General features: G+C 72.9%; 106 protein-coding genes. 59 read left to right on the top strand and 47 right to left on the bottom strand.

Going from position 1 to position 113678, the window contains the following annotated elements:
* The first annotated feature begins 144 nt into the window (after positions 1-144).
* The 8 genes from HNP84_RS09895 (at position 145) to HNP84_RS09860 (ending at position 9801) form a co-directional block, all read left to right on the top strand.
* A complete protein-coding gene (locus HNP84_RS09895) occupies positions 145-1596 on the top strand; it encodes a lactonase family protein (RefSeq protein WP_185049160.1) in 1452 nt (483 codons plus the stop codon).
* A 31-nt stretch (positions 1597-1627) separates the two neighbouring features.
* Positions 1628-2665, top strand: a complete 1038-nt coding sequence (locus tag HNP84_RS09890; RefSeq protein WP_185049158.1) for a 3-oxoacyl-ACP synthase III family protein — start codon at positions 1628-1630, stop codon at positions 2663-2665.
* Complete coding sequence (locus HNP84_RS09885) at positions 2662-3990, top strand: aminotransferase family protein (RefSeq protein ID WP_185049156.1); 1329 nt, start codon at positions 2662-2664, stop codon at positions 3988-3990. The genes HNP84_RS09890 and HNP84_RS09885 overlap by 4 nt, the downstream gene beginning before the upstream one ends.
* Positions 3987-5177, top strand: coding sequence for an acyl-CoA dehydrogenase family protein (locus HNP84_RS09880; RefSeq protein WP_185049154.1), 1191 nt, complete (start codon positions 3987-3989; stop codon positions 5175-5177). Before HNP84_RS09885 ends, HNP84_RS09880 begins: the two co-directional genes overlap by 4 nt.
* A 33-nt stretch (positions 5178-5210) precedes the next feature.
* Positions 5211-6560 (top strand): preATP grasp domain-containing protein, encoded by a 1350-nt coding sequence (locus tag HNP84_RS09875; RefSeq protein WP_185049152.1) that lies wholly within the window; start codon positions 5211-5213, stop codon positions 6558-6560.
* 35 nt (positions 6561-6595) lie between these two features.
* On the top strand, positions 6596-7894 hold the full coding sequence (locus HNP84_RS09870; RefSeq protein ID WP_185049151.1) for a diaminobutyrate--2-oxoglutarate transaminase: 1299 nt from the start codon (positions 6596-6598) through the stop codon (positions 7892-7894).
* Positions 7891-9315, top strand: coding sequence for a pyridoxal phosphate-dependent decarboxylase family protein (locus HNP84_RS09865; RefSeq protein ID WP_185049150.1), 1425 nt, complete (start codon positions 7891-7893; stop codon positions 9313-9315). The genes HNP84_RS09870 and HNP84_RS09865 overlap by 4 nt, the downstream gene beginning before the upstream one ends.
* 90 nt (positions 9316-9405) lie before the next feature.
* Positions 9406-9801 carry a thioesterase family protein gene (locus tag HNP84_RS09860; RefSeq protein WP_185049149.1) on the top strand — a complete coding sequence of 132 codons (396 nt, stop codon included), beginning with the start codon at positions 9406-9408 and terminating at the stop codon, positions 9799-9801.
* 67 nt (positions 9802-9868) lie between these two features.
* On the opposite strand, the gene HNP84_RS09855 is transcribed toward HNP84_RS09860, so the two are convergent.
* From HNP84_RS09855 to HNP84_RS09765, 19 genes are all read right to left on the bottom strand, one after another.
* Positions 9869-11185 (bottom strand): cation:proton antiporter, encoded by a 1317-nt coding sequence (locus HNP84_RS09855; RefSeq protein WP_185049148.1) that lies wholly within the window; start codon positions 11183-11185, stop codon positions 9869-9871.
* Positions 11186-11272: 87 nt separating this feature from the next.
* Positions 11273-12439 carry an FHA domain-containing protein gene (locus tag HNP84_RS55935; RefSeq protein ID WP_185049146.1) on the bottom strand — a complete coding sequence of 389 codons (1167 nt, stop codon included), beginning with the start codon at positions 12437-12439 and terminating at the stop codon, positions 11273-11275.
* The gene (locus HNP84_RS09845) at positions 12436-12873 is read right to left on the bottom strand and encodes a hypothetical protein (protein WP_185049144.1); all 438 of its coding nucleotides are present in this window, start codon (positions 12871-12873) and stop codon (positions 12436-12438) included. The genes HNP84_RS55935 and HNP84_RS09845 overlap by 4 nt, the downstream gene beginning before the upstream one ends.
* A 52-nt stretch (positions 12874-12925) precedes the next feature.
* Positions 12926-14476 carry an FAD/NAD(P)-binding protein gene (locus tag HNP84_RS09840; protein WP_312924251.1) on the bottom strand — a complete coding sequence of 517 codons (1551 nt, stop codon included), beginning with the start codon at positions 14474-14476 and terminating at the stop codon, positions 12926-12928.
* 1138 nt (positions 14477-15614) lie between these two features.
* A complete protein-coding gene (locus HNP84_RS09835) occupies positions 15615-16181 on the bottom strand; it encodes a flavin reductase family protein (protein ID WP_185049140.1) in 567 nt (188 codons plus the stop codon).
* Positions 16168-17031 (bottom strand): sterol desaturase family protein, encoded by an 864-nt coding sequence (locus tag HNP84_RS09830; RefSeq protein WP_185049138.1) that lies wholly within the window; start codon positions 17029-17031, stop codon positions 16168-16170. The genes HNP84_RS09835 and HNP84_RS09830 overlap by 14 nt, the downstream gene beginning before the upstream one ends.
* Positions 17031-17306, bottom strand: a complete 276-nt coding sequence (locus HNP84_RS09825; protein WP_185049136.1) for an acyl carrier protein — start codon at positions 17304-17306, stop codon at positions 17031-17033. Before HNP84_RS09825 ends, HNP84_RS09830 begins: the two co-directional genes overlap by 1 nt.
* Complete coding sequence (locus tag HNP84_RS09820) at positions 17303-18430, bottom strand: acyl-CoA dehydrogenase family protein (RefSeq protein WP_221336097.1); 1128 nt, start codon at positions 18428-18430, stop codon at positions 17303-17305. The genes HNP84_RS09825 and HNP84_RS09820 overlap by 4 nt, the downstream gene beginning before the upstream one ends.
* On the bottom strand, positions 18430-20136 hold the full coding sequence (locus HNP84_RS09815) for an acyl-CoA dehydrogenase family protein (RefSeq protein WP_185049134.1): 1707 nt from the start codon (positions 20134-20136) through the stop codon (positions 18430-18432). Before HNP84_RS09815 ends, HNP84_RS09820 begins: the two co-directional genes overlap by 1 nt.
* Positions 20129-21154: an SDR family oxidoreductase gene (locus tag HNP84_RS09810; protein WP_185049132.1), complete on the bottom strand. Its 1026-nt coding sequence runs from the start codon at positions 21152-21154 to the stop codon at positions 20129-20131. The genes HNP84_RS09815 and HNP84_RS09810 overlap by 8 nt, the downstream gene beginning before the upstream one ends.
* On the bottom strand, positions 21151-22884 hold the full coding sequence (locus tag HNP84_RS09805) for a fatty acyl-AMP ligase (protein ID WP_185049131.1): 1734 nt from the start codon (positions 22882-22884) through the stop codon (positions 21151-21153). The genes HNP84_RS09810 and HNP84_RS09805 overlap by 4 nt, the downstream gene beginning before the upstream one ends.
* 33 nt (positions 22885-22917) lie before the next feature.
* The gene (locus HNP84_RS09800) at positions 22918-24165 is read right to left on the bottom strand and encodes a beta-ketoacyl-[acyl-carrier-protein] synthase family protein (protein WP_185049130.1); all 1248 of its coding nucleotides are present in this window, start codon (positions 24163-24165) and stop codon (positions 22918-22920) included.
* Positions 24162-25415 carry an acyl-CoA dehydrogenase family protein gene (locus HNP84_RS55930; protein WP_185049129.1) on the bottom strand — a complete coding sequence of 418 codons (1254 nt, stop codon included), beginning with the start codon at positions 25413-25415 and terminating at the stop codon, positions 24162-24164. The genes HNP84_RS09800 and HNP84_RS55930 overlap by 4 nt, the downstream gene beginning before the upstream one ends.
* Positions 25412-26707 (bottom strand): aspartate aminotransferase family protein, encoded by a 1296-nt coding sequence (locus HNP84_RS09790; protein WP_221336096.1) that lies wholly within the window; start codon positions 26705-26707, stop codon positions 25412-25414. The genes HNP84_RS55930 and HNP84_RS09790 overlap by 4 nt, the downstream gene beginning before the upstream one ends.
* Positions 26704-27153, bottom strand: coding sequence for a type II toxin-antitoxin system RatA family toxin (locus HNP84_RS09785; RefSeq protein WP_221336095.1), 450 nt, complete (start codon positions 27151-27153; stop codon positions 26704-26706). The genes HNP84_RS09790 and HNP84_RS09785 overlap by 4 nt, the downstream gene beginning before the upstream one ends.
* Positions 27154-27181: 28 nt before the next feature.
* Positions 27182-27685, bottom strand: coding sequence for a hypothetical protein (locus tag HNP84_RS09780; protein WP_185049127.1), 504 nt, complete (start codon positions 27683-27685; stop codon positions 27182-27184).
* Positions 27678-28637 (bottom strand): hypothetical protein, encoded by a 960-nt coding sequence (locus HNP84_RS09775; RefSeq protein WP_185049126.1) that lies wholly within the window; start codon positions 28635-28637, stop codon positions 27678-27680. Before HNP84_RS09775 ends, HNP84_RS09780 begins: the two co-directional genes overlap by 8 nt.
* Positions 28628-29404 carry an ABC transporter permease gene (locus tag HNP84_RS09770; RefSeq protein WP_185049125.1) on the bottom strand — a complete coding sequence of 259 codons (777 nt, stop codon included), beginning with the start codon at positions 29402-29404 and terminating at the stop codon, positions 28628-28630. Before HNP84_RS09770 ends, HNP84_RS09775 begins: the two co-directional genes overlap by 10 nt.
* Positions 29394-30284: an ABC transporter ATP-binding protein gene (locus HNP84_RS09765; protein WP_185049124.1), complete on the bottom strand. Its 891-nt coding sequence runs from the start codon at positions 30282-30284 to the stop codon at positions 29394-29396. The genes HNP84_RS09770 and HNP84_RS09765 overlap by 11 nt, the downstream gene beginning before the upstream one ends.
* A gap of 441 nt (positions 30285-30725) precedes the next feature.
* Here HNP84_RS09765 and HNP84_RS09760 point away from each other — a divergent pair, with 441 nt between their 5' ends.
* The 8 genes from HNP84_RS09760 (at position 30726) to HNP84_RS56685 (ending at position 37314) form a co-directional block, all read left to right on the top strand.
* On the top strand, positions 30726-31607 hold the full coding sequence (locus HNP84_RS09760) for a class I SAM-dependent methyltransferase (protein ID WP_185049123.1): 882 nt from the start codon (positions 30726-30728) through the stop codon (positions 31605-31607).
* Positions 31608-31620: 13 nt separating this feature from the next.
* Positions 31621-32661 carry a cytidine deaminase gene (locus HNP84_RS09755; RefSeq protein WP_185049122.1) on the top strand — a complete coding sequence of 347 codons (1041 nt, stop codon included), beginning with the start codon at positions 31621-31623 and terminating at the stop codon, positions 32659-32661.
* A 6-nt stretch (positions 32662-32667) separates the two neighbouring features.
* Positions 32668-33606, top strand: a complete 939-nt coding sequence (locus HNP84_RS09750) for a phosphotransferase family protein (protein ID WP_185049121.1) — start codon at positions 32668-32670, stop codon at positions 33604-33606.
* Positions 33603-34124, top strand: coding sequence for a dCTP deaminase (locus tag HNP84_RS09745; RefSeq protein WP_185049120.1), 522 nt, complete (start codon positions 33603-33605; stop codon positions 34122-34124). The genes HNP84_RS09750 and HNP84_RS09745 overlap by 4 nt, the downstream gene beginning before the upstream one ends.
* Before the next feature lie 16 nt (positions 34125-34140).
* A complete protein-coding gene (gene dcd, locus HNP84_RS09740; protein ID WP_185049119.1) occupies positions 34141-34677 on the top strand; it encodes a dCTP deaminase in 537 nt (178 codons plus the stop codon).
* Positions 34674-35744, top strand: coding sequence for a hypothetical protein (locus HNP84_RS09735; RefSeq protein ID WP_185049118.1), 1071 nt, complete (start codon positions 34674-34676; stop codon positions 35742-35744). The genes dcd and HNP84_RS09735 overlap by 4 nt, the downstream gene beginning before the upstream one ends.
* Before the next feature lie 4 nt (positions 35745-35748).
* Entirely contained in the window at positions 35749-36717 is a 969-nt protein-coding gene (locus HNP84_RS09730; protein WP_185049117.1) for an NUDIX domain-containing protein, read from the top strand.
* 96 nt (positions 36718-36813) lie between these two features.
* Positions 36814-37314 (top strand): AMP-binding protein, encoded by a 501-nt coding sequence (locus tag HNP84_RS56685; protein WP_185049116.1) that lies wholly within the window; start codon positions 36814-36816, stop codon positions 37312-37314.
* 208 nt (positions 37315-37522) lie between these two features.
* On the opposite strand, the gene HNP84_RS55925 is transcribed toward HNP84_RS56685, so the two are convergent.
* The 5 genes from HNP84_RS55925 to HNP84_RS09700 all read right to left on the bottom strand — a co-directional run bounded on the left by HNP84_RS55925 (position 37523) and on the right by HNP84_RS09700 (position 42617).
* On the bottom strand, positions 37523-38341 hold the full coding sequence (locus HNP84_RS55925; RefSeq protein WP_185049115.1) for an AfsR/SARP family transcriptional regulator: 819 nt from the start codon (positions 38339-38341) through the stop codon (positions 37523-37525).
* Between the two features lie 177 nt (positions 38342-38518).
* On the bottom strand, positions 38519-39796 hold the full coding sequence (locus HNP84_RS09715; RefSeq protein WP_185049114.1) for an MFS transporter: 1278 nt from the start codon (positions 39794-39796) through the stop codon (positions 38519-38521).
* 117 nt (positions 39797-39913) lie between these two features.
* On the bottom strand, positions 39914-40543 hold the full coding sequence (locus HNP84_RS09710; RefSeq protein WP_185049113.1) for an RNA polymerase sigma factor: 630 nt from the start codon (positions 40541-40543) through the stop codon (positions 39914-39916).
* Positions 40540-40908, bottom strand: a complete 369-nt coding sequence (locus tag HNP84_RS09705; RefSeq protein WP_185049112.1) for an anti-sigma factor family protein — start codon at positions 40906-40908, stop codon at positions 40540-40542. The genes HNP84_RS09710 and HNP84_RS09705 overlap by 4 nt, the downstream gene beginning before the upstream one ends.
* A gap of 1280 nt (positions 40909-42188) precedes the next feature.
* Positions 42189-42617, bottom strand: a complete 429-nt coding sequence (locus HNP84_RS09700) for a hypothetical protein (protein WP_185049111.1) — start codon at positions 42615-42617, stop codon at positions 42189-42191.
* Positions 42618-42714: 97 nt separating this feature from the next.
* On the opposite strand from HNP84_RS09700, the gene HNP84_RS09695 reads away from it, so the two are divergent.
* The 13 genes from HNP84_RS09695 (at position 42715) to HNP84_RS09635 (ending at position 55982) form a co-directional block, all read left to right on the top strand.
* The gene (locus tag HNP84_RS09695; RefSeq protein WP_312924238.1) at positions 42715-44160 is read left to right on the top strand and encodes an aldehyde dehydrogenase; all 1446 of its coding nucleotides are present in this window, start codon (positions 42715-42717) and stop codon (positions 44158-44160) included.
* A 37-nt stretch (positions 44161-44197) separates the two neighbouring features.
* A complete protein-coding gene (locus tag HNP84_RS09690) occupies positions 44198-45037 on the top strand; it encodes an SDR family oxidoreductase (RefSeq protein ID WP_185049109.1) in 840 nt (279 codons plus the stop codon).
* 173 nt (positions 45038-45210) lie between these two features.
* Complete coding sequence (gene dctP, locus HNP84_RS09685; protein WP_185049108.1) at positions 45211-46512, top strand: TRAP transporter substrate-binding protein DctP; 1302 nt, start codon at positions 45211-45213, stop codon at positions 46510-46512.
* A 5-nt stretch (positions 46513-46517) separates the two neighbouring features.
* Positions 46518-47093 (top strand): TRAP transporter small permease, encoded by a 576-nt coding sequence (locus tag HNP84_RS09680; protein ID WP_312924234.1) that lies wholly within the window; start codon positions 46518-46520, stop codon positions 47091-47093.
* A complete protein-coding gene (locus tag HNP84_RS09675) occupies positions 47090-48577 on the top strand; it encodes a TRAP transporter large permease (protein WP_185049107.1) in 1488 nt (495 codons plus the stop codon). The genes HNP84_RS09680 and HNP84_RS09675 overlap by 4 nt, the downstream gene beginning before the upstream one ends.
* Before the next feature lie 20 nt (positions 48578-48597).
* Positions 48598-49797: a cytochrome P450 gene (locus tag HNP84_RS09670; protein ID WP_185049106.1), complete on the top strand. Its 1200-nt coding sequence runs from the start codon at positions 48598-48600 to the stop codon at positions 49795-49797.
* 2 nt (positions 49798-49799) lie between these two features.
* Positions 49800-50015: a ferredoxin gene (locus tag HNP84_RS09665; RefSeq protein WP_185049709.1), complete on the top strand. Its 216-nt coding sequence runs from the start codon at positions 49800-49802 to the stop codon at positions 50013-50015.
* On the top strand, positions 50008-52494 hold the full coding sequence (locus HNP84_RS52735; protein ID WP_185049105.1) for a CaiB/BaiF CoA-transferase family protein: 2487 nt from the start codon (positions 50008-50010) through the stop codon (positions 52492-52494). The genes HNP84_RS09665 and HNP84_RS52735 overlap by 8 nt, the downstream gene beginning before the upstream one ends.
* Positions 52491-53081, top strand: a complete 591-nt coding sequence (locus tag HNP84_RS09655; protein WP_185049104.1) for a PaaI family thioesterase — start codon at positions 52491-52493, stop codon at positions 53079-53081. Before HNP84_RS52735 ends, HNP84_RS09655 begins: the two co-directional genes overlap by 4 nt.
* Positions 53078-53512, top strand: coding sequence for a hotdog family protein (locus tag HNP84_RS09650; RefSeq protein WP_185049103.1), 435 nt, complete (start codon positions 53078-53080; stop codon positions 53510-53512). Before HNP84_RS09655 ends, HNP84_RS09650 begins: the two co-directional genes overlap by 4 nt.
* A complete protein-coding gene (locus tag HNP84_RS09645) occupies positions 53509-54678 on the top strand; it encodes a thiolase family protein (protein ID WP_312924229.1) in 1170 nt (389 codons plus the stop codon). Before HNP84_RS09650 ends, HNP84_RS09645 begins: the two co-directional genes overlap by 4 nt.
* Before the next feature lie 14 nt (positions 54679-54692).
* Positions 54693-55076 (top strand): Zn-ribbon domain-containing OB-fold protein, encoded by a 384-nt coding sequence (locus tag HNP84_RS09640; protein WP_185049102.1) that lies wholly within the window; start codon positions 54693-54695, stop codon positions 55074-55076.
* 21 nt (positions 55077-55097) lie between these two features.
* Positions 55098-55982 (top strand): HpcH/HpaI aldolase/citrate lyase family protein, encoded by an 885-nt coding sequence (locus HNP84_RS09635; protein WP_185049101.1) that lies wholly within the window; start codon positions 55098-55100, stop codon positions 55980-55982.
* Positions 55983-56051: 69 nt separating this feature from the next.
* Here the strand turns inward: HNP84_RS09635 and HNP84_RS09630 are convergent, their stop codons facing one another.
* From HNP84_RS09630 to HNP84_RS09620, 3 genes are read right to left on the bottom strand one after another with little or no spacing between them, the layout of a single operon-like run.
* Complete coding sequence (locus HNP84_RS09630; protein WP_185049100.1) at positions 56052-56828, bottom strand: crotonase/enoyl-CoA hydratase family protein; 777 nt, start codon at positions 56826-56828, stop codon at positions 56052-56054.
* 34 nt (positions 56829-56862) lie between these two features.
* Positions 56863-57621: an SDR family NAD(P)-dependent oxidoreductase gene (locus tag HNP84_RS09625; protein ID WP_185049099.1), complete on the bottom strand. Its 759-nt coding sequence runs from the start codon at positions 57619-57621 to the stop codon at positions 56863-56865.
* 34 nt (positions 57622-57655) lie between these two features.
* A complete protein-coding gene (locus HNP84_RS09620; protein ID WP_312924223.1) occupies positions 57656-58837 on the bottom strand; it encodes a thiolase family protein in 1182 nt (393 codons plus the stop codon).
* A gap of 78 nt (positions 58838-58915) precedes the next feature.
* On the opposite strand from HNP84_RS09620, the gene HNP84_RS09615 reads away from it, so the two are divergent.
* Genes HNP84_RS09615 through HNP84_RS09600 form a run of 4 tightly spaced genes read left to right on the top strand, consistent with a single transcriptional unit; the run spans position 58916 to position 62772 of the window.
* Complete coding sequence (locus HNP84_RS09615; protein ID WP_185049098.1) at positions 58916-60076, top strand: acyl-CoA dehydrogenase family protein; 1161 nt, start codon at positions 58916-58918, stop codon at positions 60074-60076.
* A complete protein-coding gene (locus HNP84_RS09610; protein WP_312924220.1) occupies positions 60073-61221 on the top strand; it encodes an acyl-CoA dehydrogenase family protein in 1149 nt (382 codons plus the stop codon). Before HNP84_RS09615 ends, HNP84_RS09610 begins: the two co-directional genes overlap by 4 nt.
* Complete coding sequence (locus HNP84_RS09605) at positions 61221-61970, top strand: SDR family NAD(P)-dependent oxidoreductase (protein WP_185049097.1); 750 nt, start codon at positions 61221-61223, stop codon at positions 61968-61970. Before HNP84_RS09610 ends, HNP84_RS09605 begins: the two co-directional genes overlap by 1 nt.
* A 7-nt stretch (positions 61971-61977) precedes the next feature.
* Positions 61978-62772, top strand: a complete 795-nt coding sequence (locus HNP84_RS09600) for an amidohydrolase family protein (RefSeq protein WP_185049096.1) — start codon at positions 61978-61980, stop codon at positions 62770-62772.
* Positions 62773-62852: 80 nt separating this feature from the next.
* Here the strand turns inward: HNP84_RS09600 and HNP84_RS09595 are convergent, their stop codons facing one another.
* The 4 genes from HNP84_RS09595 to HNP84_RS09580 form a co-directional block, all read right to left on the bottom strand.
* The gene (locus HNP84_RS09595) at positions 62853-64079 is read right to left on the bottom strand and encodes a CaiB/BaiF CoA transferase family protein (RefSeq protein WP_312924216.1); all 1227 of its coding nucleotides are present in this window, start codon (positions 64077-64079) and stop codon (positions 62853-62855) included.
* 45 nt (positions 64080-64124) lie between these two features.
* Positions 64125-65744: a flavin-containing monooxygenase gene (locus HNP84_RS09590; protein ID WP_185049095.1), complete on the bottom strand. Its 1620-nt coding sequence runs from the start codon at positions 65742-65744 to the stop codon at positions 64125-64127.
* Between the two features lie 69 nt (positions 65745-65813).
* Positions 65814-66605, bottom strand: coding sequence for an SDR family NAD(P)-dependent oxidoreductase (locus HNP84_RS09585; RefSeq protein ID WP_185049094.1), 792 nt, complete (start codon positions 66603-66605; stop codon positions 65814-65816).
* A gap of 46 nt (positions 66606-66651) precedes the next feature.
* On the bottom strand, positions 66652-67422 hold the full coding sequence (locus HNP84_RS09580) for an enoyl-CoA hydratase/isomerase family protein (RefSeq protein WP_221336093.1): 771 nt from the start codon (positions 67420-67422) through the stop codon (positions 66652-66654).
* Between the two features lie 98 nt (positions 67423-67520).
* Here HNP84_RS09580 and HNP84_RS09575 point away from each other — a divergent pair, with 98 nt between their 5' ends.
* The 4 genes from HNP84_RS09575 to HNP84_RS09560 all read left to right on the top strand — a co-directional run bounded on the left by HNP84_RS09575 (position 67521) and on the right by HNP84_RS09560 (position 71896).
* A complete protein-coding gene (locus HNP84_RS09575; RefSeq protein ID WP_185049093.1) occupies positions 67521-68534 on the top strand; it encodes an LLM class flavin-dependent oxidoreductase in 1014 nt (337 codons plus the stop codon).
* 200 nt (positions 68535-68734) lie between these two features.
* Positions 68735-70066 (top strand): extracellular solute-binding protein, encoded by a 1332-nt coding sequence (locus HNP84_RS09570; RefSeq protein WP_185049092.1) that lies wholly within the window; start codon positions 68735-68737, stop codon positions 70064-70066.
* The gene (locus HNP84_RS09565) at positions 70063-71004 is read left to right on the top strand and encodes a carbohydrate ABC transporter permease (RefSeq protein WP_312924211.1); all 942 of its coding nucleotides are present in this window, start codon (positions 70063-70065) and stop codon (positions 71002-71004) included. The genes HNP84_RS09570 and HNP84_RS09565 overlap by 4 nt, the downstream gene beginning before the upstream one ends.
* A 1-nt stretch (position 71005) precedes the next feature.
* Positions 71006-71896, top strand: a complete 891-nt coding sequence (locus HNP84_RS09560) for a carbohydrate ABC transporter permease (RefSeq protein WP_185049091.1) — start codon at positions 71006-71008, stop codon at positions 71894-71896.
* A gap of 2 nt (positions 71897-71898) precedes the next feature.
* Here the strand turns inward: HNP84_RS09560 and HNP84_RS09555 are convergent, their stop codons facing one another.
* Positions 71899-72735, bottom strand: coding sequence for a hypothetical protein (locus tag HNP84_RS09555; protein WP_185049090.1), 837 nt, complete (start codon positions 72733-72735; stop codon positions 71899-71901).
* Positions 72736-72852: 117 nt separating this feature from the next.
* Here HNP84_RS09555 and HNP84_RS09550 point away from each other — a divergent pair, with 117 nt between their 5' ends.
* The 12 genes from HNP84_RS09550 to HNP84_RS09495 all read left to right on the top strand — a co-directional run bounded on the left by HNP84_RS09550 (position 72853) and on the right by HNP84_RS09495 (position 83245).
* A complete protein-coding gene (locus HNP84_RS09550) occupies positions 72853-74085 on the top strand; it encodes a serine hydrolase domain-containing protein (protein WP_185049089.1) in 1233 nt (410 codons plus the stop codon).
* 225 nt (positions 74086-74310) lie between these two features.
* Entirely contained in the window at positions 74311-74595 is a 285-nt protein-coding gene (locus HNP84_RS09545; RefSeq protein ID WP_312924513.1) for a YchJ family protein, read from the top strand.
* Positions 74596-75463: 868 nt separating this feature from the next.
* Complete coding sequence (locus HNP84_RS09540) at positions 75464-76570, top strand: DUF5753 domain-containing protein (protein ID WP_185049087.1); 1107 nt, start codon at positions 75464-75466, stop codon at positions 76568-76570.
* A gap of 47 nt (positions 76571-76617) precedes the next feature.
* Positions 76618-77409: an SAM-dependent methyltransferase gene (locus tag HNP84_RS09535; protein WP_185049702.1), complete on the top strand. Its 792-nt coding sequence runs from the start codon at positions 76618-76620 to the stop codon at positions 77407-77409.
* A 107-nt stretch (positions 77410-77516) separates the two neighbouring features.
* On the top strand, positions 77517-78353 hold the full coding sequence (locus tag HNP84_RS09530; RefSeq protein WP_185049086.1) for a metallophosphoesterase family protein: 837 nt from the start codon (positions 77517-77519) through the stop codon (positions 78351-78353).
* A gap of 7 nt (positions 78354-78360) precedes the next feature.
* Entirely contained in the window at positions 78361-79011 is a 651-nt protein-coding gene (locus HNP84_RS54810) for a 4'-phosphopantetheinyl transferase family protein (protein WP_185049085.1), read from the top strand.
* A gap of 690 nt (positions 79012-79701) precedes the next feature.
* Positions 79702-79905: a hypothetical protein gene (locus HNP84_RS09520; protein ID WP_185049084.1), complete on the top strand. Its 204-nt coding sequence runs from the start codon at positions 79702-79704 to the stop codon at positions 79903-79905.
* A gap of 209 nt (positions 79906-80114) precedes the next feature.
* Positions 80115-80504 (top strand): hypothetical protein, encoded by a 390-nt coding sequence (locus tag HNP84_RS09515; protein WP_185049083.1) that lies wholly within the window; start codon positions 80115-80117, stop codon positions 80502-80504.
* Positions 80505-80531: 27 nt separating this feature from the next.
* Positions 80532-81140, top strand: a complete 609-nt coding sequence (locus tag HNP84_RS09510; RefSeq protein ID WP_312924207.1) for a TIGR00645 family protein — start codon at positions 80532-80534, stop codon at positions 81138-81140.
* Between the two features lie 63 nt (positions 81141-81203).
* Positions 81204-81473, top strand: coding sequence for a hypothetical protein (locus tag HNP84_RS09505; RefSeq protein WP_185049082.1), 270 nt, complete (start codon positions 81204-81206; stop codon positions 81471-81473).
* 503 nt (positions 81474-81976) lie between these two features.
* Positions 81977-82627 (top strand): MBL fold metallo-hydrolase, encoded by a 651-nt coding sequence (locus HNP84_RS09500; RefSeq protein WP_221336092.1) that lies wholly within the window; start codon positions 81977-81979, stop codon positions 82625-82627.
* Positions 82628-82699: 72 nt separating this feature from the next.
* Complete coding sequence (locus HNP84_RS09495; RefSeq protein ID WP_185049080.1) at positions 82700-83245, top strand: RNA 2'-phosphotransferase; 546 nt, start codon at positions 82700-82702, stop codon at positions 83243-83245.
* A gap of 75 nt (positions 83246-83320) precedes the next feature.
* Here the strand turns inward: HNP84_RS09495 and HNP84_RS09490 are convergent, their stop codons facing one another.
* Positions 83321-83467, bottom strand: coding sequence for a hypothetical protein (locus tag HNP84_RS09490; RefSeq protein ID WP_185049079.1), 147 nt, complete (start codon positions 83465-83467; stop codon positions 83321-83323).
* 124 nt (positions 83468-83591) lie between these two features.
* Between HNP84_RS09490 and HNP84_RS09485 the strand changes: the two genes are divergently transcribed.
* Positions 83592-84596 (top strand): polyprenyl synthetase family protein, encoded by a 1005-nt coding sequence (locus tag HNP84_RS09485; protein ID WP_185049078.1) that lies wholly within the window; start codon positions 83592-83594, stop codon positions 84594-84596.
* 174 nt (positions 84597-84770) lie between these two features.
* Here the strand turns inward: HNP84_RS09485 and HNP84_RS09480 are convergent, their stop codons facing one another.
* Positions 84771-85580 carry an SAM-dependent methyltransferase gene (locus HNP84_RS09480; RefSeq protein ID WP_312924201.1) on the bottom strand — a complete coding sequence of 270 codons (810 nt, stop codon included), beginning with the start codon at positions 85578-85580 and terminating at the stop codon, positions 84771-84773.
* 175 nt (positions 85581-85755) lie between these two features.
* Here HNP84_RS09480 and HNP84_RS09475 point away from each other — a divergent pair, with 175 nt between their 5' ends.
* A complete protein-coding gene (locus HNP84_RS09475) occupies positions 85756-86631 on the top strand; it encodes a hypothetical protein (RefSeq protein WP_185049076.1) in 876 nt (291 codons plus the stop codon).
* A 20-nt stretch (positions 86632-86651) separates the two neighbouring features.
* Here the strand turns inward: HNP84_RS09475 and HNP84_RS09470 are convergent, their stop codons facing one another.
* From HNP84_RS09470 to HNP84_RS09425, 10 genes are all read right to left on the bottom strand, one after another.
* On the bottom strand, positions 86652-89933 hold the full coding sequence (locus HNP84_RS09470; protein WP_185049075.1) for an ATP-binding protein: 3282 nt from the start codon (positions 89931-89933) through the stop codon (positions 86652-86654).
* 36 nt (positions 89934-89969) lie between these two features.
* The gene (locus HNP84_RS09465) at positions 89970-91268 is read right to left on the bottom strand and encodes an amidohydrolase family protein (RefSeq protein WP_185049074.1); all 1299 of its coding nucleotides are present in this window, start codon (positions 91266-91268) and stop codon (positions 89970-89972) included.
* 94 nt (positions 91269-91362) lie between these two features.
* Complete coding sequence (locus HNP84_RS09460; protein ID WP_185049072.1) at positions 91363-92850, bottom strand: PepSY-associated TM helix domain-containing protein; 1488 nt, start codon at positions 92848-92850, stop codon at positions 91363-91365.
* Between the two features lie 79 nt (positions 92851-92929).
* Positions 92930-93481, bottom strand: a complete 552-nt coding sequence (locus HNP84_RS09455) for a hypothetical protein (protein ID WP_185049071.1) — start codon at positions 93479-93481, stop codon at positions 92930-92932.
* Between the two features lie 396 nt (positions 93482-93877).
* On the bottom strand, positions 93878-94600 hold the full coding sequence (locus tag HNP84_RS09450; RefSeq protein WP_185049070.1) for an MOSC domain-containing protein: 723 nt from the start codon (positions 94598-94600) through the stop codon (positions 93878-93880).
* 32 nt (positions 94601-94632) lie between these two features.
* The gene (locus HNP84_RS09445; protein ID WP_185049069.1) at positions 94633-95847 is read right to left on the bottom strand and encodes an alpha/beta hydrolase family protein; all 1215 of its coding nucleotides are present in this window, start codon (positions 95845-95847) and stop codon (positions 94633-94635) included.
* Between the two features lie 31 nt (positions 95848-95878).
* Positions 95879-97330, bottom strand: a complete 1452-nt coding sequence (locus tag HNP84_RS09440) for a S41 family peptidase (RefSeq protein WP_185049068.1) — start codon at positions 97328-97330, stop codon at positions 95879-95881.
* On the bottom strand, positions 97327-98385 hold the full coding sequence (locus HNP84_RS09435) for an ABC-2 membrane transporter-related protein (protein WP_185049067.1): 1059 nt from the start codon (positions 98383-98385) through the stop codon (positions 97327-97329). The genes HNP84_RS09440 and HNP84_RS09435 overlap by 4 nt, the downstream gene beginning before the upstream one ends.
* Complete coding sequence (locus HNP84_RS09430; RefSeq protein ID WP_185049066.1) at positions 98382-99272, bottom strand: ABC transporter ATP-binding protein; 891 nt, start codon at positions 99270-99272, stop codon at positions 98382-98384. The genes HNP84_RS09435 and HNP84_RS09430 overlap by 4 nt, the downstream gene beginning before the upstream one ends.
* The gene (locus HNP84_RS09425; RefSeq protein WP_185049065.1) at positions 99269-99661 is read right to left on the bottom strand and encodes a GntR family transcriptional regulator; all 393 of its coding nucleotides are present in this window, start codon (positions 99659-99661) and stop codon (positions 99269-99271) included. The genes HNP84_RS09430 and HNP84_RS09425 overlap by 4 nt, the downstream gene beginning before the upstream one ends.
* A 90-nt stretch (positions 99662-99751) precedes the next feature.
* Between HNP84_RS09425 and HNP84_RS09420 the strand changes: the two genes are divergently transcribed.
* The gene (locus tag HNP84_RS09420) at positions 99752-100411 is read left to right on the top strand and encodes an adenylate kinase family protein (protein ID WP_185049064.1); all 660 of its coding nucleotides are present in this window, start codon (positions 99752-99754) and stop codon (positions 100409-100411) included.
* 12 nt (positions 100412-100423) lie between these two features.
* Here HNP84_RS09420 and HNP84_RS09415 read toward each other — a convergent pair whose 3' ends face one another.
* Together HNP84_RS09415 and HNP84_RS09410 are read right to left on the bottom strand one after the other, a co-directional pair.
* A complete protein-coding gene (locus tag HNP84_RS09415; RefSeq protein ID WP_185049063.1) occupies positions 100424-102739 on the bottom strand; it encodes a hypothetical protein in 2316 nt (771 codons plus the stop codon).
* An 81-nt stretch (positions 102740-102820) separates the two neighbouring features.
* A complete protein-coding gene (locus tag HNP84_RS09410) occupies positions 102821-103456 on the bottom strand; it encodes a TetR/AcrR family transcriptional regulator (protein ID WP_185049062.1) in 636 nt (211 codons plus the stop codon).
* Between the two features lie 161 nt (positions 103457-103617).
* On the opposite strand from HNP84_RS09410, the gene HNP84_RS09405 reads away from it, so the two are divergent.
* The 7 genes from HNP84_RS09405 (at position 103618) to HNP84_RS09375 (ending at position 112555) form a co-directional block, all read left to right on the top strand.
* A complete protein-coding gene (locus tag HNP84_RS09405; protein ID WP_185049061.1) occupies positions 103618-105249 on the top strand; it encodes an ABC transporter substrate-binding protein in 1632 nt (543 codons plus the stop codon).
* Entirely contained in the window at positions 105246-106181 is a 936-nt protein-coding gene (locus HNP84_RS09400) for an ABC transporter permease (protein ID WP_185049060.1), read from the top strand. Before HNP84_RS09405 ends, HNP84_RS09400 begins: the two co-directional genes overlap by 4 nt.
* Complete coding sequence (locus HNP84_RS51030) at positions 106174-108093, top strand: dipeptide/oligopeptide/nickel ABC transporter permease/ATP-binding protein (RefSeq protein ID WP_185049059.1); 1920 nt, start codon at positions 106174-106176, stop codon at positions 108091-108093. Before HNP84_RS09400 ends, HNP84_RS51030 begins: the two co-directional genes overlap by 8 nt.
* Positions 108083-109072 (top strand): ABC transporter ATP-binding protein, encoded by a 990-nt coding sequence (locus HNP84_RS09390; protein WP_185049058.1) that lies wholly within the window; start codon positions 108083-108085, stop codon positions 109070-109072. The genes HNP84_RS51030 and HNP84_RS09390 overlap by 11 nt, the downstream gene beginning before the upstream one ends.
* A gap of 283 nt (positions 109073-109355) precedes the next feature.
* The gene (locus HNP84_RS09385; protein ID WP_221336091.1) at positions 109356-110630 is read left to right on the top strand and encodes an extracellular solute-binding protein; all 1275 of its coding nucleotides are present in this window, start codon (positions 109356-109358) and stop codon (positions 110628-110630) included.
* Between the two features lie 180 nt (positions 110631-110810).
* A complete protein-coding gene (locus tag HNP84_RS52725; protein WP_312924192.1) occupies positions 110811-111701 on the top strand; it encodes a carbohydrate ABC transporter permease in 891 nt (296 codons plus the stop codon).
* Positions 111698-112555: a carbohydrate ABC transporter permease gene (locus tag HNP84_RS09375; RefSeq protein ID WP_185049055.1), complete on the top strand. Its 858-nt coding sequence runs from the start codon at positions 111698-111700 to the stop codon at positions 112553-112555. Before HNP84_RS52725 ends, HNP84_RS09375 begins: the two co-directional genes overlap by 4 nt.
* Positions 112556-112589: 34 nt before the next feature.
* On the opposite strand, the gene HNP84_RS09370 is transcribed toward HNP84_RS09375, so the two are convergent.
* Positions 112590-113441 (bottom strand): NAD(P)H-binding protein, encoded by an 852-nt coding sequence (locus HNP84_RS09370; RefSeq protein WP_185049054.1) that lies wholly within the window; start codon positions 113439-113441, stop codon positions 112590-112592.
* Positions 113442-113678 lie beyond the last annotated feature (237 nt).

The raw sequence follows: 113678 nt of genomic DNA, 5'->3' as shown, positions 1-113678 counted from the left end.
ATGGCAAACAACTGTGAGCACGGGGAAGCCTGCGACTGCCGGCGTACGGACGCGCAGGGTCAGGCCCAGGCGTTCGCGCCGCCGCCGTTTTCCGTTCCGGGCCCGCCGGGAGAGCCCGCGTGGGCGTCGGCCGGAGCGGCGTACATGAGGAAACGGGGACGGCGGACGCTGGTGACGCTGCTCGCCGTGGTGGTGGCGGTGGCCATCGCGGTCGCGTCCTCGCTTCTCACCCGGGCGGTCGGGGAGGACGACGCCGAGCTGGGCCGGGCGGGGCTGGTCATGGACGAGGCGCCCGCCCAGCCGACCGCCCCACCGGCAGAGGGCGACGGCGGGCAGGTCGCGACGGTGGAGAACGGGGTACGGCCCGCGGGAGACGCCGATCTGCGCGAGGGCGCGGTGTTCCTGCAGTCCAACGACCCCGTCGCGAACGAGGTCGTCGCGTTCGCCCGCGAGGCGGACGGGACGCTGAGCGAGGTCGGCCGGTACGCCACCGGCGGCCAGGGCACCGGCAGCTTCGAGGACAGCGCCCAGGGGATCGTGCTGGGCACCGCCGACGGCGAGGCGTCGCCGATCCAGAACATCGACCAGGCCGACCTGCTGTTCGTCACCAACGCCGGCAGCGGCACGATCTCGGTGTTCCGGGTGCTGGGCGGAGGGCTTGAGCTGGTGGGCCAGACGCCCTCGGGCGGCAAGCGGCCGGTGAGCCTGACCGTGAACAACGGCCTGCTGTACGTCCTCAACAGCGGCGAGGAGGATCGGCGGCTGATCGTCGGCCCCACCACGGCGCTGGAGAACTGCGGGCACGGCGACGCCCCGTCGGTGACCGGCTTCCGGGTCACCCCCGACGGCGCGCTGCAGGCGATCGAGAACTCCACCCGCCAGCTCAGCGGGCGCGGGCGTTCCGGCTGCTCGCAGGTGTCGTTCACGCCCGACGGGCGCACCCTCGTCGTCAGCGAGCGCATCGCCTCGCTGCCGGGGCAGAGCCGGCAGAACAAGGGCGCGCTGGTCACCTTCGACGTCCGCTACGACGGCACCCTGGGCCGCAAGCAGCTCAACGACCCCAGCGGCGTCGGGCCGTTCGGCTTCAACTTCACCCGCGACGGCAAGCTGATCGTCAGCGAGCAGAACGGCGCCCTGGCCAACCCGGGCGGCGGCAACGCCGCGGCGTACGAGATCAACGGGGACCGCACGCTGCGCTCGATCAACGGCTCGGTCGCCAACCGGCAGACCGACAGTTGCTGGGTGGCGATCACCCGTGACCAGCGCCTGGTGTTCGTCTCCAGCCCCTTCGACGGCGGCATCATCTCGTCCTACCGGCTGGGCCGCGACGGGGCGCTGACGCTGGCGCAGGAGGTGGCCTCCGCGCCGGACGGCAAGGACCGCAAGAACGACCGGATTCCCGAGGGCGCGACCGACCTGAGCCTGAGCCGCGACGGCGGGTTCCTGTACCAGCTCAACTCCTTCAACGGCTCCCTGTGGGTGTTCAAGGTCAACTCCAACGGGCTGCTGACCTACGTGGAGCAGCACCAGGTGTTCCAGCTTGAGCCCTTCGGCCGCGGCGGCGAGGCCGCGCCGTTCGGGATCGCCTCCTTCTGATCCTCCGACCGAGAGTAGGGACACAACCAACATGCGGTACGGAATCCTCGGTACCGGTTCGTATCTTCCGCCCGCCGTCGTGACCAACGAGGCGCTGGCCGCCCGTACGGGCGTGACGGCGGAGTGGATCGTGGAGCGCACGGGCATCCACGAGCGGCGCTTCTGCGAGTCGGGCCAGGCCACCAGCGACCTCGCCGGCCACGCGGCCCGGCGGGCGCTGGAGGCCGCCGAACTGCCCGCCGAACTGCTGGACTTCATCGTGGTCGGCACCTCCACGCCGGACTTCCCGCAGCCCGCCACGGCTGTGGTGGTGCAGGCCGCGCTCGGGGCGGACAAGGCGGCGGCCTTCGACGTCAACTCGGTGTGCGCCAGCTTCGTCTACGCGCTCGACACCGCGCGCGGGCTGCTCACCGCCGACCCGAACGCCCGCTACGCCCTGGTCATCGGCGCCGACATCTACTCGCGGCAGATGAACTTCGACGACCACCGCTCCGCGGTGCTGTTCGGCGACGGCGCGGGCGCGGTGGTGCTCGGCCCGGTGGACGACGACCACGGCATCCTCACCTCGCGGCTGCTGTCGGACGGGCGGCTGAGCGAGCTGGTGAAGGTCGCCGGCGGCGGCAGCCGCAGCCCGCTCACCCCGTCCTCGCTGCTGGCCGGCGAGGGCCTGTTCACCATGCGAGGCCGCGCCGTGCGCGAGTACGTCCAGCAGGTCGTGCCCGACCTGCTGTGCGCGGTGCTCAAGGAGTGCGACCTGACGGTCGAGGACGTCGATCTGGTGGTGCCGCACCAGGCCAACGCGGTGCTGCTGCGCGACTGCTTCTCCGCCGCCGGGGTGGCGCCGGACAAGCTCCACCTCACCTGCCCCTTCTACGGCAACACCGCCGCCGCCTCGATCCCGGTCACGCTCGACGACGTGGTGCGCCGGCGGGGGATCGAGCGCGGCGACGTGGTGGTGCTGCTCGGCGTCGGCGGCGGGATGAGCGCGGGCGCGTCGCTGCACCGCTGGGCCGGCACCACGGCCGGGCTCAGCGGCGTCGGCGACGCCGAGCGGGCGGTGCGGTCATGAGCACCAGGATGCTGTACCCCGAGCTGGGCCGGGAGTATCCGGTCGCGGTCCGGGCCAAGGGCAGCTACGTCTACGACGCCGAGGGCAAGTCCTACCTGGACGGCTGCTCCGGGGCCATCGTGGTCAACATCGGCCACGGCGTGCCCGAGATCGCCGAGGCCATCCGGGCCCAGGTCGAGAAGATCACCTTCGTCACGCGGCTGCAGTTCACCAACCCGCAGGCGGAGCGGCTGGCCGCCGAGCTGACCGCGCTCGCGCCCGGCGACCTCGGCCACGTCTTCTTCACCAACAGCGGGTCGGAGGCGATCGAGGCGGCCATGCGGCTGGCCTTCCAGTACTGGCAGGAGACCGGCAGGCCGGAGCGTACGGTGATGATCTCGCGCGACGGCAGCTACCACGGGGCCACGCTCGGCGCGATCGGCCTGTCGGGCCACCCCAACCGGCGCCACACCGTACGCGCGGTGCTGCCCGCCTGGCCCAGGGCGGCGGCGGCGAACTGCTACTCCTGCCCCTTCGGGCTGACCCGCTCGACCTGCGGTCTCGACTGCGCCCGCTCCATCGAGGACGCCATCCTCGCCGCGGGCCCCGAGCGGGTCGCCGCCGTGGTGATCGAGCCGGTCGTGGGCGCCTCGGGCGGCGCGGTCCCGCCGCCGCCGGGCTACCTGCGCGAGGTCGCCGCGATCTGCCGGCGCCACGACGTGCTCCTGATCGCCGATGAGGTGATCACGGGGCTGGGCCGCACCGGGCACTGGTTCGGCTGCGACGAGGAGGGGATCGTGCCCGACCTGCTGGTGCTGGGCAAGGGGCTCAGCGCCGGGTACGCCCCGCTGGGCGCGGTGCTGCTGCGCGACCGCGTCCACGACGCGATCGGCGCGGGCAGCGGCCAGTTCTCCCTGGGGCACACCTACGCCGCCAACCCGCTGTCGGCCGCGGTCGGCCTGGCCGTGCTCCGGTACGTCCGCGAGCACGACCTGCCGGCACGGGCCAGGGAGCTGGGCCCCCGGCTGGCCGCGGGCCTGCGCCGGGTGCTGCGGGCCCGCGGGATCCAGGCCGACGTGCGCGGCCGGGGCCTGCTGCTCGCGGTGGACTTCTCCCGCCCCGGCGAGGAGCCCGGCATCACCGCGGCCGAGGTCGTACGCGCCGCGCGCGACGCCGGGCTGCTGCTGTACCCGGCCGGCGTCACCCCGGTGCCCCAGGCGGTCATGGTCGCGCCACCGCTGACGATCACCGTGGCCGAGCTGGACCGGCTCGTGGACCTGTTCGCGACCGCGCTCGACACCGTCCGTCCGCGCGTGGCCGCATCCCTGGAAGGAGCACTGCGATGAAGATCGGCTGGACGCTGGCGCAACGGGCCATCGCCGACCACTACGAGGCCCTGGCCCGCGAGCACGTCGCCGCCCGGTCCGAGTGGCACTACGCCCGCGAGCAGCTCGACCAGGGCGCCTGGAGGGCCCTGGCCGACGACGGGCTGTGGCGCATCCCGGTGCCGGAGGAGCTCGGCGGGCACGGCATGACCTGGTGGGAGTTCTGCGCGGCGCTGGAGGGCATCGCCAGGGGCGGGCGCGACCTCGGCTTCTGCCTGTCGCTCATCGCCCACGCCGGGTTCCTGCGCTCGCTGGTGATCTTCGGCGGGGAGTACCACCACACCGTGGCGCTGCCGAAGATGATGGGCGGCGCGATCGGCGCGACCGCGCTCACCGAGATGAGCGGCGGCTCCGACGTGGCCAGGGTCGCCACCACCGCCCACCCCACCGCCCAGGGCTACAAGCTCGTCGGCACCAAGACCCACATCACCAACGCCCCGGTGGCCGACATGTTCTGGGTGCTCGGACGCATCGACAAGCTGCCCGCCAAGCGCGACATCTCGGTCTTCGTGCTGGAGCGGCAGTCGTCCGGGATGCAGATCGGCGCGCCGGAGCACATGTTCGGCAACCGCAGCAGCCCGACCGGCCCGGTCTCCTTCTTCGGCCTGCCCATCACCGCCGGCCAGGTGCTCGGCCGGCCGGGCGACGGGCTGAGCCTGACGTACGCCACCATCGCCCTGGACCGGCTGCTGTACGGCGTGGTCGGCGCGGCGTACCTGGAGGGGCTGCTGCAGGAGGCGATCGGCTTCGCCGAGCAGCGCACCGCCTTCGGCCGCCCCATCGCCGACTACCAGTACGTCCAGCGGCGGATCACCAACGTGAAGCTGGCCATCGAGTCGGCCCGCTGGGTCTCCTACGCCGCGCTCGCCAGCCTGCTGGAGGAGCGCGAGGAGGCCGCCCTGATGTCCTCCACGGCCAAGCTCATCGGCTCGGAGGGCCTGGCCGGCGCCGCCCTGGACGTGATGCAGATATTCGGCCACACCGGCTACCAGCTCGGCCACCACTCCCGCAACGTGCAGGACGCGCTGGGGACCCTCATCGCGGGCGGCACCTCCGACATCCAGCGCAAGAACATCTTCACCCAGCTCCTCAGGCTGCGTAAGTCCCAGCGCGCGGCCACGCCCGCCGTCAGCGGCAGCGCCGCCTGACCCCGCCAACCCTCCCGGAAAGGAACCACAGCAATGCCGAAGGTGATCATCGCCAACGTGGACAGCGACTCGATGTGCGGCACCGACATGTCGCCGGAGGTCCACGCGCTCAGCTCGATGTGCTGCTGTCGCCTGCTGGTGATGGCCGAGGAACAGGACCTGGTGGTGCTGCCGCACTCGGTGTCGGAGGAGTTCATCGAGTACGTCGGCGGCCTGCTCGACCGGAACCTCACCAGCAGGAACGTCGTGGTGCCCAAGGACGGCGACGTCCGCCAGCTCATCCTCAACGACGCCTCGCTCAACGACGGCCACGTCGCCGCGCAGATCCGCGAGCGCGCCGGCGACCTGACCGGGTGGCGGATGGAGGCGTACTTCCTCGACCGCCCGGTGATGGCGCTGGCCGACGAGCTGGGCCTGCCCCTGTACGGCGTGGACGACGCCACCGACCTGGCCTGCCGCGACTTCCTGCGCTGCGGCGGCGCCGAGAGCTTCAACAGCAAGGTGCTGTTCCGCCAGCTCGCCGCCACCGTGAACGCGCCCGTGCCCTCCGGCCGCATCGCCTCGCGCGAGCACGAGCTGGAGGTCGCGATCCGCACGCTGCTCCCCGAGACCGGCAGGGTGATCATCAAGCAGGAGCTGAACTCCGGCAGCGCCGGGAACACCGTCGTCACCGTGCACGACGAGACCCGGCTCACCGGCGCCTCCCGGGTGGTGCGGGTGCCGGAGGAGGGCGGCGACCTGGCGGCGCTGGCCGCCGACCTGTGGCCGCGCATCGCCAAGCAGCGCAACACCCGCGTCGTGGTGGAGGCGTACCACCAGGCCGCCCAGGTGTACTACAGCGAGCTGTGGGTGCCCGGCCCCTCCGGCGCGCCCAAGCTGCTCAACTTCGGCGAGATGCGGATGGAGCCGACCTTCATCGGCTTCGAGATCCCCGGGCAGCGCATGCGCGCCCACGACCTCGGCGAGATGACCGCGCACAGCATGAACCTGGCCAGGGAGGCCGGGCGCCGCGGCTTCGTCGGCTATCTGAACATCGACTCCATCACCACCGTGGACGGCGGGCTGCTGTTCAACGAGGTCAACGGCCGCATGGGCTGCTGCACCAACATCGACTACCTCGCCCGCGCGCTGGTCGGGGAGGACTACACCCGCGAGCGCGTGGTGCTCACCTACAACTGGGTCGCCGCCCGCGACTTCCCCGCCGTGGTGAAGGCGCTGGACGCCGCCGGGGTGGGCTATGACAAGTCCACCCGCACCGGGGTCATCGTCGCGATCGAGGACGTGGCCCGCACCGGGTCGCTCGACTACATGGTCATCGGCACCGACCTGGACCACGCCCGCGACCTGGAACAGCGGGCGCTCGTGGCCATCGAGGCGGCGTGAACACGCCGCGGCGAATCGGAGAAGGGGTGATAAGGATGCCGGAGCACAGGCCGGCCGAGGTCTTCGAGCGCTGGGAGTCGCGGGTGCGCAGCTACTGCCGCAGCTTCCCGGTCGTCTTCGACCGCGCCGGCGGGCACCACCTGTGGGACACCACGGGACGGAGGTACACCGACCTGCTGTGCGGGGCGGGCTCGCTCAACTACGGGCACAACCCGCCCAGGATCGTCCGGCGGGTCGCGGAGTACCTGCTCAGCGGCGGCCCCGTGCAGTCGCTGGACCTGTACACCACGGCGAAGGCGGAGTTCCTGCGCCGCTTCGCCGCCCAGGTGCTGGTGCCGAAAGGGCTGGGGGAGTACGTCATGCAGTTCCCCGGCCCCGCCGGGACCCTCGCCGTGGAGGCCGCGCTGAAGCTGGCCCGCAAGACGACCGGCCGGTCCGAGGTGGTCGCCTTCCGCGGCGGCTTCCACGGGGCCTCGCTCGGCTCGCTGGCCGCCACCACCTCGCCGCTGCTGCGCGGCGCGGCCGGCACCCACCTGCCGGGCGTGCGGCTCCTGCCGTACGACGCGGCGCCCGGCGACCCCGACCCGGCCGCGGCGCTGGAGTACGCGCTGCTGGGTCCGGGCCGCCGCGCCGAGGCGCCCGCCGCGATCCTGCTGGAGACCGTGCAGGGCGAGGGCGGCCTCAACGTGGCCTCCCGGCCCTGGCTGGCCCGGGTCCGGCGGATCGCCGACGAGGTGGGCGCGCTGGTCATCGTGGACGACGTCCAGGCCGGCTGCGGGCGCACCGGCACGTTCTTCAGCTTCGAGCACGTGCCCGAGCTGCGGCCCGACCTGGTGTGCCTGTCGAAGTCGCTCAGCGGCATGGGACTGCCCCTGGCGATGGTGCTGATCCGGCAGGACCTGGACCGGTGGGCGCCCGGCGAGCACAACGGCACCTTCCGCGGGCAGAACCTGGCGTTCGTGGGCGCGACGGCGGCGCTGGACTACTGGTCCGATCCCGACTTCGTCGCCCACGTGCGCCATCTCGCCGCCGCCGTCCGCGACACGCTGCGCGACATCGTCGCCGAGCTGCCCGAGGGGATCGCCGAGCCGGCCGGGCGCGGCGCCATGAGCGGGCTGCGCTTCGCCGACGCCGCGACGGCCGAGCGGGTGCGGCACGAGCTGTTCCGCGCCTCGGTGATCGCCGAGACCTCCGGCGACGGACGGGTGCTCAAGCTGCTGCCGCCGCTGACGATGTCCCCCGCCGACTGGCGCGAGGTCGGCGGCGTCATCGGCGATGTGGTGATCGCGACCGCGGGCGTCCCCGCGGTCACGGCGGCGGGGGCGGCGGCGTGAACGCCGGCCGGCTCCTCGCCGCCACCCCGCTGGGGCTCGGCGCGCTTCGCGGGCTGCTGGCCACGGTGCTGCGGGCGATCGGCGACGGGCGCGACGCCCGCCAGGGGCCGATCGCCCGCGGCGGCCCCGCCGAGGTGGCCGAGGAGGTACGCAGGCGCATCCCCCTGGTCCTGCCGCTGGAGGGCGCCGGGCCCGAGCGGGCGCTCACCACGATCGTGGAGGCGGTCGCCGCCGGCGCGGCCGACCCGTCCAACCCGTTGTGCGCGGCCCACCTGCACGGCGCCCCCCTGGCCGTGGCCGCCGCGGCCGACCTGGCCGCGAGCGTGCTCAACCCGTCACTGGACTCCTGGGACCAGGCGCCCGCGGCCGGGGAGGTGGAACGCCTGGTCACCGCCACGGTGGCCGGGCTGGTCTACCCCGGCCGCGAGGAGGCCGACGCGCTGGTCACCACCGGCGCCACGGAGTCCAACCTGGTCGCGCTGCTGCTCGCCAGGGAGCGCCTCGGCCCGCGGCTGCGCGTGATCTGCTCGGCGGACGCCCACCACAGCGTCGGCCGAGCCGCGTGGATGCTCGGTCTCGCCCCGCCGGTCGGGGTGCGCACCGCCGGCGGGCGGATCGACCTCGGCGCGCTGGCCCAGACCCTGGCCATCGTGCCCGGACCCCACTGCGTGGTGGCCACCGCGGGCACCACCGACAGAGGGGCGATCGACCCGATCGGCGAGGTCGCCGGGCTGGCCGCGCGGCGCGGGGCGTACCTGCACGTGGACGCCGCCTACGGTGGCGGGCTGCTGTTCAGCCACCGCCGCGCGCGGCTGCTCGACGGCCTGCCGCGCGCCGACTCCGTGGCGCTCGACCTGCACAAGTTCGGCTGGCAGCCGCTGCCGGCCGGGCTCCTCGCGGTACGCGACACCGCCTCCCTCGCCCCGCTGTCGCTGGTGGCCGACTACCTCAACGCCCCCGACGACCAGGAGAGCGGCATGCCGGACCTGCTGGGGCGGTCCATCCGCACCTCCCGGCGTCCGGACGCGCTGAAGATGGCGGTCACCTTCCAGGCGCTCGGCTGGTCCGGCCTGGCCCGGCTCACCGACCGCTGCTGCGACGCCGCCGCCTCGCTGGCCCACATGATCGCCGAGCGGCCCGCGCTGCGCCTGCTCACCCGGCCGGAGATCAGCACCGTGCTGTTCCGGCCCGTCGCCGCCGACGCCATGCCGGTGCCCGAGGGCAACGCGCTGGTGGCCGGAATCCGGCGGTCCCTGCTCGCCGACGGCAAGGCGGTGCTCGGCCGGGCCAGGACGGCCGAGGACGACCGTCTCTGGCTCAAGATCACCCTGCTCAATCCCGACGTCACCCCGGCACACCTCGACCGCCTGCTCGACCTGGTCGAGATCGCCACCCCCCGCACCGTACCCGCCGCAGCCTGACCGGGGCCCCGCCCCCGGGTCCGAGCCGGACCCGGGCCGGGGCCTCGCCCATGTTCCGGAAGGCTCACTCACACGAGAAGGGACACCCCCATGAAGGCCCTGCCGAGCACCCTGTCCGCCAGCTACACGCACGAGGTCACCTCCCGCGACACCGCCGACCAGTGGCGCAACGACCTGCCGGTCCTGGCCACCCCGGTCCTGCTGTGGCTCGGCGAGATCACCGCCATGCGCGCCCTGGAGGGCTACCTCGACGAGGACGAGATGACCGTCGGCCTGAGCCACGACTCCAGCCACCTGGCCCCCACCCCCGCCGGGCACGAGGTCCACCTCACCGCCGTGCTCCGCGAGCGCGACGGCGCCCGGCTCACCTTCGACGTCCACGCCCACGACGGCACCGACGAGATCCTGCGCGGGACCCACACCCGGGCCGTGATCAGCCGCAGCAGGTTCCTGGCCAGGCTGGCGGCCAAGAGCGCGCCCGCCTGATCCCCCCGCAACGGCGAAGGCCGCTCCGGGCGTACACCCGGAGCGGCCTTCTGGTGTCTCGGCCCGCTCACCTCCTCGCGGTCAGGACGGGGGCGCCGGCCTTCCCGGCCTCCTCGGCGTCGCTCTCTACGGCTTCCTCGGCCTCCTCGGCCTCCTCGACCTCCTCGGCCTGCTCGGCCGGGGGAGCCGGCGGCTCCTGGCCGGAGACGCGGGCGAACCTGCGCACCAGGCTCAGCAGCGGGCCGGTGAGGGCCGTGGTGACCAGCGCCATCACCACCATGAGCGAGTACAGCCGCTCGTCCAGCACCGCGAGCTGCAGGCCCACCTGGAGCACGACCAGCTCGGTGACGCCGCGGGCGTTCATCAGCGCGGCCACCGACGCCGCTTCGCCGCGGCGCATCCCGTACAGCCGGGCGCCGAGATACGCGCCGCCCGCCTTGGCGCCGATCGCGACCAGCAGGATCAGCGCCAGCTCGCCGAGCCCGCTCAGCCCCAGGGCGGTCGTGTCCACGGCGAGCGCCGCCACCACGAAGAAGATCGGCAGCAGGAACGTCCGGCACAGCCGGGCGATCTCGCTCATCTGCCGCTTCATCACCGGATCGTCCTTGCCGGGCAGCACCGCGCCGAACAGGAACGCGCCGAAGACGTAGTGCATGCCCAGGCCCTCGGTGGCGGCGGCCGACAGGAACAGGCCGGCCAGGATCACGCCGAACTCCGCCCTGCCGGACCACCTGCGCAGCACGAAGGACAGCAGCGGCCGTACCCCGAACAGCAACACCAGCAGGTACGGCACCGACAGCAGCATCTGCCACGGCGAGGCGCCGCCGCCCAGCGCGACGACCACCGCGAGCACCACCCAGGCCAGGACGTCCACCACGGCCGCGCACACCACCGCCAGCCCGCCGGCCACGGTCCCGGTCAGGCCCCGGTCGGTGACGATCCTGGCCAGCACGGGCAGCGCGGTGATCGACATCGCGGTGCCGAGGAACAGCACGAACAGCGCCGGGTTCGCCGGATGGTACGTCGTGGCCGCCAGCCACCAGGCCAGCGCGCAGCCGAGCGCGAGCGGCAGCAGGGTCGAGCCCAGCACGATGGCCACCGTGGCCCCCCGCCTGCCGCGCAGCAGCCGGGGGTCCCACTCGTGGCCGACGGTGAACATGAACAGCACCAGCCCGAACGTGGCGATGGCGTGCAGCGCGTCCTTCACGCCGCCGGGCAGCACCGTCTCGGTCATGCCGCCGCCGTGCAGCACCGCGGCCAGCAGCACGCCCGCCGCGATCTCACCGACCACGGCGGGCTGCCCGATCCGGACGGCCAGCCGGCCGGCGAGCTTGGCCGCCAGCACGATCACCGCCACATCCAGCAACATCATCAAGTTGGTCACGGCACCTCGGCTCCGCTCGCGGGGGCGGTGGCCGGGCACCACGGCGGCCCGGGGGGCGCGTCCATCGATCCCACCTCCATCTGTCCGTCAGGCCTTGCGATAGCTGTCGTATCGGAACTGGCGGCGGCCGACCGCGACCACCGTGCCCGGCCGCAGCACGGAGGGCACCCCGCTCGGCAGCCGCTCCCAGTCGCGCGCGCCGGGCAGGCGCACGTACGTGCCGGTGGCCGAGGCCGCGTCGGTGACGCTCACCTCCCAGCCGTCCAGGCTCACCCGGGCGTGCACCTCCGCCACCGTGGCGTCGTGCAGCCGCACCGCCTGGGCCGACCTCGCCCGCACCTCCTCCACCCGCTCGGGCACCCGCCCGAGCACGTGGTCCCGGTCGAGCGGGAACATCGTGCCGTCGTCCAGCACGAGCACCCCCAGCACGGGCCGCTCGCTGCGCGCCGGCACCCGCCCGGCCTGCGTCAAGCCGAGACCGCACACGCCGCAGTAGCGCAGCGACGGATCGTTGAAGTGCCCCCTGCGGCACAGCGCCCCGGAGACCCGCGCGTCCGCGCTCTCCTCACCGCTCTCCGCATCGCCCGTCAGGCCCGCAGGCACCGGCGCGAAGCCGCCCCCGGGAACAGAACCGGACGCGGTGCCCGAACGAGACGCGGTGTTGGAACCAGACGCGGTGTCCGAACGGGACGCCGATCCCGTCTCCGAACCGGTCTCGGAGCCCGCCTCCAGGTCAGGCCCCGATTCCACCTCCAGACCGGCATCGGGTCCCGCGTCCGCGAGCCACAGCGCGTCCGCGCGCACGACCCCCGACGCGATCTCGCACCAGGGGTCGGCCGACGCGCCGGAGTCGTCCTCGCCGAGCACGGCGTGCGCCGCGGACAGCGTGCCCGGGACGATGCGGTCGGACATCGTCACCGCGTCCCTGCCGTCGAGGACCAGCGCGCCCGTCTCCGTACGCACGGTGAGCCGGGCCCGGCCGTGCACCAGCGCGGCCGTGCCGCCCTCCACCTCGCCGAACGCGCACAGCGAAGGGAAGCCGCCGCCGGACGAGGCGAGCAGCCGCGTCAGGGCCTGGCCGAGCCGGCGCCCCGGCTGGTCCGCCTGGGAGGCCAGGCCCGCCTCCCGCAGCAGCTCGCCGGTCAGCTTCTCGTCCTCGGTCTCGAACAGCAGGGTCAGGCCCTCGTACCGGGCCAGGACGCCCTTGCCAGGGCGCAGCTTGACCGGACGCGCCGGCCGGATGGCGGTGGTCACAGCAACCTCCCGCCACGGAAGCGCCAGCGGATGAACGGCACGCGCACCGGCCCGTTGACGAACAGCCACACCGCCAGCCACACCACGGTGAAATGCACCGCGAACGCCGGCAGCGGCACCGGTCCCGGCAGGCCGGGCAGGTGCCCGCCGGTGGCCAGGAAACCGGCGAGCACGCCCTCGGGGACGATGGTGACCAGGCCGAACAGCGTCGGCCAGTCCTTCTCCCACCGCCACTGCATGAGCACGTGATAGATCAGCTCCCAGCCGACGCCGAGCACCGCGACCGCGGCGAGCACGACGTACACGCTCTGGTAGCGCGCCGCGGCGGGCGCGTCGACCGGGAGCAGCGGCGCCACGGCCGCGGTGACCACACCGCCGACCAGCGCCAGCATGAACAGCCGCGTCTGGATGCGGCCGAACAGAGTCGGTACCACGATCTCCCTCCTTTCCGACTCCCCTCCGGCTCCCTCTCGCGGGCCGGGCCTGTCAGATCTGGCGGCCGGCGGCCCAGCGCACCCAGTGCGCCAGCGCGCCCGCCGGCCCCATCCGGCGGCAGAAACCCCGCCTGGCCATGTCATCGACGATCTCCTGGGCGGCGATCTGCAGCCCGAGGAAGGTGTCCACGCCCGGGAACGGGCCGCCCAGCGCGGCGGCGCCGCTCAGGTAGATCCGGCCCATGCCGCTGTCGGCGCCCGTCACCGCGAACTCGCGGCCGACGTCGATCCGGCCGAGCCCGTTCATCCGGGCGCCGCCGTGGTCGAGCAGGTCGCGCAGCACCTGGTGGTCGCGCACCTCGGCGTTCAGGCCGGTGCAGTCGATGACGTAGTCCGCGTGCAGTTCGAGGGTGCCGTCGGCGGTGCGCAGCCGGGCGAGCACGCCCTCACCGTCCCGCCGGAGATCCTCGAACGTCCCGTTGACCGCGCGGTACCAGCCCTGCGAGCGCGCGGTGCGGAGCTGGCGCTGCCACTCCCGCCGCCAGGCCGTGGTGGTGCCGTCGATGTTCTCGTGCACCTTGAGCCGCGCGTCGGGGTCGAGCTTGCGCATCTCGGCCTTGAGCTGCCCGCCCCAGACCGACTTGGGGTAGTTGAACCCCTGGTAGGCGAAGCCGTCCTTGCCGCGGCGGCGGGCCCAGAGCTGCTTGCCGTGCCTGCCGGAGAAGTAGGTGCGCAGCACGTGCAGAATCCGCGTCTGCAGGCCGTGGTCCATGCGCTCCCTGATCAGGCGCTCCAGCACCCGGGAGGCGACGATCCCGCCGCCGCGCACCAGCACCGTGCCCGGCCGCCGCCGCAGCGCGTGGTAGACGTGCTCGTGGTCCTCGTAGGCGTTGACCACGTGGTGGAAGTCGTTCATGCCGGCGCGGAACTCCTGCAGCTCCGGCAGGAACTTCAGCCCGGTGTAGCCGACCGCCAGGTGCACGTCGCGGCAGCGGATCACCCGGTGCTCGGGCTCGGCGATCCGCTGGTCGGCGAACAGCACGAAATACCCGCCGCCCGCCCGCCGGCGCACCATCTCCACATCGCCGCGCTCAAGCATGTCCCAGTAGCGGATGCGCCGCGCCTCCCGGGCGATCGACTCCAGCACGGCGCGCAGCTTCGGCGTGTAGAAATCGGCGAACACCGGTTCCAGCAGCACCTGCATCAGCGGGGCGAGGGTGCGCTTGCGGAACGCCTCGGAGACCGCGTACGAGGGGAAGCCCCAGATGTTGTCCGGCCGCGACGCCGCGTCGGAACGAATCCGGTCGTCCAGGGCGATCTGCGACACCGTGGCCAGGTGCTCGTAGGTCTGCCACGGGTGGCTCAGGTTGGACACCACCTGGATGTCCGAGGTGGGCAGCCCACCCGCGATCCGCAGGTAATCCACGGTCACGAACGAGCCGATCCCGCCGCCCACGGTGACCACCGGCTTGTCGCGCATCGGTATGCCGGCGGCCGTCACCATCTCGTCGGTCCACCGGTCGCTGGTCCTCAGCAGGGGCGGCAACCCGGAGGACGCGGGACGATCCCCCGGCGCCCGATGGACATCGATCACTTCGGTCACGCTTGATCCCACCATTCCTGTCGTGGTCGTGACGTCGCCGGCCAAGCCGGCACGAGGGGTACCGCACCACGATCGACCCCCACCCGTCGCGCACCCGTGGCCGCAGCGTGACACCCACAACCACCCCACCACCCCCCACCCACAACCACCCCTCCCACCCCGCCCGCGCCCAATCCCGTCGGCGCCCACCGCTCCCACTCCGCCCGCGCCCAATCCCGTCGGCGCCCACCGCTCCCACTCCGGGCCGCGCCCAATCCCGTCGGCGCCCACCCCTCCCACTCCGCCCGCCCTCCGCAGCGCGCCGCTCTCACGCCCGCTCCGTCCCCGGTGGCGCACGGCCGGGTTCTCCCGCGACCGCTTGGGGCGGGCCGGAGGTTCGGGGGCCTGTACCGTGCGTGGCCTTCCGCAGGGCCCCGGTTCTGTGGCCGCTTGGTTCGGGAGGCTCACAGCCGCGTTTCCCCGCGACCGCGCCCTTGGATGCCCCCGCTCCCGCCCAGTTCCCGCGACCGCGCCCCTCCCGCGCGCCTCCGCCCCACATCCCGTCTTTCCGGAGCCGCTCCGGTTTCCGGTCCTCCCGCAGCGCGCCGTTCTCACGCTCGCTTCGTGCCGGTGGCGCGCGGCGGGGTCCTCCCGCGACCGCTTGGGCGGGCCGGAGGTCCGGGGGCCTGTACCGTGCGCGGCCTTCCGCAGGGCCGGTTCTGTGGCCGTTTCGTGCCGGTGGCTCACAGCCGGGTTCTCCCGCGACCGGCCCTCCCGCCCCCGCCCGCGACCACCGCTGCTGGTGGGGCTGCCTGGTGACGACCCTCAACGGCCAGGTGACCGCCCCCGGCGCCGAGTCCGGCATCCGCCTGGGCGCCCGCCTCCTCGCCCGCTGGCCGGGAACAGTGGCGTCGGGCCGGGACTTGGCACAGCCTCCACGGCTGGGCCTGGGCCATCGCCGAGGGCACGGCCAGGCTCGTCGGGGCGGGCATCGCACCCCCACGGCCAGAGGGCGGGGCGCTGGTCGGCTACTACCGTGGGGCCGCGGTGAGCACCCCGACTGGGGCGAGTGCCGCTCGGTCATGGTGTCCGATCGGGAGGATGCTCGTGGTGATGACGGTCGAGCACGTGTACGGCGCGCTCGGGATGGCCCGCGCGGTCAGAGTTGGGCGTTGAAGCCGCCGAACCGGCCCTCGTGGTACAGCAGGGGGAGCTTGTCCGGCAGCAGCGTCGTGGCCACGAGCAGGCCCACGACCAGCATGTGATCGCCCAGAGCCGACTCCACGTAGCGGCGGCAGACCAGGTGCGCCGTCGCGCCGTCGAGGACGGGCAGCCCGTACGGGCCCTCGCTCCAGCGGGTCGGGGGCCCGAACCGGTCCACGTTCCTGGCGGCGAAGCGTTCGGCGACGTTCCGTTGGTGCTCGGCGAGCAGGTTGACGGCGAAGTGGCCGGCTTCACGCAGCTTCGGCCAGCTCGCGGAGTCGAGGCCGACGCAGAAGGAGACCAGCGGCGGGTGGAGGCTCACGGCGGTGAACGACGTGGCGGTGAACCCCAGGGGGCCCGGCCCGGTCACCACCACGGTTCCCGCGGCGTGCCGGGCCAGGGCGCGGCGGAACTCGGCGGGCGCCACCCCGGGCTCGTCCGGCGCGTCGCCGGCGTGGCCGTGGGGCGGCGCGGTGCCGAGTCCGGGCTCGCCCGGCGTCTCGCGGGCGCTATCGAGGCACATCGGCCGGTCTCTCCCGTGGCGTCTCCGGCGCCCACCCCGGCCGATTGACGAGGTATCGCCCCCGGTCGGCCCAGGTGGGCGCCCGCCACAGGTCCCTGGCCAGGGCCGCCCACTCGTGGAAGGCGACCCGGACCGGATTGAAGGTCCGGATGTCCTTGGTCAGGCCGTACCTCGGCACCTCGATCTCCTCGGCGTAGGAGCCGAACATGCGGTCCCAGATGATCAGGATGCCGCCGAAGTTCCGGTCGAGATAGCCGCCCTGCGACCCGTGGTGCACCCGGTGGTGCGACGGCGTCACCAACAGGAACTCGATCGGGCGGGCCAGCTTGCCGATCCGCTCGGTGTGCAACCAGAACTGGTACAGCAGGTTGAGCGAGTGGCAGAAGAGCACCGCGGCGGGGTGGAAGCCGATCAGCACCAGGGGCGCGTAGAAGATCCATCCTCCCGGGCTGAACCACGAGTGCCGCACGGCGGTGGAGAGGTTGAAGTGCCGGCTTGAGTGGTGCACCACGTGCGACGCCCAGAACCACCGGATCACATGGTGGCCGCGGTGCCTCCAGTAGTAGAAGAAGTCCTGGGCCACGAGAAGCCCGGGCAGCATCCACCACTCGAAGGAGATCTTCACCGGGGCGAGCCAGTACAGCGCGGAGTAGGCGAGCAGGTACTCCAGGCCGAGCACCAGGGCGAACAGCTCGCTGCCGATCCCCATGGCCAGGCTGGTCATGGTGTCCTTGGCCCGGTAGCCGGCCTTGTCCGGGTCGGGCAGCAGGCGGTAGGACGCCATCTCGACCGCCATCAGGAGCAGGAACGCGGGGATCGAGTACCGGATCAGGGCCGGGAACTCGGTCATCACACGGCCTCCACCCGCTTCGCGAGCTCGGCGGCGACGACGCCGGCGATGGCCGTGATCGTACGGTGGTCCCAGGCGAGGTCCTCGTCTACCTCGATGCCGAACTCGTCCTCGATCCGGGCCGCGAGCGTGAGGGCGCGGATGGAGTCCATCCCGTACGAGGCGAGGTCGGTGTCGTGGTCGATGGCCTCCGGCGCGAGCTCGACGTAGAGGGCGACCTGCTCGGTGAGCCAGGCCCTGATCGACGCGGTGCTCGCGCTGTTGTCAGCGGTCATGACATGTCTCCCTGGTCGTCTCCCCGGTCCGGGGGGATGGGGGTGTGGGTATCGACGGGGGTGGGGTCGAGGTCTAGGGACACGCCGCTCTCCAGCCTGGCCGTGAGGTCGCGGAGCAGCGGATCGGCCGCGTCGGGGGCGAGTGGCGTACGCACCTCGGCGTCGAGGTGAGACAGGCGCGAAACGACGGAGACGCCCGGCGGAAGGGGCGGCGGATGGCCGGCGAGAGCGGCGAGCTCCGCGGCCGGGGGGATCGCGCCGGGGGTGCACCGGCGCGGGTCGCCGCAGGCGGCGCGCAGCGCCCGCAGGGCGCGCCAGTGCGCGCCGAAGCCGGCGTACGGCCCCTCGCGCAGGTAGAACCTGGCCCCCAGGAGTGTCGCCAGATCCCGCAGGATCCCGGTGAGCAGCCGGGTGGCCGCCCAGGTCGCCGCCCCGGCGCCGGGCGCGTCCGCGGTGACGGCGGCGCGCGCGAGGGCGTCGGCGATGAGCAGGTCGGCGTACGCCCCGGCGAGCAGGCCGCGGGCGTGCGGCAGGCGGGCGACGGTCGTGCCGTACAACTCGCGGGACAGCGCGAACCGCAGCACGGTGCGCAGCGCGTCGTCCACGCCGCCCACCGCGCCGCCCGCGATCAGGGCGCCGGAGACGACATAGGGTGGGTCCGCCCCGGGCAGGGGCGCGCGGACGCGCACCGGGACGCCGTCCAGATCCACGGCGTCGCAGCCGATGCCCCTGGTGCGCGGCGTCCCGGTTCCATCGGCGACGGCGAGCCAGGGCGCGCCCGCGCTGCGCACCACCGCCACGAGGAGCGAGCCGCGGGCGCCGTTGAGCACCGGCACGCCCCGCCCGTACAGCCGGATTCGGCCGTCCCGGGCCTCCGCGGTCACCCCCTCGTCGGCGTACGCGCACTCCGCGCCGCCGGTCACGTGCGCGCCGACCTCGTCGAACACCTCCTGGCCCGCGGCCATGCGGGCGGCCACCGCCGGGCGCACCACGGCGCCCAGCAGCGACATCCCGGCCGCGGAGTCGCGGCGGAACAGGGGTCGCAGGGCCCGCATGTACTCCACGGACTGCGGCGGGCCGGCGCCGCCCGGCATCCAGGCGGCGAGCGAACCGGCGGCGCGCATCAGCCCATCCCCCCTTCCGCCAGCCGGCACGGGAACAGGGAGAGCAACATGCCCTCACGGTGCTGGGCGGTCAGGGCCGTCCACATCGCCTCGCGGGCCGGCTCGTCGCAGGGGGTGCCGAGCAGGCGGTGGACGACCATGCGCACCCACGCCCCGCCGGCCCACCGGGGATCGTCCGCTGCGACCGGCTTGGAGCCGTGCGTGGCGAGCCAGACCTCGACCGCGGCGGCGGCGGCGAACACCGCGGCGAACGATTCCGCCGCCTCGAAGTGCTCGACGGGCACGAGCGCGGGCGCGGGCTTGAGCGCGGCGGTGCGCTCGCACAGGCTCCTCGCCCGGGCCAGGACCTCCGCGGCTACCTCGGCCAGGGGCCGGAGCTCCGGGCGCCGCGCCGCCATCTCCCGCAGCCGCTCCGCGGCGCCGGGCAGGGCCCGCAGCACGGTGACGCCACGCGCGGCCACCAGCCTCAGCCGGCCCGGCGCCAGCGCGGGGCAGGGGCGGTCCAGCGCCGCGAGCCCGGCCGCCTGCGGCCACTCGACGGGCCGCGCGCACGCGGCGGCCAGCAGGGGAAGCTGGTTGACGATCGCGTACAGGTTCACGACCCGGTTGCCGTCGAACAGGTCCACGATCCGGTGGTCCCGCGCCACCTTGTCGAACCGGACGGCCTCGGGGCCGCCGTCCCACGCCGCCATCCCGAGGAGGTCGCCGAGCCTGCGGATCAGCGCGTCGGTGCGCAGCGGCACGAGGTACTTGACCGCGGCGCTGACGACGCTGAGCTCGGCCGGCGCGAGGTGCGCGCAGCGCGCCGCCACCGTGGCCACGACCTCGGCGGCCAGGTGGTCGGCGTAGGCGTCGAGGAGGCGGGCGCGCGCCTCGGGCTCGCCCGCGCGCGGCCCCAGCATCGACATGGCCAGCCGCAGCGCGTGCTCGCCGCCGCCGAGGGACAGGCCGGCGCACATCGTACGGGTGAGCTGCAGGGCGCGGAGCACGGTCTCCAGCCCGGTCCCCGGCTCGCCCACGCGGTTCCCCTCGGGGACCGGCGCGCCGGTGTAGGCGATCCCGCTGATGTCCGCGCCGCGGATGCCCAGCGTCCGCTCCTTGGGCAGCGTACGGAACGTCCCCGGAGCCAGGCCGGCCTTGTCGGCGTAGACCACGTCGAACGCCCGGGGCCCCTCGCGGCCGTGGACGCGCGCCAGGACGGCGGTGACGCCGCCGCGCGTCGCGTTGTTGATCAGCCACTTCTCGCCGGTGAGCCGCAGCGCGCCGTCGGTCTCCTCGACGGTCACCTCGCCGGCGAGCAGGTCGCTGCCGTGCGCGCGCTCGGTGAGGCCCCAGGACACCGGGACGCCCGCGAGCACCCACCGGGCGACGAGCTCCTGGATCTCCGGGCCGCCGAACCACGCCGAGACGGCGCCGAGGAACGTCTTGCCGTGCCCGATGGCCACGGTGAGGTCGCGGCGGGCGATGGCGCGCAGCAGGTGCAGCCCGTGTTCCAGCGTGCGCAGCGCGCCGCCGCACTCCGCCGGCACGTAGTACGCCGGTACGCCCCAACGGTCGAGATGCGCGCAGATGTCGCCGGGGAACTCCTCCGCGGCGTCCAGCCGGACGCAGGCGGCATGGGAGAACACCACCCGCTCGTCGTGCGGGTCGCCGAGGTGGGACTCAAGCCGCTCCAGGTCGGTGAAGGGCGGGTACCGCTCAGGCACGGACACCGCCCCCTACGGCGCGCCACTGCCGCGGCGTGGCGCTCGCCCCCTGCGGATGCCGGTCGGCCCAGTAGCGGATGCTCGCCCGCAGCGCGTCCTCCACGTCCACCACGTAGGTGTCGGGCCGGAGATGGTCCTCCATCGCCCAGTAGGGGAGATAGGGGTCGAAGGCGTGGATCAGCGCGAGCTGCCCGCGGCTGAGGTGCTGTTCGGCGAAGGGCCGGAAGAACCGCTCCCAGCGCCTGGGCGCGATCAGCGGCGGAAGGCCGACCGGGGGCACGCCGCGCCCGGCCCGCCACGCGTTCAGCTCGTCGAACACGATCTTCACGACGGCGGCTCCGGACAGGGCGCCGTCGCCCGCCCCGAGCGTGGCGACCTCCTTGGCCGCGGGCCGCCCGGCCAGGGCGCGGGCGGCGACGACCGCGGCGACCTCGTCCACCGGCACGAGCTCGACCCGGCAGGCGTCGTTGGCCACCATGACCGGCAACGCGCCCCACAGGTAGCCCTGGAGCACCTGGTAGACGCCGTGGAAGCGGGCGATGTGGCCGTCGGCCCGCCGTCCGATGATCATCGGTGGACGTACCGTCCAGTTCGGGCAGGCGGCGTCCACCAGCCGCTCCGCCGCCGCCTTCGACCACTCGTAGGAGTTGCGGTAGTCGGCGGGGTCGTCCGAGGCGACGTCGCCGCGGAGCCCGGCGGCGAAGGCGGAGGAGACGTGCACGACGGTCGTCTCCGGGCCCACGAGGCCGAGCACCGCCTCGGTGGAGGCGATGTTGGCCCGGCGCGCCTGGTCGAACGGCAGGTTCCAGCGGATGTCGGCGGCGCTGTGCACGACCGCGTCCCACGGGCCGCGCAGCACGGCGGGCGGCGGCTCGGCCCCGAGGTGCCACTTGGCCACGCCCCGCGCGGCGTCGCCCGAGCGCGACACCCCCTGGACCTCGACCCCGGGAGCGGCCCGCAGCGTCCGCATCACCTCGCTGCCCACGATGCCGGTCGCGCCGGTGACCAGGATCCTCATGACGCCGCCTGCGCCGGACGCGCCGCGGCGGGAATCCGCTCGTGCACGGGCTGCAGCGCGCCCGCCAGGAGCAGGTCGCGCATGTGACGGCGGCGCACCTTGCCGCTCGTGGTGCGCTCCACCGTGCCGTTGCGCACCAGGACGACGCGCACGTTCGGCAGCCCGGTCAGGCGCGCCAGCCGCACGGCGATGTCCTCGGCCACCTTCTCGGGGGTGGACCCGCCGCCCAGCCTGCTCGGCCGCACCTCCTGGACCAGGACGGTCTCGTCGCCGCCGAGGGTGAAGGCCGCGCCGAGACCGAGGGCCGGGTGGCTCTCCCGGGCGGTCTCCTCGACGTCCTGGGGATAGATGTTGCGGCCGTTGACGATGAGGATGTCCTTGATCCGGCCGGTGACGTACAGCGCGCCGGCGTCGAGGAAGCCGACGTCGCCGGTGCGCAGGTACGGTCCCTCGCCGGTCGCCAGCCGGGCCTGGAAGGTCTCCTCGGTGGCGGCCGGGTTGGCCCAGTACCCCGCGGCGACGCTGGCGCCGCGGACCCAGATCTCGCCGATCTCCCGGTCCGGGAGCGGTGCCAGCGAGGCGGGATCGACGACGCGGACGTCCAGGCTGACGGGCCTGCCGCACGACACCACCTGCCGCGCCGCCTCCCCGGTGCCGGGAACCGCGCGGTTGCGCTCCAGGTCCGCGGCCGAAAGGCTCAGCACCGCCGGCCTGCTCGTGCCGGCCAGGCCGGTGACCAGCAGGGTCGCCTCCGCCATGCCGTACACGGGCCGCCAGCTCCCGGCGCGGAACCCGACGGGGGCGAACCGCTTCTCGAACGCGGTCAGCGTGGCCGCCCGCACCGGCTCGGCGCCGTTCATCGCCACCTGGAGGCAGGACAGGTCGATGTCGCGCACGTGTTCGTCGGGCACCTGCTTGGCGCACCAGTCGTAGGCGAAGTCGGGCGCCGCCGTGTAGCCGGCCCGGTGGCGGCTGATCAGCTCCAGCCAGAGCGCCGGCCGCTTCACGAACGACATCGGGGTGCAGAACGCGAGGCTGCCGCCGACGTACAACGGGGAGAGGAACTGGCCGACCAGGCCCATGTCGTGGTAGTGGGGCAGCCAGCCCGCGCCGACCCCGGTCTCGGGCGAGCCGATCATGCGCCAGATGTCGGTGAGATTGCGCAGCAGGTTGTCCTGCGTCACGATGACGCCGCGCGGCTCGCCGGTCGAACCGGAGGTGTACTGCAGATAGGCGACATCGTGCGGGCGCACGGCCGGCATCCGCCACGTCTCGGGCTCGGCGAAGCGCACGTCGTCCAGGGCCAGGCAGTCCACCCGCCCGGCCAGCCCGTCGCGCGCCAGCCAGCCCGCCAGCTCCTCGCGGCTGCCCGCGTCGGTGAGCACGAGCCTCACCCCGGCGTCGGCGATGATCCTCGCGCCCCGCTCCAGCGCTCTGGGGTCCGAGGTGGGCAGGGGCGCGGGGACGGACACCACGCCCGCGTACATGCAGCCGAGGAAGGCGCGCAGGAAGTCCAGGCCCGTGGGGAACATCAGGAGCACCGGGCCGCCCGCGGCGCGCTCGCCCAGGGACGCCGCGATCGACCGCGCCTCGCGGTCGAGGCCGGCGAACGTCAGCACCTGGTCCCGGGTGGTGCCGCCCGTCCTGGTCACGAAGGTGTACGAGCACCGCGCGCCCACCTCGGAGATCCTGGCCAAGACGTGCTCGAGAAACGTCGTCGCAGACGACATGGTCCTCCCTATTCCAGACGGTTCGATCTCCCGCTAAGGCGCGGGGACGACGACGAGACAGGTGTTCTGACCGCCGAAGCCGAACGACGTGGACAGCGCGGGTTTGACCGGTATGCGGCGTGGCGCGCCGCTGACCAGGTCGATGCGGTCGGCGTCGCGCCCCGCCCGGAAGTTGGCCACGGGCGGGACGAGACCCTCGCGGGCCAGCAGGAGCGCCATCGCGGCCTCGAACGCCCCCGCCGCGCCGATCATGTGCCCGACGACGCCCTTGGGCGCGGTCACGGGCGGGCACGCCTCCCCGAAGATCAGCTCCAGGGCGCGCGCCTCCGACCGGTCGTTCAGCACGGTGCTGGTGCCGTGCGCGCTGACGTGGCCGATGTCGCCGGGCGAGAGGGCGGCGTCGGCCAGGGCCATGGCGATCACCTCGGCGGCCACGCCGCCGTCGGCCGAGGGGGAGACGAGGTCGCCGGTGTCGGTGTTCACGCCGTACCCCGCGACCTCGCCGTACACCCGGGCTCCCCGTTCCATGGCGTGGTCGAGCCGTTCCAGCACGACGAAGGCCGCTCCCTCGGCCATGACGAAGCCGTCGCGGTCGTCGTCGAAGGGCCGGCACGCCTCGTGCGGCACGTCCATGCGGGTGCTCAACGCGCGCATGGCCGCGAACGCCGACACCACCAGTGGCGTCAGCGGCGCGTCCACGCCCCCGGCGAGCACCGTGGTCAGCTCGCCGGACCGGATCCGCCGCACCGCCTCTCCTATGGCGGTCGCGCCGCTGGCGCACGCGGTGGAGAAGGTGAGGGTGAGCCCGCTCACGCCGAGCCGCGCGCTGATCCGGGCGGCGGGGGAGCTGTTCATCACCCGCAGCACGGTGAAGGCCGGGATGCGGTGCGGCCGGTGCTGGTGGGTCATCGCGGCCAGCTCCATCGTGCCGAGCCCGCCGATGCCCGTGCCGACGAACACCCCGCTCCGCCCGGGGGACGCGGGCCAGTGCGGCCCGGAGTCGGCCACCGCGTCCATCGCCGCCGCGATGGCCAGGGCGTTCAGCCGGTCGATCTGGCGCATCTCCTTCGGCGTCAGGTAGCTCTCCCTGCCGAACTCCGGGACGGTGCACCCGAAGTCGACCACCGCGCCCGCACGCGTCAGCTCCGGGATCGTCGTCGCGGCCGACTCGGCCGCCAGCAGCGCGGCCAGCGACTCCTTCACCGTGGTGCCCGCCGGGCTCTTGACGCCGACCCCGGTGACGACGACCCGCTCGCGGTCCGGGCGCCCGCCGCCGGTCATGTCGCCGCCTCCGCGGCCGCGAGACCGGGGGCGCACTCGTCGAGGTCCAGCGACGACGGCAGGCCGAGTGCCCGCCTGCCGAGGTACTGCCGCGCCGCCGCCGGGGTCGGCGGGTGGAACCGGATCGCCTGGGCGTCGCGCCAGAGCCGCTCCAGCGGCAGCGACCTGGCGTACGACGCGCCGCCGCACGCCTCGGCGAGCGTGCCGACGAACGCGGGTATCACGCGCACGGCCCGCTGCTTTACCGCGAGCGCGGCGACGACCAGGTTCTCCGGCTCCGCGCCCGCGTCCATCCGGCGGGCCACCTCGGCGCAGGCCGACTCCAATGCCAGCACCTCGGCGGCGGCGTCGCCGACCGTCGCCTGGTAGCTGGGCAGCGAGGCCCGGCTCTGGCCGAGGTGCGCGATACGCAGCGCGCGCAGCAGCGTGGCCGCCTGCGTCATCGCCGCCCGCGCGACCCCCAGGTAGCAGGCGGTGCTCGTGAGGGCGAACCAGATGACCCCGGCGGCGAGCACGTCGTCGTCCTCGGCGCCGGCCGGGGCCCGGTAGAAGACGAGCTCCTTCGGGATGAAGCACTCCTCGATCACCAGCGTGTCGGACGCCGAGCCGCGCATGCCGAGCGTGTCCCAGTCCTCCACGACCCGCAGGCCGGGCGCCGTCGTGGGCAGCAGCGCGACCAGCACCTCCGACGGGTCGGCCGCGGTCTGCACCTGAAGGCAGACCAGGTCGGCCTGCCCGGCCAGCGAGCACGGCCGCTTTCGGCCGGACACCCGCCAGCCGCCGTCCACCGGCTCGGCGCGCAAGGTCGAGCGGGTGCCCGAACCGCCCAGGTTGGGCTCGGCGAACGCCGAGGCGATCAGGCGGTTCTGGGTGGCGACGGCCTCCAGCAGCAGCCACGAGGTGTCGGTGCGCCTGCGCCAGTGCTCGACCATGAGCCCCACCGAGAACAGGTGCATGTTCACCGCTATCGCCAGCGCGGGGTCGGCCACGGCGAGCGCCCGCTGCACGGCGCAGCACTCCACCAGCGTCAGCCCGGTGCCGTGGAACTTCTCCGGCACCGCCAGGCCGGGCCAGCCTCCACCGCGGAGCAGGTCCAGGGCGCGCCCGGCGGGCCTGCCGTCGCGGTCGGCGGCCGCGGCGAGGGCGCCGATCTCGGCCAGGACGTCCGGCGCGAGCCACCGGCCCGCGTCGGGCCAGCAGCCGTCGAAAGGATGGGGCGCGCCGTGCTCGATCGTTCCATCGTCGTTCACGCGGGAACCTCCAATCTCCCGGCGAGGCCGGCGGCGGCCGACAGCACGTCGAGCGCCTCGCCCACCTCGCGCTCGGTGGCGGTCATCGGCGGCAGCAGCCGCAGGCACTCCGGACGGCTCAGGCACGGCGACACCAGCAGTCCGCGCTCGGCGAGGGCGAAGGCCACCTCGCCGGCCTGCTCGGGACCGGCGAAGTCGATCCCCCAGATCAGGCCCCGCCCGCGCACGCCGGTGATCACGTCCTGGTGGTCCTCGCGCAGGCGGGCCAGGCCCTCGCCCAGCGCGGCGGAGATCGCCGGCGCCGCCCCGGCGTGGGACTCGATCGCCTCCAGGGCCGCTCCCACGGCCGCCATCGCGAGAGGCTGCCCGGCGAACGTCGAGGTGTGCAGGAACGGGTCGGCCAGCAACGGCCGGTACAGGCGCTCGGAGCAGACCGCGGCCGACACCGGGACGACGCCGCCGCCCAGCGCCTTGCCGAGCAGGACCGCGTCCACGGGCAGCCCCGCCTCCAGCGCGAGGGAGCGGGGGCCGGCGCGCCGCAGCCCCGCCTGGATCTCGTCGGAGACGACCATCGCGCCCGCGGCGCGGGCGTCGGCGGCCCAGCGGGCCAGTATCGCCGGGTCGAGCACGACCACGCCGTTCTCGCCCTGCACCGGCTCGAAGATCACCGCCGCGAGGTCGCCCGACGCGGCGACCCGTCCCACCGCCTCGGCGTCGCCCGGGTCGGCGTGCACCACGCCCTGGAGCAGGTGCTCCAGCCCGGTCCGGAACCGGGGCTGCCACGTCAGCGCGAGCGCCCCCATCGTCTTGCCGTGGTAGGCGCCGCGCACCGCGACCACGGTGGTGCGGCCGGTGGCCAGGCGGGCGAGCTTGACCGACACCTCCACCGCGTCGGCGCCGTTGACGCCGAAATACACGCGCGGCAGTCGCGACCCCAGGTACGTCACCACCTCCTCGGCGGCGGACGCGAGGAGCGGGTTGCTCAGCGTGCGGGTCGAGACGGGCATGGTGTGCAGTTGCCGGGCGACCGCGGCCACGACGCCGGGGTGGCGGTGGCCGAGCAGCGTCACGGCGTACGACCCGAAATCGAGGGCGGATCGCCCGTCGGAGAGCCGGACCCGGCACCCCTCGCCGGCGGTCTCCACCGCCCCCTGCCCGGCGAACTTCCCCGCCAGCGCCAGCGCGGGGGACATGTGCGCGCGGATCCGCCGGAAGGTCTCCCTGGCCGGTGACCTGTCGCTCGCGGCGCCTCCTCCGCCGGCGCCGGGAGCCACGCCGCGGTGCTCGCTCACGGCCGGACCCGTACGGCGGCGTCGGCCCTCGCCCGTCGGCCGAGCTGCTCCAGGATCGCCCGGGAGTTGTCCTCCAGTGCCCGCGCGGCGACCGGGTTGAGCATCTCGCTCATCAGCGGGATGCCGATGTCGAACTCGACGTGGAGCTCCGCGGTCGTGCCGTGCTCGTCGGCCGTCACCTGCCAGTGGCCGTTGAAGTAGGCCAGATCGCCGTCGAGCTGGCGGAACTCGATGCGGCGGCGTTCGTGGTCGATGAACTCCTCCTCCTCCCATTCCAGCTCCGAGCCCTTGAGCAGCACCGACCAGTGGCTCACCCGGCGGTCGCCCTCCCACTCGACGATCGAGATCTCGCGGACCTCGTCCATGTAGCTGGCGTACGACTCGCTGTCCAGCAGCGCCGCCCAGACGTCGTCCGCGTTCTCCGCGCACGTGTGGCGCGTGGTCACCGTTGGCATTCGCCCTCCGTAGTCACCGTCAGATGCCCCATTGGTCCCAATCCATCGCGCCCAGCCCGCTCTCGGCGCGCAGCTTCTCCAGGGCACCGGCGATGCCCATGATCGGGAAGAAGCCGTTGGCCGTGCGCATCACCGGGATCGTGAGGGGCAGGCGGGCCCGCAGCCTCTCGTTCTCGGCCAGCACGGTGGTCCTGGCCTCCTGCGCCTGCTCGGCGGTGGCGCCGCACGGCGGGGGCAGCCGCCGCAGCGCCAGCGCCGCCGGCGAGCCGTCCACGGCCAGGTGGACGTGATGCTCGACGTGCGTCGGCCTGCCCGTGTAGCCCTCGCCGACCTGCTCGCAGTAGGCCATCGCGCGCAGCGCGACCGCGCACGCCTCCACGGCGACCGGATAGTCCTCCGCGGCGATGGCCGCGTCGATGTCGGTCAGGGCCGTCTGCACGGCCATGGCGTACTGCCAGGCCATGCCCGCGCCGTGGGTGAGCAGCCACATCACGTCGGTTCCGCCGACACGGTCGTCAGTCATCGAGCACCTCGGCAAGTTCGGAGGACGCCACTTCCAGGACGAGCTCGCCGTCGCGGATGGCGCGCAGCAGGCGGCCGGCGTCGTACGCGCCGACGGCCTCGGCCACCGCGCCCTGCACGCCGATCGCGTCGAGCAGCCGTCCGTGGCGGGTGAGGGTCAGGACCTGCTTGCCGAACTTGACCTCGCGGCGTCCCGGCTCGGGGCGCACCGCGGTGAGCCGCCAGGGGTCCCAGCCGGCCATGCCGGTGTCGGCGAGCAAGGCGACGAGGTCGTCCTCGCTGGACGCGCGATAGTGGGCGCCGACGAACTCCGGGTCGAGGCCCAGGCGGGCGGCGCGGCTCGGCAGCCACTTCTCGCTGGTCAGCACGTCGCCCTGGCCGCGGCATCGCAGTTCGAGCAGTTCGCGGCCGGCCCGCGCCCACAGGTATCGCGCCGCCTCGCCCTCGGCCAGGCGGGCCGTCGCCCACACGAGCAGGAGCTGGTCCAGCGCGGCGCGGACGAGGGTGGGCAGGATGTCGCCCGCCGCGGTCTCGTCGAACACCGGGGGCTGGCCGGGGAACAGCGGCAGCGCGTGCATCCAGCGGGCCGCGGTGCGGCGCGTGCGCTTGCCGGGAGCGGGCGCCGTGCTCACCGGGCCCACCGGCAGTTCGCGCACCGGGAACGCCCGCGCCGCCTCGATCATCCGCCCCGGCATGGACGCGGGGTAGTGCTCGATGTCGATCGGCGTCGGCCCGAAGAAGAACAGGAACGCCGGCGTGGGCTTGTCGATGTCGGGGACCAGCAGGTGGATGTCGACATCGCTGCCGCGGTTGCCGAGCCCGCCCGCCAGCGAGCCGACGAGGTAGGCGGGGCCCACGGTCAGCATGCTGCCGCCGAGCGTGAGCACGTCGTTCACCGTGAGCCCGACGACGCTGAGAGCCCGCGCGATGTCCGCGCCCTGCATCACGACCATGAGATCTTCCTTTGATCCGGTTTGAGGAGAACGACGGCCAGGGTGGAGAACAGCGCCGCGAAGGCGGCCAGCGCGGCGAGCTCCGCCGCGACCTCGGCCACGCCCGCCCCGGTGGAGACGACCTCGCGCATGCCGCGCACGGCCCAGTACGACGGCGTGGCGGGCGCGACGGGGGCGGCCCACGCGGGCAGCAAGGACTGGGGCACCAGGGCGCCGCCGAGCCCGGCCATGGTGATCGCCAGGATGTTGGCCGCCGAGGTCATCTGCACGACCGTGCGGCACACGGCGAAGCCGAGCACGCCCAGCGCCACCAGGCACGCCGCGAACAGCAGGACCACCAGGGCGAGCGCGGCCAGGGAGCCCTTGACGCGGAGCCCGAAGAACAGGGCGCCGGCGCTGATCAGCACGGTGAACTGGGCCAGCAGCAACCCCAGCGGGACGACCGCCTTGCTCAGCACCAGCACCCCGACGGGCACCGGCGTGGCGCGGAACCGGTTCCAGGTGTTCCAGCCGTGGTCGCGGAAGAACACCATGCCCACGTGGGAGACGAGGAACATGGAGAACATCACCGACAGTCCCGCCACCGCCTGCTCGGCTCCCGTCCCCGGCTCGCCCGTCGCGGCCATCGCCGCCTGGTAGGTCGGCAGCAGGAACGCCATCAGCACCAGCGGCATCACCGTGAGGATGAGCTGCGGCACCAGGTCGCGCCGCTGCACCCGCCACTCGTGCGCCACCAGGACGCCGGCCACGCTCAGCTCACGACGCATCGAGGGCGCCCTCCTCGTCCTCCACCACGCGTTCGAACACCTCGTCCAGGCTCGACCGGCGGATCTCCAGCCCGGACAGGCGGGCCAGGTCGGGGCCGAGGCCCTGGAGGATCGCCGGCAGGTCATCCGGCCCCTCCACCGCCGAGGAGACGGTGCGCACCTCGCCGGAGTCGCCGCCGAGGCGCAGGTCGACCACGGTCCGGCCGTAGCGGCGCAGCAGCGTGGCCACGGCCCCGCGCGCGGCGACGACGCCCTTGTTGAGCAGGACGACCTCGGCGTCGAGGCTCTCGATCTCGGGGAGGTAGTGGGTGCTGTAGCAGATCGCGGCCCCCTCGGCGGCGAGAGTGAGCACGTGGTCCAGGACCGCCCGCCTGGTCGCGGGGTCCACGCCGACCGTGGGCTCGTCGAGGAGCAGCAGCGGGGGCCGCGACACGGTCGCCATCGCGCAGTGCACGCGCCGCCGCTGGCCGCCGGAGAGGGTGCGCACCTGCCGGTCCGCGATGTCGTCGAGCAGCAGCGCCGACAGTGTGCGCGCGACGGCCCCCGCCAGCTCCCTCGACCGCAGCCCGCTCAGCGCCGCCCAGTCGGCGACGTTCTCGCGCACGGTGAGGGTCGGGAACACGGCGATGTCCTGTTCGGCGTAACCGACATGGGCCCGCGCCCGGCGGGGCCGCGAGGCGACGTCGACGCCGCAGACCCGCACCGTGCCCGAACGGGGGCGCACGGCGCCCACCACGGAGCCCATCAGCGTCGATTTGCCGGCGCCGTTGGGCCCGAGGAGCCCGAGCACCTGGCCGGCTTCGACGGACAATGAGACCTCGTTCAGCGCGAGATGGTCCCCATAGGCCACCGTCAGGCCACGGACCTCCAGCACTGCCACCGGTCACCTCCTCCAGTGTCAGGCGCGGGAAGGCACCGAAGAGTCGGTTCGCCGTTGACAAGCGAAATTTCCCGTACTAATCCAGAATCCCCGTCGTGTCACCTGCTTGTGATCGGAAAGGCGGCTCCGTGTACCCCGCCCGGCGCAAGTGAAATCCGGCAGGACGCTAGCACGCCGACCCGAGAGTTGACCAGAGGGTGACGTAGGGGTTGTCAAACCGCAAACGGAACCTTATGGTCTGGTACACCGCCGCATTCCTGCGGATCCGTGCTGGCCGGCAGCCGGCGGATCCGCGCCGGGTGGTAACCGGGGGCGCTCCATCGATCTCATTTGCAATGCCTCGGACACCCGCAATGCGCCACTGCGGCGACATGTGATCAGCGGATGCGAATGCTTGCAAGTTTCTTGAAGCATGCCCGCACCACCATCGAGCGAGGTGAAATGAGCGAGAGCACGTCGCAGGCGGAGCCGTTCAACTTCGGGTTGGACTACATACGCGTGCACTTCGGCAACAACGTCGCCCTGGCCACGCAGCAGAAGACGCACAATCTCTTCCGCCAGAACCCGAAGCCCCTGGCCGACCACATTCTGGACTGCCTGGACCTGACCGGGCGGGAGGCCGTGCTCGACCTCGGCTGCGGCAACGGGTTCATCCTCAGGGACGTCGTGAGCAAGATCCGCCACGGGGGGCGCACGGTCGCGCTCGACATCTCGCCGGCCATGCTTGAGCTGGCCAAACGCAACGTCACGGTGTCGTGGGCGCCGCTGGCGTTCGTCGAGGGGAAGGCGGAGGACCTCTCGCGCTTCGACGACGGCACGTTCGACCGGGTGATGGCCAATTTCATCTTCCACTACATCACCGAGCCCGACGTGGTGTGCGCCGAGATCGCCCGGGTCACCAAGAAGTCGGGCCACGCGATCGTCACCATCGAGGCCCGGCACTCCATGCCGGAAATGTATAAGATGCACTTCGACGCGATGGCGGAGGTAGGATTCCCCGCCGACTTCATCGAGCGCCTGCCCCGCACCCGGCGCGGCAAAATGGTGCTCGACAACGCGGCCGAATATCTTTCCAGGCACTTCGAGAGCGTCGAGGAGCGGCCGTATGCGGACGCGCTGCGGTTCGACACGACCGAGCCGTACATGGAGTTCTACGCCACCGGTCACAAGTTCTGCGGCGCCAAAGCGATGGCCGGCGAAGATTTTCCTGAGTCCATGTTCGATCAGCTCTACGCGAACGTCGAGGCGAAAGTGAAGGCCGCCATCGCAGAACGAGGGTACTTCGAGCTCAGCAAGCAGAACTCCGTGTTCGTCTGCAAGTAATCGGGAGAGCCGCATGACCGAATTCCGCGCACCGCTTCGCGTGGCCCTGTTCGGGCTGCCGGGCGCGGGGAAGTCGACCAGCGGGGGCCTGCTCCGGCAGACCCTCGCGGAGATGGGGCGCGACGTCGCGATCGTCAAGACCGCCACGCCCCTGTACGACGTCCAGGAGTTCTTCTACTCCCGCATCGGTCTCCCGCTCGCCACGGGGCAACAGGACGGCGCGCTGCTGAACTTCCTCGGATCGCACTTCCGCGCCGTGGACCCGGAGTTCCTGCTGGCCGACTTCGCCCAGCGGTGGGGCAACGCGGCGCTCGGCGGGGCGAACGCGGTGATCTGCGACGACGCCAGGCCCGCCGACTCGGCCGGCCTGGCCTGGCAGGGCTTCACCATCGTGCGGGTCACCGCGCCCGAGGACGTGCGAAGGCGCCGGAAGGCGGGCCGTGGCGACCGTACGGCCGGGGCCGACGACCATCCGACCGAGCTCGGCATCGACACGATCGTCCCCGACTTCGAGATCGACAACTCCGCCGGCCTCGACGAGCTGCGGGCGCGCGTCGCCGACCTGGCCAAGAAGCTCATCGCGCTGCCGCCGCAGCCCGCGTCCGGAGGTGACGGCGGCGCCCGCCTGGCCTCGCTCGTCCGGCTGGCGCAGGACACGATCTCCGCCCGCTACGCCGAGAACCGGCACCAGATCGCCGCGGTCATCGTGGCCGGGGACGGCAGGGTGTTCACCGGGCTGCACCTGGAGGCGATGGTCGGCCGCGCGTCGATCTGTGCCGAGGCCGTCGCACTGGGCAAGGCGCGCGCGGCGGGCGCGAGCGACCTTCGCATCGTGCTCGCGGTACGCCATCCCAAGCCGTCGGAGGAGCGGCGGGAGATCCGGCTGGTGCCGCCGTGCGGCCTGTGCCGCGAGATCCTGCTCGACTACAGCCGCGACATGATGGCCGTCGTGCGGTCGGACGGCGGGCCGGCCCTGGTCGCGCTGTCCGAGCTGTTGCCGCACAAATACGTCGGTACGAAGTGGGCCGTCGCGCCCGTGGCGGAAGGGCGGTGATCTGACGTGGAGACCTTCCGCGAGTTCCTGGAAGGGGAGTTCCCCGGCGCGCGGATCAGCGAGCTCAGCGGCACCAACAACCTCGTCTACGAGGTGCGGACCGCCGAGGGGATCCTCGTGGCCAAGCACGTGACCGACTCCGACATCCCGCTGGCGTACCTCGCCGAGGCCAACGCCGCGCTCGCCGGGCACGTGCCGGTCCAGCGCATCAGGCGGGTGTGGGAGACGCGGCGCGGCGACCCCTTCGACGCGGTCTTCGCCGAGTACGTCGAGGGGCGCGACCTGGCCTCGGCGCTGACCGACGGCCGCGACCTGCCGGCCACCGCCGAGCTGGTGCGGCACCTGTGCACGTTCGCGCTGGCCTGCCGCGAGCTGCCCAGGATGCACGACGGGTTCGGGCTCTACAAGCGCGACGCGCCCGTGATCGCCACGCACCGCGAGTTCGTCCTGCACTACGCGGGCCGCTACTGGCGGCGCGCCCGCCCGTTCTACGACGGCACACGCGTGGGCAGGGCGGTGGACGAGTGGCTGTCGGGCGGTTTCGCCGAGGCGGCCGGGCGCAACCCGGCGCCGTTCACCACCGTGGCGATCGACGTCAACCTCAAGAACCTCATCGTCACGCCCGGCGGCGGGATCGTGGTGCTGAACGTGCCCATCGTCGGCCTGTCCACCCCGGCGCAGGCCGTGGGCGCGATAAGCGCCCACCTGCGCAACCACCCGCAACACGCCCCGTTCCTGGAGGCGGCCACGGCCGAGGTCTGCCCCGGCGACGCCGAGATGGTGCCCCACTTCGAACTGTGGGCGCTGCTGGGAATCCTGTCGTTCTACGCGGCGCGCGAGCCGGAGAACCGGCACGCGTGGCGCAACTGGGGCGCGCCGGTGACCCTGGACGAGGACTTCCGGAACCTGGTGATCACGCACTTCGCCGGATCGGCGGCCTCATGATCCTCACCGGATCCGCCATCGCCGAGGCCGTCGCCCGCGGCGACATCGTCATCGATCCGTTCGACGAGTCCCGGGTCAACCCGAACAGCTACAACTACCGCCTCGGCGCGGAGATCTACCGGGTCCACTCCGGCGACGACCCCGACGCGAAACCCCGGTACGAACGGCTGGAGCCGGCCGACGGACGCTTCCTGCTGCGCAAGGGGCGCTTCTACCTCGGCCACACGCTGGAGCGGATCGGCAGCGACCGGTACGTGACCTCGCTGATCGGACGCAGTTCCATGGGCAGGCTCGGCCTGTTCGTCCAGTTGTCGGCGGATCTCGGGCATCGCGGCGCCGTGCACCGATGGACCCTGGAGCTGCTGCCCGCCCTGGACATCTACCTCTATCCAGGACAGATCCTGGGCCAGGTCTCCTTCTGGTCGACGACCGGCAGAGTGCTCCCTTACGAGGGGTGGTACGGCCGGCACGACCGGCCCATGCCGTCGAAACTGCACACGAACATGTCCGAACACTGAGAGATTCGAGACCACCGTGATTCTCAGCGGCCACGAGATCCGCAGCAGGGTTGAGGCGGACGAGATCACCGTCACCCCGTTCAATGCCGATCACATCAACCCGAACAGCATCGATCTGACTCTGGGCGACACGATCCTGCGTTACTGCGACCCGATCATCGACCCGAGAGTGGAGCCGGAGGTCGTCGAGGTCAAGATTCCCGAGGACGGCCTCACGCTTGAGCCGTTGAGCTTCTGCCTGGGCTCGTCCCGCGAGATCGTGGGCAGCACGAAGTACGTGCCGCTGGTGCACGCCAAGTCGAGCACCGCGCGGGCCGGGCTGTTCGTGCATGTGACCGCGGACCTCATCGACATCGGCTCGATCGGCACCATCACCTTCCAACTGTTCTCCACCCTGGCGCTGCGCGTGTACCCCGGCATGCGGATCGCCCAGATGACCTTCTGGAAGCCGAAGGGCAAGATCACCCTCTACAAGGGCAAGTACCAGGGCTCCATCGGCCCGCAGAAGTCGAAGATCTACCGCGACCGGCACTGGGAGACGCTCGTCAAATGAGTGAGTATGTCACCGCGTGCGCGCGGGTCCGATCCGCGGCCGTGCACGTCTCCGCGCCGGCCGACGTCGTGATGGAGCTGGTCGCGCTCACCCGGCCGTTCATCACCGTCGGTCCCGGCGACGACGCGGGCCGCGACGGCCTGCCCTCGGTCCTGGTACGCCCCGGGCCGCCCAGGGAGCCGGGATGGCAGCGGCTGATCCTGTCCTCCGACTACGAGCCCGACCGGGTCCTGTGGGTGCACGACGGGCGGCGGGCCGTCTGGGTCTCCTCCGGCTCGCCCAAGTGGCGCACCCAGCAGGTGCTCCGCTCGGTCAGGCACATGCTGCGATGGCAGGCGTACCAGGCGGGCGACCTGCTGCTGCACGGCGGCCTGGTGTCGCTGCGCGGGCGCGGCGTGGCCTTCGTGGGGGGCAAGCGCTCCGGGAAGACCTCCAGCATCCTGAGCGCGCTGGTGCACGGCGGCGCCGGCTTCGTCTCCAACGACGACCTGGCCCTCGTGGAATCGCCCGGCGGCGGCCTCACCGGATACGGCTCCCCGCGCACGGTCAACATCCGCACCGACTCGCTGCTGACGCTGGCCGAGTCGAACATCCGGCTGACGCGGCTGCTGTCCAGCGGCGACCATCCGACCAACACCTTCGCCGGCAAGCATCGTACGACCGAATCGCTCGCCACGACGTCGGGCGACGTGCTGCCGGGGTCGTTGTGGGTGCGTCCCGCGGAGCTGGCCGAGGTCACCGGCTGCGTGCTCATCGACGAGCACGCGGTGGACGCCCTGGTGTTCCCCGCGTTCGACTCCTCCGCCACCGCGCCCGCGCTGACCAGGCTCGGCGGCGAGACCGCACGGGCCATGCTCGACGAGCACATCGAGCTCCAGGGCACGAAGTACGACCCGTTCCTGGCCGACTGGTTCCCCGGCACGGACCTCGCGCGCAGGCAGCGCCTGGTCGATCGGCTCGTCGCCACGGTGCGCTGCTACCGGCTGACGCAGTCGATGGGCGCGCTCGCGGCGTCCACGGCCGCGCTGCTCGACGAGCTCGCCGCGCGGTCCGGGGTTGCAGAATAGAACGATGACGGCGACCGCGTCCTCGCTCGTCACCCACCACGACGGTCGGGTGCTGCTCGTCCGGTCCGCGGGCGGCCGATGGCGGCTGCCGCGGGCCGCGCTCGCCTCCCGCGAGACACCCCGCCAGGCGGCCCTGCGCGCGGTCTCGGCCGCGGTCGGGCTGGCGCCGCGCCTGGGACGGCCGCTGGTCCTCGACAGCGTGGACGACGCCCCCCACTACGTCTTCGACGGCGGCGAGGCGGGCCTCTCGGCGGCCCGGCGCATCGGCACGTCGCCGACCGCGGCCTTCGCCCGGCCCGCCGAGGTCGACATGCGCCCCGACGAGGCGCGCCGCATCGACGTCGCCCTGCGCGCCCGAGCGGCGTGCACGACGGAGTACCTGGAGAACGGCGTCACGCCGGGGGTCCTCGCCGCCATGCGCGAGTTCGGGATCGCGCCGTGGCTGCACAGCGGCGCCGCCTGGATCTGGCACGAGGAACCCGTCCCCGACGACCTGAAGATCCGCCACTCCTGGGTGTGGCTGTTCGCCCCCGACGGCCGGGTGGTGGTCTACGTCGACGTCAACGGCATCTGCGGGCTGCCCGGGGGCACCGTGGAGCGCGCCGAGGGCCGTGACGCGGCGGCCACGGCCGTGCGCGAGGTCCGCGAGGAGACGCAGATGGAGATGACCGATCCGGTCTACCTCGGCTACCTCCTGGACACCACCCCCGGTCGCCGTCCGGTGGCCCGGGTCCGGATGGCCGCCGCGATCACGGCGGTCGGCCCGGCCGCCCCCGATCCCGCCACGGGCACGGTGCACCGCCGTCTGCTGGTGCCGCCCCGGCTCATCGGCGAGCTGTGCGGCTGGCACACCTCCGCCGACCGCCAGGTCGCCGCGGCGCTCGCGGCGGTGTCCGCCCTGGGCATCGGCCCCGCCCCGCCTGATGCCCGGATCACCGAGATCCCGGCCGACGGCACCGGCGTACTCGGCTGAGCGTCCCTTCCGGCCGCCGCCGGTCGCACTTCACCGCGGAGCCCACCTGACAGACGCGCTCCTTCGGGGCTGCGGGCGGGGGACGGGGTCGGGCTGGTGACGCGGAACCGGGCGGCCGGAGGACAGGCGACGCCGGTCAACCCGCCCGAGCGCCCGCGTAAGGCCATGCCCCGGTCCGTCATCCCCGAGGCCCTCGGCAGCGTCTGCAGCGCGACCGGGCCGCTCGCCACGGGCCCGGGATCGGCCGGGTGGACCTCGCCGCTGATGGACGTGCGGGCGGTGGACCCGGCGGGCAAGCCCTTCCCGCCCGGCGAGTCTGCTGAGCTCCAGGTCCACGGCGTCCTGCTCATGCGGGGCTACTGGGGCCGGCCCGAGGCCACCGCCAGGGCCGGGTCCGGTGGGAGGCATCGGAGCGATGCGCCGCGCCTCGGCATGCGGGGGGATGGCCGTGGGGGCGTGTCTCGGCTCGGGGTTTCCGTGGGTGGGGGGCGCGGTGTCCCTCGGAGGATGGGACCCGCGGGTTCGGGGGATGTGAGGTGGGTGGTGTCCCTCTGGAGTGGATGGGAGCCCTTATGGATGGCTGCCTGCGGTCGGTGAGGAAGGTGGGGGGTGCGGGCGCATGGTGGATCGGCCGGTGGTGGCCGGTGTGTGGTGTGGTTCCCCGTGGGCCCCGTCCCGTTCGCCCCGTCTGAGCCGGTCCGGTGTGGAGCGGGTCAGGTCGCCCCGTTGCGCCCCTGTGGCGCTTCCCCGTTGTGGCGGTGCTGTGTGGCGGTGCTGTGTGGCGGTGCTGTGTGGCGGGCCGGTGTCAGGCCGCGTCGCTCCACAGCATCTGGCCTACGGCCATGGCGGGCTCCAGGCCGAGTTCGTCGCGGAGCTGGCGACGGTACGCGCGGTAGTGGCTGATCGCGTCGTTGCGGTTGCCCTGGGCGACATAGGCCCGGATGAGCGCCTCGTGCGCGGTGTCGCGGAGGGGGTCGGTCTGGACGACCATGAGGGCGGCCTGCACCGCCGCGCCGTACATCTGCTCCTGTACCAGCAGGTCGGACAGCCGCTCCAGTGCGTCGAGACGGAGGCGCTGGTAGCAGAACTGGTGGTCGGCCAGCCAGGAGGTGTCCCACTCGGGCAGCATGTCCTCGGCGAAGTCGGTCCAGTGCACGCGTTCCAGGAGTGCCGGTTCCGCGCCGGGGCGGGTGTTGAGCAGCTCGATCGCCATGGCGCGGGAGTGCTCGACGTCCACGTGCAGCTCGGGCGACAGCCACAGGTCGCGCGTGGTGGACAGCACGAGGCCGGGGCAGACCCGTTGCAGCCGGTACAGGATGGTACGCAGGTTGGCGTGGGCGCGCGTGCTCAGGTTGTCCGGCCACAGCGTGTTGGCGACCGTGCTGCGGGGCGCGTGCCTGCCCAGGCAGACCAGCACGGTGAGCAGGCGCTGCGCCCTGGGGCTGACGGTGACCGGCACCCCGTCCAGGACGAGCCGGAAGCCGCCGAGCAGCTTCAGCGTGGACGCGCCGGGAACCTCGGGCCCCTCGGTGGCGGTCTTCGCGCCCGGAGCCGCGGCGTACGGGTGGACGGCCTCGGGGTGGGGGCGGAGCGCGCCGGCGTGCGATGGGATGGGATCGGTCACCGTCTGGAAGGGTCGTGGTCCGGAATGCAGCAACATGGTGGTTTTTCTCCTGGCCTATTAAAGGTGGAAAGTTGCGCTATATGCGGACGTCGAACCGGCGGCATCGGCGAGGAGGCCCGGCCGGCCGCCGGCCGGCGTCTTCGGTCGTGCCATGGAACGGTGGGAGAGCGGGGTGAGTCAGGCCGTCGCGGCGTGGTCGCGCGCCTGGGCGGCCATCCGGGACCTGGCCATGCGTGACTCGGCGGCGCCGCTGATCAGGGCGGCCGCGGCGGCGAGGGCGACGCACACCAGCAGCGAGACGCGGATGCCCGCCGCTTCGAGCAGAGCCGCCACGACGATCCCGGAGGCGGCGAACCCGATCCCGCCCGCGGCGTACAGGCCGGAGAAGCCGGTGGCCCAGACCCGCTCGGGCAGCAGCTCCTGCATGCCGGCCGCCCGCGCGGTGAGCGCCGGCGTGCCCGCGAAGCCGGAGATGATCAGCAGCGTGATGATGGTGGCGGCCGTCGGGGTGACCACCGCGACCGCGACGACGACGATGACCGCGAGCACCAGCGCGAAGCTCTGGGTGCGGTACGCGCCCGGCCAGGTGCGGCTGCCGTAGATCAGGCCGCCGATCAGGCCGGCGCCGGCGAACAGGGCGAGCACCGGGCCCGCCACGCCGGGGTCGGAGCCGACGAGTTCGAGCAGCGACGGCAGGCCGGTGTAGGCGGCGCCGACGCACATCATGACCGCGCCCTCCTGGAACAGCGCCGGCCAGCTCAGCCGCCACACGCGTACGTCGGCGGCCTTCTCGTGCCCGGAGGACACGGGGCCGCTGTCGCGCAGCGCGCCGGCGGCGACCGCGCCGACGGCGGCGATGACGCCGATCACGACGGTCGGCCAGATCTCGCCCGCGAACAGCGCGATCAGCCCGACCACCGCCGGGCCGACGGCCCACAGCAGCGTGGTGAGCGTGGACTCCAGGCTGAGCGCGGCGTGGTGGCCCGAGGGATCGACGGTGCGCAGGAGCAGGGCGCGCAGTCCGCCATGGGCGCCGGAGGCGATGCCTCCGGCGAGCGCGGCCAGGACGACCAGCGCCCACACGGGCAGCAGGCCCGGCTGGACCAGTGCCGGCACGCCGAGCAGGAACAGCGCCGCGGCCTGCAACGTGAGCACGAGCCGCAGCTCGGGGCCGGCGGCGCGGCGGTCGAAGCGGCGGCCCATCACGCCGGCGGCGAGCGCCTCGGCGAAGGCGAACGCCCCCGCGAGCAGCGCGCCGACGGCGTAGGAGGATCCCGCGTGGTGGCCGATGTAGACCAGTGCGAGCGGCGACATCGCGATCGGCAGGCGCTGGCACAGCACGATGAAGGTCCAGGCGCGCATGCCGCGTGTGCGCACCACCTTGGCGTACGCGCGAAAGCCGCTGTCGGCGGTGCTCTGACCGCCCGGCGGCTCCTTGGTGGTCGTCGTCGTCATCCGAAGCACTCCCTGTGATCTCCGCCCCGTGAGGGCGGCCGGTTTTGTCTGCCGAGCCTTAGAGGGGCGGCGGGGAGCGTTCGTTACAGACTTGTTCCGGGCAATTTCGCGCGGCGGCTATTTCACGCCGCTGACCTCGGGAGACAGGTAGCGTTCCAACGCGGCGCGGACCCGGCTGCGCGCCCGGTGGAGCGCCACGCGCACGTTGCCGTGCTCGATGCCGAGGGTCTCGCACACCTCGTCGGTGCTCCAGCCCTCCACGTCGCGCATGGTGATCACGGCGCGCTGGGTGCTGGACAGCCGGGAGATCTCCTGGGCCACGACCTCCTTGAGCTCGCGCGAGAGCAGCCGGTGCTCGGGCACGTCCGACAGGTCGAAGGGCGGGATCGCCCAGTGCCCGGCGTACGGGCCCGACTGCAGGAACCGCTCCGGGGAGACGGAGGGCCCGCCGTCGTCGGAGTCGCCGAGGCTGGAGAACGGCAGCGACCGGGTCTCGGTCGCGGAGCGGCGGTGGGCGATGTTGATGAGGATGCGGCAGATCCAGGTGCGCAACGCGGATCTGCCCTCGAATCCAGCGAGGCCGCGCAGCACCGCGATCCAGGTTTCCTGGACGGTCTCCTCGGCGACCTCGCGGGTGGGCGAGTAGACGAGGGCGAGCCGGAGCAGGGTCGGATTGTAGGCGCGCACCAGTTCCTTGAAGGCGTTCTCGTCGCCGCGAAGTAACGCCTGTAGATCCACCTCGGTCACTTGTCGTCCCGCTCGGTGATCCACTGTCGGTAAATCTCGATCAGGCCGGTCTCGACCTCGTCGGTCGTGCCCTCCTCGGACAGGCTGCCGGTCACCCGGATGGCGGCCCGCATCTGGGCCACGTAACTTTCACAGCTTTCGCACGCGTCCAGATGGTCGCGCACGCGCCGGAGGTCGTCGGGTTGGAGTGCGCCTTCGAGATAGTCGGTAACGCGCTCTACCAGCTCCGAACATGCCATCTCGTCCACATCGCCAGTCTGGCAGATTAGCTGGGGTCCCAGATGGGCTTCGGGGGTGGGCGCTGATGCGACCGCGGCGGGCGCGGGCGGGTTGGAAACGGCCTGGTCCCTGAAATCCAATGTCATTCCTCAAACCCTGGTGAAGGTGTGCGTCCAGCGTGCGCCGTGCCGACGGTCCACCTCCGGGCCGTCGAGGAAATGGCGGTCATGAAATCCCGGTGCCGCTTTGGGGTCGCGTTTCGCGATTTCGCGGGCGACCGGGCCCCTCCGGGAATCGGCGCATTTCGCGGGCTCCCGGGGAACGGCTCGTATTCGGCCGGCGCGCGTCGCCGCCGGTTCGGCCGAAGTGGTTCGGCTTCAGGGGACGCCGATATCGCCGCCGCCGGCGGGCGCCCGGCCGTTCGCGCGACGCGCCCGCGGACCTCTTCTTCTCAGGGCAGGCCCGGTCCCTGCGGGAGCCGGGGTGCAGACCTTCACAACGTCCTCCTGGTCCCTGTGATTTAATGAGGGTTCATCGCGGCGCGACCCGATGTTAAACCGGCTGCGGGCACAATGGATATTTCATATACCGGCGGCGTTGCCGGTGGGGTGTTCATGTGGCAGATCCAATGGACACTGGAAGACCGCCTGGCGGCGGCTGTGGCATGCGGATCTCAGGTGCCGCGAAAGATCATACCCCTTGTTTAGGGGCAGTGAAAGATCATGTCAACCCATGGGCCGTATTTCGGCACTTCTTACAAGTGCGGCCGGAAGTGGCTTCGCAGACACATTGCCGGTCGGTGGCCTCTTCCTGGGATCACGCGTATCCGGCCGCCGCTTCCCCGATCCGAGCAGGCCGATATTACGATTTCCGGCCCGCGAATTCCCCGTCCCCGCGCCGGTGACGCCGAACGGTCGAAAACCGGCCCGGGAGCGGCATCCCGGCGGACAAGGCGGGCCACGGCCACGGCCGGGTTGGTGGTGGTCGGGTCGGTGGCGCTGAGGTTGGTGGGGGTCCGGTCAGTGGCGGTGGGGTTGGGTCGGTGGCGGTCGGGCCGATGGTGGTCGGGCCGGTGGCGGTCGGGCCCGTGGTCCTTGAACGTGCACAGCTTCTTCGGCCCGCGCGTCGGCGTGAGGGGCAGGTCGGTGGGGGTGGGGTCGGCGGCGATGCGGTCGCTGGTGATCGGGCCGGTGGCGGTGGGGTCGGTGGTGGTCCGGTCGGTGGGGTCAGGCCGATGGTGGGTCGGTGGCGGTGGGGTCGGTGGGATTCGGTCGGTGGCGGTGGGGGCGGTGGTGCTGGGTCGGTGGCGGTCGGGCCGATCCCGGTCGGATCGGTGGTGGTGGGTCGGTGGCGGTCGGGCCGTGGGGGTCAGGTCGGTTGCGGTGGGGTCGGTGGTGGTCGGGCCGGTGGGATTCGGTCGGTGGGGTCAGTGGCGGTCGGGTTGGTGGGGTTCGGGCTGGTTGGGGGCGGGCCGGTGGTGGGCGGGCCGGGGGCTGGTCGCGATCGGGGCGGTGGGGGCGGTGGGGGTGGGTCGGTCGCGGTCGAGCCGTCCTCGTGGCCCGTGCCCCCGCCCGCCCACCGGGCCGTGCGGCTCGCCGCGTGCCCTGAGGATCGCCGTGGGCCCTGGCGCTCGTCGCCGTGCGCTCTGGGGCTCGTCCCGCGTGCCCTGGGGCTCGTCCCGCGTGCCCTGGGGCTCGTCGCCGTCGGTGCCGACCGTCAGGGTGCCCCGCCTTGCGGGGTTGATGTCCGCCATGGGCTCGATGTCCGCGGCCTCCAAGTCCCCTGCGCGCGACCGGGTGCCGTCGATCGGCGGCGGTCGCACCCGGTGCGGCGGCTCGGCGGTGCTGTCCTTCATGGAGGGGTGTCCCCGGCGGCGTCGTGCTTTCCTTGACCCTCGGCTCGGCGGTGAATTAAGTTCTTTCATTATCATGAAATGGCGGGAGGGTCGAGCGGTGGTCGAGCGTCCGGAACTGTTCGTCGGAGGGCAGTGGGCAGCGCCGCGGGAGGGCCGGAAGGTCAGGGTGCGCAACCCGGCGACCGGTGAGGACGTGGGTGAGGCCGGGCTGGCGGGGCCCGCCGACATCGATGACGCCGTGGCCGCCGCGCGGGCCGCGTTCGACTCGGGGGTGTGGGCCGGGGAGGCGCCGGAGCGGCGGGCGGAGGTGTTGCGGGCGGCGGCCGAGCTGCTGGAGAAGCGGGCGGCCGAGCTGGCCAGGCTGATCACGGCCGAGCTGGGGTGTCCGATCTGGTTCAGCGAGCGGGCGCACGTGCCCAACCCGATCCGGCACCTGCGGTACTACGCGGGGCTGGCCGCCGAGTTCGCCTACGACGAGCTGCGTACGGACGGGGTGAACACCAGCCTGGTCACCCAGGAGCCCGTCGGGGTGGTCGGGGCGATCACGCCGTGGAACGGTCCGCTGAGCACGCCGGCGTTGAAGGTGGCCCCGGCGCTGGCGGCGGGGTGCTCGGTGGTGCTCAAGCCGCCGCCGGAGACCCCGCTGACGGCCTACCACCTGGCGGAGGCGCTGGCGGAGGCCGGGCTGCCGGAGGGCGTGCTGAGCGTGGTGCCCGGCGATCGGGACGCGGGGGCGCACCTGGTGGCGCACCCCGAGGTGGACAAGGTGGCCTTCACCGGCAGCAGCGCGGCGGGCAAGAAGATCATGGCCGTGTGCGCGGAGCGGATCGCGCGCGTGACGCTGGAGCTCGGCGGCAAGTCGGCGGCGATCATCCTCGACGACGCGGACGTGGAGGAGGTGGTGCGGGCGCTGCTGCCGATGGCGCTGCTGGTCAACGGGCAGGCGTGCATCGCGCAGACCCGGCTGCTGGTGCCGCGCCGCCTGGAGGGGCGGCTGGTGGAGGCGGTCGCCGAGGCGTTGCGGGCGCAGCGGGTGGGCGACCCGATGGACCCCGCGACGGGGATCGGGCCGCTGGTGAGCGAACGGCAGCGCGATCGGGTCGAGGGCTACGTCGAGGTGGGCCGGCGCGAGGGCGCGCGGGTGGTGACCGGGGGCGGGCGGCCCGCGCTGCCCGCCGATCTCGCGGGCGGCTGGTTCGTGGCCCCGACCCTGCTCGCCGGCGTGGACAACGCCATGCGCGTGGCCCGGGAGGAGATCTTCGGGCCGGTCCTGGCCGTGATCGCCTACGACGGCGAGGACGAGGCGGTCGCCATCGCCAACGACTCGCCGTACGGGCTGTCGGGCTCGGTGTGGAGCGCCGATGAGGACCGCGCGCTCGCGGTCGCGCGCCGGGTGCGTACCGGCATGGTCAGTGTGAACGGCAGGCCGCAGGCGTTCGGCTCGCCGTTCGGCGGCTACAAGCAGTCCGGGCTGGGCCGGGAGATGGGCCCGGAGGGTTTCCGCGCGTACCTGGAGACCAAGTCGATCGCCGTACGCGGCTGACACGCCGCCCGTACGGAAGCGGAAAAAGGGGAGGACCATGGGCGGGCGCATGTCCGGACGGGTGGCGCTGATCACGGGCGGGGCGGTGGGCATCGGCGAGGGCGCCGTACGCCGCCTGCACGCCGAGGGCGCGAAGGTCGTCATCGCCGACGTGCAGGAGGAGGCGGGCCGGGCGCTCGCGGCGGAACTCGGGCCGGGCGTCCTGTTCGCGCGCACCGACGTGACCCGAGAGGAGGACGTCGCCGCCGCGGTGGACGCCGCCGTCGAGCGGTTCGGCGGGCTGGACGTGATGTTCAACAACGCGGGGATCATGGGCGCGCTGGGCCCGATCGACAAGACCCGCACCGCCGACGCCGACCTGACCATCGCGGTGAACCTGCGCGGCGTGCTGCTGGGCATGAAGCACGCGGCGCGGGTGATGAAGCCGAGGCGCTCCGGCGTCATCATCTCCACCTCCAGCCCGGCGGCGCTGATCGGCGGGGTGGGCGCGCACGTCTACAGCGCGGTGAAGGCGGGCGTGATCGGGCTGTCCAATTCCGTGGCGGCCGAGCTGCGGCCGTACGGGATCAGGGTCAACACCATCGTGCCGGGTGCGGTGGTGTCGGCGATGACCGCGGAGGTCGTCGCGGGCGGCGTGGACGACCTCGCGGGCGCGGAGGAGGCGCTGGGCAGGACCTGCTTCATGGGCCGCCCCCTGCGGCCGGCCGACATCGCCGCGGGCGTGCTCTATCTGGCCGGCGACGACGCGGCGTTCGTGACCGGCGTGGTGCTGCCGGTGGACGCCGGCATGACCGGCGCGGGGGGCACGTCGCCGTTCGCCTCGGGCCGCTACGAGGAGCCCGTCGCGCTGCTGGGACCAGCCGCATCCGAGGGCTGACGTCCGGTTTCGGGCGCGTTAAGCACGTGTGACAACGAGCGCAATTCATGCGCATAGAAGTATTGACCTGAGGGTCAAACTAGGCGAATGATATGCACATCTGGTGGCACGGTTCACCACGGCGGCCTGCTGTCGGCAGCGGTCGCGGCACATCTGTAGTGACGGAGTGGTCGATGGTCACATTGCGCGGGAGCCGGGGGGCCAAAGCCTGCATCGCCGGGGTCGGCCTGGTGGGGGCGCTGGTACTGGCCGGGTGCGCCGAGGGCGGCACCGGCGGCACGGCGGGCACGGGATCACAGAGCGGCGGCGTCGAGTACGGCGCCACCAAGGAGCAGTACCGGGCCGCGTTCGCCGATGTGGACCCGATCACGCTGCGGACGCAGACCCCGGCGCCGAAGGGGTCGGCGACCGGCAAGAACGTCGAGGACTACCTCGCCGCGATCACCGAGTGGTCCGACGGCAAGATCAAGTTCGACGTGCAGTACTCGAACGCGGTGGCGCCGCCCGCCGAGATCGACGACGCGCTGCGGGACGGCCGGCTCGACCTGGGCCAGGTGCTGCCGATCTACGAGCCGGCGGAGTACCCGGCGAACGCGGCGCTCATCTCCACCAGCTTCGTCTCGGACCAGAGCGTGGTCGTGGGCACGCTGCAGTCCAACGCCTGGCCCCTGGAGGTCGCCGCGAACATCCCGGCCATCTCCAAGGAGTTCGAGGACCACGGCATGAAGATGCTCCTGCCGGTCTACAACTCCGGGCCCAACGCGCTGTTCTGCAACTCGGCCCGGCGCGACCTGGCGCAGCTCAAGGGCGCGCAGATCGCGGCCGGCGGCCAGGCGCAGACCAAGGAGATCGGCGCGCTCGGCGCCGCCGCGGCCTCCATCCCCTACACCGAGCTGTTCGAGAGCCTGGAACGCGGCGTCGTGTCCTGCTCGATGTCCAGCCTCACCGTCGCGGTGCTGGGCGGCTTCATCCCGGCCGCGCCGCACGTGCTGCTCGACCCCGACGCCGGCTTCGCCCTGGCGCCCGGCGCGATGGCCATGAGCACCACCACCTGGGAGAGCCTGCCGCTGGTGGCCAAGCAGCTCTTCTACGACCGGCTGGACGTCTTCGTCAAGGGCAACATCGAGGACAAGATCTGGCCGAACACCGTCGAGGCGGTCAAGCAGGTGAAGAAGGCCAACGGCTCGGTGGAGACCTTCTCCGACGACGCGCGGGCCGCGGTGAAGAAGGCCAACGACGGCATCTTGCAGGAGCTGCGTTCGAACACGGCGGTCGGCGACGGCGACGCGTTCGTGGACGCCGTCCAGGCGGCCTCGGCCAGGTGGCTCACCCTGATCAAGGACCTCGGCTACGAGAACGAGACCGACTACAACGGCTTCGCCGACTGGTACACGGCCGGGAAGGTGGACCTCGACCCGTACGTGAACAAGCTGTTCGAGGAGATCTTCCTCAAGCAGCGGCCCGCCACCGCCTGATCGCCGTGGCCACGCACACCCCGCGGCCGCCGCGGCGATGGCGCCGGGTCGAACTGCTCATCGAGGTCCCGGCCGTGATCTGCACCTTCGTGATGATGATCCACATCTCCGCGAACGCGCTGCTGCGCGCGTTCCTGAACCTGCCGATCCCGAACACGCTGGAGATCGTGCAGTACTGGTACCTGCCGCTCGTGGCGTTCCTGGGGTTCGTGGCGGCGCAGTACCGCGGCCAGCACATCGCGACCGACCTGATCTACCAGCGGCTCCCGCAGGCGTCCCGCCGGTACGTCCTGGCCCTGGTGTTCGCGGCGTGCTCGGCGCTGTCGGCGGCCTTCGCCTGGTTCGTGTGGGGTGAGGCCGTGCACGCGATGGAGATCGGCAAGACGGCCGGGGTGAGCGACGTGATCGCCTGGCCCGCGTACTTCCTGGCGCCGCTCGCCTTCGGCAGCCTGACCGTGCAGTTCGCCGTGGCGGCGGTGCGCGCGGTCACCCGGCCCGGCGAGGACGGCCACCTCGTGGGCGACCCCGAAGACGCGGTGCTGGAGGCCCAGATGGCGGCCGACGGGATGGAGCGGCGATGACCCAGACCCGCGCGCTGACCGGCGCGCCCGGCGGCGAGGCGGCCACGGCGGCCGGCGGCGGACGCCGCTCGTGGATCGTGCTCGCCATCTCCGCGATCGTCGTGGCCGGATCGACGGCGGGCATGTTCCTGCCGCTGGTCCCGGAGGCGATCGGCGTCCTGGCCTGCGTGCTCATGATCGGGCTGATCTTCCTGCGGGTGCCGGTCGCGATCGCCATGATCATCCCGGCCCTGGCCGGCATGTACGCCCTGCGCGGCCCGCTGGTCGTGCGCAGCACGCTGACCACGCTGCCCTACCAGCAGGTGGCCAACTGGACCCTCAGCGTGGTGCCCATGTTCATCCTCATGGGCCTGCTGCTGTGGAAGGCCGGCCTCACCCAGGGCCTGTACGCCGCCGGCCGCCAGTGGCTGGGCTGGCTGCCCGGCGGCCTGGCGGTCGGCACCAACCTGGCCGGCGCCGGCCTGGCCTCGGTCAGCGGCTCCTCGGTCGGCACGACGTACGCGCTGGCCCGCATCGGCGTCCCCGAGATGCTCAAGGCCGGCTACGACAAGCGCCTGGCGATCGGCTCGGTGATCGTGGCGGGCCTGCCCGGCCAGCTCATCCCGCCCAGCATCATGCTGGTCATCTACGCGGGCATCGCCGAGGTCCCGGTGGGCCCGCAGCTCCTGGCCGGCATCGGTCCCGGCATCCTGGTCGCCGTGCTGTTCACCGTGATGATCGTGATCTTCGCCCGGAGGTGGGCGGTCGCCGCCCCCGGCCGGGCGGAGGAGCATCCCGAGGCCGACTGGCGGGGGCGCTTCGCCAGCCTGCTGCGGGTCTGGCCGGTGCCCCTGCTCATCGCGCTGATCGTCGCCGGGATGTTCTCCGGCGTGTTCACCGCGACCGAGGCGGGCGCCGTCGCGGCGTTGTTCTCGGTGGGCATCACGCTGCTGTGGAAGCGCGGTGACCGGCCCTGGCGGGCCATCGCCGACGCCGCCACCGCGACGGTGAGCAGCGTGGGCGCGATCTTCCTGATGCTGGTGGGCGTCGAGGCGCTGTCGCGGATGTTCACCATGACCGGGATCAGCACCGGCTTCGCCGAGCTGGTGGACGGCCTGAACCTGGGCCGGGTGCAGTTCCTGCTGCTGATGACGCTGATCTACATCGTGCTCGGCACCTTCATGGAGCCCCTGCCGATGATGGTGCTCACCGTCCCGATCCTGATGCCCACGCTGGAGGCGCTGGACATCTCGCTGCTGTGGTACGGCGTGTTCGCGGTGTTCATGGGCGAGCTGGCCGTCGTGTCGCCGCCGGTGGGCATCCTGGCCTTCATCATCCACGGGATCTGCAAGGACCCCGAGGTCAACCAGGGCCGCCACATCAGCATGAACGACGTGTTCAACGCGCTGTGGTGGTTCATGCCGATGGCGATCGTGGTGACCGTCGTCCTGATCTTCTTCCCGGAGATCGCGACGTTCATCCCCGACCTGACCTCCGGCGAGTGACGAGCGAAAAGGACGGACGCATGACCGAGACCGAGCGCGGCTGCCCCTACAGCCATGTGGATTTCGGCCTCGACACCGAGATCTACGGGCACTACGCGCTGCTGGACGGGCACCGCGAGGAGAGCCGCTTCCACTTCAACGACACCACCCGGCGCGGCTTCTACATGCTCCAGCGCTATGACGACGTGCTGGAGGGCTTCCAGCGGCACGAGACCTGGACCACCCACGTCAGGAGCGCGCTGAACCCCGAGCCGGGTACGGCGCTGCTGCCGCAGGACCTCAACGGCGAGGCGCACGCCAAGCTGCGCCGGGTGCTCAACCCGTTCTTCGCCCCGGCGGCGGTCAAGCGGATGACCCCGATGGCGCACGAGCGGTGCGTGGAGCTGATCGAGGAGCTGCGGCCGAAGGGGTCGTGCGACTTCGTGGCCGAGTTCGCGATCAGGTACCCGACGGACCTGTTCCTGGCCCTGCTCGGGCTGCCGGTCAGCGATGGCGAGTTCTTCCTGCCCTGGTCGGAGACGCTGTTCGCCGGGTTCTTCGGCGGCGACCCGGCCGCCGCGGCGGCGGCGAAGGCGAACATCATCGCGTACTTCACCGAGGCGGTGCGCGAGCGCCGCGCCAACCTGCGCGACCCCCGCGAGGACATGGTCTCGCGCCTGGTGGAGGCCCGCATCGACGGCGAGCCCATCTCCGAGCAGGACATCCTGACCATCTGCATGACGCTGATGCTGGCCGGCCTGGACACCACCCGCAGCGCGCTCGGCTACATCTACACCCACCTGGCCCGGCACGAGGAGGACCGCCGGGCGATCGTCGCCGACCCGGGCCTGATCCCGGCCGCGGTGGAGGAGTTCGTCCGGTTGTACCCGCTGGTGATCCAGGCGGGCCGGGAGGTCCAGGAGGACGGGGAGTTCCACGGGCTGGACCTCAGGCGCGGCGACGTGATGTGGCTCGGCATCGGCTCGGCCAACCGCGACCCGCGCAAGTTCCCCGAGCCCGACCGGTTCGTGCTCGGCCGCAAGGGCGTCAACCAGCACCTCGCCTTCGGCGCGGGCCCGCACCGCTGCCTCGGCATGCACCTGGCCCGCCTGGAGCTCGCGGTCGTGCTGAAGGAGTGGCACGAGCGCATCCCCGACTACCGGATCAAGGAGGGCACCACCCTGGTCGAGCGGGGCGGCCAGCTCACCCTCAAGACGCTGCCCCTGGAATGGGAGGTTTGATCGTGTACATCGCCATCGACGCCGGCAGGTGCATGGGACACGGCCGGTGCTACGCGGTGGCCGAGGACCTGCTCTCCGACGACGAGCAGGGGTACGTCGCGCAGTGCGGGCAGACCCTGCAGATCCCCGAGGGGTTGCTCGGCCAGGCGCGCGACGCCGCCGACGCCTGCCCCGAGGGCGCGATCTCGATCCTGGAGCACGCGCGGGCCGATGCTTGAGCACCTGCGCGTCCTCGACCTGACCGACGAGCGCGGCCTGATGTGCGGGCGGCTGCTCGCCGACCTCGGCGCCGACGTGGTCCAGGTCGAGCCGCCCGGCGGGTCCCCCGCGCGCCTCGCGCCTCCGCTCACCGCCGGCGGCACGTCGATGTACTGGCACGCGTACGCCGCCGGCCGCCGCGGCATCGTGCTCGACCTGGACGCCGAGCCGGGCCGGGCCGAGCTGGCCGAGCTGGCCCGCCGCGCCGACGTGCTGGTCACCTCGATGCCGCCCGCCTGGCTGCGCGAGCGCGGCCTGGACCCCGAGACCCTGCGCGCGGCCTGCCCGCACCTGGTGTACGTGGCGATCAGCGCCTTCGGCTGGACGGGCCCGAAGGCCGGGTACGCCGACAGCGACCTGATCGTGTGGGCCGCGGGCGGCCCGCTGGACCCGCACCGCGACGGCGACCGGCCGCCGCTGCGGATCAGCGTGCCGCAGGCGTACCTGCACGCGGGCGCCGACGCCGCCGCCGGGGCCCTGCTGGCGCTGCTGGCCCGCGCGCGCACCGGACGCGGCCAGGTCGTGGACGTCTCCGCGCAGGCCGCCGTGGGCACCGCCACCCTGGCCCGGGTGCTGGCCCACTCCGTCGGCGACGCCCAGCCGGAGTGGCACCGCGAGCCGGTGGCCGGACGCGACCAGAGCGGCAGCGGTGCCGCGACCCCGAACAGCCTGAAGAAGTGGCGCTGCCGGGACGGCCTGGTCGAGCTGCACCTGTCCATGGGCCCCGCCTCGGGCGCGTTCACCAACAACCTGTTCCGCTGGCTGGCCGCCGAGGGCGCGGTGGAGGCGGACATCGCCGCCTGGGACTGGCGGGTCCTGCCCGCCCGGCTGGAGACCGGCGAGCTGACCGCGGCCGACCTGGACCGGGCCCGCGCGGCCGTGCGCGCCTTCCTGGCCGGCCGGACCAAGGCCGAGATCGTCCAGGCGGCGATCGAGCACCGGCTGCTGTGCATGGCGATCTACGACGTGGCCGACATCTGCGCGGCCGGGCATCTGGAGAGCCGGGGCTTCTGGGCGGAGGTGGACGCCGGCGGGAAGCGGGTCCGCGTCCCCGGCTCCTTCGCCCGGGTCAGCGGCGGGGCCGGGCCGCGCGTGCGCCGCTCCGCGCCCGCCCTCGGCGAGCACACCGCCGAGGTCCTGGCCGAGTGGCACGCCGCCCCACCCCAGCCGCCCGCGGAAGCGACGCCCTCGCCCCACCCGCCCGCCGGGGACCTGTCCCCGGCCCCGCCGCTGGACGGGCTGCGGGTGCTCGACCTGTCCTGGGTGGTGGCCGGGCCGCTGATCGGCCGGGCGCTGACCGACTTCGGCGCCGAGGTGATCCGGGTGGAGTCGAGCCGGCGGGTGGAGACCGCGCGGCTGATGCAGCCCTTCTACCGGGGCGTCGCCGGCGTGGAGAACTCCGCCCTGTACGGCAACTGCAACGCCGGCAAGCTCGGCATGACCGTCGATCTGAAGACCGAGGAGGGCAAGCAGGTCGTGCGCGACCTCGCCCGCCGGGCCGACGTCGTCGTGGAGTCCTTCTCGCCGGGCCAGATGGCCAAATGGGGGCTGGACTACGCGAGCCTGTCCCGGGAGAACCCCTCGCTGATCATGCTCAGCACCTCCATCGCCGGCCAGTCGGGCCCGTGGTCCGGCCTGGCCGGGTACGGCAACGTCGGGGCCTCGCTGAGCGGCTTTCAGAACCTGGTCGGCTGGGAGGACGCGCTGCCGTTCGGCCCGTTCGGCCCCTACACCGACTACGTGGGCCCAAGGCTCGCCCTGGCCGCGCTGCTGGCCGCGATCGAGGACCGGCGGCGTACGGGGGAGGGGCGGCACATCGACGTGGCGCAGGTCGAGGCGGGCGTGTTCTTCCTGTCGCCGCAGATCGCGCACTACGGCGCCGACGGCACCGTGGCGCGGCGGCGCGGCAACGCCGATGAGCGCTTCGCCCCGCACGGCGTCTACCCGTGCCTGCCCGAGCAGGGGGCCGACCGGTTCGTGGCCGTCGCCGTACGCGACGACGCCGAGTGGCGGCGGCTCGCCGAGGCGCTGGACCGGCCCGACCTGGCCGCGCGGGCCGACCTGGCCACCGCGGCCGGACGCCGTGCCGCCGCGGCCTTCCTGGACGGGCAGATCGCCGCCTGGACCTCCGGCCGCAAGGCGCGCGAGGTGGAGGAGCTGCTGCAGTCGCGGGGCGTGCCCGCGCACGTGTCGGCGTCCAGCGCCGACATCGCGGCCGACCCGCAGCTCGCGCAGCGGCGCCACCTGCGCAGGCTGCCGCACCCGCTGCACGGTGAGGCGGTGGTCGAGGGGCCGAGGTACCTGCTGTCGGAGACGCCGGGCGGCCCGGAGCGCGCGGCCCCGACGCTCGGCCAGGACAACGAGTACGTGTTGCGGGACATCCTGCGCTACCCGGACGAGCGCGTGTCCCGGCTGACGGAGGGGGGAGTGCTCCGATGACAGGGCCAGAGGCGGACTCGAAGGCGGACTGGAAGGCGGAGTGGCAGCCGGTCATCGACGCCGTCGGCCGTGACTTCGCCCCCGAGACCCGCATGGGCGCCGACGCGGTCGAGCGCGGCGCGATCCGCCGCTACCTGGAGCCGCTGGAGCTGGACTGCGCGCTGCACACCGACCCCGAGGCGGCCCGCGCCGCCGGGTTCGCCGACGTCACCATGCCCTACACCGGCGTGGTCGCCTGGACGATCCCGCCGATGTGGCGGCCGGGCGAGCGGCTGTTCGACAGCGCCGACCGCGACGCCCAGCCGGTGCGCAGCCCGATCAACAACCAGGAGATGACCCTCGGCCCCAAGACCACCGGCTTCTTCGCCACGGACATCGCGCTGGACTTCCTGCGCCCGGTCACCGCGGGCGAGCGCATCGGCCGCCGCTCCAACCGGCTGCTGTCGTGCACCCCGAAGGAGACCTCGGTGGGCCGGGGCGCGTTCCTGAAGTGGGAGAGCGACATCGTGACCGAGGACGGCGAGGTGGTCGCGCGCATCCGGATCGGCACCTACGCATACGTGCCGAAGACCGAGGGGGACGAGTGAAGTACGAGGACGTCACGGTCGGCGAGGAGCTGGCCGAGGTCGAGTACCCGCTGAACGTCTACCGCCTGGTGATGGCGGCGGGCGCCAACCGCGACTTCAACTCCATCCACCACAACTCCGAGTACGCCCGGCGCACCGGCGCCCAGGAGATGTACGCCAACACCTCCTTCCTGCTGGGCGCCTGGGAGCGGTGCGTCCGCGACTGGATGGGGGAGGAGGGCACGATGCGCGCCATCCGCGACTTCCGCATGAAGGCGTTCAACTACGCCGGCGAGACCATGTGGGTGCGCGCGCACGTCGCCGCCAAGCGGCTGGAGGGCGAGACCGGGGTGGTCGAGGTGGCCATCCGGTGCGAGAACGGCAACGGGATCACGGTGGGGCCGGGCGTCGTCGAGGTCGTCCTGCCGCGCCGGACGGAGGGGCTGAAGTGAGCGCGCGACGTGCGGCCATCGCGGGCCTGGGCATGACCGAGCTGGGCAAGGTGTACGGCAGGACGCCGGCGGAGTTCGCCCTGGAGGCGGTCTCGCGGGCCGCCGCCGACGCCGGGCTGGCCCCGGCCGACATCGACGGCCTGCTCGTCAACCCGGGCATCGGCAACGACACCGACCTGCGGCTCCAGGCCACGCTGCGGCTACGCGACCTGCGGCTGCTGACCACCGTGCAGGGCTTCGGCTCCTCGGCCGGGCAGATGGTGCAGATCGCTGCCATGGCCATCGAGGCGGGCATGGCCGACGTGGTGGCCTGCGTCTACGCCGACGCGCCGCTGAAGCAGGGCGCCGGCAGCGGCGCCGCGTACTCGGGGGCGGGCCGGGCCATGCGGGGGCTCGGTTCGCTCCCGGCCGCCGCCGGGTTGAAGACGGCCCCCGCCCGCTACGCCATGGCGGCCCGGCGGCACATGGAGACGTACGGCACCACCAGCGAGCAGCTCGGCGCCATCGCGGTGGCCGCCCGGCAGTGGGCGGCGCTGAACCCGCTGGCCCAGATGCGCGAGCCGATCACGCTGGAGGACCACCAGAGCTCCCGCCGCATCGCCGACCCGCTGCGGCTGCTGGACTGCTGCCTGGTGAGCAACGGCGCCATCGCGGTGATCGTGACCAGCGCCGACCGCGCCGCCGCGCTGGCCCAGCCGCCGGTGCACGTGTGGGGCTGGGGGCAGGCCCACCCCGGCTACCCCGCCCACCGGGGCAGTGACTTCGGCCTGGTCACCGGCGCGGCCCGGTCGGGCGCCGACGCGCTGAAGATGGCCGGGGTGGGCGTGGCGGAGATCGACATCCGGCAGATCTACGACTGCTTCACCTTCACCACGCTGATCACGCTGGAGGACTACGGGTTCTGCGCCAAGGGCGAGGGCGGGGAGTTCGCGGCGAGCGGGGCGCTCGCGCCCGGCGGCAGCCACCCGACCAACACCGGCGGCGGCCAGCTCTCGTCGTACTACATGTGGGGGATGACGCCGCTGTCGGAGGCGGTGATCCAGGCGCGCGGCCAGGGCGGCGCGCGCCAGGTCGCCAAGCGCGACCTGATCATGGTGAGCGGCAACGGCGGCGTGCTCGACTTCCACTCCACGCTCATCCTCAGCCCGCACCCGAAGGCCCGCTGACCATGGGAGCCGAGATGACCCTGACCCCGGTGGAGCGCGACGAGCGGTCCGCGCCCTTCTTCGACGCCGCCGCCCGGGGCGTCCTGCTGCTGCGCTACTCGCCGAGCAGCGGCATGTGGTCCGAGCCCGACGCGCTGGTGTGCGGGCACACCGGGGCCGCCGACCTGGAGTGGCGCGAGTCGGGCGGCCGGGGCCACCTGGTGAGCTGGACCGTGCTGCCGGGCCGCGACGCCCCGGGCACCGTGATCGGCCTGGTGGAGCTGGCCGAGGGCCCGTGGCTGACGGTGCGCCTCACCGACGCCGAGGGGCCCGAGGTCGCGGCCGGGATGCCGGTGCGGATCGGCTTCGCCCGGCCCGAGGGCGGCGAGGCCATGCCGGTCGGCCTGCTGCACGCCTAGCGAGCGGTGAGGAGACGCCCGATGCATCCGTACCGATCGGTGTTGTTCGTCCCCGGGCACCGGCCCGACTGGGCGCGCAAGGCGGTGGCCGCCGGCGCCGACGCGATCGTGCTGGACCTGGAGGACTCGGTGCCGCACGGCCTGAAGGAGGCCGCCCGCGGCACCGTTCGGCGGACCGTGGAGGAGGTGCGCGCCGGGCACCCCGGCATCGGCCTGTTCGTACGGCCGAACGCGCTGGCCACCCGGCTCGCCGGGGCCGACCTGGAGGCGGTGGTCTGCCCGGCGCTGACCGGCCTGTTCACCCCGAAGATCAGGACCGCCGCCGACGTGGTGCGCTGGGAGGCGCTGATCGACTGCTTCGAGGCCCGCAACGGCGCGGCCGGCCTGGAGATGATCGTCCCGGTCGAGACCGTGGACGCGATCACCAACTGCATGGAGATCGCCGCGGCCTCGCCCCGCGTCGGCGCGATGATCGGCCCGACCTCGCGGCACGCCGACATCGCCCGCGCGGTCGGCTTCCGCTGGTCGCAGGAGGGCAGCGAGTCGCTCTACCTGCGCAGCCGCATCCTGCTGGCCTGCCGTCAGCACGGCCTGCACCCGCTGACCGCGCTGTGGGAGGACCTGGCCGACCTGGAGGGCCTGCGCGCCTTCGCCGACTACGGCCTCCAGCTCGGCTTCCGCGGCCAGATCGTCATCCACCCCTCGCACGTGCCGGTCGTGAACGAGGTGTTCACGCCCGGCGACGACGAGGTGGCCTACTACGAGGCCATGGTCGCGGCGATGGACGAGGCGGTGGCCGAGGGCCGGGGCGCCGTCCGGTTCCGCGGCCAGCACATCGACCTCGCGCACGCGGACAAGGCCCGCGACTGGCTGGCCCGCGCCCGCCTGGTGCGCGGCGAGCGCTGAGAAGACGCCGGGGCCGTCGCCCCCGGCAATCGGGGGGCGACGGCCCCGGCGTGGTGTCCTCGTCGTGTCTCAGCGGCCGGTCCACCGCGGCGCGCGCTTCTCCACGAAGGCGAGCGCGCCCTCCTTGGCGTCGGCCGACTCGCGCACCGGGCCGGCGTACTCCTCCTGGCGGTCGAACCGCTCGTCCAGCGGCCAGTCCGCCGAGCGCACCATGACCTGCTTGGACGCCGCCAGCGCCAGCGGGGCGTTCGCCGCGACCTCCCCGGCCAGCTCCAGCGCGCCGTCCAGGGCCCCGCCCGGCTCGGTGAGCCGGTTCACCAGCCGCACCTCGTGCGCCTCGGTCGCGGGCCACATGCGGCCGGTCAGCACCAGCTCCATGGCCAGGTGGTACGGCACCCGCTCCGGCAGCCGCATCAGCCCGCCGGCCGCCGCCGTCAGGCCCCGCTTGACCTCGGGCAGGCCGAACTTCGCCTCCCGCGAGGCGACGATCAGGTCGCAGGCGAGCACGATCTCGAACCCGCCGGCCAGCGCGTACCCCTCGACCGCGGCGACGAGCGGCTTGACCGGGGGCCGCCGGGTCAGCCCGGCGAAGCCGCGGCCCTCGACGATCGGGCGCTCGCCGCGGGCGAAGCCCTTCAGGTCCATGCCGGCGCAGAACGTGCCGCCGGCGCCGGTGATCACGCCCACGCTCAGGTCGTCGCGCTCGTCCAGCTCGGTGAGGGCGTCGGCGATCTCGTGCGCCATGCGCATCGACATGGCGTTCCTGCTCGCGGGCCGGTTCATGGTCAGCACGAGCACCCGCCCGCGCCGCTCCACGATCAGCTCCCGCTCGCCCGTCTCGGTCATCCGTGTCTCCTTGGTCGGGTCTCCCGCTCCGGACTCAGCGCGGGGCCATGCGCAACGCGCCGTCGAGCCGGATGGTCTCACCGTTGAGCATCCTGTTCTCGATGATCTGCTGGGCCAGCGCGGCGTACTCCTCCGGGGCCCCGAGCCGGTTCGGGTGCGGCACCGAGCGGCCCAGCGACTCGCGCACCTCCTCGGGCAGCCTGGCCAGGATGGGGGTGTCGAACAGGCCGGGCGCGATCGTGGTGACGCGGATCTTCTTGGACGCCAGGTCGCGCGCCGCGACCAGGGTCATGCCGACGACCCCGGCCTTGGCGGAGGCGTACGGAATCTGGCCGATCTGGCCCTCCCAGGCGGCCACCGACGCGGTCAGCACGCACACGCCGCGCTCGCCTTCCACCTCCTCGTTGCGGGCCATGCGGGCGGCGGCCAGGCGCAGCACGTTGAAGGTGCCGATCAGGTTGACGCGGACGATCCGCTCGTAGGTCTCCAGCGAGCCGGGGTTGCCGTCGCGGTCCACCAGGCGCACCGGGCCGCCGCGCCCGGCGCAGTGCACCAGCGCGCGCAGCGGGGCGGCCCGCTCGGCCAGGTCCAGGGCCGCCTCGACCCCGGCGGGGTCGGTCACGTCGGCGGGCGCGAACCGGGCCCCCAGCTTCCCGGCGACCGCCTCGCCGGGCGACTCGGGCAGGTCCAGGATCACCACGTGCGCGCCGAGCCCGGCCAGGCGCTCCGCCGTCGCGGCCCCCAGGCCGGAGGCGCCGCCGGTGACCAGGACCGAGGCTCCGTTGACGTCCAAACTCACTTCCTCCGCTTCCGCCTGGCCCGCTCGGCTACAGGCGCTCGATGATGGTCGCGTTGGCCATGCCGCCCGCCTCGCACATGAGCTGGAGGCCGTAGCGGTGGCCCTCGTCCTCCATCGCGTGCAGCATCGTGGTCATCAGCCGGGCGCCGGACGCCCCGAGGGGGTGGCCCAGGGCGATGGCGCCGCCGCGCGGGTTGACCGCGGCCGGGTCGGGGCCGAACTCGGCCATCCAGGCCAGCGGGACCGACGCGAACGCCTCGTTGACCTCGATGTGGCCGATCTCGTCCAGGCTCAGCCCGGAGCGGCGCAGGATCATGCGGGTCGCGGGGATCGGCGCGGTCAGCATGAGCAGCGGGTCGTCCCCGCACGCGGCCATCCACCCGATCCGGGCGCGGGGGGTGAGCCCCAGCTCCTCGCACCTGGCCCGGCTCATCAGCAGCAGGGCGGCGGCGCCGTCGGTGATCTGGGAGGAGTTGCCCGCGGTGACGCTCCAGTCGATCTCGGGGAACCGCTCGGCCAGGTCGTCGCGGGCGAAGGCGGGCCGCAGCTCCGCCAGCCGCTCGACGGTGCTGCCGGGGCGGATGGTCTCGTCGCGGGTCACCCGGCCGGACGGGGTGTCCACGGGCACGATCTCGCGGTCGAAGGCGCCCGCGTCGCGGGCGCGCGCCGCCAGCTCGTGCGAGCGCACGGCGTACTCGTCCATCTCGGTACGGCTCAGCTTCCACCGGGCGGCCACCAGCTCGGCGGCCACGCCCTGAGGCACCAGGCCGGGGGCGAACCGGGCGGCCACGCCCGCGCCGTACGGGTCGGCGTCCATCCGGGCCGAGCCCATCGGCACCCGGCTCATCGACTCCACGCCGCCCGCGACGACGATGTCGCAGCAGCCCGCCATGATCGCCTGGGCGGCGAAGTGGACGGCCTGCTGGCCGGAGCCGCACTTGCGGTCGATGGTGGCGGCGGGCACGTGGGCCGGCAGGCCGGCCGCCAGCCAGGCCATCCGGCCCGGGGTCGCCGACTGCTCGCCGGCCTGCGACACGCAGCCGATGAGCACGTCGTCCACGATGCCCGGGTCCACGCCGGTGCGCGCCAGGAGTGCGGCGAGGGTCTGCGCGAGCAGGTCCACCGGGTGCACCCCGGCCAGCGCGCCGCCCGGTCTGCCGTGGCCCATGGGGGTCCTGACCGCGTCCACGACCACGACTTCCACGCTCACGGGCTACCTCCTTTCCAGGGTATTGCTTATCATGATATTCATCTGTAACGACCGAAAGCAACGAGCAGGAGAGTGTGCGTGACCGCTTACTCAGCCGACGGGCACGAGGAGATCCGTGCTCTGGCGGCCCGCGTCGCCGAGGAGGTCTACGCGCCCATGGCGGAAGACCTGGACGTCCACCGGCGCCCGCTGCCGGTGCAGGAGCGCAGGCGCCTGGGCGAGCTGGGCTTCCTCGGCATCGCCCATCCCGAGCGCTACGGCGGTTCCGGCGCCCCGCTGGCCGAGGCGCTGGCGGTGATCGAGGAGTTCGCCAAGCAGTGCCGTCCCGCCGCGTTCCAGGTCTTCGAGGCCAACACCGGGCCGGCCCAGGTGATCGGCCACCTCGGCACCGAGGAGCAGCGCGAGCGCTGGCTGCCCGGCATCATCAGCGGTGAGAAGACCATGGCCGTGGCGATCTCCGAGCCCGACGCCGGCTCGGCCGCCACCGACATGCGCACCCTCGCCAAGCCGGTGGACGGCGGCTACCTGCTCGAAGGCACCAAGCGGTGGATCTCCAACGGCGGCGAGGCCGACCAGTACCTCGTCTACGCCCGGCTCAGCGACGCGCCGGGGGCCAAGGGCATCGGCGCGCTGGTGGTGGAGAAGGGCATGGCCGGCCTCTCCTTCGGCCAGCAGGAGCGGCTGATGGGCTTTCGCGGCATCCCGTCCGCCGACGTGATCTTCGACGGGGTGTTCGTGCCCGAGGAGAACGTCGTGGTGCCCGCGGGCGACTTCGGCAAGCTGTTCACGGTCTTCTCCATCGAGCGGCTGGGCAACGCCACCATGAGCCTGGCGATCGGCCAGGCGGCGCTGGACCGCACGATCGCCTACGTCCAGGAGCGCGAGCAGTTCGGCAAGCCGCTGATCGAGTTCCAGAGCGTGCAGGTGACCCTCGCCGACATGCTGCTCCAGGTCGAGGCCGCGCGCCTGCTCATCCAGCGCGCCGCCGCCGCGGCCGGCACCGGCCTGCCCGACCCGCTCCAGGTGTCGCTGGCCAAGTGCACCGCCAACGAGATGGCCAAGCGGGTCTCCGACCTGGCGATGCAGCTCCACGGCGGCAACGGCTACACCGAGGAGTACGGCATCGAGCGGCTGCACCGCGACGCCCACGGCTGGGCCATCGCGGGCGGCACGCCCACGATGCAGCGGATCAGGATCGTCTCCGAGTTGCTCGGCCGGCGATTCGACCAGCGGGCGTGAGCGCCGTGGACGAGCCGATCTTCGAGCTGGGCCCCAGGCACCGCGAGATCCAGCGGGTCGCCCGCGACGTGGCGGCCCAGGTGGAGGGGTTCGCGGCCGAGGCCGACGAGTGCACCGAGATCCACCGGGGCGTCGCGGAGGCGCTGCGCGGCAGCGGCCTGGCCGCCTGCGTCGTTCCCGCCGCGTACGGCGGGCGCGACGACGTGCTCGACCCGCTGACCATCGCGGTGGTGCGCGAGGCCCTGATGTACGCCTCCGCCCACCTGGACTCGCTGTTCGGCATGCAGGGCGTCGGCAGCTACCCGCTGACCGTGGGCGGCGGCGAGGCGCTCAAGCGCGCCTGGCTGCCCCGGGTGGCCCGGCTGGAGGCCGTCGCCGGGCTGGCCCTGACCGAGCCGGAGGTCGGCTCCGACCTGCGCGCGGTCACCACGACCGTACGCGCCGAGCCCGGCGGCCTGCGGGTGAGCGGGCGCAAGTCGTTCATCACCAACGGCGGCGCCGCCGACTTCTACTGCGTGCTGGGCCGCGAGGGCGAGGGCTACTCCATGGCCCTGGTGCCCGCCGACGCCCCCGGCCTGACCGTGACGCCCGGCGCCGGCCTGATCGCCCCGCACATCCTGGGCGAGCTGACCTTCGACGACGTCCTGGTGCCCGAGGCCAACCGGCTGGGCGCGCCCGGCAAGGCGTTCTCGCTGATGCTGCGCACCCTCGCGGTCTTCCGCGTCACCGTGGCGGGCTCGGCCGTCGGGCTGGCCCAGGCCGCGCTGGACGAGGCCCTGCGCCACACCACCACCCGCGAGCAGTTCGGCGGGCCGCTCATCGGCCTGGGGGCGGTCGGGCAGAACCTGGCGCAGTCCTGGGTGGACGTCGAGACCGCGCGCGCGATCACGTACCGGGCCGCGTCGCTGGCCCGGACCGACCCCCTGGCCCACCTGGACTTCTCCTCGATCGCCAAGGTGAGCGCCACCGAGGCCGCGGGCCGGGTGGTGGACCGCTCGGTGCAGGCCATGGGCCGCTTCGGCCTGATCCGCGGCTCGAAGATCGAGCGGCTGTACCGCAACGCCCGCCCGCTGCGGGTCTACGAGGGCGCGACCGAGGTGTTGCTCGACTCCCTCGCGCGCCGCCTGGCGAAGGGGGTCTCCTGATGGATCTGCGGCTGCGCGACACCGTCGTCCTGGTCACCGGCGCCAGCCGGGGCCTCGGCGCCGCCATCGCGCTCGCGCTCGCGGCCGAGGGCGCGTACGTCGTGGCCGCCGCGCGCTCCCGCGACGGGCTGCGCGAGGTCGCGGCCGAGGGCGGCGGCCGGATCACCCCGATCGCGGCCGACATGCGCGACGAGGCCGAGGTCGCCGCCCTGCCCGGCCAGGTCGTCGCCCGGCACGGCCGCATCGACGGCCTGATCAACAACGCCGGGATCGCCCCGGCGGGCAAGTTCGCCGACCAGGACCCCGCGGTGTGGAAGGACACGCTCGCGGTCAACGTGATCGCGCCGATGCTGCTCGCCCAGGCCGCCGGACGGCACATGATCGCCCAGGGCGGCGGCCGGATCGTGAACGTCGCCTCCACCACCGGCGTGCGCGGCAAGCCCATGCTGGTCGGCTACTCCGCCTCCAAGGGCGCGGTGATCCGGATGACCGAGGCGCTGGCCGCGGAGTGGGCGGCCAAGAACGTCCAGGTCAACGCCATCGCGCCGGGCGCGTTCAGCACCGAGGCGCAAAAGGCGGTGCTGGAGTCGCCCGATCTGCTGCGGCGCAGGGTCGCCCGCATCCCGGCCGGGCGGATGGCCGAGCCGCAGGAGCTGGTGCCGCTGGCCTGCCTGCTGGTCTCGCCGCTGTCGTCGTTCACCACCGGGGCCACGTTCGTCGTCGACGGCGGCGAGTCGGGCAAGCTGTGAGGACTTCATGATCTTCGATGCGCACACCCACGTCTGGCCCGACCGCATCGCCGCCGCGGCCCTGGCGGGCAACCCGGTCCCGGGCCTGTCCGCCCGGGGCGACGGCACCGTAGCCGGGCTGACCCGGCAGATGGCCGCCTCGGGCGTGGCGATGAGCTGCTGTCTGGGCATCGCCAACGAGGCCAGGCACGTGGAGAAGGTCAACGCCTTCGTCGCCGGGCTGCGCTCGCCGCGGCACTTCCCGGTCGGCACGGTGCACGTGGACCTGCCGGCCGCGGAGAACCTGGACATCCTGCGCCGGCACGGCATCACCGCGGTCAAGCTGCACCCGCTGTTCCAGAGGATCTCGCTGCGGGACCGGCGCCTGTGGGACATCCTGGAGGCGTTCGGCGAGGACATCGCGGTCATCACCCACGTCGGCGAGGGCGGCGACGCCTACGCCAACAGTCTGTCCAGCCCGGCCATGATCGCCGACATCGCCCGCGCGTTCCCCGCCCTGCGGCTGATCGCCTGCCACTTCGGCGGCTACAAGATCCTGGATGAGGCCGAGGAGGCGCTGCGCGGCGTGGACGTGGTGCTGGAGACCTCCTGGCCGCCCTCGCTGGCCCGGCTGCGCCCCGAGCGCGTCAGGCGGCTGATCCGGCGGCACGGCGCCGAGCGCGTGGTGTTCGGCTCCGACTGGCCGATGACCGACCCGGCCGAGGAGATCGCCGCGATCCACGCGCTCGGCCTGAGCGACGAGGAGACCGGGCTGGTGCTCGGCGGCACCCTGGCGCGGGTGCTCCGCGTCGCCCGGCCCTAGCCGCCCCGGCCTGCGGCCTGAGGGGCGGGCCGGTGGCCTCAGGGGGCGGGCCGGTGGCCTCAGGGGGCCGGCCGGTGGCCTCAGGGGGCGCTGATCACGCCCTCGGCCGCCAGCCGGGCCTGCTCCTCCTTGTCCAGGTCCAGCAGTGCGGACAGCACCTCGCCGGTGTGCTCGCCGACGCCCGGCACCCCCTCGTACGAGGTCGCCGGGGAGGGGCCGCACGCGTCCTTCAGGCGCAGGATCGGCCCCGGCATCAGCGCCCGGCCGAGCGGCGTGTCGCGCAGCTCCACCAGCGTGCGTTCGGCGAAGTGGGGGTCGCCGGCGATGTCGCGGGCGTCGTTGACCGGCGCCGCCACCACCTCGTGCCGCTCCAGCACCTCCAGGATCTCCGCCCGGGGCCGGGAGCCGACCCACTCGACGACGATCCGCTGCAGCTCGTCGTTGTTGGCCATCCGCGCCTCGTTGGTGGCGTAGCGCGGGTCGGCGCACAGCTCGGGGCGGCCCATGGCCTGGAACAGCCGCATCGCGATCGACTGGTTGGAGGCGGCGATGGACAGCCAGTGGCCGTCGGCGGCCCGGTAGATGCCCCGGGGCGAGGCCGCGCCCGAGGCGTTGCCGTGGCGCTGCATGATCCGGCCCGAGGCGGTGTAGTTCAGCACCGCGTCGCCCAGGATGAACATCAGCGGCTCGTACAGGGCCACGTCCACCTCGGCGCCGGTGCCGCGCCGGCCGCGCTGGTACAGCGCCATGGCGGTGCCGAACGCGGCCGAGATTCCGGCGATGGAGTCGGCGAAGCCGAAGGGCGGCGCGGTGGGCGGGGTCTCCGGCCAGCCGTTGAGGAAGGCGTAGCCGCTCGCGGTCTCGGCCACGGTGCCGAACCCGGGCCGCTCCCGGTACGGGCCGGTCTGGCCGAAGCCGCTGACCCGGGTCATGACCAGGCCCGGGTTGGCGGCCGACAGCTCGGCGTAGCCCATGCCCCACGACTCCATCCGGCCCGGCCGGAAGTTCTCGATCAGCACGTCCGCCTGTGCCGCCAGGCGTTTGACGATGTCGCGGCCCTCCGGGCGGCGCAGATCGACGCCGACGGAGCGCTTGCCGGCGTTCAGCCGGGCGAAGCCGATGGCCATGCCGTTGTGCGCGGGCTGCCAGTGCCGGGCGTAGTCCCCGCTGCGCGGGTCCTCGACCTTGATGACCTCGGCGCCGAAGTCGCGCAGCATCCGCCCGGCGGTGGGGGCGGCGTACATGGAGCCCAGTTCGATCACCCGTACGCCGGCCAGCGGCGCGGGCATGGGGTCGCGACTGTCCACGACCTGCCTTCCTGTGATGGGGACGATGACGGGAGTGGGGGCGGGTCAGCTCAGGTGGAAGCCCGTGTAGCCGTCCGCGGCCACCTCGGCGCAGATCCGGCGGTAGCGGCCCACGCCGCCGACGTACGGCATGAAGACCCGCGGCTTGCCGGGCACGTTCGCGCCCAGGTACCAGGAGTTGCCGACGGGGTACAGGGTGGCGGCGGCGACCTCGTTGACGTGCGCCACCCAGGCGTCCTCCCGCTCCAGGTCGGCCTCCGAGCGGCGCAGGCCGTTCTTGCGCAGGTGCTCCAGGTGCTCGCTGACCCACTCCACGTGCTGCTCGATGGAGACCAGCACGTTGCTGAGCACCGAGGGGCTGCCCGGCCCGGCGATGAAGAACAGGTTGGGGAACCCGGCGGTGGAGATGCCCAGGTACGTACGCGGCCCGGCCGCCCACTTCTCCCGCAGGCTCGCCCCGCCGACGCCGCGGATGTCCACCTTGAGCAGGGCGCCGGTCAGCGCGTCGAACCCGGTGGCGAAGACCAGGGTGTCGAGGGGGTGCTCCCGCTCGCCGGTGCGCACCCCGGCCGGCGTGATCCGCTCGATCGGGGTGGCCCTGACGTCCACCAGCTCGACGTTGTCGCGGTTGAACGTCTCGTAGTAGCCGATCTCCAGCACCAGCCGTTTGGTGCCGAACGGGTAGCCGCGCGGGATCAGCCGTTCGGCCACCTCGGGGTCGCGGACCAGCTCGCGGATCTTGCCGCGCACGTACTCGGCGGCCTTCTCGTTGGCCGCGCGGTCGCTGATCAGGTCGCGGTAGGCGGCCAGGATGTCCGGGCCGCCGTTGTTCCAGTGCCGCTCGAAGGTGGCGCGCAGCTCCTCGGGGGTGGCCTCCAGGGCGGACTGCCGGCTGAGCACCCGGTGGGTGCCGCCGGGGTGGTTGCGGGCCTGCTCGCGGTACTCGGCGAAGCGGGTCTTCAGGGCGGCCGCGTACGCCTGGTCCAGCGGGCGGTTGCGGGCCGGGACGGCGAAGTGCGCGGTGCGCTGGAACACCGTCAGGTGCGCGGCCTGCCGGGCGATCTGCGGGATCGCCTGGACGCCGGAGGACCCGGTGCCGATCACGCCGACCCGCCTGCCGGTGAAGTCCACGCCGTCGCGGGGCCAGTTCCCTGTGTGGTACCAGCCGCCGGCGAAGTCGTCCAGGCCGGGGATGGCGGGGATCTGCGCCACCGAGAGCTGCCCGGTGGCCATGATCACGTGGTCGGCGGCGATCTCGTCGCCCCGGTCGGTGCGCGCGGTCCAGCGCACGGCCCCCTCGTCCCAGGTGAGCGCGGTCACGCGGGTGCCGAGGGTGATGTCGCGGCGCAGGTCGAACCTGTCGGCCACGTGGTGGATGTAGCGCAGGATCTCCGGCTGGGCCGGGTAGCGCTCGGTCCAGTCCCATTCCCGGATCAGCTCGTCGGAGAAGGAGTAGCAGTAGTCCACGCTCTCGATGTCGCAGCGGGCGCCGGGGTAGCGGTTGTGGTGCCACACGCCGCCGATGTCGTCGGCGGCCTCGACCACGTGCACCGCGTGGCCCAGCTCGCGCAGGCGGTGCAGGGCGTACAGGCCGGAGAACCCGGCGCCGACCACCAGCACGTCCAGCCGGCTCGGCACGGGTGTCCGCTCGCCGCTCTCCGTCATGGCTCCCCTTCCCGGTAATACATGCGCATGAATACTAGCATTAGCATTTATGTCCGGATAGGGGGCGGCTCAGCGCAGCCCGCGCCAGGCCATGGTCCCGCCGTCCACCGGCAGGGCGACGCCGGTGATGAACGAGGCGGCGTCGGAGGCCAGGAAGCACACGGCCTTGGCGATCTCGCCGGTGGTGCCGAAGCGCGGGATCAGGTGCGCGCCGGTCATCGAGCGCAGCGTCGCCTCGCGGTCCTCGGCCGCCGCCAGGTGCGCCTGGCTCATCGGCGTCTCGATCGAGCCGGGGCAGTAGGCGTTGCAGCGCACCTCGGGCGCCAGCGAGACGGCCAGCGAGCGGGTGAGCTGGATGACCGCGCCCTTGCTGGAGGTGTAGGCGGGCAGCCCGTAGCCGGTCAGGCCCGCCACCGAGGAGGCGTTCACCACCGACGGGCCGCGATCGGACGCCTTCAGGTGCGGGGCGGCGTACTTGGCGGCCAGCCACACCGCCTTGACGTTGACGGCGTACACCTTGTCCCACGCCTCTTCGGTCAGGGTCTCGTACGTCGCGCCCTCCTGGATCGTGTGGTCCAGGACGCCCGCGTTGTTCACCAGCGTGTCCAGGCCGCCGGCGCCCGCCACGGCCAGCTCCACCATGCGTCGCACCTGCGCGGAGTCGGACAGGTCGGTCTCGATCGGGCGGGCCTTCGCGCCGGCGGCCTCGACGGCGGCGGCGGCCTCCTCGGCCGCCGCGGCGTCGATGTCGGCCACCGCGACGAACTCCGCCCCCTGCCGGGCGGCCTCGACGGCGATCTCCCTGCCCATGCCCCGGCCCGCCCCGGTGATGAGCATGCGCTTGCCGTCCAGTGACGTCATGATGGTCCCTCTCGGTGGTTCGGCGCCCCGCCTCGCCGCGCGCGGCTCATCGGGGCGGGGGGAAGGCCGGGCGGCGCTTCTCCAGGAACGCCGTCGCGCCCTCGGCCATGTCGGGGCTGTCCACGGCCTGGATCAGCATGCCCAGCCCGTTGCTGAAGGAGTCGCGGGCCGCGTTCCACCAGATGTTGGAGCTGATCTTGGTGATCTCCAGGTAGCGGGGGGAGAGCGCGGCGAGCTCCGCGACCAGCGCGTCCACGGCCGGCACCAGCTCCTCGTCCGGCACCACCCGGTTGACCAGGCCCAGCTCCAGCGCCTCCTCGGCGGAGTACCTGCGGCACAGCAGGGCCATCTCCTTGGCCCGCTTCTCGCCGATCTGCACGCCCAGGACGTTCGTCGCCCCGGTCACCGGCGCGCTGCCGACCCGCGGGCCGGTCTGGCCGAAGGTCGCCGAGCGGGCGGCGACGGCCAGGTCGCAGGCGATGACCAGCTCGTTGCCGCCCCCGGCCGCGGCGCCGTTCACGGCCGCGATGACCGGGCGCGGGCACTGCCGTACGGCGTCGAACAGGCGCAGCGAGGAGCGGTACAGCTCGCGCATCGCCGCGACGTCGGGCCGGCCCAGCGTCCGCAGCGACCCGCCCGCGCAGAACGCCCCCGGGGCGCCGGTGATCACCACCGCGCGCGAGGAGGAGGCCCCCTCTATCGCCTCCACCGCCGCCGCGGCCATGGCCGGGTCGTAGGCGTTGCGCCGCGACGGGGCGTCCAGCGTGATCCAGGTGGCGTCGCCGCGCCGCTCGGCCCGCACCTCTCCCATGGTCATCGTCCTCCCGGGGGCGTACGGCCTTCGCAAATCATGAACATGAATAGTATGGTAAGGACTCTTGTCGCGGTCAAGGAACAGGACGGTGGACGGACACGATGGCACTGCGGTTCGGTCTGGCGCTGATGAACGACTTCGCCCCGCACATCTCCCCGTCCTCGCGGATCGGGCAGATGCGCGAGCAGGTGCGCGCCGCCCGCGACGCGGGCATGCACTCCATCTGGGTGCTCAACCACTATCTGGGCAACATGGCGACGATGCAGCCGTTGGTCACCCTGGCCGCCCTGGCGGAGCACGCGGGCGAGATGAAGCTGGGCACCAACATGTTCATCCTGCCGCTGCGCCACCCGGTCGCGGTGGCCGAGGAGTTCGCCACGCTCGACCACATCACCGGCGGCAACGTGATCGCCGGGTTCGGCATGGGCTACCGCGGCAACGAGTACGCCGCCTTCGGCATCCCCATGGAGCAGCGCGTCGCCCGCTACGAGGAGAGCGTCGAGCTGATCCGCCGGCTGTGGCGGGCCGAGCCGGTGACCTTCGAGGGCGAGCACTTCACCGTACGCGGCGAGCGCATCGGCATCCCGCCCGTGCAGCCAGGCGGCCCGCGGATCTGGGTCGGCGCGGGCGTGCACAAGACCGGCGCCCGCCGCGCCGCCCGGCTGGGCGACACCTGGATCATCCCCCCGCACGCCCCGCTGGAGAAGCTGGTGCCGTACCTGCGCCTGCACCGCGAGGAGCGCGAACGCCTCGGCCGCGGCCCCGCCGACGAGATCGTGGTACGCCGCGAGCTGGTCCTCGACGACGACCCGGAACGCGCCCGCGCGATCGGCCTGGAGGCGCGCGAGGCCAGCACCCGCATGTACGCCCGCTTCGAGGCGCCCGACAACACCGACGCGTACCGGCACCTGAAGGGCGCCGGCGAGCTGGCCGAGACCGCGCAGGGCTCCTACCTGTTCACCGACCCGGCCACCGCGGTCGCCGCCCTGAAGGAGCTGGAGGCCCACGGCGTCACGTACGTGATCCTGCGCATGCAGTGGTACGCCCTGGAGCAGGAACGCGTGCTGGCCACCCTGGCCGCGTTCCGTGACCACGTGCTGCCGCGCTTCCGCTAAGTTTTCTGAAAATTTTCGACCCCCCGCGACGCGGGGGGTCTTTGTATGTTCAACAAGCGTGGCCTGGGAACTTACCGCAGGTATTGACACGCGGACGGCGGAAATTTAGATTGACGGCCCACGCAGTGTGTCGGAAAAGTATCGAAACATTTCGGGGGCGGTGCCGGGCCGGCCTCGGGTGTTCGAGTGCGGAGGTCAGCGTGGAGCCCAGGACGACAACTCGCCGTGCCTTCCTGTCCCTCTCCCTGGGACTGCCCCTCGGGGCCGCGCTAGCCGCATGCGGCAGCGCGGGACCGGGCACCGCCGCCGGCGGCGGCGGGCCGAAGGCCACCTACTGGTATCTGTCGCAGCAGCCCGCCGAGGGCGTGCGCAGGCGGGCCGTGGAGCGGTTCAACAAGGCCAACCCCAACGGACAGATCGCCGAGACGACCTTCCAGAACGACGCGTACAAGACCAAGATCAAGACCGCGATCGGGGCGGGCCAGGCCCCCACGATCATCTTCGGCTGGGGCGGCGGCACGCTGCGCAGCTACGTCCAGGCCGGCCAGGTGGACGACCTGACGCCCTGGTTCGAGCAGAACCCGCAGGTCAAGGACCGGCTGTTCCCCTCGGCTTTCGGCGCCGCCACGATCGAGGGCAAGATCTACGCGCTGCCGATCGAGCGGGTGCAGCCGATCGTGCTGTTCTACAACAAGAAGGTCTTCGACCAGGTCGGCGTGCAGCCGCCGCAGACCTGGGGCGACATCATGGACCTGGTGCCCAAGTTCAACGCCAAGGGCATCGCCCCGTTCTCGCTCGGCGGGCAGTCGCGCTGGACCAACATGATGTGGCTGGAGTTCCTGTTCGACCGCATCGGCGGCCCGGAGGTGTTCCAGGCCGTGTTCGACGGCGAGAAGGACGCCTGGTCCCACCCCGCCGCGATCGACGCGCTGGGCAAGGTGCAGGAGCTGGTCAAGGCCGACGGCTTCATCAAGGGCTTCTCCTCGATCACCGCCGACTCCAACGCCGACCAGGCGCTGCTGTACACCGGTAAGGCCGCCATGATGCTGCACGGAAGCTGGTCGTACGGCATCCAGGCGACCGAGGGCGGCGACTTCGTCTCCAGCGGCGGCCTCGGCTACCTCAACTTCCCGCCCGTGGACGGCGGCAAGGGCGATCCGGGCAACACCGTCGGCAACCCCGCCCAGTACCTGTCGATCTCCTCCAAGGCCACGGCCCAGGAGAAGGAGATCGCCAAGAAGTTCTTCGCCACCGGCCTGTCCACCGACCAGGAGATCGACGACTGGATCGCCACCGGCTCCGTCCCGATCGTCAAGGGCATCGAGAGCAAGCTCGCCGCCTCCAAGGACGCCGAGTGGCTGAAGTTCGTCTACGACATCGCCTCCAACGCCAAGACCTTCGGCCAGTCGTGGGACCAGGCCCTCAGCCCCACCGCCGCCGAGGTTCTGCTCGACAACATCGCCAAGCTGTTCCAGCTCTCCATCTCGCCGGAGCAGTTCGCCACCAACATGAACGCGGTCATCGGTCAGTGAGCACTCTGGTCACCCCCGTCCCGCCCGCGGAGCGGCAGGGCGCCGAACGCGGCGCGGGCGCCGGCCCCGGACGCGAGCGCGGCCTCGCCTGGCTGGCCGCGCCCGCGCTGGTCGTCTTCGTCGCCTTCGGCGCGATCCCGCTGGTCGGGGTCCTGCTGCTCAGCTTCACCACCTGGGACACCCTCGGCACCATCTCCGTGACGGGGCTGGAGAGCTGGCGCGCCGTGCTCTCCGACCCCGGCCTGCCCCACGCGCTGTGGGTGACGTTCCTGGTGATGGCGCTGTCCTGGCTGGTGCAGACCCCGATGAGCGTCCTGCTCGGGGTGTTCCTGGCCGGGCACCAGCGCTACCGGGCCGTGCTCGCGGTGTTCTACTTCGTGCCGCTGCTGCTCAGCTCCGCGGCCATCGCGGTCACGTACAAGGCGCTGCTCGACCCGAACTTCGGGCTCGGCGCCGGCCTCGGCATCGAGCTGCTCGCCCAGGACTGGCTGGGCGAGCCGCACCTCGCCCTCGGCGTGGTGATCTTCGTGGTGTCCTGGCAGTTCATCCCGTTCCACACCCTGATCTACCAGGGCGGGGTGCGCCAGATCCCGCGCTCCATGTACGAGGCCGCGGAGCTGGACGGCGCCGGGCGCATCCGCACGTTCTTCAGCATCACACTGCCGCAGCTCAAGTACACGATCATCACCTCCTCCACGCTGATGGTGGCCGGCTCGCTCACCTTCTTCGACCTGATCTTCGTGCTCACCGCGGGCGGCCCCGGCGACGCCACCCGGGTGCTCGCCCTGGACATGTACAAGCGCGGCTTCCAGGCCAACCTGATGGGCCACGCCAGCGCCATCGCCGTCATCCTCGTCCTGGTCGGCCTCGCCCTCGCGCTGCTGCTGCGCCGGATCGGCGGAGGCAGCAGCAGCGCCAGCCAACTCGACGGAGCCTGACATGGGGACGACACTGACCGAGACCATCGAGCAGACCCCCGCCCGCCGTACGACCCCCACCCCCGGCGCCATGACCCGCCGGCCCAACTGGCTGGGCGGCCTGGCCGGGTGGCTGTGGCTGGGGATCGTGGTCGTGCCGATCTACTGGATTGTCATCACCAGCTTCAAGGCCCAGGCGACCTACTACGCCGACAACCCCTTCGCCCTGCCGTCCGATCCCACCCTGGACAACTACGTGCTGGTCATCCAGTCGGACTTCGTCCAGTACTTCGTGAACAGCGTCATCGTCACCGTCGGCGCGGTCGCGCCCGCGGTCGTCTTCTCCTTCATGGCGGCCTTCGCGATCGTACGCGGCGGCTCCGGCAGGTTCCTCCGCCTGACGAACTCGCTGTTCCTCATGGGCCTGGCGATCCCGCTCCAGGCGACGATCATCCCCATCTACCTGATCATCATCCGGCTGCACCTCTACGACACCCTGCTGGCGATGATCCTGCCCTCGATCGCCTTCGCGATCCCGCTGTCGGTGCTGGTCCTGGCCAACTTCATCCGCGACGTGCCCAAGGAGCTTTTCGAGTCGATGCGCATCGACGGCGCGGGCACCTGGGTGCAGCTCTGGCGCCTGGCGTTCCCGTTGACCCGCCCGGCCGTGGTGACCGTCACGATCTACAACGCGCTGCACGTCTGGAACAACTTCCTGCTTCCGCTGATCCTCACCCAGGACCCCAGCAAGCGCACCCTCCCGCTCGCGCTGTGGAACTTCCAGGGCGAGTACAGCGTGAACGTCCCGGCCGTGCTCGCCTCCGTCGTCCTCACCACGCTCCCCATCCTGACCCTCTACGTGCTCGGCCGCCGCCAGCTCCTCAGCGGCCTGACGGCCGGCTTCGGCAAGTGACCTCAGGCCCGCGTGCGGCCCACCGAGCGGCGGCGGAGCAGGAGCCCGGCACCGGCGGCGAAGGTGACGAGGAGCCCGGCCAGGACGACCAGCCGGGCGTCCGGCCCGGCCTCGCCGCCCGCCCCGGTGGCGGCCCCGCCCGTCGGCGTCCTGTCCACCCCGCCGTCGTCGCCGGGCACGGGCGCGGTCGCGGTCTCGGTCACGGTACGCGTCGGCCGCGGGGAGGTGGCGCTGGGAGTCGGCGTCCCCGTTGTCGTGGTGGCCGAGGGAGTGGCGGAAGGGCTCGTGCTCCCGCCGGTCCCGGGGACGGTGAGCGTGTCGGGCGTGAGGGCGTCGCGGTTCGCGACCTCGCACTCGACGAGCGGCTCGGTGGGCGTGGTGCCGAAGTTCAGCGCGCCCGGGAGCACCGAGCCGCTGCCCGCGCTGTTCGCGGTCGTCTTCAGCTCCACGACGCCCTGGGGGAGCGGGACGGTCTCGCCGGCCTCGATCGCGGCCGTGGACTCCGGGCCCACCCCGGTGGCCGAGGTCAGGCCCTGGTAGCCGCTGATGCCGACGTACGCGTACGCCTTCGTGCCCGCCGGAAGCCCGGCCGGGGGCGCCGTCAGCGCGGTGCCCTCGGCGTACGTGCCGAGCCACTCGATGGTGAGCTGCTGACCCACCTGGGCGTCGGTGGGCATGGTCAGCTCCACCGTGACCTTGATGCTCTGCGGCTGCGCCACGCCCTCGGCCGTGCACGAGTACTCCACCACGTTCGTGGATCGCGCGGCCCCGGCGGGCGGGGGCACCAGGGCGATCGAGGTCGCGGCGACGGCGGCGAGGATGAGGGGACGCGGGCGCAAGATGTGGCTCCTGTGGGGGATGAGGGGGCACTGGGGGGACGAGGAGCGGTGCTCCCAGGTTCACACAGATGTCCGCATCCGGACACTCCGTAGGCGATCCCAGAATAAGGTTCTAATATGGCGGTCGTGCTTCAGGTCACCTGCGATCCCGTGGACGTCGGCTTCGACGCCGCCCGGCTGCGCCGTATCGACCGCCACTTCGCCGCCTACGTGGACGACGGGCGCCTGCCCGGCTGGCTGGTGCTGGTCAGCAGACGCGGCGAGATCGCGCACCTGTCGGCGTACGGCGCCCGCGACCTGGCCTTCGGGGCGCCGGTCGAGCACGACACGCTGTTCCGGATCTACTCCATGACCAAGCCGATCACCTCGGTCGCGATCATGATGCTGTACGAGGAGGGCCTGCTCGAACTCACCGACCCGGTCAGCCGGTTCATCCCCTCCTTCGCCGAGATGCGGGTCTACGAGAAGGGGCCCGCGACCAAGCCCGTCACCCGCCCCGCCCTGGAGCCGGTGCGGATCTGGCACCTGCTCACCCACACCGCCGGGCTCGCCTACGCCTTCCAGAACGTCCACGTCGTGGACCAGATGTACCGCAGGGCCGGCTTCGGAAACGGCCTGCCCCCGGACCTCGACCTGGCCGAGATCGTGGACCGGTGGGCCGCCCTTCCCCTGCTGTTCGAGCCCGGCACCCAGTGGAACTACTCCGTCGCCACCGACGTGCTCGGCCGCGTCGTCGAGGCCGCCTCCGGGCTGCCCCTGGACCGGTTCCTGGCCGAGCGGATCTTCACTCCGCTGGGCATGACCGACACCGCCTTCTCCATCGAGCCCGCCGACGCCGCCCGCCTGGCCGCGCTCTACAACGCCGACCAGCGGGGCCGCCCCGTGCCGGTGGACGTGGGCGACGCCGCCCTCCGCCCGCCCAAGGCCCCCTCCGGGGGCGGCGGCCTGATCTCCACCGCCGCCGACTACCACCGCTTCACCCAGATGCTGCTGCGCGGCGGCGAACTCGACGGCGTACGCCTGCTCGGCCCGCGCACCGTCGCCTACATGACCCGCAACCACCTCCCCGGCGGCGCCGACCTGGACCAGTTCGGCCGCCCGGTCTTCGCCGAGGTTTCCTACGCCGGCGTCGGCTTCGGCCTGGGCTTCGCCGTGGTGGAAGACCCGGTACGCTTCCGCGGCCTGGCCTCCCGCGGCGAGTACAACTGGGGCGGCGCCGCGAGCACCGCCTTCTGGGTGGACCCCGCCGAGGAGATCACCGTGGTCTTCCTCACCCAGCTCCTCCCGTCGAGCACCCACCCGATCCGCAGCCAGTTGCGCCAGCTCGTCTACCAGGCACTGGTGGACTGAGCACACCGCGCTGCCAGGCGCAGGTGGCCTTGAGCGCACCGCTCCGCCGGGCGCTGGAGGACGGAGCACACCGCCCTTCCCGGCACAATGGCCCACGTGTCACCAGCCAAGCCCCACCGCGCCCCCAAGCCCGCGCGCTCCTGCCCCTGCGGCCACCCCACCCCGTACGCAGGGTGCTGCGGCCGCCTCCACCGCGGCACCGCCACCGCGTCCACCGCGGAGGCCCTGATGCGGTCGAGATTCAGCGCCTTCAGCGTGGGCGACACGGCGTACCTGCTGCGCACCTGGCACCCCGACACCCGCCCACCCCACCTGACCCTCGACCCCCGCACCCACTGGACCCACCTGGAGATCCTGGAAACCACCGGGGGCTCCCCCTTCCACACCGAAGGCACCGTCCGCTTCCGCGCCCACTACACCCAACACGGCACCCAGGCCCACCTGGAAGAACACAGCCACTTCACCAGACACGCCGGCACCTGGGTCTACGTAGGCCCCACCACCCCCTGACCCACGCATTCCCCCTGCCCCGTACCCGCCCCGCGGCGGCGCGCGGGCGGGGCGAGATGGGGCGGCGGCGAGGCGGCGGCGGGGGCGCCCCGCGGCGTGCGCGCGGGCGGGGCTGTGGCCGCGATGGGGAGGGTGGTTCCTCGCCGAAGAGGCCCAGTGCATCCCGGTCGTGCCCAGGCCGTCGCCGTCCGCACCCCTCATCGGCAGAAACGCCCCGCCCGCCGACCATGCCGCCCCTGGCACGCCCCGCCCGTTGGGCCGGATGGTGCCTGCCCGCGGACTGTGGCGCCACCGGCACCCTCTCCCCGCCGGGCAGGTGGTCCTGGTCACCGCATCCGTCAGGCTCCGGCTTGGTCGGGCCATGCGGTCACACGCCCTACTTGGCCGACCCTGCTTACCCCGTCGGCCTGCGCCTCGATGCGGCAGCGGCGGGCGCGACGGAGCGCCCGTTGATGCTGGCCCCACCGGCACGCCTTGGTGGGGTGTGTCACCGTTCGGGAGGAGGCGGCCGGAGGGCGTCGCGTTTCCGCAAGTTCCGGCGTCCACCCCATCCCGTCGGGCGCAAGATCCACCGTTGCCCGGACACTCCCCCTTGGTGTGGAAACCGGCTGGGGGTGAGGGCCATTCGGGGGCGAGTGGAACTCGGCTGTGCTGACAGGCGCGAGCAGTGGGGGAATTGGGCGGGAAATATGGGGTATTTCCGGGTTTGCTTTGTGGGTGGGTTGACATGTGATGTCAGGAAATGTCAGCGTCTGGGGGGATTTGCGGGAGCTGGGGTGTCAGGATATCCCGGCATTTTCCTGGTCTGGTGTGCGCCGTGGTGGCACGATGTGTGCGTCTCCTGTGCCTCAAGCAAAAGGATCAAGGTATGACTGACGGCGGGCACCCGTCGGTGCTGGAGGAATTCATCGCCGACCTGAACCGGGCGTGGGAGGCGGCCGGGCCGCCCAGTTATGCCGAGGTGCATCGGCTGTCCAAGCGTTGCCGGGGCGCCGAGGGGATGTCGTCGCTGCGGGTGTTGCCGCTGCCGGAGTCGACCACCAACGACATCCTCATGGGGCGGCGGCGTGGGCTGCCGAAGTGGCAGTGGGTGGCCTCGTTCGTGACCGTGCTGGCCGAGGCCGCGCGGGAGGGTGGGGTGGATCTCGCCTGCGTCGGGACCCTGGAGGAGTGGAAGGCCCGGCACGAGGCGGCGGGGGCGGCGTTGCGTCAGGCCAGGGCCGTGGCCAAGAAGGCCGTGGGTGCGGCGCGCGGGGCCGGCGGCGGCGGGGGCGGCGGGCGTACGGGATCGGAGGAGGGGGGCTGGGGGTCGCGGCTGGTCGATGTGATCGCGCTGGCGCGCGAGGCCCGGGTGCGGTGCTGGTGGTACGCCGAGCACCGCGACTGGCTCCCGGAGCCGGTGCAGGTCTTCCTCAGCCTGGAGTCCGCGGCCAGCCTCATCCGCACCTACGACACCCAGACCGTCCCGGCCCTGCTGCAGACCGAGGCGTACGCCCGCGCCGTCATCGCCGCGGAGCACCCGCGCCTGCCCCGGGCCGAGGTGGAGCGCCGCGTACGCCTGCGCACCGGACGCGGCCGTATCCTGACCGGGCCCAACACGGCCAAGCTGTGGGCCGTCATCGACGAGGCGGCGCTGCGCCGGCCGGTCGGCGACGCGGCCACGATGCGGGAGCAGCTCGAATCGCTGCGCGAGAGCTGCAAACGGCCGAACGTCACCATTCAGGTGCTACCCGAACGCGACGGCGGAAACGGCGGTTCCGACGCGCCCATTACCCTGCTCCGCTTTCCGGAGCGGCAGTTTCCGGATGTTGTTCATCTCGCACATGTGACCGGTGGGCTCTTCCTGGACGATCCGGATAACGTACATCATTACAGTCAGTTGCTCAGTCGCCTGGGCATAGAGGCCGATTGGCCCGCCCAGACCGAGGCGTTCCTCGACCGCATTCTCGACGACCCCCAAGGAGGCATGCCGTGAACGGTGATGACACGGCGTTCCCGTGGAGCGAGGCAGAGAAAGACCTGATGGCGGGAATCGACACCTCCGTGCCCCACTCGGCGCGGATCTGGAACTACTGGATGGGCGGCAAGGACTACTTCCCGGTGGATCAGGAGGCCGGTGACCAGTACGCCGCGATCTTCCCCGGGATCTTCGATCTGGCGCGCGTGTCGCGCTACTTCATCTCCCGCGTCGTCCGCCACCTCGCCGCCGACCTGGGCGTGCGCCAGTTCCTGGACGTCGGCACCGGCCTGCCCAGCCACGACAACACCCACGAGGTCGCCCAGCGGGTCGCCCCCGACGCCCACGTCGTCTACGTCGACAACGACCCCCTGGTGCTCGCCCACGCGCACGCCCTGCTCACCGCCAACCCGGCCGGCACCACCGACTACATCGAGGCCGACCTGAACGACCCCGGCCGCATCATCGAGATCGCGCGCACGAAGCTGGACTTCTCCCGGCCCATCGCGTTCATGCTGATGGGCGTGCTCGGCCACGTCCCCGTCGTGGGCGAGGACGACGTCGAGGCCCGCCGCATCCTCGACGCGTTCAAGCAGGCGCTGCCGTCCGGCGGCTACCTCGCGACGTACGACGGCACCAACACCGACCCCGCGTTCGTCGAGGCGCAGGCCATGTACAACGAGGGCGGCTCGGTGCCCTACGCCCTGCGCAGCCCCGAGCAGATCGCCCGGTTCCTCGACGGCCTGGAACTCGTCGAGCCCGGCGTCGTGCAGATCCACGAGTGGCGCCCCGACCCCAACCCGTTCGGCGCCTCTACCCCGGTGAACGCCTGGGGTGGCTTGGGGCGCAAGCCCTGACACCTCCGGTTCACCCGGCCCCGTTACGATGATCGTGCGTCCCTTGGAGCGCGAGGAGGCCGTGGTGTCCGTGTCCGCCGGGTTCGGGGTGTGCCGTCGGGGCGGCGATGCCTGAGCCCTCCCTGTACGCGATCAGTGACCTGCACGTCGGGCACAAGGAGAATCGCGAGATCGTCGAGCGGCTCAGGCCGGTCGTCGAGGGCGATTGGCTGATCGTCGCCGGTGACGTGGGCGAGTTCGCCGAGGACGTCGAGTGGGCGCTGCGCGTGCTCGCCGAGCGCTTCGGCACCGTCATCTGGGCGCCGGGCAACCACGAGCTGTGGACTCCGCCGCGCGACCCGGTGGAGCTGCGCGGCGAGGCACGCTACCGGTACCTGGTGGACATGTGCCGCGGCCTCGGGGTGCTGACCCCCGAGGACCCGTACGCGGTGTGGCGCGGCGAGGGCGGGCCGGTGGCCATCGCGCCGCTGTTCGTGCTGTACGACTACTCGTTCCTGCCCGCCGGGTTCGCCACGAAGGCGGCGGCGCTGGAGCGGGCGTACGAGGTGGGGGTGGTCTGCACCGACGAGCTGCTGCTGCACCCCGACCCGTACCCGAGCCGCGAGGCGTGGAGCCGCGCCCGCGCCGAGGAGACCGAGCGGCGCCTGGCCGAGCTGGACCCCGGCCTGCCGACGGTGCTGGTCAGCCACTGGCCGCTGGTCCGCGAGCCAACCCGCGTGCTGCGCTACCCCGAGTTCGCCATGTGGTGCGGCACCGCACTCACGGCCGACTGGCACGTACGCCACCGGGCGGCGGCGGTCGTGTACGGCCACCTGCACATCCCCCGCACCATGTGGATCGACGGGGTGCGTTTCGAAGAGGTGTCGGTCGGCTACCCGCGCGAGTGGCGGCCCCGAGGGCGTGTCCCGGGCCTGCGCCGCGTCTTCCCCTCCGAGAGGCCGTGAGCGGACGATGATCGAGGAGATCCTGCCCCCCGGGGCCGCGGCGGCCGAGAGGTTCGGCAACGGCCCGGTGGACGACAAGCCGTTCCCGGGCGAGGAGGAGGCCATCGCGCGCGCCGTGCCCAAGCGCCGCGACGAGTACGTGGCGGCGCGCGCGTGCGCCCGCCGTGCCCTGGCCGAACTGGGCATCGCGCCCGTTCCCATCCTTTCTGGCCCCAAACGGGAGCCGTTGTGGCCGCCCGGCGTGGTCGGTTCGATCACTCACTGCGACGGCTACCGCGCGGCGGCCGTCGCCCGTGACGACGTCCTCGTCTCGGTCGGCATCGACGCCGAACCGCACGCGCCGCTGCCCGACGGCGTGTACGACGCCATCGCCCGCCCCGAGGAGGCCGCCCGCCTCCCCGCACTCCGCGCCGCCGACCCGTCGATCTGCTGGGACCGGCTGCTCTTCTGCGCCAAGGAGGCGATCTACAAGGCGTGGTACCCGGTGACGGGCCGCTGGCTGGGCTTCGAGGACGCCCTGGTCACCCCCGCCGCCGACGGCACCTTCACCGTACGCATCCTGGTCCCGGCCCCACCTCCCCTGGCCGCGCCGCCGCCGGGCCGCTGGCTGGCCCGCGACGGCCTGCTCCTGGCGGCCCTGTCGCTACCGGCGACCTGAGCCGCCGTCTCTACCGCCCTCTACCGCATGTCTCTACCGCCCCCACCTGAGCCCCTGCCCATACCGTGCCGATCCCGCCCACCCGGGCCGCCCGTCCTATGCCGCCGTCTGAGGCCCCGCCCTATACCGTGCCGATCCCGCCCACCCGGGCCGCCCGTCCTATACCGCCGCCTGAGGCCCCCTACCTATGCGGTGCCGATCCCGCCCACCCGAGTCCCCGTCCTATACCCCCCGCGTCCTATACCCCCCGCCTGAGGCCCCTGCCTACACCGCGCCTGTACCGCTCGCCCTGAGCCCGCGTCGGTCGCGCCCCGAGCGGCACCCAGCGCGCCGTTCCGGACGGCCATGGCAGGGGCAAAAATGACCGGCCGGAACGGCGCGAGGGCGGTATCGGGGCGTTGGACCGGGGCCGGCCCGACGCTGGGCGATCTAGGGCAGGCGGCGGGCGAGCCCCCCTCAGAACTCGGCCCGCCCCCTGTTGTCGCTCCGTAGCCGGAGGACATCCCTAGATCGGCTACACAACGTTATCAGATGATTACATGGCGCCGCCATGGGGTCGGCGAGGAATCGGACGGGAACACCGCCGCGGGCCAGGGGCTCGCGCATGAGAACTCCGTAATCTTCGGTTACCGAGCGACTACATGGTGTAACGATAGCGGTGGTGCTCGTAACCGAATCCAGGAGGATCACATGCGCCACATCATCCGAGGGCTCGTCGCCGCCGCAGTGGCCGGCGGGGTGCTGGCCGTCGCCCCAGCCGCCTCCGCGGTGGTGGACCCCGTCGCGGCGGTGGAGTGCCTGACCGCCAGTGTCGGCGAGGTGACCCACCTCGTCGACCCCGCGCAGCCCGGCGTGCCGACCGAGCTGCCGGCCGTCCACTGCCTCGCCCCTTGACGGGCGCCGGCCGGCACTGATCGGCCGCGTGCGGGCCCCGGAGCGGTGGCGAGGTATGTCCGTCCATGCGTACGTTGCCGCGCCGGGGCCCTCTCTGCGGGGGGACGCGTACCGGAAAGGTCGCCGGAGGCTCGCCGTTGAAGGTTTCGTTCCGTGCTTGACTGGATACTGACCGTGACGACCGCGACCCTAGACTAACCGGAGGTGCCATGTTTACCGTCCGCGCCGCAGCCAAGGCCGTCGATTCCGCGGTGATCGAAGACCCGGTCAAGGGTGACGATCCCACCCCCCTCGGCCTCGCCGATCCCGCCACCGCCGATCGCGCGAAGCCGGCGTCGGTCCCCGTCCCCGCCGCCGTCACGCGCGGCCCACGGCGGGCCATGGCCGCGCGCCGGGTCACCCGGGCGTTCGCGCGGGCCGCGGTCGCGGGGGCGGGCGCGGGGCTCGCGCTCGCCGCGCTCACCGCCCCCGCCGCCATGGCCGCGTCACCCGGAGACGGCACACCACCCTCGCCCCTATCCGGCCTGTCCGGCGAGCCCGGCGGCACCCTGGTGCAGGCCGTCGTTGACCATGTCCTGATAAACGTCCTCAACTCCTAGTGACGACCGGTGCTGAAGCTGCAATCGGTGGCAGACACCAGGCCCTGGCCCCTGAGCGCCGCGCTCAAGCGCCTCGGCTACTACATGTTCCTCAGCCGCTGGATCCAGGCACCGCTCTACATCGGGCTCATCGTGGCCCAGGTCGTGTACGTGTGGCGGTTCCTCGTGGAGCTGTCGCACCTGGTAGCGCTCGGGTTCGGCGGTCAGGTCGCCGAGACGACGATCATGCTGATCGTCCTCGGACTGGTAGACGTGGTGATGATCTCCAATCTGCTGATCATGGTGATCGTCGGCGGCTTCGAGACCTTCGTCTCGCGGCTGCGCATCGACGGGCACCCCGACCAGCCGCAGTGGCTGTCCCACGTCAACGCCAACGTCCTGAAGGTCAAGCTGGCGATGGCGATCATCGGGATCTCCTCCATCCACCTGCTACAGATCTTCATCAACGCCGGACGGCCGGCCATCACCGACAGGGAGTTGCTGTGGAAGACGCTGATCCATCTGACCTTCATCATCTCCGCCATCGCCCTGGCGCTGATGGACCGGCTCATGGAACGCAGCCGCCCCGAGCACACCGTGCCGCAGGAGGCGGTGGCCGGCCCCGCGGAACTGCAGCACAACCGGATCGCGGCGTAGCCGGTTGACCCGCGGGGCGTCCGCCCGGTCCTCCGGGCGGGCGGGGGAGAGAAGGAGAACGCAATGTTCGGCAGAGGTGTCGTGGGCGCCGTCCGATTGGGGGTCGGCGGCGTCGCGGCGGGACTTCTCGCCGTGGCCGCTCCGGCCCACGCCGACACCCCGGAACCGGGAGGTGGCGGGTCGTCGCTCCTCGGCGACATCGTGATCTTCAACGACGAGATCGTGGAGCCGGTGTCGGTGCCGGTGAGCAGCTGCGGCAAGGCTCTGGTCCTCTTCGGCAAAGCCACGACCACATGCAAAGGCGCCACGTCGGTCTCCGACGACGACGCCTGACGTACGCACGCGCACGGCGCGGGACGGCAGCGATGGCGCCCCGCGCCGTACACGCGCGTCGCCGGGCTCTTGGCGACGTGGCCGGGTGTGTGGGCGGTGGCCCGGCTTCCGCGTTCCGCGGGCCCGTACACGCGCGTCGCCGGGCTCCTGGCGACGTGGCCGGGTGTGTGGGCGGTGGCCCGGCCCTCGCGCTCCGCGGGCGCCCCCGTGCCCTCTGTCCGTCCCTTCAGCCCGGTCCTCTCCCTGGCCCGTGCTCCGCGCCCTGTCTCCCCGGCCGTGGGGTGCGGCCGGGAAGGGCTGTGGCGGGTACGTTTCCTGATGTGTCGGAGAAAGGGGTGGGCATGGCGGTATGGGTGTGTGCGACGTGTGGCAATCACCATGGCGAGCTGGACGAGCCGCCGGCCGTCTGTGCGGTCTGTGCCGATGAGCGGCAGTGGGTGCCGCCGGGGGGTCAGAAGTGGACCACGCTCGGTGAGTTGAGGGCGGCGGGGCATCGGAGTGTGGTGCGGGAGGTCGAGCCCGGTCTGGTCGGGATCGGTGCGGAGCCGCAGGTGGCCATCGGGCAGCGTTCGCTGCTGGTGCGGACCTCCGAGGGGAACCTGCTGTGGGACCCGTCGGGGTTCATCGACGAGGAGGCGGTCGAGCGGGTTCGGGAGCTGGGCGGGCTGCGGGTGGTCACCGCCAGCCATCCGCACTTCTACGGCTCGATGGTGGAGTGGAGCCGGGCCTTCGGGGCCGAGATCCTGCTGCCGGAGGCCGATGCCGGGTGGCTGATGCGTCCCGCCGAGCGAGTGCGGACGTGGTCGGGGACGGCCGAGGTGCTGCCGGGGGTCACGCTGGTGCAGTGCGGGGGGCATTTCCCCGGCAGTGCGGTGGTGCACTGGGCGGACGGCGCCGAGGGGCGTGGTGTGCTGCTCACCGGCGACACGATCTTCGTCACGCCGGGGGAGGACCGGATCACCTTCGTCTGGAGCGCGCCCAACCGGCTGCCGCTGCCGGAGCGGGACGTGCGGGGGGTGGTCGCGGCGGTGGAGCCGTACCGGTTCGAGCGCATCTACGGGGGCTGGTGGACCCCGGTCGTCCGTCAGGACGCCGAGCGGATCGTGCGCGCCAGCGCCGACCGCTACATCCAGCATCTGCGCGGGGAGGCATGACCCGGCTGAACCCGGCGTGACCGGCTGATAACGGGCGGCGCGTCTCCGCCGCCCTGTGAGACAGTGGGCGCGATGGACGAACGGCGGATGGTACGCATCTCGAAGTACCTGGCCAAGCACCTGCGGCACCAGCCCGAGCGGATCGGCATCGCGCTCGATCCGCACGGCTGGGTGGAGGTGGACGTACTGCTCGGCGCCGCGGCGGCGCACGGCTTCCCGATCTCGCGGGCGGAGCTGGAGCAGGTCGTCGCGGCCAACGACAAGCAGCGGTACGCGATCCAGGACGGCCGCATCCGGGCCAGTCAGGGCCATTCGGTCGCGGTCGATCTCGACCTGCCGGCGGTGGCGCCGCCCGAGTGGCTCTACCACGGCACCGTCGCCGCCGCCCTGCGCCCGATCCGCGCCGAAGGGCTGCGGCGGATGCGGCGTCAGTACGTCCACCTGTCGCCCGACCGCGAGACCGCGACCCGCGTGGGCGCCCGGCGCGGGCGGCCGGTCGTGCTCGGTGTGGACGCCGGGCGGATGCACCGCGACGGGCACGAGTTCCGCGTCAGCGCCAACGGCGTCTGGCTGGTGGAGCACGTGCCGCCGGAGTACATCGGCTTCCCCGCGGGGTGACTCACAGCCACGTCTCGTCGCAGGTCGCGCGGGTGAGCAGGCGCCGGAGCAGGAGCCACAGGGCCTCGCGTTAACTCATGTCGCCGGGAACTCGCTCTCGGCGGTGTCCAGCGCGGCCCGCGCCTCGGGGAGCAGGCGGCCGGTGCCGGGGGCGAGCGCCATCCGGCGCGTGCGCCCGCCCGGGCAGGGGGCCGTGCCGTGCCGTGCCGGGTCCGCCTCCACGCGCCGATCACAGGTCCGGGTACGAGGGCCGGGCGCGCTCGCGGCTGATCGTCTGGTGCTAGCGTCACACGGGGCAGTGCGTGTGATTTCCAGACATGTCGGTTCAAGGGAGTGCGGAGGAAGAATGTCGCGATCGGCCCTGGAGCAGCTCGCGCCTGCGGACGACAACCTCGCGGGCGGCCTGAAGGAGGCAATGACCTCCTTCGAGGCCCACCTGCGCGAGGTCGCCGTCGATTCGTCCGAGCCGCTGATCAGGGAGGCGGCCGTCCACCTCATCGACGCCGGGGGCAAGCGCTGGCGCCCCCTGCTGGTGTTCCTCGGCGCGCGTTTCGGCGACCCGGACGCGCCCCAGGTGCGTACGGCCGCCGTCTCGGTCGAGCTGCTGCACGTCGCCTCGCTCTACCACGACGACGTCATGGACGAGGCCCCCATGCGCCACAACGTGCCGAGCGCGCACGTCCGCTACGGCAACAAGGTCGCGATCCTGGTCGGGGACCACCTGTTCGCCCGCGCGGCCTCGATCAGCATCGATCTGGGCGACGAGGCGCGCCGGGCGCAGTCGCTGGCCTTCGAGCGCCTGGTACGCGGCCAGGTGCGCGAGGCCGAGGGCCCGCGGCCCGGTGAGGACCCCGCCGACCACTACGTGAGCGTGGTCCGCGACAAGTCGGCCTCGCTGATCGCCTTGTCGGTGCGCCTGGGCGGGATCTGCTCCGGCGCCGACCCCGGCACGATCAAGGCCCTCACCGCGTACGGCGAGGCGCTGGGCGTCGCCTTCCAGCTCTCCGACGACCTCATCGACATCATGTCCGAGGTCGATCGCTCGGGGAAGGCGGCGGGCACCGACCTGCGCGCCGGCCTGACCACCCTGCCGATGTTGTACGCCGTCGGCGAGGGCGACGCCGGAGCCCGCCGCCTGGGCGAGATCCTCCGCTCCGGCCCGGTCACCGACCCCGCCCTGCACGCGGAGGCGCTGGACCTGCTGCGCGGCTCCCCGGCCATGGACCGCGCGCGCGAGGAGGCCGAGCGGTACGCGGCCGAGGCCAGGGCCGCGGTGGCGGCCCTCCCCGACAGCCCGGCCCGCGACGCGCTCGACTCCCTGTGCGACCTGGCGGTACGCCGCGCCGCATAACCCGCGGCCAAGGGACGGAGCGCCTGCCTTGCGGCCGCGTGACCTGCGGCGAGGGACGGGGCGACTGCCTTGCAGCCGCGTAACCCGCGGCAAAGGGGCGGAGCGCCTGCCTTGCGGCCGCGTGACCCGCGGCGAGAGACGGGGCGACCCCTTCGCCGTGCCGTAGGGCCGGGCTCAGGGGATTCGGGCCACTCCGCCCACCGCGCCGGCCTCGCCCGGTTTGGCGGCGATGTCCAGTCGCACCGTGGGCCGCCAGTCCTGGAGCGGCACGACGCCGGGTTCGGCCAGGTCGAGCCCGGCGAAGAAGACCTCCACCTGCTCGGGGGTGCGCGACGCCACGCCGGGGGCCGAGGTCCTGCTGTAGATCGCCTGGGCCTCGCGGTCGTCCTCCTCGCTGACCGGCCCGATCGAGGCGTGCGAGATCACCAGGTGGCTGTCCGGGACCAGCGGCTCGGACAGCGTGCGTACGATCGAGACGGCCTGGTCATCGTCCGGCACGAAGTGCAGCACGGCCAGCAGCAGCAGTCCGACCGGCTGGGAGAAGTCGAGGTGGGCCCGGACGTCGGGGTGCTCGACGATCTCCCGGGGCCGCAGCATGTCGCCCTCGACCGCGATCACGTCCTCGTTCTCGGCCAGGATCGCGCGGGCGTGCGCGAGCACGATGGGGTCGTTGTCCACGTACACGACCCGAGAGCCGGGCGCGAGTTCCTGGGCGACCTGGTGCACGTTGCGCTGGGTGGGCAGGCCCGCGCCGATGTCGAGGAACTGGCGCACACCCTGCTCGCTGAGGTACGTCACCGCCCGCTCCAGGAAGTAGCGGTTCTCCCTGGCGATCTCGCCGACGTTCGGCAGGATCTCGATGATCTTCTTCGCCGCCTCGCGGTCCACCGCGAAGTTGTCCTTGCCACCCAGGTAGTAGTCGTAGATCCGCGCCACGCTGGGCACGGTCGGATCTACTCCCGGTGGCACTCTGCTCTCGTCCACGCCACTCCTGACCGTTTCGCGTATGCGCAAGATCGTAGGGGAGGATCGCGGCATCCATGGTGATTTGCGGGGCGACTTATCCCGACTTGCAGCGACAAAGTCCCGGGTAATCGGGATGCAACCGGCGCGCAAGCGATCCAGCGTTACCTATCACCGCACACGAACGATCTGACAAGTGAGGGACGCCGTGAAGCGCTCGATCCTGCTCCTGACCGGAATCGCCGTCGAGACCGTGGGCGCCGTCGCGACGGCCGCCGGAGTCGCCGGCATGGTGAGCTGGCCGCCGACCGCCTGGTCCGGCTGGGCCTTCGGCCTCGGTATGACCCTGATGATCCCCGGCTTCTTCCTGATCTTCGCCGGCCTGTGGAACCAGGCTCTGCGCGGCGTGATGTCGGGCGCCGGCGCCGAGTCCACGGCCGGCGGCGGCTCACCCGGAGGGATCTTCGGCTTGATCAAGGACATGACCGGCGGCAACACCGACCTCCTGACCGGCGGTGTCCCGGCGAGCGCGGTGATCCTCGCCATGCGCGACACCGGCGTGACGATCAACGACCAGCCCATGGTCGTCTTCGACCTGGAGGTGCGCCGCGAGGGCGCCGACGCCTACCGGGTCAGCCACCGCGAGCCCCTGCCCCGCCTGCTGGTCGGCGCGGTCCTGCCCGGCGCCCACCTCCCCGTCCGCCTGGACCCGGCCGACCCGGCCCGCCTCACCATCGACTGGCAGCGGGCCGCCTCCCACCCCACCCCCGGCGAGCGCGTCTCCGCCGCCGACATCCTCGCCAGGGGCGTCCCGGCCACGGCCACCGTCCTGGCCACCTTCTCCACCAACGGCATGACCGCCGACAACGGCGACCCCGTCATCGGCCTGGTCCTCCTCGTGACCGGCCCCGACGCCCGCCCGTACGAGGTCCGCCTGGCCCACCGCGTCCCCCCGCACCACCTGCCCCTCACCACCCCCGGCACCCGGGTCCCGGCCAGAATCGCCCCCGAAGACCCCCAAAAGGTCGCCATCGACTGGGACGCCGCCGTCCCCACCCCCCAGAACGCCTGACCGCCGCCCCCGCGCGGCGGTCAGCCGTCACCACCCGCTCGGGGCGGCGCCCCGGGGTCGGTCGTGGCTTGCTTGATGCGGGTGGACCACCAGGTGAGCCCGGCGCGGGCGCAGCGGTCCTCGGCCGTCTTCAGGTGGGTGTGCGCGGTCGTCTCGTCGGGGGCCAGCAGGCCGAGGTAGTAGCCGACCGGGCCGCCGGCGAAGGTGCCCGAGCCGATGGCCAGCCGGTCCTCGTACGGCAGCAGTCTGCGGTACGTCCGCGCGGACGCCTCCGCGTCGCCCGTGACGGCCTGGGCCAGGGCCTGGTAGCACAGGGTGGGCAGTTCGAGGAAGTCGTGCGGCGGGTCGTACCAGGTGCCGGGCCGGTGCGGCGGCTCGCCACGGTAGTGGGCGGCCAGCACCTCGACGGCCTGCCGGTAGGCCGGGAACCTGGAGTGGGTGTCGGTCAGCTCCATGTTCGCGCCGTCGCCCGCTTGCAGGGCCCTGGCCAGCGCCACCGTCGAGAGGGCGCCCCTGGTGCCCCAGGAGTTCAGCCGCTCGCCCGCCTCGGCCGCCTTGGTGTGCTCGGCGTCGGCGCCGGCGAAGTCGCCCGCGACCAGCCGGCGGGTGACGCGCCAGATCTGGTGCTGGAAGCGCGGCCAGGGCAGGTCCAGCCGCTCGATCAGGGACTCCGCCCGCGCCGCGGCCCAGTCGGCCCCGGCCACGTCGAACCGCTCCAGCCTGGTACGTTCCATGATCATGTAGCCGAGTAGCGCGAAGGCGGGCAGCCCGTCGAGGGAGGCCAGCTCGACGCCGATCGCGTCCAGCTCGGCCAGGCGGTCCATGAGCTGGACGCCGAGGTAGCGGGCGTTCAGCGTGACCGCGAGCAGCCGCTCGCCCGCCTCGCCCCGCTCCAGCAGGCGGCGGGCCATCGCCAGTGCCTCGGCGGTCGCCAGGTCGCCGCGCGGGTCGGCGGACCCGTCGTAGCGTTCCACGCCCAGGCAGCCGAGCAGCCTGCACCGCAGCTCGGAGTCGCGGGCGGGCAGCCGGGCGAGGGCGTCCTCGATGCGCCGCACGATGTGCGCCTCGGTCTCGCCATAGGCGTAGAACTTCCACAGGCCCGGTGCGTCCAGGCTGGTCAGGGCACGGGCGGCGAGCAGGGTGGCCGCTTCCTGCGACAGGGTCGCGGCGGTGGTGTCGGCGGCGAGCAGCGCCTCGGCCCGGGTCTGCCGCGCGCCGTAGCCGTCGCCCGCGACGAGCTGGGCGCGCACCAGGCTGAGCAGCAGTTCCACGTGTTCGGCGGGGTCGGCGCCGGGCTGGGTGGCGTGCGCCGCGACCGCCCGCCGCCACCACGCCACCGCGTCCTCGTACGCCAGCCGCGCCGCCGCCTGCCCCGCGGCCGCGGACGCCCAGCGTACGGCGTCGGCGGCGGCGGCCGGGCCGGCGGCGAGCGCGTGCCTGGCCAGGGCCGACGGGTCGGGGCGCGGGCGGCGCTCCAGCGCGCGCAGCGCGGCGAGGTGCAGGCCCGCACGGCGGCGCGCGGGCACGTCGGCGTACACGGTCTCGCGGACCAGGTCGTGGGTGAAGCGCTGGTCGGAGGCGAGCAGCATCATCCCGGCCGCGGTGTCCAGCGCCTCGTCCACCTCGCCGGACGGAATCCCGGCGATCTCCGCGAGCACCAGCGGGTCGGCGGCCGAGCCCACGACGGCGGCGGCGTCCAGCACGGCGCGGTGAGTGGCGGGCAGGCGCAGCAGCCGCTGGCGCAGCACGTCGGCCAGGCCCTCGGGCACGCCGGTCAGGGCCCGCTCCAAGCCCTGGTCGGCGGCCAGGCGCAGGATCTCCCGGATGAACAGCGGGTTGCCCTGGGTGCGCTCGGCGAGCGCGGCCACCACGCCGTCTTCGGCGGCGGGCACGCCGTGGCGGGCGGCCAGCTCGGCGATGGCGGCCCGGTCGAGCCCGGCGAGGGGGAGCCTCAGGGCGTCCCTGCGGCCCAGCACGCCCAGCGCGTCGTACAGCTCCGGGGTGCCCTCGCCGGAGCGCACGGTGACCGCGATCAGCACCCGGCCGCGCAGCAGCGCGGTGAGATCGACGAGCAGGCCGAGCGAGGCGGCGTCGGCCCACTGCAGGTCGTCGAGCACGATGAGCACGCGCCGCCGCCGGGCCGCCGCCTCCAGGTACGCGGCCGTCGCCCGGTGCAGCCGGAACCGCGCCTCGCCGGCCTCCCCCGCGGCGCCCTCGCCGGGTGCCGGGGCGTCGTCGGTGAGCAGGACGCCGAGCCAGCGCGCGCTGTCCGGGGGCGGCGGGACGGCGGCGGCCAGCTCGCGTACCGCCTGCTGCCAGGGCCACAGCGCGGGCGCGCCCGAGGTCTCGTGGCAGCGGCCCCGGGCCACCAGCCAGCCCGCGGCGGCCCGCTCGGCCGCGAACGCCTCCGCCAGCCAGGTCTTGCCGATCCCCGGCTCGCCGGAGATCACCGCGCTGGCCGGCCGCCCCGCGGCCACCCCGGCCGCCAGCTCCGCCAGCCTGCCGAGCTGCGCGCCGCGCCCCACCGTGACCGGCGGGGCGGCGGGCGCGGCGACCTCGATCCCGGCCGGCTCCGGGGAAGGCGACAGCAGCGCGGGGTCCTGGGTGAGGATGGCCGCCTCCAGGCGCTGGAGCGCGGGGCCCGGATCGAGCCCCAGCTCCTCGGCCAGCCGCGTACGGGCGGTGCGCAGCGCGTCCAGCGCGTCCGCCTGCCGCCCGAGCCGGTACAGGCCGCGGGCCAGCAGCTCCCACAGGCCCTCGCGCAGCGGATGGGCGCGGACCAGGGTCTCCAGCTCGCCCACCACGTGCGGGTCGCCGGAACCGAGCCGCTGGGCGAGATGGCCCTCCAGGGTCACCAGGTGGGTCTCGGCCAGGTGCTCGATCTCCGGCCGCAGCCACGGCACGTCCGCGAACTCCTCGTACGGGGCTCCGCGCCACAGGGCCAGCGCCTCCGCGTACGCGCCCGCCCGCGCCAGCCGGGAGAACTCCTCGGCGTCCACCTCGTCCGGCAGCAGGGCGTACCCGGGCGGCCGGTTGACCAGCACGGCCGACGGCGTACGCGGGGCGCGGTCCGGCTCCAGCACCCGGCGCAGGTTGGAGATGTAGCTGTGCAGGGTGTTCACGGCACGCGGCGGCGGGGCGCCGTCGTACAGGTCGTCGAGGAGCGTGTCCACCGCCACGGTGGCCCCGCGGGCGATGATCAGCCGGGCCAGCAGCAGCCGCGGACGCGGCCCCCCGAGGTCGGCGGGCACACCGTTGACATGTGCCGTGAAGGGGCCGAGTACCCGGAAAGTGACCGCCATGCCGGGATTGTGTCATGTCGCACATCCCGGCATACATCACGAGCCGAGCACGTCCGGTACGGCCTTGCGCAGGTGCTCCAGGCTCTCGCGGGCGGCCTCCAGCACCGCGCCGACGCGGCCGGTCAGCGTGCCGTCGCGCTTGACCACCCTGCCGTCCACGACCACGTGCCGGACCAGCCCGGGGTGGGCGCCGAGCAGCAGCGACGTGGCCGGGTCGAGGGCGGGGGCCATGCCCACGCCGTCGGCGGCCACCACGATCAGGTCCGCGCGCATGCCCGGCGCCAGCGTGCCGGCCCGGCCGGACACCCCGGCGACGGCGGCGCCGCCGGATGTGGCCATCCGCAGCAGATCGGCGGCGGTCAGCGGCGATCCCTGCGCGTGCGCGAGGGCCACCCGCATCTGGGCGAACAGGTCGCCCGAGGTGCTGATCTCGGTGTCCACGCTCAGCCCGGTCGTGATCCCGGCGGCGAGCAGCGAGGCCGTGCGCGGCCCGCCGAACTCCGGCATCGTGGTCTCGATCAGCGGTGAGACGCTGGCGGTGGCCCCGGCGTCGGCGGCCATGGCCAGCTCGTCGTCCCCGGCGGCGCAGGCGTGCACGAGGGTGACGGTCTCGTCGAGCAGCCCCTCGCGGCGCAGCGCATCGATCGTCCGGGTGCCCGGCATGACGCCCGCGTGCATGGTGGTGCGCAGGCCCAGCTCGCGGGCGAGCAGCAGGTCGCGCCGGGTGGCGGCGAGCGTGGACATCTCCGGGCCGCGGGCGGCCAGCGCCATGGTGACCCTGGCGGTGTCGTCGGCCAGCTCCTCGCGCACGCGCCGAATGTCGGCGGGCAGCTCGGCGTCGCTGTCGCCGATCCAGCGCAGCGGGTCGTCCATCGGCCACCCGTACGCGAACACGCCCCGGATGCCGCTGTGCCGCAACGCCTCGATCGCGGCGTCGGTGTGCTCGGGGGTGTTCTGGATGTGCGACCAGTCCACCAGCGTGGTGATGCCGGAGTCGAGCGCGCCCAGCGCGCCGAGCAGCGTGCCGGCGTACACGTCCTCGGGCCGGAACGCGGGCGCGAGGCGCACCAGCGCCGCGCCGATGTAGTCCATCAGGGTCCAGCGCAGCCCCACGTGCCGCACGGCCGACTGCCAGGTGTGCCGGTGCGTGTCCACCAGGCCGGGCAGGACCAGGGCGCCCGAGGCGTCGAGCACCGTCGCTCCCTCGGGCGCCTGCGCGTCCGGCCCGGCCGCGACGATCACGCCGTCCCGTACGACGACGTCGCCGGGGCCGTCCGGGACGGCGGGGTCCATGCCGGCGAGACGGCCACCGGTGATCACGAGATGAGAGGACATCGGAGTCTCCTTGCGCGGTTGTGCGATGTCCTCTGTTCTGGCACGGCCCTCTTGTGCGGGACTTCGCCGCGAGTCAACGGCGGCTGAGCGCCCCTCAGCCGAAGGCGCGGCGCAGGGCGGGCACGCGCCGCAGCAGCAGGACGTCCAGCAGCAGCACGGCCAGCATGGTGACACCGGCGAGCGGGAACAGCACTCCCAGCACCGCCATGATCCCGATCACCCCGTACGCCGTGCGCCGGTCCGTCGTCCGGGCGGGCGCGCCGATCCGGCCGCGGGGGCGGCGCTTCCACCACATCCACACCCCGGTCACGATCAGGGTGATCAGGGCCAGGCAGGCGGCGAGCATGACCAGCAGGTTGGCGGTGCCGTACCTGCGGCCCTCGTGCAGGGCCACGCCCTGCTCCACGGCCTTGGCCAGCACGCCGTACTCCTCCCACCCGTACGACACCAGCACCCGGCCGCTGTACTGGTCCACGTGCAGGGTCCGGTCCAGCGACGGGTCGGCGCGGTGCCCGCTGACGAAGGTGTAGACGCCCTCGGGTCCCTCCGGCAGCAGGATCTTGATCTCGCAGGCGGGCGGCGCGCAGTCGCGCAGAGTGGCGCGGGCGGTGGCCAGCGCCCGCTCGACGGGCAGCGCGCCCGGCTGGAGCGCGCCTCCCGTGCCGCCGTGCCCGTGGTGCCCGCCGTCCGCCGACTCGGGGACGGGCAGCCGCTCGGCCGCCCACGGCACCTTGGCGTCGGGGTCGTCCGACAGCTCCCCGGACAGCTTGGGCACGGTGGACGTACGGGCGAAGGCATCGGCGTCCGGGACGGTCGAACCGGTGGCGTCCTGCAGTTTCTGCAGGTTCTGGCCCCACACGCCGGACCACGGCAGCCCCGAGACGATCAGGAACACCACGACCGCGCCCGCGAAGACGCCGGTGAGCGCGTGCACCCGGCGCAGCGCGCCCCGCCCGCCCCTTCGGCGGCGGCGCCGGCGCGCCGGGCCGCGCCACCACAGGTGGACGCCGGTGGCGATGAGGATCAGCGTCCAGCAGGCGGCCGTCTCCACCACCCGGTCGCCGACCGTGCCGGCCAGCAGCTCGCCGTGGATCGTACGCACGACGCGCATGAACGTCGCCGAGTCGTCGATCTCGCCCAGCACCCGCAGCGTGCCCGGATCGACGTAGACCGAGACGCCCTGCGCCCACGGGCCGGACTCCGCGCCGCTGAGGATCACCCGGGTGCTCTGGTCGGGCGCGGCGGGCGGGATCACCGACATCACCTCCGCGTCCGGGTGGGCGGTGCGGGCGGCGGCGATCTGCTCCGACAGCGGCCGGGGCGCGGCGACCGGGGCGGGCAGCGTACGGACGTCCTGGTAGCGCCAGGCTTCGAAGGGCTCCTTGAACAGGTAGATCGCTCCGGTGATCGCCAGCACCAGCACGATCGGGGCGACGAACAGGCCGGCGTAGAAGTGCCAGCGCCACACGGCGCGGTACCGCTGCGGCGACGGGGACGAAGGGGACGACGAGGACGACGGGGAGGACGAGGACGGCGGGGACGGGGGCTCGGTGCGCTCCGGGCGCACCTCAAGTGAGGTCATGCGCAATCGCTCCATCGGTGGGGGATCGGGGGAGGACGGACCCGCCGCGAATCCGGGCGGCGGGCGGCATGCGCGCGCTCTACGCGCGGGTCCTCCGGGGCGGTCCCCTGCCGGACGGAGCCGGGACGGACGGCCGTGGCCGGGGCACGGCGACGGGCGGCGCGGTAGCGGGACGCGCCGCGCGGCGTACCGGGGCGGGACCGGCGAGCAGGTGGCGCAGCCGCGGCACCCACCCGGCGAGCAGGTGCAGCAGCATGCCCAGCGCGGCCTCGCCGCGGGCCAGCCACCATCCCGACACCGCGGCCACCACGCCGTGGGCCAGCACCATGCCGAAGGGCCGCCACAGCCCCGGGTCGTGCCCGGCCAGCACCTCCAGGTGCAGGCCGTGGACGCTCCCGGCGGCGAAGGCGTGGTGCATGCCGTACTGGGCGGCGAAGCAGGCCGGGAGCAGCGTCTCCGGCCCCCGCTGCCGCCCGGTCAGCGCCAGCGCGCCCGCCCCGGTCACGGCCGCCGCGGCCGTCAGCACCTCCGGGCGCACCTGCGCGCCGCCGGCGAGGACGTGCATCCCCAGCGACAGCAGCACGCACGCCACGGCGAACACCGCGGCGCGGGCGACCCGGAACACGTCCACGGGCACAGGTACGCGCGCCGCCGCGCCCCGGTTCACCACGACAGGCCCGGTGGCACACAACCACGACAAAAGGGCATCCCGTGACCGCTTTGACCAGGAGCGGCCACGGGATGCCCGCGAAACGGAACCAGAAACAACTCGACGGACGAAATGGGACGGGGTCCGGGGGATCGAACTCCCCGCACGCGCGCGACCCCACAGATCGCGCGGGAGACCGATCCCACCGGACCCCTCGGCCCCATTTGATCAAGTTCTGGAGAAGGTCACTTCAGCGATGGCTCGGTCGAGAGGCACCCCTCCTCGCTGTAGGTTCTGGTGGTGCGGCTTTCACACACAGGTACGCCGCCCACCCCCACAGCGTTCACACTTTTTCCCGCCTTTTCGCCACACGGGGTATCAAGAAACAGGGTCGCCGATCGCCACCGTGCCCGCCCGGGTCACCCGCATGATCAGCCCGAACTTGTTCTCGTGCGTCACGATCAGGTGCTTCTGCAGCTCCGGCCAGCGCTCGCGGCCGTGCACGTCCCAGCTCGGCACCGCGCACCGGATGCACGGCCCGGAGTCGGGGCCGATGATCTCCAGCGTCGTCTCGCCGATGGTGAGCGAGAAGCCCTCGCCGTACGCCTCCTCGGCGAAGGCGGGCAGGCCGGTGTCGAGGTGCACGTTGGGCCGGAAGCGGCGCACGTCCACCTCGGCGCCCAGCTCCTCCGACAGCGCCCGCCGCGACGCCTCGAAGGTCACCAGCACCGTCGGCCCCCGGTCCTGCTGCCCGGCGGCGGCCCGCAGCTCCAGCGGTATCCCGTACGACTCCGCGAGCGCGGCGGGCAGCTCCGGATCGTTCCAGGCGTACGCGGCCCCGGTGGGGGAGTACAGCACCGGCTCGCCCGCGGGCTCCGGCGAGCCGTCGCACGTCGCCGGGTAGGCGGCCTCCCAGGCCAGCATGCCGGGAACCTGCCGCACGGTCAGCCGGGTCCCGGCCCGCTGCGGGCGCTGGTCGATCAGCGTGTACGCGCGGTCGCCGGCCAGGCCGCGCTCGTCCAGCCGGGCCGAGGTCAGCGCCTCGCCCCGCAGCGATTTGACCGGCCAGCGATACAGGGCGGTGACGGTTCCCGAGAGCATGTACGCGATCCTATGGGCCCCGCCGTGGAACGCTACTCGCAGGTCTTCGCCGCCGGGGCGCAGTGCTCGACCTCCGGGTAGCGCGGCGACGGCCCGTCCAGCAGGGGTTGCCGCTCGCCGCGCAGATGCAGGTCCAGGAAGGCCCGCACGTACGTACGGGTGATCTCCACGGAGCGTGCCGCCGGCAGGCTGCCCGGCTGCTCGATGCCGAGGGCGTCCGCCAGGAGCGGCACGTCGGTGAAGGACTGGTGATCCCCGCCGGGCAGCACCAGCCAGCGCTTCCATCCGGTCAGCAGCTTCCAGTCGCGGTCCCAGGAGTTGTCGCGGCCTCCGGGCGTGTGGCCCGGCGAGCCCAGGAACAGGAACGGGCGCGACAGGCCGCTCTTGGGGAGCCGGGCGTACGCGGTGCCGTCCATGTTGATCCCGGCGCGCACCCGGGAGTCGGTCACCATGGCCGCCAGCGCGCTCGCCCCGCCGATCGACTGGCCGGCCATCGCGATCCTGGACGCGTCGATCAGCGCGGAGCCCTCCCACGCCGCGTCCGGCCCGGTGAGCCGGTCGAGCACGAAGGAGACGTCGGCCGCCCGGACCCCGGCCACCCTCGTGCCGAAGCCGGGGTCGGTGTCGCTGTCGCACGCGACGCACTCGGCGACCCGCCCGTCGGGGAAGGTCGTGGCGTGGTTCTCGTAGGTGTGGTCGATGCCCGCCACGACGTACCCTCCGCCGGCCAGTTCCTCGGCCAGGGCGGTGAGCGTACTGCGGGGCATGGTGAACCCGGGCGAGAGCACCACCAGGGGCAGGGCGCCCTTCCGCCCGGCCGGCTCCGCGCCGCTGAAGGCGTTGGTGCGGGTCTTGCTCAGCAGGTCGTACGGCGCGCCGGTCACCCTCCTGCCCTTCAGGGTGAGCTCCGACTCCTTCGGGGTCATGTACGGGGCGCGCTGCCCCGTACGCGCCCGCGCCGGGTACCACAGAGTGACCATCAGCTCCCTGGCCTTCGCTTCGGGCACCCACGGGTCGGGGCGGGAGGTGTCCTTCAGGTGCAGGGCGGTGGTGCCGACCGGATGGGGGCCGGTGGGCGCGGGCAGGGTCGCGGGACCGGTGGCGCCGGCCGACGGGGCGGCGGACGCGGCGGCGACGGTCCTGGGCGGGGCGGGCGCGGAACAGGCGCTCGCGGCGAGCACCGCGAGCCCGGCGGCGGCGGCCAGGCCGGCGCGCAGGATCGGCTTCGGTTCGCGGGCATGGCTCATGGGGCGTCCTTCCGGGGGAGCCGGCGGAGGTTCACTCGGACAGCAGGGCCAGGGCCCTGTCCAGAGCGGGGTCGCGCCCGGCGGCGGCGTCCTTCGGGGTCAGCGGCACGTGGTGGTCGGGCGCCACGCCGATCCGGTCGATCACCTCGCGGCCGGGGGCCAGGTGATGCCGCGACGGGAACCCCAGGATGGTGTTGTCGCCGAGCAGGTACGGCTGGGCCGGGCCCGAGACCGCGCCCGCGGTGCGCGTGCCGACCAGCCGGCCGAGCCGGAGGTCCTTGACGGCGGCGCTGAAGTGCTCGCACGCCGAGGCGCAGCCGCGGTCGGTGAGCACCGCCAGCGGCAGGTTGAGCAGCGCGACGCTGTCATCGGTGCGCATGGCCTCGCACGCGCCGTCCACGGTGCACTGGTAGGCGGTGACCTTGCCGTGGGCGAACGCGCCCAGCAGCCGGTTCACCTCCTCGGGGTTGCCGCCGCCGTTGCCGCGCAGGTCCAGCACCAGGCCGGTGAGCGTGCGGCCGGCGCGCAGCCGGGAGATCGCCCGCAGGACCCGGTCCGCGGAGTCGGGCGCGAAGCCGGCCAGCCGTACGTAGCCGATGCCCTCCCGCGGCAGCCCGGTCGTCACCACGGGGGTGGTGGCCGGGTCGGGCTGGTACAGGCCGGGCTTGAGCGTCACGCTCCAGCGGCGGCCGGTCTTCTCACGCAGCAGATCGAGCCGGACGGGATCGGCTTCTGGATACCGCGGGTAGAGCGCGCCGACCGCGGCCGGGGTGACGGTCCCGTCGATGAACGGCGCCGATCCGTTGATCGATTCGATGATGTCGCCGGGGCGCACCCCGGCCGCCTTCGCCGCCCCGCCCAGGACCGCGGTGACGAACAGCGGGGGCAGGGCGATGCCGGGGTTGCCGGCCACCTGGGCGCCGACGCTGGCCCGGAGCCCCAGGCCGTACTGGTCGCCGTCGTAGTAGTCGGGCGGCCGCCGCACGCCCTTCGTCCAGTGGGCGTGGTCGTCGCCCAGCGCGGCCACCATGGCCCGCAGGGTGGCGGCGGCCAGCTCCTCCTGGAGGGCGGCGTCGTCGGGCAGCCGATCGGTGACCCGCCGGTAGACCGTCTCGAAGGCCGCCCAGTCGGCTTCGCGGTCACCGCTCAGCGCCGGCGGGGTGGCCTCGGGCAGGTCGCGCCCGCCGCGGTTGAGCTGCTGGGTGAAGGCGGCGAACCCGGCGGTCAGCAGCGCGCGGTTGTCCAGCCTGGGCCCGCTGTAGTAGTTGGCCAGGACGCACCGGTAGGCCTGCTCGACGACGTCGATCGTGGTGGGCGTCTCCGGCGGGATGTCGGTACCCGGCCGAGGCGCCGCGCACATGGCCGGCCCGCCCGTGGCCGCGCCGGGCTGGGTACGCGGCGCCGTCTGCCCGGTGCAGCCGGCCGCCAGGAGGGGGAGGAGGACGAGCCCGGCCGCCATGGTCCTGATGGTCCTGATGGTCATGACAGGCGCCTTCCGATCCACCAGAAGCAGAACCCGGTCAGGCCCAGGCTGAGCGCGGCGTAGAGCCCGGTCTCGATCCACTGGAAGGGCCAGAACCGCTCGAACGGCTGGTAGGTCGCCTGCTGCCGGTAGCCCAGCCGGTTGATCTCGGCCAGGCACGGGTCCAGGCCCGCTTCCCCCTGCTCCGGCCGCGCCTCCAGCGCGCAGGGCCCTGAGGTGACGGACACCGGGACGACGGCCCCGCCGGCGTCGGCGCCGACCGGGCGTCCGGACGGATCGACGAGCCGGGTGGACAGGACCCACGCCCCCGTGTGGCCGGGGATCGCGTCCTCCAGGAGCACTCGCGGAGATCCGCCGGGAGGCATCCCGAACGAGTCCACGTTCTCGCGGCCCAGCTCGAAGGTCGCGCTGACCGGAGGGAGCAGGTGGGGCCGCACCAGCAGCGGCATGGCGACCTGGACCGCGGCGAAGAGGGCCAGGGTGACGGCCATGGCGGGCAGGGTGCGGCGGACGAGCATCCCCACGGTCACGCCGAGGACGAAGGCGAAGGCCGCGTACGCCATGGGGACGATGCCGCGCGCGCCGAACACCACGGGGTCCATCAGCCCGAAACCCGCGGCGGCGGACCTGTCCAGAGGGCCGGACCACCAGGTCACCGCGAGGCTGCACAGCCCGGCGGCGGCCATGGAGGCCACGCCGGCGAGTGTGAGCTTGACGGCCAGCCAACGGGTGCGGGTGACGCTCTGGTTCCACACCAGCAGGTGGGTGCCGGCCTCGAGCTCGCGGGCGATCAGCGGCGCCCCCCAGAACAGCCCGACCAGGCCCGGCAGGACCAGCACGATGAGCGTGATGGCCATGAAGGGGGTCTGGTGTTCGTCGAAGAACCGGTCGAAGAAGCCCGTGCAGTCGCCGCTCCGGGTGCAGTCCGTGATCCCCTCGGAGTACTGGGCGGCCAGGTCGGGGCCCGACAGGGCCAGGACGGCGGTGAGCACGACGAGCGCGGCGGCCATCATCGCGGCCGCGCCCCGGAACTGGCGCCAGGCCAGCCAGATCATCGCTGGACCTCCAGAGCCGGCCGGCGGTGGGCGGGGGTGCGTTCGTCCATGTAGGCCAGGACGAGGTCTTCCAGGGTGATCTGGCCGACGGTCCAGGCGGGGTCGTGGATCGGTCCCTCGGTGCGGATGATGAACGTGCTCTGCCGGTCGGTGTGGCCGGCGGAGACGACGTGCTGGTCGGCCGGGAGCCGGTCGGGGTCGCGCCGCGGCCCGGTGAGCCGGTGGTGGGTGGCCAGCAGGTCCTCGACCTCCCCCGCGATCTGGACGCGCGAGCCGGCCAGCACGATCAGGTAGTCGCAGGTCCGTTCCAGGTCGGAGACCAGGTGGGAGGAGAGCACCACGCTGAGCTCGTGCTCGGCGACGGCCTCCATCAGGCCCTGCATGAACTCGCGGCGGGCCAGCGGGTCCAGCGCGGCGACCGGCTCGTCCAGGATCAGCAGCTCGGGCCGTTTGGCCAGGCCCAGTGTGAGGGCGAGCTGGGCGCGCTGCCCGCCCGACAGCTTCCCCGCCCGCTGCGCGGGATCGAGGCCGAGCCGTTCGATCCGGTCGCGGGCGAACGCGGCGTCCCAGCCGGGGTTGAGCCGGGCCCCTAATCGCAGATGCTCGGCGACGGTCAGCCCCGCGTACGTGGGGGTGTCCTGGGCCACGAAGCCGACCTTGGCCAACTGCGCCGGGCCGCTCGTGGGAGGGCCGCCGAGCACGGTGATGCTCCCCGTTGTCGGCGTGAGCTGGCCGCCGGCCAGCTTCAGCAGCGTGGTCTTGCCGGCCCCGTTGGGGCCCACCAGCCCCACGACGTGCCCGGCCGGGATGTCGATGGTGCACTCGCGCAGGGCCCAGCGCTTGCCGTACTTCTTGCCCAGACCCTGGGCCAGCAGGACGGAGGTCACGCTATCTCCTTCCGGGAGTCGCTGCGAAAGGTGGTCATGAACAGGGCCTCGATGCTCTCGTCGTCGAGACCGGCCAGGCGGGCCTTGGCCAGCCAGCGCCGCAGCTCCTGGCGCAGCGGGCCGTGCGCGGCCACGGAGGCGTCGGCCAGCGTCTTGGTCACGAACGTGCCCACCCCCGGCCGGGCGGCGGCCAGGCCCTCGTGCTCCAGCTCCCGGTATGCCTTGAGCACCGTGTTGGGGTTGATCGCCAGCCGGGCCACCACGTCCTTGACCGTCGGGAGCTGGTCGCCTTCGCGCAGCAGGCCCAGCCGCAGCGCGTGTCGTACCTGCTGGACCAGTTGCAGGTACGGCGAGACGCCGGACCGGCCGTCCAGGTGGAACTCGATCACCTTTCCTCCATTTATCTAGTCTCCTAGCACTTTAGAGGTTTAGGTGTCAGCGGGCCATAAAGGAGCGCCGCCGCCTATACGGTGGTGTCCATGCGCAAGTACGTGATCATGGGGGTGCAGGGCAGCGGCAAGGGCACCCAGGCCGCCCTGCTCGCCGGGGATCTCGACCTGGTGCACATCAGCGTCGGCGACATCTTCCGCTGGCACGTCAAGAACCACACCAAGCTGGGCGCCCAGGTACGCCGCGCGGTGGCGGCCGGCGAGCTGGTCGGTGACGAGCTGGTCGAGCAGGTCGTCCGCGACCGGCTCCAGCAGCACGACTGGAACTACGGCTTCGTCATCGACGGCTTCCCGCGCAACCGCCGCCAGGCCGAGTTCTTCCTGGAGAGCTACGACATCGACGGCGTCATCCACCTCGACCTGCCCGACGAGGAGGTCTGGCGGCGCGTGCTGGCCCGCCGGCTGTGCTCCCGCTGCGGCATGGACTACAACCTCATCGCGCACCGCCCCGAGGTCGAGGGCCGCTGCGACGTGTGCGGCGGCGAGCTGGTCACCCGTGAGGACGACACCCCCGACGCGCTCGCGGCGCGGCTGCGCGACTACCACGACAAGACCGATCCGGTGCTGGAGCTGTTCCGCGGCAAGGAGTACGTCGCCACCATCGACGCCAGGGCCGACAAGACCGCGGTGCAGCAGGCCATCAGGGACCGGCTCGGCCTGCCGCCGTACGTTCCGGCCCAGCCCTCCTGAGCCGGCCCTGCCTCAGGCGGACTCCGGGACCGCCGGGGCGGTCCGCGCCCGCTCCTCGCCGGCGGCGGGCGCGCGCAGGGTGCGGCGCAGCACCGTGGCGGCCCGCGAGACCGCCGCCCACAGCGCCGGGTCCTGCCAGTAGCCGGAGTGCCCGGCGATCCGCGGCGGCGGGTCGCCGTAGCGGAACAGGCTCGTACGCGGGTCGTCCAGCTCGACATCACGGCAGGAGGCCGCACGCACCGGCCCTCCGACCCAGTCGGTCAGGTAGTACAGGTTCTCCCAGCGCGCCACCCGCAGCTCGCGCAGCCGGCCCAGCGTCTCGGAGTTGAAGTAGGCCGGGAACGCCCAGTGGTACAGCTTGCGCAGCGGCGAACCGAACGTGACCAGGGCCACGACGTCGTCAGGAGGCCGGCACTCGCGCTGCATCAGCGCGGCGGCGGCCAGGACCGAGCCCTGGCTGTGCGCGGTGATCACCACCCTGCCGCCGGCGTCGTGCAGCCGCCACATCCGCCGCTGCAGGTCGGGCACCGCGCGCTCGGCGTACGAGGGCGGGGCCAGGGGGTGGTACGACCGGGGCCAGAAGGTGCCCACGTCCCACAGCACCCCGACGGTCCTGCGCCGGTCGAGGTCGCGCCAGCCCGAGCGCAGCAGGCCGAGCAGCAGCACGGGCAGCAGCGCGGCGGCGGCGGTGCCCGCGCCGATCGCCCCCTCGGGCAGCCGGTCGCCCAGCACCGGCCACAGGCACAGCAGGCCCGCCACCATGCCGGTGGCCGGCCGGTCCAGCTCCAGGGTGGCCCGCGCCAGGCGCCGCGCGCCCGCCACCCGCCCCGGCCAGCCGCGCACGCCCAGCCAGCCGGGGGAGCCGGGCCCGGCGACCGCCGAGGCCAGCCAGACGTCGCCGGGGCGCTCGCGCTCCAGCCGCCGGTAGTGCTCGCGCACCTGCTCGCGCTCGCGGCCGAACCTGGCCCGCAGGTACATCGCGAGCTGGTGGCAGCCGAACAGGGCGAGCACGAGCGCGGGCAGCACGATGAGGAACGTGGCCGCGTGCCGCACGCCGGGGAAGACCGCGACCGTGGCCGCGCCGCCGGCCGGCAGCCGCTCGGCGTACGCGATGCGGCCGGTCATGCCGGCGACCTGGATCAGCGTGCCCAGCATGACGGTGTTCAGCGCCCACACGCCGAGCGCCAGCGTGACGAACGGCGCGCACCAGCGAAAACGCCCCGGCTCGGCGGCGTGCCCGCGCCGGGTGATCGCCTCGGCGCCCAGCAGCAGGGGCACCAGCAGGATCGCCGCCAGCGTGGCCGCGCAGGCCGCCGTGACCGCGGTGGCCATGCCCGGCAGCTCGCCCGCGACCGGCCCGGGATGCGCGGCCTGAGACCAGGCGAAGATCGCCGCCAGCGTCACCGGGATCGCCGAGACGGCCAGCAGGCCGAGCTCCAGCGGCCCCGGCCGGTGCGCCCGGCCGCCCGGCCGCTCCGGCCGCCGGTGCCGCTCCAGCAGCGGCAGCAGCAGCGCGCCCAGCAGCACCGCGCCGCCCAGCGCCATCGCGGCGGTGGCCAGCCACTCGCGGCGCACCCCCGCCCCCGCCTGGGCGGCGTGCGCGGTGTGGGCGACCAGCACGGCGAGCAGTGCCAGCGCCGCGGCGACGTGGGCCGAGCCCAGCCGCCACGCCGACCGCTCGCCGGCCCAGAAGTCGCGGTGGGCCGGCCCCTCGGGCAGGGCGGCGCCACTGCGCTCGGGCTCGTGCTCCGCGCCGGCGGCCACGGGCGGCCGGACCCGCTCGTAGCGGCGTACGGATCGGTGGGCCAGCGCGGCCAGCAGCGCGATCGCGGCCAGCGGCACCAGCGCGGCCAGCAGGATGCGCCGCGCCGGATGCTCCGGCGCCGAGGCGAGGAACGCCGGCCACGACTGCGTGCACGCGGGCCGCGCCCCGCACTGGTAGCCGAGGTAGTCGACGCAGATCCAGGTCAGCAGCAGCACGAAGTCGAGCGTGACCGCCAGCCCCGCCCACCGCATCACCACCCGGTACGCCCGGAACCACCCCCGCCGCGCGGCCAGCCCGGCCGGGACCATCCACCCGGCCAGGTTGGCCAGCATGAACGGCAGCAGGAGCAGCCACAGGATGCGCGTGCCGCTGCGTGAGGTGAGCCCGCCCCAGGAGTACGCCTCGACGTGCCGCCCGGCCACGTCGCCGCGCCGGTAGAAGCCCGCGATGGCGTCGCCGGACACCTGCCGCGGCTCGGGCACGCCCAGCAGCGCCGCCGGGCGCGTGCCGCCCACGCCGTGCACCCGCACCTCGGTGATCCCCGGCAGATCGGGCTCGGCCATGATCCCCCTCCGGCTGCGTTGCGTGCCGATTCGATTGCACCACGTAATCGGCCCTGCGTGCAGGGACTCGGGGAAATCGGGTCAGGAGTCGGCACGGCGGGGGAGGAGGGAGAGGTAGCCGCGGCTGAAGGCCATCAGCACGTCCACGCACTCCTCCAGGTCGGGGTAGCGGCCCTCCAGGTGGCCCAGCGCCATCGACTCGGTCAGGGCGGACAGGCCGTCGGCGATCATCTCCACCTGTCGGCGGTCGGCCTCGGTGGTCTCGGGGAAGCCGATGGCGACCAGGTCGCGGACGAGGGTGGCGCGGCTCGTGCGGCGCGACTCCATGGCGAAGTCGTGCAGGGGCGAGCCGGGGTCGTGGCGGGCCCGGAGGGTGAGCCGGAACAGCTCCGGATAGCGGACGAAGGCTTCCAGCGGGATGCGGAAGGTGTCGCGGTGGCGCTCCTTGTCGCCGGGCTCCTTGCGGGCGGCGACGCGGGCCTCGTGGACGCTGCGCAGCAGGCGCCCGCCGCTCTCGTACCACAGCGAGCGCAGCAGGTCGTCCTTGTCGCGGAAGTGGCTGTAGAAGCTGGACTGGGCGATTCCCGCGGCCCGGGAGACCTTGCCGGTGGTCAGGCCCGCCTCGCCCTCTTCGTCGAGGATGCGCAGGGCGGCCCGGAGCAGGCGGCGCCTGGTGAGCTCCTTGGCCTCGCTCCGAGTCAGGGGGGTGCTGGTCATGTCACCTCGTTCGCGTCTGTGGGCGATAACTCTATCGTGCCCGTCCCCGCTGTTATCGCACGTCGCGGTTGTATCACAGCTCCTTCTGGCCTGTTGTGTGAGATTTCACCGATAGTACTATCGGTGAAATTGCTCTCGGGGGGCTGACCGAGGGAGGCGCGGTGAGACGTGTACGGATGTTCGGGGCGCTGATGGTCGCGGCCGTCATGGTGACGGCGTGCAGCCCGGGGCCCCGGCCGGGGACGGAGACGAGCCCGGCGGCGCGATCCGCCGGACCCTCGGGTCAGCCGGGAGGCAGGCTCGTGTACGGCCTGAGCGCGGACGCCGCCGGGTTCAACCCGGTGACCGACCAGTTCGCGGCGCAGACCTACAGCATGGCCGCCACCGTCATGGAGACGCTGGTGGCCGTGGACGACAAGGGCGACTGGCGGCCCAACCTGGCCGAGTCCGTCGAACCCGACGCCGACAGGACCGAGTGGACGATCAAGCTGCGGTCCGGCATCTCCTTCTCCAACGGGGACCCGCTGGACGCCGAGGTCGTCAAGGCCAACATCGAGGCGCAGAAGGCCTCGCCGCTCACGGCGGCGGTGTTCGGGCCGGTGTCGTCGGTCGAGGTGACCGACCCGATGACGGTGAAGGTGACCCTGTCCGGGCCGTGGGTGGCCTTCCCCTACTACCTGGCCACGCAGGTGGGCATGATCGTGCCGAAGGCGTCGCTGGCCGACCCCGAGGGGGCCAGCCGCAAGCCGGTCGGCACCGGCCCGTTCGTGTTCAAGGAGTACGTGCCGGGCAGCCGGATGGTCGTCACCAAGAACCCGAACTACTGGCGTAAGGGGCTGCCGTACCTCGACGAGATCGAGTTCCGCATCCTGCCCGACAGCCAGACCCGGGCGCAGACCCTGGAGGCGGGCGGCATCGACGCCATGGGGACCACCCGCGACGACGACATCACCAAGTTCGGCGCGCTGGAGGGCCAGTACGGCGTGCAGCGCGTCGCCGGCATGGGCGCCCCCGAGTACACCTTCCTGCTCAACACCGCCAAGCCGCCCCTGGACGACGTCCGGGTGCGCAGGGCCATCGCGCACGCCACCGACCGCCGGGCGTTCGCCACCACGCTGCGCAACGGGCTGACCGAGGTGGCCGACGGGCCGTGGATGAAGGACTCCAAGTGGTACGCGCCCGGTGATGACTACCCGGCCTACGACCTGGCGAAGGCGACCGCCCTGGTCAATGAGGTCGAGGCGGAGAAGGGCCCGATCAGGTTCACCCTGCTGTCCACGCCCGATCCCAACACCGTGCAGGGCGTCGAGCTGGCCCAGGACATGTGGCGCAAGGCCGGCATGGACGTGGACATCAAGCAGGTGGACCAGGCCGACATGGTCAACCGGGGGCTGGTCGGCGACTTCGACGCCACCATCTCCGTCGGCTTCACCTCCCACGACCCCGACGGCGAGTACATCCGGCTGCACCAGGCGTACGCGCAGGACATCGGCAAGATCTCGCTCAACGCGTCGCGGATCAAGGACGTGGAGCTGAGCAACGCCCTGGACACCGGGCGGAGCAACCCGCAGGAGGACGTGCGCAAGCAGGCGTACGCGACCGTGCAGCAACGGCTGCGCGAGCTGGTGCCGTTCATCTTCATCGACCACCTCACCACCGGCGCCGTCGTCTACAGCAGCAAGGTCCACGGGATCGGCGAGCACAGGCTGCCCGACGGCTCCCGCGCGGTGCCGCTGACCGGCACGCCCACGCCGTACCACTCCTTCACCTACGTCTGGCTCAGCCGGCCATGATCCTGCGCAAGGCGCTGCGGCTGCCCCTGGTGCTGGTCGTCGTCACCTTCCTGTCGTTCCTCCTGCTCAACCTGCTGCCGGGCGACCCGGCGCTGCAGATACTGGGCGGATCGGCGACGGAGGAGGCGCGCGCCCAGCTCCGGGCGCAGCTCGGGCTGGACGACCCGCTGTTCGCGCGGTACGCGAGCTGGCTGGGCGGCCTGCTCACCGGCGACCTCGGCACCTCGTACGTGACCAGCATCCCGGTGCTGGACGCGCTGGCCGACCGGCTGCCGGTGACCCTGGAGCTGCTGGTGGCGGCGGAGCTGCTGGCGCTGGCCCTGGCGGTGCCGCTCGCCGTCGCCGCCGCCCGCCGCGCCGGCGGCGCGATCGACCAGGGGCTCACCACGCTGAGCTTCGGCCTGTTGTCCACGCCGGTGTTCGTGCTCGGCGTGGTGCTGATCCTGGTGTTCGCGGTGAAGCTGAAGGCGCTGCCCGCGACCGGGTGGACCGACTTCTCCGTCGATCCGTACTGGAACCTCCTGTCGGTGCTGCTGCCCGCGGTCACGCTCGCGGCCGGGCAGCTCGCGGTGTACTCGCGGCTGCTGCGCACCGACCTGATCGCCACCTTGCAGGAGGACTACATCACCCTGGCCCGCGCCCGGGGGCTGTCGCCGCGCCGCATCCTGTGGCGGCACGCGCTGCGGCCCTCGGCGATCTCGCTGATCACCGCGATCGGGCTGAACATGGGGGCGCTGATCGGCGGCACCGTCATCGTCGAGACGCTGTTCGGCCTGCCGGGCGTGGGGCGGCTGATCGTGGAGTCCATCTTCGCCCGTGACTACCTGACCGTGCAGGGAGGCGTCGTGCTGATCTCGGTCGGCTACGTGCTGGTCAACTTCGCGGTGGACCTGGTGTACGCCGCCGTGGACCCGAGGATCCGGCGTGCCTAGGCGGGCCGCGCTGCGCCGGCTGGGGTGGGGCTTCTGGGCGTCCGCCGCGTGGGTGGTGCTGCTGGTGCTCGCCGCGGCGCTGGCCGACCTGCTGCCGCTGCACCCCTACGACCGGACCCTGGCCGGGCCGCCGCAGTCGGGGCCCAGCCCGGCGCACCCGTTCGGCACCGACGGGCTCGGCCGCGACATGCTCAGCCGGGTCGTGTACGGCGCCCGCGTCTCGCTCGGGGTCGGCATCGGCGCGGTGCTGCTGGGCCTGCTCATCGGCGCCCCGTTCGGGCTGGTCGCGGGCTACCGGGGCCGGCTGACCGATGCGGTGATCATGTCGGTGAACGACATCGCGCTGGCGTTCCCGGCGCTGGTGTTCGCCCTCGCGGTGGTCGCCTTCGCCGGGGCGAGCATGCGCAACGTGCTGATCGTGCTCGGCGTGCTGGGCGTGCCCGCGTGGACCCGGCTGATCCGGGGCGCCACGATGGCGTTCGCCGGGCGGGAGTTCGTCACCGCGGCCCGCGCGCTGGGCGCGCGGGACAGGCGGATCCTGTGGCGGGAGATCGTGCCGAACGTGGCGCTGCCGGCCTCGTCGTACGCGTTCATCGGCATGGCCGTCGCGGTCGTGGCCGAGGGCGGGCTCGCCTTCCTCGGGCTGTCGGTGCAGCCGCCCACGCCCACCTGGGGCGGGCTGATCAACGAGGGCCGGAACATCATGGAGACCGCGCCGCACGTCGTGCTGGCCCCCTCGCTGGTGCTGTTCGTCACCGTGCTGGCGTTCAACCTGGTCGGCGACCGGCTGCGCGCGCTGACGGACGTACGGGAGATCGGGCTGGAGCCGGGGCGGCGGCGCGCGGCCCTGCCTCCGCTCCCGGCCGCCGAGCACGACGTGGAGCCCGCGCTGTTGCAGGTCGCCGACCTGCGCACGCACTTCGAGACCGCGCGCGGGACCGTGCGGGCGGTGGACGGCGTGTCCTTCGCCCTGAACCGGGGCAGGACGCTGGCCATCGTCGGCGAGTCGGGCTCGGGCAAGTCGATGCTGATCCGCTCCATCCTGGGCCTGCTCCCGGCCGCCGGCGTACGCCGGGGCGGCAAGGTCTACCTGGAGGGCAGGGAGATCGGCGACCTGGAGCCCGAGGACCTGCGCGAGATCCTGGGCACCCGCTTCGCCGCCGTCTTCCAGGACCCGATGACCGCGCTGAACCCGGTGCGGACCATCGGCGCCCAGGTCATGGAGCCGCTGCGGGTGCACCTGAAGCTGACCCGGGCGGCGGCGCGGGCCAGGGCGGCGGACCTGCTCGCCTCGGTCGGCATCCCCGATCCCGTGCGGATGCTCAAGCGCTACCCGCACCAGCTCTCCGGCGGCATGCGGCAGCGGGTCACGATCGCGATGGCGCTGTCGTGCGACCCCGACGTGCTGTTCGCCGACGAGCCGACCACCGCGCTGGACGTCACCGTCCAGGACCAGGTGCTGCGCCTGATCCACCGGCAGCGCGAGGAGCGCGACATGGCGATGGTGCTGGTCAGCCACGACCTCGCGGTGGTCGCGCAGTGGGCCGACGAGGTGATCGTGATGTACGGCGGCAAGGTGGTGGAGCGCGGGCCGGCGGCGGCGCTGTTCGAGCACACCCGCATGCCGTACACCGAGGCGCTGCTCCAGGCGATCCCGGCGCTGTCCGACCCCAGCCACAAACGGCTGCGGGTCATCCAGGGCCGCCCGCCGGACCTGGCCGCGCCGCCCGCGGGCTGCCGGTTCCAGCCGCGCTGCCCGTACGCCCGCGAGCGCTGCGCGAGCGAGGAGCCGCCGCTCGTGCGCGCCGAGACCCGGGACCACCTGTACGCCTGCTGGTACCCGCTGGGGACCGAGGCCGCGGCCGCGGAAGAGGCCGAGATCATCGAGGGGACGGAGAGCCGTGGCAGGTAGCGGTACCGATCACCTCCGCCCGGCGGAGGACGTGGTGCTGCGGGTGGAGGACCTCGTGGTCGAGTTCCCCGCCGGCAGGGGCCGCAAGGTGCACGCGGTGTCGGGCGTCAGCTTCGACGTGGCGCGCGGTGAGACGCTGGGCATCGTGGGCGAGTCGGGATGCGGCAAGTCCACCACCGCGCGGGCGCTCATGCAGCTTCCCCGGCCGCTGTCGGGCTCGGTGCGGCTGGACGGCGCCGAGCTGACCGCCCTGGGCGGCGAGACGCTGCGGCGTACCAGACGCCGGCTGCAGATGATCTTCCAGGACCCGATCTCGTCGCTCAACCCGCGCCGCAAGGTGCGCGACATCGTCGCCGAAGGGCCGCGCCTGTGGGGCCTGCCCGCCGCCGAGGCGGAGAAGAAGGTGGACGAGATGCTGACCGCGGTGGGGCTCGATCCGGGCGTCGCCGCCGGACGGCGTCCGCACGAGTTCTCCGGCGGCCAGTGCCAGCGCATCTGCATCGCGCGGGCCCTGGTGCTGGAGCCCGAGGTGGTGATCTGCGACGAGCCGGTGTCGGCGCTGGACGTGTCGGTGCAGGCGCAGATCCTCGGCCTGCTGGAGGACCTCAAGGAGCGCTACCGGCTCACGCTGGTGTTCATCGCGCACGACCTGGCCGTGGTGAAGAACGTCAGCGACCGCATCCTGGTGATGTACCTGGGCAAGACCTGCGAGCTGGCGCCCTCGGACGCGCTGGTGGAGCGCCCGGCGCATCCGTACACGCGGGCGCTGCTGGCCTCGATCCCGGGCGCGCCGGTGGCGGGCGCACAGCGCTACGAGCGGCTGACCTCCGGGGAGCCGCCGTCGGCGGCCGACCCGCCGAGCGGCTGCCGGTTCCGCACGCGCTGCCCGCGTGCCGAGGCGAGGTGCGCGGCGGAGGAGCCCGCCATGCGCCGTGTGGGCGACGACCAGTGGGTGGCGTGCCACTTCCCGCACGTGTGAGGCCGCGCATCTCGTTCGTCCCCTGACCAGCGATCTTCTTCTCCTCCCCCCGAAAGGCCACCCGGAAGGGTGGCCTTTCGCGTCTTCGCGCATCTGCCGCGTAACGGGTGAACAACGGCCGTTGATCCTGGGGAAAAGCCACTGTAACGTCAACTGAAACTATCGGACACAGGCCGAAAGTTTCAAAAACAAGCCAAGTCCTCGCGGCAACGAGCGGGACCCTTGTCTCGCTTGCCTCGATCGTTCACTCGGGGTGAGAAAGGGGACGACTGTGATCAAGTCGTTGAGTCGGCGGAGTGTGGTGGTGTTCGCGGCGGCCGCGCTGGCCCTCGCGGGCTGCGGTGGCGGCGGAGGTGGCGAAGAACAGGCATCGGGTGGCGGCAACGTCACGATCGAGTGGTGGCACATCCAGAACATCGAGCCGATGCGGCCGGTCTGGGAGGCGATGGCCAAGGAGTACATGGCCGCGCACCCCAACGTGAAGATCAACATCCAGCCGATCGAGAACGAGGCGTTCAAGGCCAAGCTCACCACCGTCACCCAGTCGGGCAAGGCGCCCGACATCTTCCAGACCTGGGGCGGCGGCGTGCTGGCCCAGCAGGTCGAGGCGGGCCTGGTCAAGGACATCACCCAGGACATCTCCTCCTGGTCGGGCAACTTCCTGCCGATCGCCGCCCAGCCGTACCAGATCGACGGCAAGACCTACGGCATCCCGTACGACACCGGCATGGTCGGCTTCTGGTACAACAAGAAGCTCTTCGCCGACGCCGGCATCGAGCAGCCGCCCGCCACCTGGAGTGAGCTGATCGACGCGGTCAAGAAGCTCAAGGAGGCGGGGATCACCCCGATCGCCCTGGCCGGCAAGGCCAAGTGGCCCGGTCACTACTGGTGGACCTACCTGGCCATGCGTATCGGCGGCCTCCAGTCCATCCAGCAGGCCGCGGAGAGCAAGAACTGGGACACCCCCGACTTCGTCGCCGCGGGCCAGAAGCTCAAGGAGCTGGTGGACCTCAAGCCGTTCCAGCAGGGCTTCCTCGGCGCCGACTACCAGACCCCCGACGGCCAGGCCGCCACGATGGGCAACGGCAAGGCCGCGATGGAGCTGATGGGCCAGTGGTCGCCGACCGTGCAGAAGGACACCTCCAAGGACCTCGGCGACGACCTCGGCTTCTTCCCCTTCCCGACCGTCGAGGGCGGCAAGGGCGCGATCACCGAGGTCATGGGCGGCGGCGGCGGGTTCGCCGTGGGCGCCGACGCCCCGGCCGAGGCCGTGGACTTCCTGAAGTACATCTCGACCCCCGAGAACGCCGGCCGCGCGGTCGCCACCGGCGCCTTCCAGCCGGTCGTCAAGGGCATCGAGGACAAGGTCACCGACCAGCACGCCAAGCTGGTCACCGAGAACCTGGGCAAGGCCACGGGCGCCCAGCTCTACCTGGACCAGTACCTGCCGCCGGCGGTCGGCCAGCAGATCAACGACAGCACCGCCGAGCTGATCGCCGGGACCAAGACGCCGGAAGAGGTCGCCAAGACGATCACTCAGACGGCGCAGTCGGAGTAGACGGCAGGAGCAGACAGTGAACGCCACGCACGGTCCGCGCGGCCGCGCCGGGGAGCCGGCCGCATGAGACCACCCGCTCTGACGGATGAGCGCCGCCGGGACGCGTCCCACGCGTCCCGGCAATCGGGGCCGGCGGGAGAGGGCACCCTCTCCCGCCGGAGACGGCGCATCCGCACGTGGGTGACCATCGTCACCTTCATCCTCCCCGCACTCGTCCTGTTCTGCCTGCTGGTGCTCGCGCCGATCCTGCTCGCGATGTACGCCAGCGTGTTCAAGTGGAACGGCTTCGGCATCCTGCCGCAGAACTTCGTCGGCCTGGACAACTTCACCCGGATGTTCCAGGACGAGATCTTCCTCGGCGACCTGTGGCGCGGCCTGGTGCTCGTCATCCTGTCGCTGGTCGTGCAGCTTCCGCTCGCCCTGGGCGTGGCGCTGCTGCTCAACCAGCCGATGCGGGGCCGCGCGGTCTACCGGCTGCTGTTCTTCGCGCCGTACGTGATCTCCGAGGTCATCGCCGCGGTCCTGTTCACGATGGTCTTCTCCGAGGAGCGCGGGCTCGCCAACCGGGTGCTCGACTTCGTCGGCCTGGACGCCCTCCAGTCCACCTGGCTGTCGGACCCCTCGACGGTCATGTACACGCTGTTCATCGTGATGACGTGGAAGTACTTCGGCTTCCACATGATCATCTACTTGGCCGGACGGCAGAGCATCCCGAACGAGGTCATCGAGGCCGCCGCGATCGACGGCGCCAACAACCGGCAGATCTTCCGGCACGTCACGCTGCCGCTGCTCGGCCCGACGATCCGCATCTCGATCTTCCTGTCCGTCATCGGCGCCATCCAGCTCTTCGACCTGGTCTGGGTGCTCACCGGAGGCGGCCCCGTGCACGCCTCGGAGACCATGGCGGTCACCATGTTCGAGTACGGCTTCAAGCGCTACCAGGTCGGCTACGCCAGCGCGATCAGCGTCGTGATGTTCATCCTCAGCCTCGTGTTCGCGCTGGGCTACCAGCGCTGGGTCATGAGCCGCGACACCCAAGGAGCGATCACCAACATGCGGGACCAGCGATGAGCGCCCACGCACGCAGGAAGGGCCGTACCGCGGGCGACCGGTTCCGCGGCGTCGCGATGCAGATCACCGTACTGATGATCGCGGCCTTCGTGCTGGTGCCGATCCTGTACGGCGTGCTCGGCGGCTTCAAGGACAACCAGCAACTGTCCACGAACCCGTTCGGCCTGCCCGACCCGTGGGTGCCCTCGAACTACACCGACGTCATCTTCTCCGGGTCGTTCTGGCGGCAGGTGTTCAACAGCACGTTCATCGCGCTGATGACCACCTTCATCGTCGTGTTCCTGTCGGCGCTCGCGGCGTACATCTTCGCCCGCTTCGCCTTCAAGGGCCGCGAGTTCCTGTTCATGCTGTTCGCGACCGGGCTGATGTTCCCGTTCGCGGTGGCGATCCTGCCGCTGTTCATCCTGCTGCGCGCCCTGGGCCTGCTGGACAACCCGTTCGGCGTGATCCTGCCCCAGGCCGCGTTCGGGCTGCCGCTGACCATCATCATCCTGCGGCAGTTCTTCCGCACCGTCCCGGCCGAGCTGGAGGAGGCCGCCATCCTCGACGGATGCAGCGCCTTCGGCTTCTTCTGGCGCATCCTGCTGCCGATGGCCCGCCCGGCCGTCGCCACGGTGTCGGTGCTGGCCATCGTGACGAGCTGGAACAACTTCATGCTTCCGCTCGTGGTCTTCAACGACCCGAACTGGTGGACGCTGCCCGTCGGCGTGCAGCAATTCAGCGGCGAGTACGCCAGCGACACGGCCAGGATCCTCGCGTTCGTGATCCTGGCCATGATCCCGGCGCTGGCCTTCTACGCCCTGGCCGAACGCCAGCTCATCGGAGGGCTTGCGACCGGCGCCACCAAGGGCTGAACCGGCCGGGACTGTACCGGCCGGGACCGGAGCGTCAGCGGAAGTCCGCCGCGTGGTCGCCCGCCCACTCCCGATAGGAGCGGGCGGGCGATCCCGTGATCCGGGCCACGGTGTCGGTCACCCCCTCAGGCTCGCTTACCAGCGTGCCGTGGAAGCCGACGATGCCCTCGGCGACCTCCCGGGGCCACCCCTCGGCGACCAGCGTGTCCACGGCCCGCTCGGGCGGCTCCTCCTCATAGCGCAGCGGCCGGCCGATCGCCTCGCCGATCGCGTGTACCTGCTCGGCCTGGGTGACCACCTCCGGGCCCGACAGCACGTACCGCGCGCCGTCGTGCCCGTCCTCGGTCAGCGCCCGTACGCCCACCGCCGCGATGTCGGCCTCGTGGATCAGCGCCCGCCCGGCGCCGGCGTGGAACCAGCGCACGACCTCGGCCCCGGCCCTGATCTGCGGCGCCCACCACAGCGTGTTGGACGCGAAGCCGCCGGGCCGCAGGAACGTGTGGCGCACGCCGGTCTTCTCGATCAGCCGCTCGATGTAGGCGTGCGAGCCCAGGATCGTGCCCGCGGGCTGCCCCGGGTCGGCGCCGCGCGCCGACACGTACACGACGCGTCCGGCCCGTTCGCCGATGGTCCGGATCGTCTCCGGCGCGGCGTGGTCGGCGGCCAGCGTCGGCCAGACCAGGAACACCCCCTCGACCCCCGCCAGCGCGCCCTCCAGGCTCTCCGGCGCGGTCAGGTCGCCGCGCACCGCCTCGACCCCCTCGGGCAGCCGCGCCGCCGCCGGGTCGCGCACCAGCGCCCGCACCTTCACACCGAGCGCCGCGAGCTGCGCCACCGCCTGCCCGCCGGTCCTGCCTGTCGCCCCGGTCACCAGAATCGTCGTCATGCGTCCACCTTGCATCCTCAACCATGGTTGAGGTCAACACCGTTGAGGTCGCACGTTGTCGAGGGCGGACGCGGCGGCGCCGGGCCGCGGGGGTGCGCGGCCCGGCGCCGGGATCGTGTGACGCGTCAGGTCACGGTGAGGTGCAGGTGTAGCCGGACGGGGTGGCGGTGTTGCCGTTGGGGCGGCTGACCTGGAAGCCGAAGCTCGTGGAGGCTCCGGCGCCGAGGTTGCCGTTGT

Source organism: Thermocatellispora tengchongensis (assembly GCF_014202315.1).
Lineage (GTDB): Bacteria > Actinomycetota > Actinomycetes > Streptosporangiales > Streptosporangiaceae > Thermocatellispora > Thermocatellispora tengchongensis.
The sequence above is the reverse complement of the archived record's forward strand: the minus strand, read 5'-3'. Positions and strand labels throughout refer to the sequence as shown.

What these genes read in the sequence shown, in the direction of transcription:
- HNP84_RS09895 (WP_185049160.1), top strand. Translation starts at nt 145, where the DNA reads ATGAGGAAACGGGGACGGCGGACGCTGGTGACGCTGCTCGCCGTGGTG.
- HNP84_RS09890 (WP_185049158.1), top strand. Translation starts at nt 1,628, where the DNA reads ATGCGGTACGGAATCCTCGGTACCGGTTCGTATCTTCCGCCCGCCGTC.
- HNP84_RS09885 (WP_185049156.1), top strand. Translation starts at nt 2,662, where the DNA reads ATGAGCACCAGGATGCTGTACCCCGAGCTGGGCCGGGAGTATCCGGTC.
- HNP84_RS09880 (WP_185049154.1), top strand. Translation starts at nt 3,987, where the DNA reads ATGAAGATCGGCTGGACGCTGGCGCAACGGGCCATCGCCGACCACTAC.
- HNP84_RS09875 (WP_185049152.1), top strand. Translation starts at nt 5,211, where the DNA reads ATGCCGAAGGTGATCATCGCCAACGTGGACAGCGACTCGATGTGCGGC.
- HNP84_RS09870 (WP_185049151.1), top strand. Translation starts at nt 6,596, where the DNA reads ATGCCGGAGCACAGGCCGGCCGAGGTCTTCGAGCGCTGGGAGTCGCGG.
- HNP84_RS09860 (WP_185049149.1), top strand. Translation starts at nt 9,406, where the DNA reads ATGAAGGCCCTGCCGAGCACCCTGTCCGCCAGCTACACGCACGAGGTC.
- HNP84_RS09835 (WP_185049140.1), bottom strand. Translation starts at nt 16,181, where the DNA reads ATGTGCCTCGATAGCGCCCGCGAGACGCCGGGCGAGCCCGGACTCGGC.
- HNP84_RS09830 (WP_185049138.1), bottom strand. Translation starts at nt 17,031, where the DNA reads ATGACCGAGTTCCCGGCCCTGATCCGGTACTCGATCCCCGCGTTCCTG.
- HNP84_RS09825 (WP_185049136.1), bottom strand. Translation starts at nt 17,306, where the DNA reads ATGACCGCTGACAACAGCGCGAGCACCGCGTCGATCAGGGCCTGGCTC.
- HNP84_RS09820 (WP_221336097.1), bottom strand. Translation starts at nt 18,430, where the DNA reads ATGCGCGCCGCCGGTTCGCTCGCCGCCTGGATGCCGGGCGGCGCCGGC.
- HNP84_RS09810 (WP_185049132.1), bottom strand. Translation starts at nt 21,154, where the DNA reads ATGAGGATCCTGGTCACCGGCGCGACCGGCATCGTGGGCAGCGAGGTG.
- HNP84_RS09805 (WP_185049131.1), bottom strand. Translation starts at nt 22,884, where the DNA reads ATGTCGTCTGCGACGACGTTTCTCGAGCACGTCTTGGCCAGGATCTCC.
- HNP84_RS09800 (WP_185049130.1), bottom strand. Translation starts at nt 24,165, where the DNA reads ATGACCGGCGGCGGGCGCCCGGACCGCGAGCGGGTCGTCGTCACCGGG.
- HNP84_RS09780 (WP_185049127.1), bottom strand. Translation starts at nt 27,685, where the DNA reads ATGACTGACGACCGTGTCGGCGGAACCGACGTGATGTGGCTGCTCACC.
- HNP84_RS09775 (WP_185049126.1), bottom strand. Translation starts at nt 28,637, where the DNA reads ATGGTCGTGATGCAGGGCGCGGACATCGCGCGGGCTCTCAGCGTCGTC.
- HNP84_RS09770 (WP_185049125.1), bottom strand. Translation starts at nt 29,404, where the DNA reads ATGCGTCGTGAGCTGAGCGTGGCCGGCGTCCTGGTGGCGCACGAGTGG.
- HNP84_RS09760 (WP_185049123.1), top strand. Translation starts at nt 30,726, where the DNA reads ATGAGCGAGAGCACGTCGCAGGCGGAGCCGTTCAACTTCGGGTTGGAC.
- HNP84_RS09755 (WP_185049122.1), top strand. Translation starts at nt 31,621, where the DNA reads ATGACCGAATTCCGCGCACCGCTTCGCGTGGCCCTGTTCGGGCTGCCG.
- HNP84_RS09745 (WP_185049120.1), top strand. Translation starts at nt 33,603, where the DNA reads ATGATCCTCACCGGATCCGCCATCGCCGAGGCCGTCGCCCGCGGCGAC.
- HNP84_RS09735 (WP_185049118.1), top strand. Translation starts at nt 34,674, where the DNA reads ATGAGTGAGTATGTCACCGCGTGCGCGCGGGTCCGATCCGCGGCCGTG.
- HNP84_RS09730 (WP_185049117.1), top strand. Translation starts at nt 35,749, where the DNA reads ATGACGGCGACCGCGTCCTCGCTCGTCACCCACCACGACGGTCGGGTG.
- HNP84_RS09715 (WP_185049114.1), bottom strand. Translation starts at nt 39,796, where the DNA reads ATGACGACGACGACCACCAAGGAGCCGCCGGGCGGTCAGAGCACCGCC.
- HNP84_RS09705 (WP_185049112.1), bottom strand. Translation starts at nt 40,908, where the DNA reads ATGACATTGGATTTCAGGGACCAGGCCGTTTCCAACCCGCCCGCGCCC.
- HNP84_RS09700 (WP_185049111.1), bottom strand. Translation starts at nt 42,617, where the DNA reads ATGAAGGACAGCACCGCCGAGCCGCCGCACCGGGTGCGACCGCCGCCG.
- HNP84_RS09690 (WP_185049109.1), top strand. Translation starts at nt 44,198, where the DNA reads ATGGGCGGGCGCATGTCCGGACGGGTGGCGCTGATCACGGGCGGGGCG.
- dctP (WP_185049108.1), top strand. Translation starts at nt 45,211, where the DNA reads ATGGTCACATTGCGCGGGAGCCGGGGGGCCAAAGCCTGCATCGCCGGG.
- HNP84_RS09675 (WP_185049107.1), top strand. Translation starts at nt 47,090, where the DNA reads ATGACCCAGACCCGCGCGCTGACCGGCGCGCCCGGCGGCGAGGCGGCC.
- HNP84_RS09670 (WP_185049106.1), top strand. Translation starts at nt 48,598, where the DNA reads ATGACCGAGACCGAGCGCGGCTGCCCCTACAGCCATGTGGATTTCGGC.
- HNP84_RS52735 (WP_185049105.1), top strand. Translation starts at nt 50,008, where the DNA reads ATGCTTGAGCACCTGCGCGTCCTCGACCTGACCGACGAGCGCGGCCTG.
- HNP84_RS09655 (WP_185049104.1), top strand. Translation starts at nt 52,491, where the DNA reads ATGACAGGGCCAGAGGCGGACTCGAAGGCGGACTGGAAGGCGGAGTGG.
- HNP84_RS09640 (WP_185049102.1), top strand. Translation starts at nt 54,693, where the DNA reads ATGACCCTGACCCCGGTGGAGCGCGACGAGCGGTCCGCGCCCTTCTTC.
- HNP84_RS09635 (WP_185049101.1), top strand. Translation starts at nt 55,098, where the DNA reads ATGCATCCGTACCGATCGGTGTTGTTCGTCCCCGGGCACCGGCCCGAC.
- HNP84_RS09630 (WP_185049100.1), bottom strand. Translation starts at nt 56,828, where the DNA reads ATGACCGAGACGGGCGAGCGGGAGCTGATCGTGGAGCGGCGCGGGCGG.
- HNP84_RS09605 (WP_185049097.1), top strand. Translation starts at nt 61,221, where the DNA reads ATGGATCTGCGGCTGCGCGACACCGTCGTCCTGGTCACCGGCGCCAGC.
- HNP84_RS09600 (WP_185049096.1), top strand. Translation starts at nt 61,978, where the DNA reads ATGATCTTCGATGCGCACACCCACGTCTGGCCCGACCGCATCGCCGCC.
- HNP84_RS09590 (WP_185049095.1), bottom strand. Translation starts at nt 65,744, where the DNA reads ATGACGGAGAGCGGCGAGCGGACACCCGTGCCGAGCCGGCTGGACGTG.
- HNP84_RS09585 (WP_185049094.1), bottom strand. Translation starts at nt 66,605, where the DNA reads ATGACGTCACTGGACGGCAAGCGCATGCTCATCACCGGGGCGGGCCGG.
- HNP84_RS09580 (WP_221336093.1), bottom strand. Translation starts at nt 67,422, where the DNA reads ATGACCATGGGAGAGGTGCGGGCCGAGCGGCGCGGCGACGCCACCTGG.
- HNP84_RS09575 (WP_185049093.1), top strand. Translation starts at nt 67,521, where the DNA reads ATGGCACTGCGGTTCGGTCTGGCGCTGATGAACGACTTCGCCCCGCAC.
- HNP84_RS09560 (WP_185049091.1), top strand. Translation starts at nt 71,006, where the DNA reads ATGGGGACGACACTGACCGAGACCATCGAGCAGACCCCCGCCCGCCGT.
- HNP84_RS09550 (WP_185049089.1), top strand. Translation starts at nt 72,853, where the DNA reads ATGGCGGTCGTGCTTCAGGTCACCTGCGATCCCGTGGACGTCGGCTTC.
- HNP84_RS09540 (WP_185049087.1), top strand. Translation starts at nt 75,464, where the DNA reads ATGACTGACGGCGGGCACCCGTCGGTGCTGGAGGAATTCATCGCCGAC.
- HNP84_RS09535 (WP_185049702.1), top strand. Translation starts at nt 76,618, where the DNA reads ATGGCGGGAATCGACACCTCCGTGCCCCACTCGGCGCGGATCTGGAAC.
- HNP84_RS09530 (WP_185049086.1), top strand. Translation starts at nt 77,517, where the DNA reads ATGCCTGAGCCCTCCCTGTACGCGATCAGTGACCTGCACGTCGGGCAC.
- HNP84_RS54810 (WP_185049085.1), top strand. Translation starts at nt 78,361, where the DNA reads ATGATCGAGGAGATCCTGCCCCCCGGGGCCGCGGCGGCCGAGAGGTTC.
- HNP84_RS09520 (WP_185049084.1), top strand. Translation starts at nt 79,702, where the DNA reads ATGCGCCACATCATCCGAGGGCTCGTCGCCGCCGCAGTGGCCGGCGGG.
- HNP84_RS09515 (WP_185049083.1), top strand. Translation starts at nt 80,115, where the DNA reads ATGTTTACCGTCCGCGCCGCAGCCAAGGCCGTCGATTCCGCGGTGATC.
- HNP84_RS09505 (WP_185049082.1), top strand. Translation starts at nt 81,204, where the DNA reads ATGTTCGGCAGAGGTGTCGTGGGCGCCGTCCGATTGGGGGTCGGCGGC.
- HNP84_RS09495 (WP_185049080.1), top strand. Translation starts at nt 82,700, where the DNA reads ATGGACGAACGGCGGATGGTACGCATCTCGAAGTACCTGGCCAAGCAC.
- HNP84_RS09485 (WP_185049078.1), top strand. Translation starts at nt 83,592, where the DNA reads ATGTCGCGATCGGCCCTGGAGCAGCTCGCGCCTGCGGACGACAACCTC.
- HNP84_RS09470 (WP_185049075.1), bottom strand. Translation starts at nt 89,933, where the DNA reads ATGGCGGTCACTTTCCGGGTACTCGGCCCCTTCACGGCACATGTCAAC.
- HNP84_RS09465 (WP_185049074.1), bottom strand. Translation starts at nt 91,268, where the DNA reads ATGTCCTCTCATCTCGTGATCACCGGTGGCCGTCTCGCCGGCATGGAC.
- HNP84_RS09460 (WP_185049072.1), bottom strand. Translation starts at nt 92,850, where the DNA reads ATGACCTCACTTGAGGTGCGCCCGGAGCGCACCGAGCCCCCGTCCCCG.
- HNP84_RS09450 (WP_185049070.1), bottom strand. Translation starts at nt 94,600, where the DNA reads ATGCTCTCGGGAACCGTCACCGCCCTGTATCGCTGGCCGGTCAAATCG.
- HNP84_RS09445 (WP_185049069.1), bottom strand. Translation starts at nt 95,847, where the DNA reads ATGAGCCATGCCCGCGAACCGAAGCCGATCCTGCGCGCCGGCCTGGCC.
- HNP84_RS09440 (WP_185049068.1), bottom strand. Translation starts at nt 97,330, where the DNA reads ATGACCATCAGGACCATCAGGACCATGGCGGCCGGGCTCGTCCTCCTC.
- HNP84_RS09435 (WP_185049067.1), bottom strand. Translation starts at nt 98,385, where the DNA reads ATGATCTGGCTGGCCTGGCGCCAGTTCCGGGGCGCGGCCGCGATGATG.
- HNP84_RS09420 (WP_185049064.1), top strand. Translation starts at nt 99,752, where the DNA reads ATGCGCAAGTACGTGATCATGGGGGTGCAGGGCAGCGGCAAGGGCACC.
- HNP84_RS09415 (WP_185049063.1), bottom strand. Translation starts at nt 102,739, where the DNA reads ATGGCCGAGCCCGATCTGCCGGGGATCACCGAGGTGCGGGTGCACGGC.
- HNP84_RS09410 (WP_185049062.1), bottom strand. Translation starts at nt 103,456, where the DNA reads ATGACCAGCACCCCCCTGACTCGGAGCGAGGCCAAGGAGCTCACCAGG.
- HNP84_RS09400 (WP_185049060.1), top strand. Translation starts at nt 105,246, where the DNA reads ATGATCCTGCGCAAGGCGCTGCGGCTGCCCCTGGTGCTGGTCGTCGTC.
- HNP84_RS09375 (WP_185049055.1), top strand. Translation starts at nt 111,698, where the DNA reads ATGAGCGCCCACGCACGCAGGAAGGGCCGTACCGCGGGCGACCGGTTC.
- HNP84_RS09370 (WP_185049054.1), bottom strand. Translation starts at nt 113,441, where the DNA reads ATGACGACGATTCTGGTGACCGGGGCGACAGGCAGGACCGGCGGGCAG.